The organism is Paranoxybacillus vitaminiphilus (assembly GCF_003259935.1).
In the GTDB taxonomy this organism is placed as follows: domain Bacteria; phylum Bacillota; class Bacilli; order Bacillales; family Anoxybacillaceae; genus Paranoxybacillus; species Paranoxybacillus vitaminiphilus.
Genome location: NZ_QLMH01000003.1, coordinates 114267 through 229609 on the forward strand (window position 1 = coordinate 114267; position 115343 = coordinate 229609).

A 115343-nucleotide genomic window follows, 5' to 3' on the forward strand; every position below is an offset into this window, starting at 1 on the left:
ATTTATGAAATGCATATTCGTGATTTTACGATTCATCCGGAAAGCGGGATCATGCATAAGGGAAAATATTTAGGATTAAGTGAGCAGCATACAAAAGGACCAAACGGAACGAGCACGGGACTTTCGTATTTAAAAGAGCTCGGAATTACCCATGTTGAATTGCTTCCGTTTAACGATTTTGCCGGCGTTGATGAACGAAATCCAGACAAAGATTACAACTGGGGCTATAATCCGTTGCACTATAACGCTCCTGAGGGGAGTTATGCAACTGACCCTGTCGATCCGTATGTCCGCATTTATGAGTTAAAGCATGCGATTAAGACATTGCAGGAAAATGGAATCCGCGTCATTATGGACGTTGTCTACAATCATGTCTACATTCGGGAACAATCTTCGTTCGAAAAGATTGTTCCCGGCTATTATTTTCGTCATGATGCCTATGGAATGCCTGCAAATGGTACAGGTGTCGGCAACGATTTTGCTTCTGAGCGGAAGATGGCCCGCAAATTTATTATCGATTCGGTTCGATTTTGGCTGCAGGAATATCATGTCGACGGCTTTCGTTTTGATTTAATGGGGATTTTGGACGTAAACACAATGAATGAAATCCGTAAGGCGGCAGATGCAATAGCCCCTTCGATTCTTATTATAGGAGAGGGCTGGGATTTAAATACTCCATTGTCACCTAAAGACAAGGCGAATATGCAAAACGCTGAAAAGATGCCGCGCATTGCTCATTTTAACGACCGTTTTCGCGATTGTGTCAAAGGCAGTACGTTTAATTTATACGATAGAGGTTTCACGCTTGGCAATGGTCATTATCGGGAAGAGGTAAAACGGGCGATTGCCGGAAGCATTTCTTTAGGAACAGGAAAGAAAGGACTGTTTAAAGAGCCTGTTCAAACCATCAATTATGTGGAATCCCATGACAATCGGACATTTTGGGATAAAGCTGCTGTTTGCAATGCGTTTGAAAGCGAAGAGATAAGGAAAAAGCGGCAAAAATTAGCGACCTCAATTGTCTTATTGTCCCAAGGAATTCCGTTTTTGCATAGCGGTCAAGAATTTTACCGTACGAAGCAGGGAGTAGAAAACAGCTATAACTCTCCAGATTCAATTAATCAACTTGACTGGAGAAGAAAAAGCGAGCATGAGAAAGATGTTCGTTATATTCAAGGATTAATTGCGCTTAGAAAATATCACGGTGCGTTTCGTTTATCAACTGCTGACGAAATACGAACACATATGACGTTTTTCGAAAACGTCCCTCAATCAATGATTGTGTATCAGCTATGCCATGTCAATAAATATGGTCCGTGGAAACATATTTTAATCATTCATCATAATGAAGAAAAGAATGAGACGGTTTCGTTGCCGGATGAGGATATATGGCATGTTGTATGCGACGGAGAGAGAAGCGGTATCCACTCTTTATATACAGTAAACCAAAGTGTGCAAATTTTTGGTATTGCAACGTTTGTCTTATATAAGGAATAGACTTATACTTGACGAAAAAAGCGTTTGAAAGATAAAATCTAGTAAGACAGCGATTGTCTGAAAATAAGCAGTCAGGTAATGCTGTCTTTTTATTTTTATGAGTTGAAGGTGAACTTGCTTGGAACAGTTATTAGGTAAGGAGTGGGAAATAACTCCTGCTGGCGGTGCTACTGGAGATGCATATTTTGCTGAATACGAAGGAAAAAAGCTGTTTTTAAAACGAAATTCTTCACCGTTTCTTGCTGTACTGTCAGCGGAAGGAATTGTTCCTAAGCTAGTATGGACGAAACGGATGGAGAATGGAGATGTCATTACAGCTCAGCAATGGCTGAATGCGCGGGAATTAAAGCCGCATGATATGGGGAGCGAACAAGTAGCAAATTTGTTGCGGAAAATCCATTGCTCTAAAGAATTATTGGCGATGCTGAAGCGGCTTGGGAAAACCCCGTTACTACCGGCAATGATGATAAACGAACTGAAAGTGTCCCTCACTTCTGATTTGTTGGAGACTTATCCAATCATTCAGCATGCATTAAGCTGGCTGGAGCACGAACTTGCTTCTGTTGAGCATGAAGAATTGGTCGTTTGTCATTGCGATATTAATCATAATAACTGGCTGCTTACAGAAGATAATCAACTTTATTTAATTGATTGGGACGGGGCGATGATTGCTGACCCGGCAATTGATATCGGCATGCTTTTATATTCCTATATTCCTGAGGAGCAATGGGAAGAGTGGCTGCGTATTTACGGAGTTCAGTTAACGGAGCATTTACGGATACGAATGAAATGGTATGTTGTATCGCAAACGTTATTTTCGTTTCTTTGGTATAAAACGAAAAACGAAGAAAAAGAAATGCAACGGCTGCTGCATTTCCTTGAAAGAGTTTTGGGTAAATAGGTTTATGACAATTGGTTCATCCACTCTGTTAATTGCTGTTGGTGCGAAAGAATATGGTCATCTAAATTAGCGCTGTATTTTCCGGCTTGTCCGTATGCATATATATCAGGCAGCACGTTTTTTATTTGCGGCTGTACGTTCTCATTTGTTATTAATGATTTGACAAGCCGTTCGATTTGTTCGCATTCGGAAACGGTTCCGCAGCAATCTGTTTGCTGATTTGATAAAATATCTTTCAGTATCGTCATTTGATGTTCATGGTTTAGCGGCATAAACACACTTCCTTTTTAAAATAAAGGTCAGGCTGCTATTTTAATTTGTGCCATCAGCAGAAATTTATACGACATATGACAACAGTCGTTTGTACGGCTGTTTTTTTGTTGATAGCATTCTTGCACTTTCACGATGTACATGATATCTTTGACAACGATCAAAAAGAAATTGAGGTGTCTATATGCGCTTACGAAATAAACCTTGGGCAAAAGAAAAAATTGCCTCGTATCCACAATACGTTGCACCTAATCCAGAGCAGTATAAAGGAAAATGGCATGAACTGTTTGGAAACGATCACCCTCTTCATATAGAAATCGGAACTGGTAAAGGCCAATTTATTGTCGGGATGGCGAAAGCCAATCCACATATTAACTATATTGGCATTGAGCGTTATCCAAGCGTCATCGTTTCAGCGCTCGATAAATTGATTGAGAATGATTTACCGAATTTGCGGCTGTTAAATGTAAACGCCAAAGACTTGGAACGTTATTTTGCCAAAGGAGATGTTGAGCGGATTTATTTAAATTTTTCTGATCCATGGCCAAAAAAACGCCACGAAAAACGCCGTTTAACATATAAAAGCTTTTTGCAGCTTTATGAGAATATTTTAGTTGACGGCGGGGAAATTCATTTTAAAACAGATAACCAAGGCTTGTTTGAATATTCATTAGTCAGCTTTTCCCAATACGGCTTATTGCTTCAATATGTCAGCTTGGATCTTCATAATAGCGATTTTGAGGGAAATATTATGACAGAGTACGAAGAAAAGTTTTCTGCAAAAGGAAGCCGGATTTACCGTTGTGAAGTAAAATACCCAAATGATAAAAAATAGGGCTGTCTCATAAGGGTCTGACCTCAACGTATGTTTCACAATATATCGCTTATTTATCCAGCAGGATGTCCGATATATTGTGTTGTGGGGCTGACCCTTGGCTTTTGAGACAGCCCCCAATTTATAGCTTGCGTGTTTCGAGAATTTTTCCTGTATAAGCGTCAATGATAAACTCATACTGTTCTGTTTCGCGGGAAATTCCGCCTTTATATACGTCATAAACGAAATGGTCTTTTTCGTATTTTTCCGGATTGGTTTGAATCCAAGACCCGACAATGGGTCCTGATTGTTTAAAAGCGTTTTTCGCAAGTGCCAGCGCTTTTTCCGAAGAAATCATTTTTTTATCTAACGATGCGTTTAATATGTAAGCCGCGGCAAATCCAACGCCGACACCGATAAAAAATTTCCGCCAACTCATTATTTAACCTCCAAAGTGTTATTTGTTTTCTTTAGTATAACTAATTTTGCTAAATAATTGTAAGCAAAGTGGAAAGGGTTTCAAGTTTTCGCTACAATGATAAAAGGAAAGGGAACGAATTTGGCAAAAGGGGATTTGGTCATGAACGTAGAGACATTACAATTGTTTAAAACGTTGACAGAACTTCCGGGAGCGCCGGGAAATGAACATGCAGTGCGTCAATTTATGCGTCAGGAATTGGCTAAATATGCTGACGAGGTTGTGCAAGATCGTCTCGGCGGCATTTTTGGCGTGAAACGCGGCGATGAGAACGGTCCAGTTGTCATGGTTGCCGGACATATGGATGAAGTAGGCTTTATGGTGACATCGATTACGGAAAACGGCATGATTCGTTTCCAACCGCTTGGCGGCTGGTGGAGTCAAGTGCTATTGGCGCAGCGTGTACAAATTATTACCGAACACGGACCGGTGATCGGTGTTATCGGCTCGATTCCGCCGCATTTACTTCAAGAAGAACAGCGAAATAAGCCGATGGATATAAAAAATATGTTCATTGATGTCGGTGCCGACGATAAAGAAGATGCGAAAAAAATGGGCATTAAGCCGGGACAGCAAATTGTGCCAATCTGCCCGTTTACACCGATGGCGAACCCGAAAAAAATTCTTGCAAAAGCATGGGACAATCGCTACGGCTGCGGTTTGGCGATTGAACTGCTAAAAGAATTGAAAGATGAAACATTGCCAAACGTTTTATATTCAGGGGCAACGGTTCAAGAAGAGGTTGGTTTAAGAGGAGCGCAAACAGCGGCAAACATGATTAAGCCTGACATCTTTTTCGCGTTAGATGCAAGCCCTGCCAACGATATGACAGGGAATAAAAACGAATTCGGCCATATTGGCAAAGGGGCTCTCGTTCGTATTTACGATCGCTCGATGGTAACCCATCGCGGCATGCGCGAATTTGTGCTAGATACAGCAGAAACGCATCATATTCCTTATCAATATTTCGTGTCACCGGGCGGTACAGATGCCGGCCGTGTTCACATATCTAATAACGGTGTTCCATCTGCTGTGATCGGCATTTGCTCGCGGTATATACATACGCATGCATCGATGATTCATGTCGATGATTACGCGGCAGCCAAACAGCTGTTGATTGAGCTTGTGAGAAAATGCGATAAGGCAACAGTTGAAACGATTCGTCAAAACAGTTAATAACAGGGAGGCTGTCTCAAAACAAAGTGGCCTGCTCTTGAACGGCATCAATGTTCAAGGGGTCAACCATGATGAGGCGGCCTCTTTTTCAATAAGAAGGTGGAGTGAAGCAAATGAAAAAAATTGCGATTGGTACAACGAATCCAGCGAAAGTTTCTGCCGTACAGGCTGTTTTTGCAGCTGAAAATTATCTATTAGTGCCGACGACTGTGTCTTCGAATGTTGCGGCGCAGCCGTTTTCCGATGAAGAAACATTAACAGGGGCAATCAATCGGGCAAAAAACGCGTTAAAAAAAGAAAATGCCGATATCGGAATTGGGCTTGAAGGCGGCGTGGTCGAAATGAACAAGAGGTTATGGGTATGCAATTGGGGGGCGCTTGTTGATAAAGATGGTGTTGTTGTTTCGGCTGGAGGGGCGCGAATTCCGCTTCCCCCTGAAGTTGCACAAGGAGTGCGCGACGGTAAAGAGCTTGGTGATGTGATGGATGAATACACGGGAATGCGAAATATCCGGAAAAAGGAAGGAGCTGTCGGCATTTTTACAAACGGCTATGTCAACCGTGCGGAAATGTTTATTCATATTGTCAAGCTATTAGCCGGTCAATACGAATTTCAAACGAATTGTTTTGTCAAAATCGATGATTAACGTTATTATAAAAAGATGATGAAAGGAGATTGAGATATGAAATCTATTGAAAACGTTGAACAATATAAAGAAGTTATTCAAGAAGGAAAAGTCATCATGTTGTTTACAGCGGACTGGTGTCCTGACTGTCAAGTGTTAAAACCGGTTCTTCCGGAAATTGAGCAGCAATTTTCTGATTATGCGTTTTATTCTGTCGACCGCGATCAATTGTTAGATTTATGTATTGAACACGATGTTTTTGGCATACCAAGCTTTATTGCTTATGAAAATGGAAAAGAAATCGGCCGTTTCGTCAGCAAAGAACGAAAAACAAAGGAAGAAGTTGAGCAGTTTATCAACGGATTAAACCGCTGATTTTTCGGAAAATGGGACGGAAAGGAGGGAAAATGCATGAAAATGGACAGCAAACAAATGCGGAAGGAAATTGAAAAAAGACTTGCGCATTACGATTGGGTGTTCCTTTTTGATGCGAAAAAGGATACCCTCCGTGTAGAAAATAAAGAAATAAAAAAGGGAGTAACCATTTCATTGCCGGGCATCATTGCGAAATGGGAAGAGAAAAAAGAAGCGGCGATTGATGAAGTGGTTTATTATATCGAGCAGACATTAACGAGCATGAACGAAACCCATTCCTTATCCGGTAAAGAAAAAGACATTTACCCTGTTATTCGTTCTACTTCATTTCCTTTAGAAACAAGCGAAGGTATACCGCTTATTTACGATGAGCATACGGCGGAAACGCGGATTTACTATGCTCTTGATTTAGGCAGTACATATCGTTTAATTGACAAAAAGCTCATCGAAAAAGAAAACTGGGAGGAAAATCGCGTTAAAGAAATCGCCCGTTTTAACGTTCGTTCGTTAGAAATGAAAGTAAAAGAAGATCGAGTGGCGGATAATATTTTTTATTTTATTAATACAAACGATGGTTATGATGCAAGCCGCATTTTAAATGAGCCGTTTTTAGCTAAGTTTTCCGAAAAAATAACCGGGACAATGGTACTTGCCGTTCCGCATCAAGATGTCCTTATTATTGCTGACATTCGCAATGAAGTTGGCTATGATGTACTTGCGCAGATGACGATGAGCTTTTTTGCCAGCGGACGTGTTCCGATTACCGCCTTATCGTTCTTATATGAAAATGGAGAACTAGAACCAATTTTCATTTTAGGGAAAAATCGTACAAAAAAATAAGAAAGGATGTTTGAGCGATGAATATATTTTACAATCGTGAAGGTATCGGAGATGTATTGCTTGTTTCATTAAAAACGATCGATCCTGAACAACGGGCGTTTGAAAAAAAGGGAGATGTTGCCCGCATTTTTCATGAAGAAACAGGTGAAACAGTCGGCTACAATATTTTCAATGCATCCAATTATGATGAGTTTACAGGAAACGGTTCGATTGATCTCAATGAAGAAATCGTCTCTGTTATTAATGAGATTTTAGCGAAAAATGGTTTTTCTGAACAGCTAAAGGCCGATTTTTCACCGAAGTTTGTAGTTGGTTATGTAAAAGAAAAAGAGAAGCATCCAAAAGCTGATAAGTTAAGCGTATGTAAAGTCGATGTCGGCAATGAAGTATTGCAAATTGTCTGCGGCGCACCGAATGTGGAAGCCGGTCAAAAGGTGGTTGTTGCGAAAATCGGTGCGGTCATGCCAAGCGGCTTAGTGATTCGCGAGGCGGAATTGCGCGGCGTTCCGTCATATGGCATGATTTGCTCGGCGCGTGAACTTGATTTGCCAAATGCTCCACAAGAAAAGGGAATTCTTGTTTTATCCGATGAATATGAAGTAGGTCAGCCGTTTTTTAAGTAAAATGTTTAGTTAAAAAGTCACTAGATGTATATCTAGTGACTTTTTTGTAGAAAATTCCCGAATTATTGTTAAAATAAATTATGTTGTAAGGTACATTAATGAAAGAGTGATTATTAATGAAATGGCTGAAAAAACTATTCAATTTGATGAGGGAAGAAGAGGAAGAACGAATTTCTGCAGAAAAGCAAGAACGAACGAAGCCGTCGTCTTCTTTTCGCATAGAAACAAAAGTGACATACCAATATCCAAAAGGGAAGTTTCGTTTCCCGCTTATTCCCGATGAACATATGTCATCTCCAAAGCGGGTATCTGCCGTTCGTGAGGTGGCAGCGACATTGATAAATGAATCAAGTGAGCAGGTGAGAAAAAAACCGTTTCGTCCTTCAGAAGTGCCATCTCCCATTTATGGATATAAACAACGTCCTAAAAAAGAACCGGTGGAATTTGAGATAACTTCCGAAGCAGCGATATTCCCTCAAAAAGACGAGGAGATTGTGGAGATCGTGTTGGAGGACGATAAAACACCGCTAGTTAGTAATGAGATAAATAGATTTGAAGAAGAAGTTGAGGAAATACGAGCGGCAGCGCTTTTGCCAACGGAAGATACCGATCCATTAGCAAACTTTGACTTAACGAAAAATGAAGAAGAAACATTAGCGAATAATCGTGAACAAGCGGATGAAAAGGCGGCTGCCGAAGAAGTGCAACAGGCCGAAGAAGCGCAACAGATAGAACAAAATCAGTTTAGAGAGCAGGAACAAAAAGAAAAGCGGCGCTCTCCAATTCCTTACAACGTTATTATGCTGAAGCAAGATCGGCAAAAATGGGAGGAACGGAAGAAACAGGAACAGTCTCAATCATACCGCTTTCCTTCGTTGACGCTGTTGAATCCCCCCGTCGAAAGACAGGAAAATGATGAACAATGGCTCAATGAGCAGCGGGAATTGTTAAATCAGACGTTTGAAAGCTTTAATGTAGGCGCGGCTGTTGTCTGTGTCACACAAGGACCGACGGTGACCCGGTTTGAAGTGCAGCCTGAACGGGGAGTAAAAGTGAATAAAATCACCAGCTTGGCTGATGACATTAAATTGAGCTTGGCAGCGAGGGATATTCGCATCGAAGCGCCGATTCCGGGAAAAAGCACCATCGGTATTGAAATTCCGAACTTGCAAAGCCGTCCTGTGTTTATTCGTGAGATTTTGCAGAGTCCGGCTTTTGTAAGAAATCCGTCACCGCTCACTGTCGCTCTCGGTTTAGATATATCGGGAACACCGATTGTAACAGATTTAAAGAAGATGCCGCATGGACTGATTGCCGGGGCAACAGGATCGGGAAAGAGCGTCTGTATTAATGCGATGCTTGTAAGCTTGCTCTACAAGGCCGCTCCTCATGAAGTAAAGCTATTATTAATCGACCCGAAAATGGTTGAGCTTGCACCGTATAATCATATTCCGCATTTGGTGAGTCCGGTCATTACTGACGTAAAAGCAGCGACCGGCGCCTTAAAATGGGCGGTTGAAGAGATGGAACGCCGCTATGAATTGTTTGCTCATGCTGGGGTCAGGGATATTAACCGCTATAATGAATTAGTGAAGCGAGAACAAAAGCTTGAGCATCATATGCCGTATATTGTTATTATTATTGATGAGCTCGCTGATTTAATGATGGTATCACCTGCTGATGTAGAGGAGGCGATTTGCCGCATTGCTCAAAAAGCGAGAGCTTGCGGGATTCACTTAATTGTTGCGACACAGCGCCCTTCTGTCGATGTCATTACCGGCCTTATTAAAGCAAACATTCCGACAAGAATTGCTTTTTCCGTTTCTTCGCAAATTGATTCGCGAACGATTATCGATACGAACGGAGCCGAGAAGCTGCTTGGCCGGGGTGATATGCTCTTTCTTGAAAACGGCACATCGAAGACGGTTCGCGTTCAAGGAAACTATGTTTCTGATGAAGAAATTGAGCGTGTCGTTGCCCATGTAAAAAGTCAAATGGCACCGTCATATTTGTTTCAGCAGGAGGATCTTATTAAACAAAGCTCACTTTCCCATGAAGATGATGAATTATTTTTGGAAGCATGTGAATTTGTTGTTCAACAAGGAGGCGCGTCGACTTCAAGCTTGCAAAGACGATTCCGCATCGGTTATAACCGCGCTGCAAGATTAATTGAGATGATGGAAGAGCACGGGATTATTTCGGAAGCGCGCGGCAGTAAACCGCGTGATGTGTTAATTACAGAAGAAGAGCTGGCAAAATTACAAGAAACGATGTTATAAAATAAACAAACGTGATATTCTTTCGTTTAACGAAAGATAATAATAATTATATATATTTAGCGAGGGAGCTTAAGGATGAAGGAGATCGAATTAAAGCTGCAGGGAAAAATTAAGAGATTAACAAATAAAACGTTTAAATTTGATGAGCGGGTGCGTGACGGCTGGTTTTCAGCTGTATATTTTTTAAAAACGAGAGAAATTGTGCGCGAATTTCGCCCCGATAATATTGTGACAATGCAATTTTTCCAAAAAGAACATGCCGTTCTTTGCGGCACAGACGAAGTCATTGCCCTTGTCAAAACGTTCGCGGATGATCCGGACAGTTTGGAAATTTACTCATTGAAAGACGGAGATAAGATAAGTCCTTTTGAAACCGTTTTAACGATTACCGGCCCTTATCAAAACTTCGGTTATTTAGAAGGAATTATTGACGGAATTTTAGCGCGGAGAACATCCGTTGCGACAAACGTGTATAATGTAGTAAAAGCAGCAGCGTTGTCCGGGGTACAAAAGCCAATTATCTTTATGGGAGATCGCGACGATCATTTCATGATGCAGGCAGGTGACGGCTACGCTGCGTTCATCGGCGGCTCAACGGCACAGGCGACTCATGCGATGAATGAATGGTGGGGAAAAGAAGGCATGGGAACAATGCCGCATGCACTCATCCAACTATTTGACGGAGATGTTGTTGCGGCAGCAAAAGCGTATCATGCCAAATATCCGGATGATGATTTAATTGTACTTGTCGACTATAATAATGACTGTATTACGGATGCGCTGCGCGTTGCCCGTGAGTTTGGCGACAAATTAAAAGGTGTTCGTGTTGATACGTCACGAACGATGATTGACCAATATTTTATCCGTCACCCAGAAGTGCTTGGTACGTTTGATCCGCGCGGTGTTAACCCGCCTCTCATTTTCGCGCTTCGTGAGGCGCTTGACCGCGAAGGATTCAATCATGTTAAAATTGTTGTCAGCGGAGGATTTAACGAACAGCGAATTATTGAGTTTGAAAAGCAGGGAGTCCCCGTCGATATGTACGGAGTTGGCAGCAGCTTATTAAAGGTTCATATCGGTTTTACAGGTGACAACGTATTGTTGAACGGAAAGCATCAAGCAAAAGCCGGAAGAAGATATCGCCCAAATCCACGGTTAGAAAAAGTCGATTTATCGGAGATATAATAGTGGTTTGCTGGGGGAAAACTGATAGAGGAAGTTCTATCAGTTTTCTTTTTCCTCATAGTCTTTAACACAAAACAGTGATATAATGTTGAAATGTGAGAATACATACGAAAAAGGAAGATTTTTTAGGCAAATAACAAATCTAGATGAACGTCATATACTGTCTTACAGATAGACGATTGTTGGAGGTCTTTGATATGACTGTTTACCATTTCGTCGGCATTAAAGGGACGGGAATGAGCGCTTTAGCTCAAGTCCTTCACGATATGAAATATGAAGTACAAGGTTCAGATGTCAAGAAGCGCTTTTTTACACAACAGGCGTTAGAAGAACGGGGAATTCCAATTTTTCCATTCAGCAGGGAAAATATTAAACCAGGCTATACAGTGATTGCCGGGAACGCTTTTCCAGATACGCATGAGGAGATTCAGGCAGCATACGAATTAGGCGTTCCGGTTATTCGATATCATCGTTTTTTAGGAGAATTTTTGCAAAACTTCACGAGCATTGCGGTGACAGGAGCTCATGGAAAAACATCGACAACTGGATTGCTAGCCCATGTCATGCAAGGAGCTCAGCCAACGTCTTACTTAATCGGTGATGGGACAGGAAAAGGTGTTGAAAACAGCAAATACTTTGTGTTTGAAGCTTGTGAATATCGCCGCCATTTTTTAGCCTATTTTCCTGATTATGCAATTATGACGAACATTGACTTTGATCACCCTGATTATTTTGCCAATATCGATGATGTATTCTCTGCTTTTCAAGAGATGGCTTTGCAAGTGAAAAAAGGGATTATTGCATGCGGCGATGATGAGCATCTGCAAAAAATCCAAGCGAAAGTTCCGGTTCTTTTTTACGGATTTGGAGACGATAATGATTTCCAAGCGCGCAATGTTGTGAAGACAACGGAAGGAACGTCGTTTGATGTATTTGTGCGCAATACTTTTTTTGCGTCTTTTGAAATCCCGCGGCATGGCGACCATAATGTATTAAATGCGTTGGCAGTGATTGCATTATGCCATTACGAAGAGATCGATGTTGCGGTGATCCAAGAACGTCTTAAAACGTTTCAAGGGGTTAAACGACGTTTTAGTGAAAAACAACTTGGCGATCAAATTTTAATCGACGATTATGCGCACCATCCGAGAGAAATTTTGGCAACGATTCATGCAGCGAGACAAAAATACCCGGATCGTCCAATCGTGGCCATTTTCCAGCCGCATACGTATACGAGAACGCAAGCGTTTTTAAATGAATTTGCCGCAAGCCTGCAGCAAGCGGATCAAGTGTATTTATGCGACATTTTTGGCTCGGCGCGCGAACATCACGGCAAACTTTCCATTCAAGATTTACAGGCCAAAATTCCTAATGCGCGCTTAATTCAAGAAGACGATACATCCGTATTAAAGCAGCATCAAGATGCGGTGCTTGTCTTTATGGGAGCAGGCGACATTCAAAAGTTTCAAGAAGCGTACGAACAGACGGTTCATTTATAACCAAATGAGGCAGGAAGGTTCCTGCCTCATTTTTATTTACGATAATTAGAAGCGGTTACAAATTAGCGCGTTATGAATGAATAATTAAGAAATAATGACACTCTTCGTCTGAAAGGTTTATAAACCGATGTGTTAAATCTGCTTGAAAATATATAGAATCTCCTTCTTCTAATATATAACAATCTGGCAGGTTCCCCAATTCGACTTGTAATTTCCCTTTTGCTACATAGATGTATTCTTCTACCCCTTGTTTATGGGGAGGAAAAGAGCCTGTTTCTTTGTAGGGAGGGATGATGTTTAAAATGAATTCTACTCCTTTGGCCGGGAAAGAAGGAGATAAGAGATGTCTCTCAAATCCTGACGTTTCATCTTTATATATTAATCGTTGATTAGAGCGAGTAACGATGATCTCGCTTTTCTTTTGTTCCCCCAATAGGTGAGAGATCGTTGTATCTAGTGCTTCAGCAATTTGAGAAGCAATAGTAATCGTTGGCGTTTTTTCCCCGCGTTCAATCATGGACAACATAGATTTACTGACTTTGGAACGTTCTGCTAATTCCTCTAAAGTTAAGTTTTTTTGCTTTCGTTCTTTTCTAACGTTTTTTCCGAAATCCATAAAAATTTCCCTTTCTTATATTTACTATAGTGAATTTTTTTCTTGAAATTATTTTATTATCGGATCCTTAATTACTACTGGAATGGGTTTAATCATCATAAAGTTTGCTCCTTATAAAAAGAAACGGACAAATCACGGTTTTTCAGCGGTATCTGTTTCACAGGAGAAAAAATCTGCTATAACTGCATTGAAAATTATAAGTCCTTATCTTATTTTAACGATTTTTATCTTTGTTTCCCATCTTATATTGCCGATAAAAAACTTTTTAGAATCGCATATGGTCATTGAGATACATTCTTTTTCTTTTACTTTTTCTACTTTGAATTCACCAGGTTTTTGGTTATTTGTAACTTGTCTGTATACAATGGTGATTTTTAAAATTGAAAAACGAATCATATGGGATTCGTTTAAAAACACTTTAAAACAATGGATTCCATTTGTTGCTTCGACAGTCGCTTTCGTCTCTACTTCTGAAGTGATGGAGAAAGCAGGGATGACAGCTGTGCTTGCTAATGTAGCGGCTATGTCTTTTGGCAGCTTTTTTGTAGTTATATCACCGTTCATAGGAGGAATAGGAGGATTTCTTACAGGAAGTAATACAGGTTCCAACGCTATGTTTATAAAGCTGCAAGTCAAAGCTGCTCAGCAAGTAGGATTACCTACGGATTTGATAGCTTATGCACAAAATACAAGTTCATCTCACGCAACTATGGCTTGTCCCTCTAGAGTAATGCTGGGTGCATCGATATGTCAACTTGAATCAGAAGAAAGCAATTTGTTGAAAAGAATATCTTTAGTTGTTTTAGGTGCACTTGTATTATTAATCTTCGTGCTTATTGGTTGGATGTGGGGATAAGTTCAGCTAATTTTTTATTCATTTTCTTTCCTAAAGGTAACATATGACTATTCTAAGGTGACAACTACAAACACATTGTATGTTTGCCATTGTATGCAACGAAAACAGCGAATACAGTGTTTTGTTTACGCACATTTATATGGGCTTAGAAAAAGTGAAGAAATAAAAATAACAGAACTTAAGTCGATAGAATATAGATGTTTATTTCCGCTTATCGATTTTGTTGACAAGCAACAAGACATAAGGCAGGAAAATTCCTGCCTCGATTGTTGTTTATTTTAAGTTTTCCGGATTTAATGGCTCTAGCTCTGGAATGACGAAGCGGCCGTCTTTACGGATGAGCACGTCGTCAAAGTAAATTTCACCGCCGCCGTATTCAGGGCGTTGAATCATGACCATGTCCCAATGAATGTTCGAATGGTTGCCATTGTAGGCTTCATCGTAACATTGGCCAGGCGTGAAATGGAAGCTGCCGTCAATTTTTTCGTCGAATAAAATATCTTGCATAGGATGCTGAATGTAAGGATTAACACCGATCGCGAATTCTCCGATGTAGCGCGCTCCCTCATCTGTATCGAAAATTTTGTTAATGCGCTCTGTATCGTTCGCTGTCGCTTCGACAATTTTTCCATCTTTGAATGTAAGCTTGATATTTTCGAATGTAAAGCCTTGATATGGTGAAGGAGTATTAAATGTAATCGTACCGTTTACGGAATCGCGGACAGGCGCTGTATACACTTCACCGTCCGGAATGTTCATTTGTCCGGAGCATTTAATCGCCGGAATGCCTTTAATGGAGAAGGTTAAATCTGTGCCCGGACCGGTAATCCGCACTTTATCGGTCTTATTCATAAGCTCGACAAGGGCATCCATTGCTTTATCCATTTTGCCATAGTCGAGATTACATACCTTAAAATAGAAATCTTCAAACGCTTCGGTGCTCATTTTTGCAAGCTGTGCCATTGATGGATTTGGATAACGGAGCACGACCCATTTTGTTTTTGGTACGCGAATTTCACGGTGAACTTTTTGACCGATTGTTTTGCCGTGAATTTTCATTTTATCATCTGGTACATCGGCAAATTCGTTAATATTGTCGCCTGCACGCAAACCGATATAAGCGTCCATATTTTGCATCACGTTTGCTTCAAATTCAGCCATCATTGCAAACTGCTCTTCTTGAGCGCCAAGAAGCAGCGCGCGGTCCACTTGATAGTCTTTTAACAATACGAACGGATAGCCGCCGGCTGCATAAGCTTCTCTCACAAGAGCGATGACAAGCTCACGCTGCAAGCCGAAGTTCTCAATTAACACTTTTTCCCCTTTTTGCAGGCGAATCGAATAATGAATCAAATTTTTCGCAAGTTGCTCAATGCGCGGATCTTTCATTTGTTATGCCTCCAAATGATCATAATTTTATGCACAAATTATATTGTAACCGATTTCTAATCATTTGTTGAATATCATCTCTTGCAGGAATTTGTCGTTTTGAGCTCGAATTATGTTATAGTGAAACTGAGTTGCAGCTGAGGAGGAGAATGGATGCAAATTATTTTATATTTAAGCGTTGCGGTAATCGCTATTTCATTTTTTATTTTAGTCATATACATCGCGAAAACATTAAAAGCATTTCAAGAGACGATTCAAAGCTTAACCAAAACCATCAACAGCCTGGAAAAACAAGTACAGGATATTACGACGGAAACGGCGCAGCTGTTGCGGACGACAAATGCAGTAGCTGATGATATTCAAAAAAAGCTGGAAAGTTTAAATTCCATTGTCCAGGCAGTAGAACATGTAAGTTCGACTGTTGAGTCGTTTAATCAATCGCTTCACCATCTTTCCGGTAAAGTGACGGAAAAAATGGAACATCATCAAGAAAAAGTTGTTCAAGTGATGCAATGGGGAAATGCTTTTCTGGAAATATGGGAAAAATGGAAAGAAAGAAAACAACGTAAACAGAAAAGTTAAGGAGGTTTTTTTATGTCAGAAAATAAAAGCGGAAACGGAGCATTTTTATTAGGAGCGATTGTTGGCGGGGTTGTCGGAGCAGCAACGGCAATATTTCTTTCAAGTGAAAAAGGAAAAAAATTATGGCAAGACATGAATAACGAAAACATGGAAAAGTTAAAGATGACAGCGATCGAACTGTTTGAAATGGCAAAAGATAAAACAAAACAGTTAACGAAATCATCCGCAGTGACGAAAGACGAGGATCATGTTAAAATCGTAGCTGAACAACATGATTCAGGAGTCTCATCCATTCCAATTCCGCTTCATACGGAGTCAGCCGGAGGAAATAATGTTGATGTAGAGAAAATGCTGAAAGAAGCAGAAGCGGCATTTGCCGATGCGGAAAATAAGCTCAACAATCATAACGGGAAGGAGTGAAAACGATGGCGAAGAAGAAACTTGACAGCATTGAACAATTTCAAGAGGTACTCAAGCAGGGACAGCCGTTTTTATTGATTAAACATAGCTTAACGTGCCCAATTAGCCAAGGTGCCTTTGAAGAGTATGAAAAATTTGTTCAAGACTATCCAAATGTCGATACATATTATCTGTATGTGCAGGAAGCGCGGCCTCTCTCCAATTATATTGCCGAAACGTTTGGCGTCAAGCACGAGTCCCCGCAGGCGCTGTTATTTGAAAACGGTTCTGTCGTTTGGCATACATCGCATTGGAGCATTACGTATGATACATTAAGAAAAGAAGTAGTGAAACAATAAAAATAGAATCATCCGCATCGGAATAATGGTGTCTCTTTTGTTAATCTTTTTATGTTTAGTGCTAGTGTATCTCTATTTCCGATGCCATAAGAAAAAGAGGCTGTCTCACAAGGGTCTGACCCTTATGAGACAGTCTCATTTTGTTTCTGCATTTGTTGCGTGCCAAACGATTTGCAATTCATCCCCTGGAGCAAGCGGCTCATAAAACGCAGCAGGCTCTCCGTTTTTTAATAGCGTGAAATTTGCCGAAGCGGCTGGAGGAATGTTAATTTGCACATAGCTGAATATGTCTTGGAAAATGAATGGTTCAATTTTTTTCTCTATAAGTTCCAATGTTGCTCCGTTTTCAACGAAATCGTCTTCTTTTAACAATTGCCCTTCCTTGTAAAACTCTGCAACGTTTTTTGATAAAGTGATGTGCTCTCCGTTAAAAATAATCGGGATAGAATAGGTTAAACGAACATTTGTTGCTTCTGCGAGTTGTTGAATCGTTGGTTTTGTTCCATTGATAATTTCAAAGCGATCGCCATCTGCAAAAGGGGAGTCCGGCTTCGCTTCGATGCCGTTGCGATAAAGTTTTCCTGAGAAAGATTTTAATTCAATGACAAAACGATTGATTTGCACAATAAATGGCTTTGTTTCATCTAATAAGTGAGAAAGATTTAGTTTTTTCAGCGCTTGTTCAATCGTTTCCGGCATTTTTATAACAATGATATCGCGGTCATGGACAAGAGCTTCAGGAGAAACAGGATGGCCGTTTTGATAAATCGCTGCCTTTATTTCGTATTGCTTGTCGTTAATCGTAATTTTTTTGCTAGGGATTTCATCAAGTAAATCTTTTAATTGAACGCTCGCTGGTTCACCGTCTTCACCTTTTTTAACAGCAATTTGATCACCATCGTTAACTTCCTCATCCAAAGAAGAAGAGACTCCATTTTTTAGGATAATGGGCGGTTTCCCGTATGTTCCCGGCAGAGTAACAGTTTGTCCATTTAATGTGACAACTGATGCCAATCCCGGTTTTCCGTATAATTTGTTGAAAGGAATTCCAGCGGCGAGGAGACAGTCACCTACTGTTAGCCGCTTCATATCGAACAATCGAATGATTTGTCCGTTTACAAAAACACTAATATATTGTACAGGATTTTGTTTTGCAGCGATGGCAATGCCGATTGGCGTTACAAGCTCAGGACCATGCCGGGCTATTTCCGGAGTCAGTTCAAGTTTTTGGATCGCATCAATACCGCGAATGGCAACGCGGTTTTCCGGAAGTTTCAGCTTTTCGGCAAGCCGCTTTGGCAATTCAGGTGTTAAGCTGCCGCCACCGACAAGCATCACCGCTTTTGGCGGTTTCCCATTGTTTAATAATAATATTTCTTGGCTGATCGCGTGAGCCAGCTTGTCAATCGCACCGGAAATGGCAGCGATCATTTCTTCGCGAGTCACCTCTGTTTCAAAGCCTAAAATATCAGTAATTGTGACGGTTTTCTTAAGTGACAGCTCCCGTTTTGCTTTTTCTGCCAGTGGAAAATCAAGCAAATAATGATCAGAGATGGCTTCGGTAATCTCATCGCCGGCTATCGGCACCATTCCATAAGCTGTCACGGTGCCAAGGTCGGTGATAGCGATGTCAGAAGTTCCTGCACCGATATCGACAAGCGCAACGTTTAAGCGGCGCATCGTTGGCGGGATGAGAACATTAATCGCGGCAATCGGCTCCAGCGTCAACGCTTCCATTTCCAATTGAGCGCGCTGCAGGGCGGCAAGAAGCGATTCAACAACCAGTTTTGGTAAAAATGTTGCGATCACTTCAACGGCTGCCTCTGTTCCTTGCTGGTCAATAAGGCTGCCGATTGTTTCACCATCAATTTTATAGTCAATGACAGAATAGCCTACACAATAATAATGGTGGCTTTCTCCTTCCGCTTGACGTGCCGCTAATTTTGCTTGTGCATATTGTACGGCCGTTAATTCTAAATGGATGACATCTTCTTTTGTCATCATTGGCTTCCCGGCGATATGTAACGTTGCACTGGCCCGTTCGGTTTTTAAAGCGCGTCCTGCTGCAGCGACGGAAACTCGTTTTAAGGGACCATGTTTTTTTTCTAATTCCTCTTTAATTTCGCCAATGACTTTAGCGACTGCCAGCACATCATGAATTTGCCCGTCAAGCATCGCCCGTTCGTCGTGCTCTTTCATGATCATGTCTAAAATTTGATATGAGCCGTCTTTTTCTTGTAAAATAACTCCAACAACAGAACGTGTTCCTATATCTAATGCAAAAATGGCTGCTTCATTGTTCACGGACCATTCACCTTCTTTAAAAAATATCATAGGATACTTTATCGCTTAAAAGCGTTTAATTATTAAAGTTTTTTTAGTGACAACATTATCTATTTGCATTATAATAATGTCTAATTACTAGAAATGTACCATATTTTTCAGTTTCTATAAACTAAGAAAGGATGAGAAGGATGAGCAATGAAAGATTAGATGAGTTAAGGGCAAGAGTCGATGAGCTGAACTTGCAACTTTTAAAATTAATTAACGAGCGAGGCCGGCTTGTCCAAGAAATCGGAGAGATTAAAAAAACACAAGGAACATACCGCTATGATCCGGTCCGCGAACGAAAAATGCTTGATATGATTTTAGAACATAACGATGGCCCATTTGATACAGCAACATTAAAGCATATTTTTAAAGAAATTTTTAAAGCAGGTCTGGAGTTGCAAGAGGATGACCATCGTAAAGCATTGCTTGTTTCACGCAAGAAAAAACCAGAAAACACAATCGTTGATGTGAAAGGTGAAAAAATCGGTGACGGCAATCAATACTTTATTATGGGGCCATGCGCAGTAGAAAGTTATGAACAAGTTGCCGCTGTCGCTGAAGCCGTCAAAAAACAAGGATTAAAGCTATTGCGCGGCGGTGCGTACAAACCAAGAACGTCCCCATACGATTTCCAAGGACTTGGGGTCGAGGGACTAAAAATTTTAAAACGAATCGCTGACGAATACGATTTAGCGGTCATTAGCGAAATTGTCACTCCAGCCGATCTTGAAACAGCATTAGATTACATTGATGTTATCCAGATTGGTGCCCGCAATATGCAAAACTTCGAATTGTTAAAAGCGGCAGGTCAAGTGAATAAGCCGATTTTATTAAAGCGCGGCTTAGCGGCAACGATTGAAGAGTTTATTAATGCGGCAGAATATATTATGTCGCAAGGAAATGGTCAAATCATTCTTTGTGAGCGCGGTATTCGCACGTATGAACGAGCAACACGAAATACACTTGATATTTCGGCTGTGCCAATCTTAAAGAAAGAGACGCACTTGCCGGTGTTAGTTGACGTTACTCATTCAACTGGGCGCCGCGATTTATTGCTTCCTTGTGCAAAAGCAGCATTGGCAATCGGTGCTGACGGCGTCATGGCAGAAGTGCATCCAGACCCTGCTGTTGCTTTATCTGACTCCGCTCAGCAAATGGATATCGCTCAATTTAATGAATTCATGGAAGAATTAAAATCGTTCCAACGACAAATGGTGAAGGCATAAATCATGCCTTCTTCCCCTTCCAATCAGCGTTGTTTAACGCTGTGGAAGGGGATTTTCTTTTTGCATGAAAAGTTCAATTGCGGGAAAATAAAATGATGAAAACATTTGCAAAATATTTGTAAAGACGTTGCGATTGTCCCATAATGTATCGTATGATATTTCTACATAAATAGGCAGCATTTGCTGAATTCTGATACAAGAGCCTTATTGGGGAAGAGGAATAGATGTAAACAAAAGCAAAAGGAGTGGAACAAATGAACGTTACAATTTATGACGTAGCTCGTGAAGCAAACGTGTCGATGGCGACTGTATCGCGCGTTGTAAATGGAAATCCGAATGTTAAACCATCTACGCGAAAAAAAGTGCTTGAGGCTATTGAGCGGTTAGGATATCGTCCGAACGCAGTTGCAAGAGGATTAGCGAGCAAAAAGACGACGACAGTAGGTGTAATTATTCCGGACATTTCAAATATCTTTTTTGCTGAATTAGCGCGCGGGATTGAAGATATTGCGACAATGTATAAATATAATATTATTTTAAGCAACTCTGATCAAAATAAAGATAAAGAATTGCATTTATTAAATACAATGTTAGGCAAACAAGTGGATGGCATTTTATTTATGGGGGGATATATCAGTGAGGAGCATGTCACAGAATTTAAAAAGTCTCCGGTCCCAATCGTATTGGCAGCAACGATTGAGGAAAACAACATTATTCCATCGGTGAATATTGATTATGAGCAGGCGGCATACGATGCAGTTGCGTTTCTCATTGAGAAAGGACATAAACGCATCGCTTATGTAACCGGTCCGGCAGATGACCCAATTAACAATAAAAAATTAGCAGGCTATCGCCGAGCGTTGGAGCAGCATGGGTTAACATATGATGAACATTTAATCATTGAAGGTGATTACTCGTACGATTCCGGTATCGAAGCATATGAAAAAATTGCCGAATTAGACGAGCAGCCTACTGCTGTATTTGTCGGAACAGACGAAATGGCTTTAGGCGTCATCCACAGCGCCCAAGATCATGGTGTAAACATTCCGGAACAGTTTGAAGTAGTTGGCTTTGATAATACGAGATTAGCGACAATGGTGCGGCCGCGTTTAACAACCGTTGTTCAGCCGATGTACGATATTGGTGCCGTAGCGATGAGGCTATTAACGAAGTATATGAATAAAGAACATGTTGAAAATCATATCGTTGTACTGCCGCATCGGATTGAATACCGCGAGTCTGCGAAATAAGCGGTGGAGGGGCTGTCTCATAAGGGTCTGACCTCACGCGTGTTTCACAATATATAGTTCATTTACCGGACATTATGTCCTAATCTATGCGTTGTGGGGTCTGACCCTGAAACTTTTGAGACAGCCTCTTCTTAAGCATGGTCTGTTATTTTTTCTCTCCTTGTTGTGTCAAAACATTTGTAGCGAATGTTGCAAGATTACGTTATTTAAAGGGAATATAACTATTTATATACTTTTTCATTCGATTTACTATCTCAATTGTTCTGTTAGTATTTTTTTTTTTTTTTCGTTTTGCTATTACTGGTAGATGAAAAGGGTCCTCTTGTTTTCATCTCCGCTTAAGGATTTGAAAAAAGAAAAATCTTAGTGCTCTAGTGCAATTTTCAGTCTTCGTATTCCTTCCGCAATCTTTTCCTCTGACAAATTTCCATAACCTAAAATGATTTTATCGTTATGAAAGCCTTTACGATTTGCATGGATTTCTGCCGGGTACACCTTAACATGATGCTGAAGTATTTGCTGTCATATTTCCTCTGTGAATTTTATATCTCGGAACGATGCAACTAAATGCAGACCTGTGGAATCACCAAGAACCGTTACTTTATCAGCAAAATAAGTAGACAAGGCATTGATAATTGCGTCTTTTCGTTTCCGATATATTGATACGTCGTTAGTTGATTTTGCTATTCGACTGCACGAAGAACACAAAAATATGTCGATGAAAGTCCCTTGCAGGGAAATCTCCTTTCAAAATGTTATTGTACTTTCATTTTGACAGAATTTCCCTGCAAGGGCTATTTTTATACATAAGGAAGGATGCTTATTTGGAACTGTGAGTTTATCTTATCAATATGTTTTCACTATATAATCCGAAACATATGAACCTCTCCCACCTGTACGTTGTTTAGAGGTGGGAGATGAATCGGTGAACATGTTAAAGATTAATCTTTTGCCGTCGGCTGCGAATCGGATAAAGCGCTTTTTCTACCGTTTGCGCATTTTTCTCTGTAATCTCTGCCTTGCGTGGAATCGGTGGATAAAGGTCTTCCGGATCGTCCCACTCGGTTGGCAATGGCACAGGAGAGTATTTTTGCCATTTGTCAATCCATTCCTGCGGGAGATTACCTGAAATGTTTGATTGTTCTGTCATTTCGAGCCAGATGAACGCCCAAGCGCGCGGTACGACCCGCCAAATATCGTAGCCGCCGCCACCGACAGCAATCCAGCGCCCTTCGCAATATTGATGTGCAATTTCATGGGCCAGCTTCGGAATTTCACGGTAAATTTTCATTGTTGCAGACAAATGCGTCAGCGGGTCATAATAATGGGAATCTGCTCCATTTTGCGTTAAAATAACATCCGGTCTAAAAAAATCGGCAATTTCCCGAAATGCCTGCGTGTAAGCATCCAGCCATGATTCATCTTCCGTAAAGGCATCGACAGGAATATTAAATGAAAAACCGTATCCTTTTCCCTGGCCTCGTTCATTGACGTTTCCTGTCCCCGGGAACAAATACCTTCCCGTTTCATGAATGGAAAATGTACATACATTTGGATCATCGTAAAACGTCCATTGCACTCCGTCACCATGATGGGCATCTGTATCAACATACAGGACGCGAAGATTATATTTTTCTTGTATATATTTGATCGCAACGGAGCTGTCGTTATAAATGCAAAAACCTGAAGCTTTGCCGCGGAAGCCGTGATGCAGTCCGCCTCCCAGGCTTAATGCGTGCTTTGCTTTTCCGGATAATACATAATCTACGGCTGTAAGCGTGCTGCCGACTAAAAGAGCGCTTGCTTCATGCATGTTCGGAAAAATCGGTGTATCTTCCGTGCCTAATCCGTAATTTAAAGCAATTTCTTTCGGCAACCGCCCCTCTCCGGCTGCTTTTACGGCTTCAATATAATCGCGGTCATGAACTAAAGTTAATTCATCATCAGTTGCTGTTCTTGGAGAAACAATTTGCGAATCATCGAGAGCGTTCATTGTTCGAAGCAAATCATAGGTGAGTTTTACGCGAAGCTGGTTAAAAGGGTGGTGGTCATGGAATTTATATTTTTGGAAATCGTCTGAATAGATGAATACGCAATCATTTTTCATGATGAGACCCCCGGTAAATTCGGCCATAATACTGTATACCCTTCGCTTCGCAAATCTTGAATAACTGCCATCGGGTTCATCGTTTGAATGCGGAAGACAAGAATTTTATATTGTTCGTCTTTATCAGGGTAAACAAGAACGCTGGAGATATTTACATTTCGATTACGGAAAAACGATGCGACTTCACATAACATGCCAGTGCGGTTAGGGACTTTTACTTCTAATTGTGAGCCTGGCTGATGCGCGCCTGTCAGCTGTACAAGTGTATATAATAAATCGGTCTCTGTAACAATACCTACTAGTTTTTCATCTTTAACAATTGGCAAACAACTGATGCGATGCTCGTAGAAAAGAGCGGCGACTTCTTCAACAAAGTCGAGGGGATGTCCTGTAATGACATTCGTTTTCATAATCGTACTTACAGGCTTTTGTAAGTCTTCTAAATGCTCATCGGCATGAAAAATAGAAGGGCTTGCATCGCGGATGTCTCGGTCGGTGACGATCCCAATAACATGATCATTTTCATTGATAATAGGAATATGTCTAATTTTATGCTGTTTTATCATTTCTATTGCATCGGCAATTGTATTGGTTGGCGAAAGAGTGGCTACATCCGTTTTCATAATTTGCTCAATAATCATTCTTTTTCCCCCTTTGCTGTCTAGAACACGGATAAAAAGCTGTTAGTACATAAAGCGGTTCATAAAGCGAAGGCGATCAAATTTTTGAATGGACTCCTGATCCACTCTGCTTCCGATTCTAGCCATCAAACAATTGGCAGGATGTGAGCATATTTCCGGGTCATCGGTAGCATACCAAACGAGTCCGCCCGCATTCATCATTTTTTCCATGATTTTGCGGTATTCCCATACGTTTAATCCTGTTCTCTTTAAGTCCCAATGCCAATAGTATTCTGTTGTAATAATAATATAATCTTCCATGGCATCGTCCATCATCGAAACAATAAGAAGATTTTTGCCAACTCCACATCCGCGAAAATCAGGAATAACTTCAATGGCTCCAAGTTCAATTAAATTTTCCATCTTTCCTTCAGACCAGCGTTCAAGAGGATCAGGATAGAGGAAAGTCACATAGCCGACAATTGTTTGGTTATGCCTAGCGATAATAATTCTTCCTTCAGGAAGCCGAGCGATTTCGATCAAAGCTTTATGCTGCTGTTCTGGTTGACGGAAAGCTGTCAAATCATGATGAAACTCATAGCTTGCTAGTTTTTCTGGGGATATCGGACCTTCAATAATTAGTGTGCCTTTTGGGGTTTTTAATTCTTTGGCATTGTACGTTTTTTTATGTTCCATTCGTTCACCACCCGATTTAAACCTTTCTTCAATACCATTATACAAAAAAAAATGGAGCACAAAATGCTTTCACAAAAAATTCTCATTTATTTCATAGCCAATCATATACTTTAGCGAAATTTGTTGAAAAATTTTTTTGATTAAAATTTTTAAAAAATTGAGAAATTATAAAAGGTATAATATAATGAAATCGTCATTACTTTACATAAAGGGGGAGTTTGGGAATGAAAGTGGAAGCGCTACCAGTCATACAAGGGGATTTCAACTTAAAAAACTATGAAGAAACATATAAAAATTTTGATTGGTCGGAAGTAGAAAAACATTTTTCATGGTCGGAAACGGGCAAAGTGAACATGGCTTATGAGGCGATTGACCGCCATGTTGAAACGTTTCGAAAAAACAAGGTAGCTCTTTACTACCGCGATGCTACGAGAGAAGAAAAATATACATTCAAAGAAATGAAAGAATTGTCGAATAAAGTAGCTAATGTGCTAAAACAGGCGGCGGATGTCGAAAAAGGGGATCGCGTCTTCGTTTTTATGCCGCGTTCTCCGGAGCTGTATTTTACCGTATTAGGTGCCATTAAACTTGGTGCGATCGTAGGGCCGCTCTTTGAAGCATTTATGGAAGGGGCTGTACGCGATCGATTGGAAGACAGCGGGGCAAAAGTTATTGTTACAACGCCGGAGTTGCTTCCTCGCGTTCCGGTAAATGAGCTTCCAGCTTTAAAATATGTATTGTTAGTAGGAGACAATATTGTTGAAGAAGGCCCTTATATCGATTTAAAGAAACGAATGAAGGAAGCAAGCAAACATTTTGACATTGAATGGGTTGACCGCAGAGATGGCTTAATTTTACATTATACATCAGGATCTACCGGGAAACCAAAAGGGGTATTGCATGTTCATAATGCAATGATTCAGCATTATCAAACGGCGAAATGGGTGCTTGACTTAAAGGAAGATGATGTATATTGGTGTACAGCTGACCCAGGCTGGGTAACGGGAACATCATACGGTATCTTTGGCCCTTGGCTTTGCGGAGCATCAAACGTTGTTATCGGCGGCCGCTTTAGTCCGGAAACATGGTATAAAACCATTGAAGATTATGGAGTGACAGTATGGTACAGTGCTCCGACAGCATTCCGGATGTTAATGGGAGCCGGAGATGAACTTGTGAAAAAGTTTGACTTAAGCTCTTTACGTCATATTTTAAGCGTCGGCGAACCGCTAAATCCGGAAGTTGTCCGCTGGGGAATGAAAGTATTTAACCGCCGTATTCACGATACTTGGTGGATGACAGAAACTGGTGCACAGCTTATATGTAACTATCCGTGCATGGAAATTAAGCCGGGTTCAATGGGAAAACCAATTCCAGGCGTTAAAGCGGCAATTATCGATGATCAAGGCAATGAGCTTCCGCCTTACCGCATGGGCAATCTTGCGATTAAAAAAGGCTGGCCGTCCATGATGCATACGATTTGGAATAACCAAGAAAAATATGAGTCTTATTTCATCAACGATTGGTATGTTTCTGGAGATTCTGCTTACATGGATGAGGACGGTTATTTTTGGTTCCAAGGCCGCATTGACGATGTCATTATGACATCTGGGGAACGCGTTGGTCCATTTGAAGTCGAAAGCAAGCTTGTTGAGCATCCAGCTGTTGCAGAAGCCGGTGTCATCGGTAAGCCGGATCCAGTTCGCGGTGAAATCATTAAGGCGTTTATTTCGCTTCGTGACGGTTATGAGCCTTCTGAAGAGTTAAAAGAAGAAATTCGTGAGTTTGTAAAGAAAGGATTAGCAGCTCATGCCGCACCGCGTGAAATTGAATTCCGTGATAAATTGCCAAAAACGAGAAGCGGCAAGATTATGCGCCGCGTCTTAAAGGCTTGGGAGCTCAACCTGCCAACTGGGGATTTATCAACAATGGAAGATTAATCATAAAAAAGGGCTGACCCATAGTAGTCTGACTCCACGTGCATTCACAATATATCGTTCATTTATCTCAATGTTATGTCCTATATATTGTGTTGCGGGGTCTGACACTTTGCATTTGGGTCAGCCTCAGTTATTTATTGGTGAGAAGGTGAATCTTGTATATCCTGTGTATCGGTTGGCGGAGGTTCTGTTAGTTTTATATTGTCCTCTTGTTCTGTATCTTCTCCCGTTTTTGTACCTTCGTTTGTGTCAGTTGGTGCTTTTGGTTCAAGTTTTGGCGCTTCTATCTTTCGGATAATATTGGATGGAGCGGATTCTTTTCCAGCAATATCAACCGCCGTTACATAATACATTCCATTTAGAACTGTAAACGAAAGCGGCTTCCCTGATTTAATGGTTTGAATAACTCGGAACGGTGCTCCTTCTTTTTCGGAGTAATAAACTCGATAGCCAATAATGTCCGACTCATGGTGCGCTTTCCATGTCACAGTTTGTTTAGATAACTGTATGGTGAGCGGAGCCGGGCTTTTTCCGTTTTCCTCTAAGCGATTTGTGAACAGAACGCTTGCTCCTTCCCATTTAGGCAGGAGATCGTTTAAATCAATAGACTCTCTTTTCATTCCAAGTTCTTTAAGCAATTCCTTGTCGATCATCACTCCTGCAGTGATGAATTCTTGCGGGGTTGATTCCAGTGCAGCGTATTTTTTACCATTTATCTCTACAAAAGCACCGCTTATTAAATAATGATCTACTTTCCTTGGCACGAATTTGGCATTAAATAAATCGCTTTGAACGAGTCCTGCTTTTGTACATAAATTAGACGGCAATAAGCCTGAAATAGCACAATACGAACGTCTTACAATTCCGCCAGGCATGTTGAACCTTGTTTTCGGTGCGATTAACTTAGGATTTACATCATAAGCGGCATTCATAAGACGAGCCCATAGCAATAAATTGCGTCTGCTGTATGTTAGACCTTTATATTCTTTTTGTAACGGTTTTGGAGTATCATATCCCATCCACACGCCGAATGTAACATTCGGATTTGTCGCTACAAACCAAGCATCTTTATTATCTTGTCCTGTTCCCGTTTTTCCGGCCCAATCCGCAGAAAATTTTAAGTAACCTGATAAAGCAGCCGCTGTACCTTGGCGAATGACGTCCCGCATCATATCAATCGTTAAATAAGCTGTTTGTGGAGAGAATACATTGACAGGCTGGCTTTTATGTTCATAAATGATTTTCCCATCTTTGGAAACGATTTTTTCAATGAGATAGGCATCGACAAATTTCCCATAGTTTCCAAACGTGGCGTACGCGTTTACGTTTTCTTCCACTGTGACGCCTTTTGTTAAAGCACCAAGAGCCATTGATAAGTTGCTTGCGTCATCCTTTGTTAAGCTTGTGAAGCCCATTTTTTCTAAATAAGTAATGGGACGTTGGTTCACGATTTTCATATATGTGCGAACAGCCGGAATGTTGTATGAATATTGTAATGCACGCCGGGCGGATACTAAACCGTGTGTTTTCCCATCGGCGTTTTTTGGGCTGTAGGCACCTCCTGCTGTTTTGACATAGAGTTTAATATCAGGAATAACGGAACCTGGCTGAACGATTCCCATTTCCATTGCAGGTGCATAGACTAGCAGCGGTTTCATTGTTGAACCGTTGGAACGATATGCTTGAGTGGCGTGATTGAGCTGCTCGCGATGATAATCCCTTCCGCCGACAAAACTAATAATCTTTCCTGTTTTATTCTCAATCAACATCGCCCCGACTTCAACGGGTTCCACTTTGTTAATGATGTTTCCGGTTTTTTCATCTTTTTCTTTTGTGATAATATCGCTGCCGAAGTATTGATAATCACGAACGACTTGCTGCATGCGGTCGTAAATGTCCTTATCAATCGTCGTGTGAATTTTATATCCGTTTTGCCGTAAGTTTTTTTCCGCTTTAGCAAGGTACTCATTATAAAGAGTATTGTTAAGCGTTAAATCTTCTTTTTCATATCCATCTTTTTTGGCAAGAATGCCGGCTAAGATTTCTTTTGCCCGATTTTCAATTTCGATTGTTAGCCAAGGGTATTTTTCAATTGGTGATGGTTTAGGAGAAGCGAAATCTTGGGCAATATGATATTGCAGCGCTTCTTTATATTCTTTTTCTGTAATATATCCAGCTTGCTTCATTCGGTTAAGCACAGTTTTCATCCGGTTTAGAGCCGGGGTAATATCCTTTTTGATTTCGCCGCTGCTTGTAAATGGAGTATAGCGAAACGGACTTTGTGGCAATCCTGCTAGAAAGGCAGCTTGTGCAAGGTTTAAATCTTTTGCATCTACATTGAAAACCCCTTTTGCTGCTGATTGAATGCCGGCAATTTGTCGGCCGGATGAATTTCTGCCAAACGGAACTACGTTTAGATACGCTTCTAAAATTTCGTCTTTCGTGAAAAACTTTTCTAAACGAAGGGCAAGAAGCATTTCTTTTGCTTTTCGTTCAAAAGAAACTTCATTCGTTAATATTTGATTTTTCACTAGCTGCTGTGTTAACGTGCTTCCGCCGGTGCGCACAGAAGAATTGGTTGCTTCTTGGAAAAGTGCACGGATCACAGCTTTTGGTACAACCCCTTTATGCTCGTAAAAGTACTCATCTTCTGTTGCAATAATTGCTTTAATTAAATAAGGTGATACTTGCGCAAGTTTGATTTCTTCCCGCTCTATGTCAGAACGAAACTTTCCGAGATAAACGTTATTAGCGAAGTAAATATGTGTCGTTTCTTCGTAATTGTAGATATCTTTTTTCATTTCTTCATAGGAAGGGATATGCATGTCTTTGACTAAAGAAGCAAAATAGCCGGCTCCTACTCCGAATCCGAAAAATAGCCCACAAATCAGTACAATGGTGAAGACGAGGAATAAGTTCCAAATGACATCGTATGTAATTCGTAGCTTACGCAATGTCTTTTGAAGGGATAGATTATTTGCTTTGTCTGCCATTCGCCACATCCTTCCAATATTTTAAAAATTAACAAATAATTACGAAAAAAGATAGTGCGCGAAAATTAGTTTTATTATACCATATACAATGTCTAATATTATGATTTTTTGCCACTTTTCGTTGTGCTATTTGACAATTGGATTTAATTATGATAAAAGATGTATATTGGAAAATTGAATGATTGAGGCGATGAAAGGATACAGTAGTGTTTATCTCCCTGTTTCAGAGAGCTAGTGGTCGGTGCGAACTAGCACAAAGATAAACACGAATTACCTCCTTGAGCTTCTTTTGCGAACGGAAGCATTCTAAGTAGCAAAAGACGGTGAATACCGTTATCGGAATGAAGTGAGAGGGCTCTTTATGCTCTCTAAGTAGGGTGGTACCGCGATGTTAACTCGTCCCTTCGTTTTAGGGATGGGTTTTTTTATTTTATTTAATTAAAAAAGAGGTGGAAGAAATGGACTTATTGCAAGACTTACAGTGGCGTGGTCTTATTAACCAAGTGACAGATGAAGAGGGACTGCAAAAGTTATTAACGGAGGAAAAAATCACTTTATATTCAGGATTTGACCCAACAGCAGACAGTCTGCATATTGGACATTTATTGCCAATACTAACATTAAGAAGATTTCAGCTGGCGGGGCATCGTCCAATTGCACTTGTTGGTGGAGCAACAGGGCTTATTGGTGACCCAAGCGGCAAAAAAAGTGAACGTTCATTAAACGAAAAGGAAGTAGTACAGCAATGGAGTGAAAAAATTAGAGTGCAATTATCGCGTTTTTTAGATTTTGAAACGACAGAAAATCCAGCGAAAATCGCCAATAACTATGACTGGATTGGTTCTCTTGACGTCATTTCGTTCTTGCGCGATGTCGGCAAAAATTTTGGTATTAACTACATGTTGGCGAAAGAATCGGTACAGTCGCGGATTGAGACCGGCATTTCGTTTACCGAGTTCAGCTATATGATTTTACAGGCGCTCGACTTTTTAAAGCTTTATCAAAATGAAAATTGTAAATTGCAAATTGGCGGAAGTGATCAATGGGGCAATATTACTGCGGGATTGGAATTAATTCGGAAAACGGAGGAAGAGGCGAAAGCGTTTGGTTTAACGATCCCGCTTGTCACAAAGGCAGATGGAACAAAATTTGGTAAAACCGAGGGTGGCGCGGTTTGGTTAGATAAAGAAAAAACATCGCCATACGAATTTTACCAGTTCTGGATTAATACCGACGACCGTGATGTAATTAAATACTTGAAGTACTTTACATTCTTATCAAAAGAAGAAATTGAACAGCTTGAAAAACAGCTGCACGAAGCGCCGGAAAAACGTGCTGCACAAAAAGCATTAGCCGAAGAAGTGACAAAGCTTGTGCATGGGGAGGAAGCGTTACGTCAGGCAATCAAAATTTCTGAAGCGCTGTTTAGCGGAAGTATCGCTGATTTAACGGCTGATGAGATTAAGCAAGGATTTAAAGACGTTCCTTCTTTTGAATATGAAGGAGAAGAGGTTGCGTTAGTGGAGTTATTAGTCATGAGCAAAATTTCGCCATCAAAGCGTCAAGCTCGTGAAGACATTACGAACGGTGCCATTTATGTGAATGGTGAAAGAATACAAGACGTAAATAAAGTATTAACAAAAGAAGATCGCATTGAAGGACAATTTACAGTGATTCGCCGCGGCAAGAAAAAGTACTATTTAATTAAATACAAGTAATCTTTCCAAAAAGGGGATGATGCTAGATAGTATCATTCCCTTATAGAAAAAGAAAAATAAAACCCTCCGGAATATCCAGAGGGTTTTCACTATTAACGAGAGTAGAACTCAACGATTAATGCCTCGTTAATTTCGGCTGGCAACTCAGAACGTTCAGGTAAACGAGTGTAAGTGCCTTCTAATTTGTCAGCGTCAAGAGTTAAATAGTCAGGTACGAAGTTGTTTACTTCAAGCGCTTCTTTAATCACTTGAAGGTTGCGAGATTTTTCACGAACAGAAATTGTTTGTCCAGGTTTTACGCGATAAGATGGGATATCAACGCGGCTGCCGTCAACTAAAATATGGCCATGGTTTACTAATTGGCGAGCTTGACGGCGAGTGCGTGCAAAACCTAAACGGTAAACAAGGTTATCTAGGCGAGACTCAAGAAGAATCATGAAGTTTTCGCCGTGTTTACCAGGCATTTTGCCGGCTTCATCGAACGTTTTGCGGAATTGGCGTTCGTTTACGCCGTACATATGACGAAGTTTTTGCTTTTCTTGTAATTGTAAACCGTATTCAGAAAGTTTTTTGCGCTGACCTGGACCATGCTGACCTGGCGGGTAAGGACGTTTTTGTAACTCTTTACCTGTGCCGCTTAATGAGATGCCGAGACGGCGGGAAATTTTCCACATTGGACCTGTGTAACGAGCCATAAATGCTCCTCCTTTTTTGCTTTTATTTTGGGTAAAATAAAAGCAGACGTGCATCAACAATTATGGTCATTTTGTTTTCATGTATCCTCGCTCTAGCAGCTAAGAGTTACACGATACACCTCTTTAACTAAGAGGAACAAAATGAACCCATAAAGGTGATCACATAGGCTGCTATATTTTACACAAAGGCTATTATATGTTTTTTCCTAATTTAAAGTCAACATTTCATCTTTAAAACTTTTTTATGTTTTTATTCTCTATTATTTGTATGATATAATAAAAAAGATGGTTTGAAAAAAATTTGTTTTCTAAATACTTAGTTATTTTGGACAAATTGATAATCTGCTACGATTGATATTAGGGATAAAGAAGTAAAAGATGAGCGTGGGTGAATCAGAACATGGAAGTTCAAAAAGGAAAATTATATCGATCCTTTAAGGAAAAATTTTTTGATTGGTTTCTTACATATGACGATTATGAGGAATTCTCAAAAGTAGTGCTGAATTTGCTGCTTCTTGTAAAACAGGAACTTATGGTAAAAGAAGTTTCTTTTTTTATGTTTGATCCTTTGAAAAATGTTTTTTTCCTCGAAGTAACCACTGCGGAGAAGGAACATTTAATCAATTCCGCCATTTCTTATGATGTTTTTAAGTCAGAAAATGGAGCAGAACTTCCTCTCAAAATAAGGGAAAGTTCGTCAGGTCTAACAATTGAGCTATTGCTTCGTACAAAGGGTGAATTGTTAGGGGTGTTGCAACTGCTCAACAATGAAAATGAGCGTTTCAGCGAGAGGTTCCTTCTAAAAATCAGGGAAGACTTTATCTTGCTTTTTGACAAGATGAAAAATCTTTCTCGAGGCTTAAGTGAAGAAAAAAGATATGAACGCTTGCATCGACTCACCGCCAAAATTCACTCTTCAATGAAAATAAACAATGTATTGGAAGAAGTTATACGCACTTTACAAGAAATATATCCATCATTTACTTTCCACTTACTTTTGTCCCATGACAATCAAAATCACGATAACTTGCCGATTAAAATGTTAGCCTTTGAAGGTGATGAGGAAAACATGGCAGCTATGCAAGCGTATGTGACTGGACAAATTCAAATTGAAGACGCCGTTAAACCGCAATGCTCGATTATATATGCTCCCATTAAAGGAGTACAAGGAGTTTACGGAGTGCTTGAAATCATTGCACCGCATATTAAAATGTTTCCGAAAAATGAAATTAATTTTATTTCCTTACTGGCTAATACGGCTGGAAGTGCTCTTGAAAATGCAAAATTATATGAACAGTCAAAACGTTTAATTGCTGATTTACAGCTGATTAACGAAACGATGCATCGGTTAAATACAAACTTACGCTTTCAAGATGCACTAGAATTTATGGTTGAGCAAATTAAACGTTCTTTCGGAGCTGAGGAAGTTGGGTTTTTACTGTTTGATGAACAGCGAAAAAGAGTATTGCCGGGAAGCACTCCTTTTTTCCACTCATCTGAATCGAAGAGCTATATTGATTTTGTCGTAAAGCGAATTCAAAACGAGAGAGAAATTGTATTTTTGGGCAATGTAGAGATTGACTCCTCGTCATTTGTTCCGGCGTTTCGCTCATTAATGGCTGTTCCAATGGTACAAAGCAGTGTGCTGAAAGGAATCGCCATCGTGCTGCACCGGGAACCATATTATTTTACTTTTGAAATGTATAAACTCCTTCAATCGTTAATTCATCATTCAACGTTAGTGTTTACGAATGCGATGCTGCGTGAAGAGTTGGAACGTCTCGTTGTAACGGACCGTCTCACCAACTTATATGCTCGTCACTATCTTGATGAACAAATTACCCGCTCAATGCAACAGGATAGTTATGGCTCATTTATTTTAGTTGATATTGATAACTTTAAAGCGATTAATGACACATATGGACATCAAGTCGGGGATGAAGTTCTTATTCAAGTGGCAGACGTTATTAAAGAAAATATTCGTGAGAGCGATATAGGGGCTCGCTGGGGCGGTGAAGAATTAGCTGTCTATCTTCCGCGTGCATCGCTTACTGTCGGAATTTCAGTGGCTAATCGTCTTGTTGAAAAAGTTCGCAAACAAACGAATCCGCAAGTTACCATTTCCTGCGGCGTTTCTTATTGGGAGAAAAATCGGACAGATTCTATGAGGGAGTTATTTAAACGTGCGGATGAAGCGTTATATACTGCAAAGAAAACAGGGAAAAACTGCGTGGTTGTTCATGATTATCAGCAGCAATATAAAGTATAAGAAAAGGAATCCTTTTTTAAGAAGGGTTCCTTTTCTTACTAGGCGATTAGTCGATTAAAGCTACAAGCGTTTCTACAAATTTTTCTAAATACTTTTGGTCAATTTCGTCAAAACGGTTTTTGATCGGACTATCGATATCTAATACACCAATCACATTTCCGTTTTTCATCATTGGCACAACAATTTCTGATTGGGAAGCTGCGTCACAAGCGATATGGCCTGGGAAAAGATGAACGTCCGGAACGAGCACGGTTTTTTTATTTTTTGCCGCTGTTCCGCATACTCCTTTGCCGAACGGAATTCTGACGCATGCCGGCAGACCTTGAAACGGGCCTAATACAAGTTCATTGCCATCAGCTATATAGAATCCGACCCAATTAATATTGTCGAGAAATTGATTTAATAATGCTGCAGCGTTCGCCAGATTAGCGATGAAATTCGTTTCCCCTTCAATGAGCGCTTTCAGCTGTTTAATCACTAATTCATAATTTTCTTCTCTTGTACCGTTATATTGCACAGCGTGAAACAAAGATGTCTCCTCCCGTTCATTTTTATTCACCAGAAAACTGAGTGGAATTATCGATTATTTTATGAGGATGAACGAATGATGTCAAATAGAAAGCGCTTCTTTCATCATCCTATCTATTCCTTGATGCAAATCTTTAGCAGAGTGAGCATCAGAACCGTAAACAATGCGAATGTCGCGCTTCATCGCTTCTTTAATCACCCAGTCAGGTGGATAAGGCTCCCGACAAAGCGGCTTATTGACTCCTGCTCCGTTATAGTCGATTTCTAAATCGTGCTTTTTCATTTCATCAAGAATATGAATAATGTGGTCATTCGTCGGCTTAAGACAAGGAAATTTTTTTTGAAATTTATGAATGAGTGTAATATGGCCGATTCGCTTCGGTTTGTACCGGCCGAGATTAGCAGTCACAGCGCGCCGCAAAGTATTGTAGTATGTTTCATATACAGAAGTGACAGAGCCGAATGTATGAATGATTTTTGCAAACATTTCCGGACTGTAATCTAAACAAAAATATTCATTATTGAAGTTTAAAAAATGGACCGATAAAATGCTGTCATCTAAATAAGGGCCTATTTCTTCGAGAAGGCGGGCCGTTTCGTCTTCATAGCCAATAATAAAATCAATTTCTAATCCAACATTAACGGCAATATCGTTCGCATATCGTTTTTTTAGTTCATTTACAGTAAATAAATAGTTGTCTAAATCGCTCATTTTCATCGCACTGTCTTGGTCAGGAGTAGGATCGGTAAATGTCGGCGGCAGCGGCGCATGTTCGGTAAAAGAAATTTCCGTATAACCTAGCTCAATGGCTCTCTCAATGTATTGTTCAAATGAATCCTTACTTCCATGAGGGCAAAAAGGGGTATGAATATGTCCGTCTTTCAAATAAATTCCTCCTTAACGCTTTGTTTTATTGTTGATTTTAAATCAAAATTTGCAGATTTCTGTAAAAAAAAATTAAAAATTTTGCTCAAAAAATGTCGTTAACATGGTATCATAAAAACATTGAAAAAACATTAATATATTTGCTTTTTGCCTTCTAAAGAAACCATCTTCATTTATTCACTAACCGGGGTACGAGGGGGCTCATTATGGAATTTGCGATGTTCATTTTGCTCCTCATTACAGGAGTAATGATATATATTCATATGTACCGTAAAAAGCTGTATCAAGAAATCGATCGTTTGGAGTCATGGAAAATAACGATTATGAACCGTCCGGTTACTGACGAACTTTCAAAAGTGAAGCAGTTAAATATGACTGGACAAACGGAAGAATTGTTTGAACGGTGGCGGAATAGCTGGGATGAAGTTGTTGCTTCTCAACTGCCAGACATTGAAGAAAAATTGTTTGATATTGAAGAAGCTTTAGATAAACATCGTTACAAAAAAGCAAAAGAAATGCTGCACCAAGCAGAGCAAATGCTGCGCAAAGCAGAAGAAGAGATTCAAATGATTCTCCAAGAGTTGCAGGAGCTGGTTGGCAGCGAAGAAAAAAATCGCATCGAAATCGAAGAGTTAAAAGGGATATATCGAAATGTAAAAAAGACGCTTTTAGCCCATCGCCACACATTCGGGCAAGCGGTACCAAAATTGGAACGAAAAGTGGAAGAGCTGCAAGGAAAGTTTCAGTCGTTTGAAGAGCTGACGAAGTCTGGTAACTACTTGGACGCAAGAGAAGTGATTCTCACTTTAAGAAATGAATTAAGCGAACTGTCGCAAATGCTCGAAGATATTCCTGAATTATTAACGGAGTGTCAAACGGTCATTCCAGCTCAATTTGCGGAAATTTTAGAAGGATATCAAGAAATGCTTGAACAAGGTTATATTCTTGAACATATTCATGTAGAGAAAGAAATTGAAGCAAAGCGACAAAAAATCGCGCAATATATGGAGATGATCGCCGAGTTAGAAGTAGAAAAGGCTAAAAGCGGAATTCTTGAAGTAAAAGAAGATATTGAAACGTTGTACGATTTGTTAGAAAAAGAAGTGCTGGCGTATCAATATGTAAAGACAGAAATGGACAATATTGAAGAAAAGCTTTACAGCTTGAGTGATGAAACAAAAGAAACAAAAGAAGAAACGTTGTTTGTGCAGCAAAGTTATCATCTTTCCAACCAAGAGATAGAAAGGTATCGTCAGCTTGAAAAACAAATTAATCAATTGCTGAAGCGTTTTGCGCTTGTTCGTGTAAAAGCGGAGGAAGAGCAGATCGCTTATTCGCTTATTAAAGAGGAACTCGAGGAATTAGATGCACAAGTAGAAGCGGTCAAGGAACAGCATTTACAATTTCGCGAGATGCTGCAAACGCTGCGCAAAGATGAATTAGCTGCAAGAGAAAAACTAAGTGAAATGAAGAAAAAGATGTCAGAAGCGATAAGATTAGTGAAAAAAAGCCGCTTACCTGGACTTCCGGAGGCATATAAACTGCAATTAGACGAAGCGAAAGACTGTTTAATGAGAGTGGCGATGCGTCTTGAGGAAAAACCGCTGAACATGGAAGCGGTCAATCAAACATTGGATGAGGCAACCGTTTTAGTGCAACGGGTTTATGAACTTACAGTAGAAATGCTGGAACAGGCTGAACTTGTGGAAAGAGTTATTCAGTACGGAAACCGCTACCGGAGCCGTTATCGTTCTGTCAGTGAGGGACTGGAGGAAGCGGAATCATTGTTTAGAAGCTTTGAATATGAACTCGCTCTTCAACAAGCGGTTGCTACCATTGAAAAGGTTGAACCTGGTGCTTTTCACCGGATACAGCAGCTTTTGCAGCAGGGAAAGAAGAAAGAATAATAAGGGAGGCTGACTCATAAGTGTCTGACCTCACGCAAAATCCATAAATCATGTCTATATTTTTATGGTTGCGGGGTTCTGACATTTGCTTTTAAGTCAGCCTCCTCTTTTGTTGCTACGACACCTTATTTATCGCTGTTTCGCTTTTAGCACCTCTTATTTTAGAAACAATCCATCCGGCAATTGCCCCGATAATTGCTGGAACGAGCCAGCCGATTCCGTGTGAAAAGAAAGGTAAAAATTTTCCGAAAATAATTAAGACATTGTTTACATCGATTCCGGCATTATTTAATCCATCGAAGATGCTAACAATACCCGTTGCTAAAAGCGCTCCGCTGTACACTTCGCTCCGTCCGTTAAATTTTTCGTGCAAAAATGATAAAGCAACCAGCACAATTGCTAACGGATAAATAACAATTAATACGGGAACGGAAATTTTAATTAAATTTGTTAAACCTACGTTAGCAATAGCTGTGCTAAATACGCTCATGATAATGGCATATGTTTTGTAGCTGATGCTTGGAGTTAATTTTGAAAAATAGCTGGCGCAAGAAGACAAGAGTCCTACCGATGTTGTTAAGCATGCTAATGTGATAATCGCACCTAAAATGACGTTTCCGGCAGTGCCGAATAAATGATAGGCAGCGGCAGTTACAATTGCTCCGCCATTATCTTTGTAGCCAATCGCTTCCGGGCTCGATGCCCCCATATAGGCGAGCGACACATAAATGAACGCAAGCCCTGCTACAGCGATAATCCCTGCTCTAATACAAATGCGGGAAATGGCTTTATTATTAGAAACTCCTTTATCTTTAATGGAATTGATAACAATTATTCCAAACACTAATGCAGCGATTGTATCCATTGTTAAGTATCCATCAATAAATCCTTTAAAAAATGGTGATTGTGCATATGCATCGGTCGGCGCTTGAAATTCCCCCATTGGAGTGACAATGCTTTTTGTAATTAATACAAACAATCCGGCAAGCAATAACGGCGTCAGTAATTTTCCGATTCTATCTACCAGTTTTGATGGGTTAATGGACAACCAAAGATTTAATGCAAAGTATACAATGGTATAAACGGCTAATGGCATGTTTGATGATTTTAACTCTTCAGAAAGAAAAGGCGTTATTCCTATTTCATAAGAAACCGTTCCTGTACGCGGGATGGCAAAAAGCGGTCCGATCGCTAAATACATCACAATCGTAAAAATTATTCCAAATAATGGATGGGCACGGCTTGCGAGCGTTTGCAAATCGCTGCCAGTGCGAGCGATAGCGCTTACAGCAAGAAGCGGCAAACCAACGCCTGTGATTAAAAAGCCGGCAACTGCAATCCAAACGTTTTCTCCTGCTGCTTGTCCTAGTGCAGGCGGGAAAATCATATTTCCTGCTCCAAAGAAAAGGGCGAAAAGCATTAAACCAATAGCAAATTGTTCTTTGGTTGAAAGCTTTGTTTCCATGACGTTCAAAAAATCCTCCTTACATATTTTTTACAACGTTATAAATACTACCATAATCAATAAGAATGTTGTTGTATTTTACAAAAGTTCTAATTTTAAAATATATTACAAAAATAAAAATATTTTTTATTTTAACATTAAAAATAATCATAGCGTTATTTTTATTATTTTTATTGAAAATTAATCGCGTAATCAGCAAAATGATGACAGAAAATAAATTAAGAAATTTTCATTTTTATGATAGTTATGGTAAGATTAAAAATTGCATGTTACTGTCTCTAATGGAGGCTGAAGCGATGATTTATTTAGATAATAGTGCGACAACAAAACCATTTCCCGAAGTAATTGATTCATTTGTTACTGTAGCGACAAAATATTTTGGAAATCCTTCGTCTCTTCATGAACTGGGGCGGCAGGCAGAGCGGCTTTTGCAACAATCGCGGGAGCAAATTGCCAGATTGCTTCATGTGAAGACAAGCGAAATTATCTTTACTTCAGGCGGAACAGAAGCAAACAATATGGCGATCAAGGGAATTGCTCTTGAGTATAAAAACCGGGGAAAACATATTATTACAACGGCCATTGAACATCCTTCTGTAAGTGAAGCATGTAAACAACTGGAAGAGTTGGGATTTGAGGTTAGCTACTTGCCTGTGAATGAAAAAGGCTTTATAACGATTGATGATTTGGTGAAAACTATCCGGGATGATACCATTCTTGTCTCAGTAATGCACGTGAACAATGAAGTTGGCTCGATTCAACCGATTAAAGAAATTGGACAACTGTTGAAAAATTATCCGAAAATTGTTTTTCATGTTGACCATGTTCAAGGTGTCAGCAAAGTGCCGCTTCATTTGCGTGAAGCGCATGTCGATTTATGCACGATGTCTGCCCATAAATTTCATGGATTGCGGGGAGCAGGAATTTTATATGTTCGTGAAGGAATCAAATTATCCCCGCTTTTAGCAGGCGGTGAACAGGAAATGAAAATGCGCTCCGGCACAGAAAATGTCGCGGCCATCGTCGCAATGACGAAAGCGCTGCGCATGTCGCTTGAAATGTACGAAGAAAAAATAGATCATTTAATGAAGGTAAAAGAAGCGTGGATTGAACAGCTGTCAGCAATTCCGGATATTCAATTGAATACACCAAGTGATCATTCAGCTCCGCATATTATTAACTTTTCATTAAATGGATTAAAATCGGAAGTATTCGTTCACGAATTAGCGAAACATAACATTTTTGTTTCGACCACTTCTGCATGCTCGTCGAAAAAGAAAGCCCCAAGCAAAACGTTAATAGCGATGGGGGCAGAAAAAAAGCGGGCTGAAAGTGCTGTTCGCATCAGCTTGTCATTTGAAAACACATTTGAGGAAATTCCAATTGCGATAGATGTAATGAAAAAAGCGATGAAAAAATTACGAGAAGTGACGAGGTAGAAACGATGAAGTACGATCATATTTTAATTCGTTTTGGAGAAATGTCGACAAAAGGAAAAAACCGCAAACGCTTTGTATATCGTTTAAAGCGCAATATTGAAAAAAAGCTGCGCGATTTTAAAAAGATTGAAATCGAGCAAACGCGAGATCGTCTCTATATCCGCTTAAATGGCGAATCACATGAAAACATTATTGAACAGCTAAAGCACGTATTTGGCATTCAATCATTTAGTTTAGCGATGAGAACAGAGAACGATCTTGAAAAAATTAAAGAGACCGCTTTGGCTGCGATTAAAGAATTGCCGTATGAAGGAAAAACATTTAAGGTGACGGCGAAACGGGCCTATAAGCAATTTCCTGTCGGAAGCAACGAGTTAAACTATGAAATCGGCAGTTATATTTTGCGGAATACAGAAAATCTCACTGTTAATGTTCATGAGCCGGATATCGATTTGCGTGTCGAAGTCCGTCAAGGAGGAACGGATATAACTTGCAAAGACATTCCGGGAGCAGGCGGACTGCCGGTTGGAACGAGCGGAAAAGCGATGTTAATGCTGTCCGGAGGAATTGACAGCCCGGTTGCCGGCTATTTGGCGATGAAACGCGGATTGGAAATTGAAGCAGTTCACTTTTTTAGTCCGCCGTTTACGAGCGAACGCGCCAAGCAAAAAGTGATTGATTTAGTAAAAAAACTAACAGAATATAGCGGGAAAATAAAGCTGCATATTGTACCGTTTACTGAGATTCAGCAAACGATTCAAAAGCAGGTTCCCGATGGATATTCGCTTATTTCAACGCGAAGAATGATGTTGAGAATTACCGACGCTCTTCGCCAAAAGCATAATGCGCTTGCCATTGTAACAGGAGAAAGTCTTGGACAAGTAGCAAGCCAGACGCTTGAAAGCATGGCTACGATTAATGATGTAACAACAACCCCAATCCTTCGGCCGCTTGTGGCGATGGATAAAACAGAAATCATTGAAATCGCTAAAAAAATTGATACATTTGATATTTCTGTTCGCCCGTATGAGGACTGTTGCACGATTTTTACCCCAAGCGCTCCAAAAACAAGACCGAAAAAAGAAAAAGCGGCCCATTATGAAAGCTTTGTTGATTTTGAGAGTTTCATTCATGAAGCGGTTAACAAGACAGAAACATTAATCATCGATCAAAATTATAAAAACATTGAAGAATTCGAAGAGTTGTTTTGAAATCTCAAAAATTACCAACCATATCAATGAATGATGCCATGTGTTTTAACACACTCTATAGTCACAAGGAGGTGAAAACACATGGCACGTAACAACAGCTCAAATCAATTGTTAGTACCTGGCGTACAACAAGCTCTTGATCAAATGAAATATGAAATCGCTCAAGAATTCGGCGTTCAACTTGGCCCAGACTCTACAGCTCGCGCTAACGGTTCTGTTGGTGGAGAGATTACAAAACGTCTTGTTGCTATGGCACAACAACAATTAGGCGGCGGTACATTCTAAATTGAATAAATGGCTACGAAGGCGGGGGTTAAAACCCGCCTTTTTATTTCAGAAAATTATACAAAATATTAAGATTATTTTGTATAATTAATTTAAATAGACAAAAAAGGGAGGGGAATTATGCGTAGAGAAGATTTAATTGCGCCGGAGAAGTATAATTTAACTTCTGAGGTTGAGAGACACGCGCATAAAACACCAAACAAAATCGCTTTAAAATGGGAGAATGAAGCCGGAGAAACAAGAGAAATGACATATGCTGAGTTAATAAAATGCGCCAATAAAATTGGAAGCGCTTTAATTTCTCGTGGGTTAACAAAAGGGGATAAAGTATTGATTATGGTGCCGCGGCTTATCGAGGCATATCAAGTATATCTGGGAGCGTTAAAAGCTGGATTAGTTGTTATTCCAAGCTCTGAAATGCTGCGTGCAAAAGATTTACAGTATCGTCTTTTTCACGGTGAAGTCAAAGCGGTTATCGTTTATCACCCTTATATTGCTGAATTTGCACAAATTGAAAATACGAGCGGCTTAATTAAGTTTGCAGTTGGAAATGATGTGGAAGGATGGCTCAATTTACAAAAAGAAATGGACAAACAAAGCGACGAATTTACTGCTGCTGATACATCACGTGATGACATGGCCTTTCTATCTTATACGTCCGGCACAACCGGAAATCCGAAAGGTGTTGTCCATACACATGGATGGGCTTATGCCCATTTGCGTACAGCAGCGAAAAACTGGCTGTGCATTGAAGAAGGAGATGTTGTTTGGGCAACGGCGGGTCCGGGCTGGCAAAAATGGATTTGGAGCCCGTTTTTATCGACGTTAGGCTCTGGAGCAACCGGATTTGTTTATCATGGGAGATTTGAGCCGGAAAAGTATTTGCAGCTGTTAAGCAAATATGAAATTAATGTTCTTTGCTGCACACCTACCGAATATCGTTTGATGGCGAAGGTACCAAATATCGGGGAGTACAAACTTCCTCATTTACACAGTGCTGTTTCTGCCGGTGAACCGTTAAACCGTGAAGTCATTGATACGTTTGAGAAATGTTTTGGTGTTCAAGTTCGTGACGGTTACGGGCAAACAGAAAATACGCTGCTAGTCGGTGTCATGAAAGGGATGAAAATCAAGCCGGGTTCAATGGGTAAGCCGACGCCTGGGAACCGTGTTGAGATCATTAATGAGAATGGAGAGCCGTGCAAAGTAGGCGAGGTCGGAGACATTGCTGTCCATGTCAGCACGCCGGCATTGTTCAAATGTTACTATAAAGATCCTGAACGCACTGCGATGCAATTCCGCGGTGAGTACTATATTACAGGTGATAAAGCAAAAATGGACGAAGATGGATATTTCTGGTTTGAAGGGCGCGGTGATGACATTATTATTAGCTCTGGCTATACAATCGGGCCGTTTGAAGTAGAAGATGCACTTGTTAAGCATCCGGCTGTAAAGGAATGCGCCGTTGTTGCAAGTCCGGATGAAATTCGTGGTCATGTCGTCAAGGCATTTGTTGTTCTTCGCGAAGGGGTCGATAAAAACGATCCGACATTAATTCCAGCTTTACAAGAGCATGTTAAGCAGCTAACAGCTCCATACAAATATCCGCGCAAAATTGAGTTTGTTGATGACTTGCCAAAAACAGCATCAGGTAAAATTCGCCGCGTTGAACTTCGTCAGCGGGAAATGAGACTAGCGCAACAAAAATAGCTATATAGATAAAGAGGTGATTCCTTTTTTGGAAACACCTCTTTTACCGTTTATAAAAACGTTCGTTTTACTTTTTCCCAGAATGAATTGTCTTTTAGTTTTACCGTTTTAATGACTTTCTCACTTAAAGAAATATCCAGTTTTTCGATATGACGAATGCTGAGTGCTTCGTTGTCCATACCGATAATTGGATAATGATTGCCTTCCGGGGAAATTTTTAATGTTAGCTTTCGTTTTCCGCTTAAAATAAACGAAGACCCTAATGTACGATAACGATTGTTATTCATGGAGGCAAGCTCGCTTACTTGAATGCACGGAAGCAGCGGGTCGACAACAGCACCGTTGACTGACTTGTTATAGGCAGTACTTCCTGTTGGAGTTGCCACAATGATTCCATCGCCGCGGAAGGTTTCAAAATGAAGCTCATCAATAAATACATCCATAACAAACGTTTTAATGATTCCAGAACGAATAGAGCATTCATTTAAGCAATAAAATGAAGCAGAGTTATCAATGGTTACTTGAATCGTCGGATATTTTCGCACTTCAATTTGCTCGTTTGTCATTGCTTCAATCATCTTATCTGTATCGTCAATATGGAAGTCGCAATAAAAGCTCGGTGTGTTAAAAGTTGAAATGCCCGCATAAAGGCAGTCATTACGGAAGCCGGTTTGTCGTACTGCTTGGAGGAATGAGCCGTCACCCCCGATGCTGACAATAATATTTGCCTTTCGATGCTCACTCACGACATTGAAATCGTATTCTTTAGCAAGGTGGATGAGCGATTTTACTTGCTCGCTCGTTTTTTCATCTCTTTTGTAAAAAAAGTAAATATGATTGCGGCGTTCTGCCATTCAGCCGTCCCCTCCGTTACACGGTTTTAGTATATTAACAATTATGGTAAGATTAACTAATGTAATATATAGTTTATCATTATTGCTTTTTAAAAGTAAATTTCATTGATATGAGGAGGAAAGATATGAATCGAAAACGTTGGATTGCTTTGGCAATCGCTGCGGCTTTATTTATCTTTTCCGCGCTAATGAGCTTTGTCACATCCGTATTTACTTCAGATTTTGAAAAATGGTCGGAAGATTTTTTTGCCCAAATCAATGAGGAGTTTTCTGAGGAGATCATCGAAGAAGGAAATGAGTTGAAAAAAATTGTTGTTCTGGAAGTAAACGGTGTTATTCAAGACACGGAAGAAGTAGGCTCATTATTTGGAACAGCCGGATATAATCATCAAGCTTTTTTAAAAATGATTGAACAGGCGAAAAACGATGATGCGGTGAAAGCGATTGTATTGCGCGTCAACTCTCCGGGCGGCGGCGTTGTTGAAAGTGCAGAAATTCATGAAAAACTATCCGATTTGAAAAAAGAAACAAAAAAACCGATTTATGTGTCAATGGGAACAATGGCTGCTTCCGGCGGATATTATATATCGACAATGGCAGATAAAATTTTCGCGAGCCCCGAAACGATTACCGGTTCTTTAGGTGTGATTATGCAAAGCATTAACTACGAAGGATTAGCGAAAAAATACGGTGTGGAACTTGTTACGATTAAAAGCGGACCTTACAAAGATATTATGAATCCGGCAAGAAAAATGACGGATGAAGAAAGAAAGATTTTACAAACTCTTATTAACAATTCTTATGAAGGGTTTGTGAAAGTCATTTCGGAAGGAAGAAAAATCCCGGAAAGTGAAGTTCGTAAATTAGCGGATGGCCGTATTTATGATGGAAGACAAGCAAAACAGTTAAAACTGATTGATGAATTCGGATATTTGGAAGATACGATTGCTGCCGTGAAAAAAGACTATCGCTTAAAAGATGCTCAAGTTGTGAAATATACGGATGAACTTGGTTTTGGTTCGTTATTTAGCATGAATATAAAACCATTCAAACAAGAGAACAACGAGGCAATTGAGCTTGTTCAATTATTTTCGCGTCCAAACTCACCGCGTTTAATGTATTTATATGCGGAGTAAAGGAGAGTGAAAAAGAATGATGAATGAAGAACAACAAGAAACAATACAAAGTGAAACAGTTGACTCGCCTCATTATTCCGTTATTCATTATGCGGGATTTTGGATGCGGTTTTGGGCTTATTTGCTCGATTTGGTCGTCATTGCAAGCATTAACGGAATCATTGTCTATCCGGTTTTTCGCTTTATGGACTTACCTTTGGAAGAAAATCATATGTTTACACCGCTATCGATTGCAACCGCGGCTACTTTCTATTTATATTTTATTTTCATGACAAAAATTTTTAAACAAACGATAGGAAAAATGGTATTTGGTCTAAAAGTAATCGATCTGAACGACAGGCCGTTAACATGGTCGACCGTGTTGTTTCGGGAATTGGTTGGAAAGTTTATTTCTAAGACCATTTTGTTCATCGGATTTTTAGTAGCAGCATTTTCACCGAAAAAACAAGGAATTCACGATATGATTGCCGATACAACGGTTGTGCATGAGCGTACCTGCTAGTTATACTAGCAGGTTTATTTTTTTATAGAAATGGCGAAAATGGCATGTTGAAGGAGAGTGCGTAAATTGAATGCTGTCTTGTTCATAGCGGTGGGGTTGATTAGTTTAATCATGTTCATTTCTATGATGAGAATGTCCATTTTCATTGATATTAAACATGCGCAAGGTGATGACCGCGCAAAAATTACGCTAAAAACGTTGTTTGGCCTCATTCGCTACACGATTAATATTCCGTTAGTAAAAGTGGATAAGGAATCGCTTGGAATTATTGTGTTTCGTCAAGATGAAGTCGGAGGTAACCAAAACAATGTTGACGTTCATCCAAAAAAGAGTAAGTATACACCTTCTGAAATCGCACATAGCTTTCGGCAAACAAAACAGTTTATTCATCATGTTGTTCATTTGCATTCGATTATTAAAAAATTTATGTCCCGCATTTCTATTACAAAATTTGAATGGCATACAACATTCGGTGCAGGTGATGCGGCTTATACAGGAATGGCTGTTGGCATCGGATGGTCGGTGAAATATGGAATGGTTGCAATGGTTAGTAAATATATGAAGCTAAAAACCGTTCCTGTTATTACGATTACTCCATCTTTTCAACAGGCAATGTCGCAAACACATTTCATATGTATGATTCATTTTCGTATCGGGCATGCTATGTTAGCAGGGATACGAATCGTGAAATATTGGCGCGGCAACTCTTTGTCACAATTAAAATCATTTGTTGCCGGTAAAGCAAACGAAAGTTATTAGGAGGTTTAGCAATGAGCAATCATCCAATCCAAGCGTTAATGTCAACGGCAATGGAAAATTTAAAACAAATGATTGATGTGAATACAATTATCGGCGATCCGGTAGAAACTCCGGATGGAAGTGTCATTTTAACGGTTTCCAAAGTAGGATTTGGCTTTGCCGCAGGCGGAAGTGAGTTTATTCTTGATGGAAACAATCATCATAGCGGCCAACCATCTCCGGAAAATGCTCATCCATTCGGCGGAGGCAGCGGCGGAGGAGTGTCGATTACCCCGATTGCATTTTTAATTGTTAATTCTTCGGGTGTAAAGCTGCTTCATCTTGATGAAAGTACGCATTTATACGAAAAAATATTGGATTTAGCCCCGCAGGCGGTGGAGAAAATTCAACAAATGTTAAAGAAAAATAAACAGAATCATGGCGAATCGTATCAACACGACGAATCTGTATCTTTGAAAAAAGATGATTTAGGAATTTAAAGTCTAAATAATTGAAATTTTTTTATATTGCCGTTATGATTAGCCTGTACATATTTTTTTAGGAGGGTAATCCGATGGCAAACGTCACTTTTAAAGGGAATCCAGTTACTTTAGTCGGAAATGAAGTGAAGGTTGGCGATACAGCTCCGGACTTTAAGGTGTTAGCAAACGATTTATCAGAGGTTACGCTTGCTGATACGAAGGGACATGTTCGTTTAATCAGTGTCGTTCCTTCTCTCGACACGGGTGTTTGCGATGCGCAAACTCGCCGTTTTAATGAAGAAGCAGCAAAATTAGAAAACGTCAAAGTATTAACGATCAGCGTCGATTTACCATTTGCGCAAAAGCGTTGGTGCGGTGCTAACGGCATTGAAAATGTGCAAACATTGTCTGACCATCGCGATGTGTCCTTTGGTCAAGCGTACGGGGTGCTAATTAAAGAGTTGCGTTTATTAGCGCGTGCTGTATTTGTTATTGACAGCAACGACAAAGTAACATACGTTGAGTACGTTCCGGAAGTAACCAATCATCCGAATTATGAAGCGGCGATTGAAGCAGCAAAAGCAGCGAAATAATTGTGAAAAGGCCTCGAGCTATTCGAGGTCTTTTTCATTGCTTAATATAAAACACTTGCGTTTATGAGCGCATACTCCATACAATAAAAAATTGGACACCAAATTGAAAGGTGGAAAAATAATGAGCACACCAGTTGAACGATTATTTACGCTATTTGACCGTACGGCAGCGATCTTACAAGAAGAATTAAAATGTTCCTACTTAGAAGCTGTGGCCGAAACAGGAGAAAATTTATTCCATGGAGATGTTTTGCAAGAAGAAGTAAGCGAATTATCGCAAAAAAGGCTTAAAAAAGAATATAAAGAAATCCAGCTTGAGAGATTTACGAATGAAGAAATTCGCAAATCGTTTCAGCTTGCGGTGTTAAAAGGGATGAAAGAAAATACGCAGCCGCATCATCAAATGACCCCGGATGCTGTTAGTTTATTTATCAGCTATTTAGTTGGAAAATTCACTGCGAAACATCTTGCTCTAACGATTCTCGATCCGGCTGTTGGTACAGCTAATTTATTAACGACTGTCCTTAATCATTTGCCGGGCAAACAAGTAAAAAGTTACGGGGTTGATGTCGATGATTTGTTAATTAAATTAGCGTATGTAAATGCTAATTTACAAAAGCATCCTATCCAATTTTTCAATCAAGACAGCCTGCAGCCGATGTTTGTAGAACATGCGGATGTGGTCGTTTGCGATTTGCCGGTTGGCTATTATCCGCATGATGAAAATGTCTCCCGCTTTATTTTAAAAGCAGAGAAGGGGCATTCATACGCGCACCATTTGTTTATTGAACAAAGTTTATATTATACGAAAGAAGGCGGCTATTTATTTTTCCTGATCCCGAATTCATTATTTTCAAGCGATCAAGCTGCCGCACTGCACACCTTTTTGAAAGAACAGGCTGTCATTCAAGGATTATTACAGTTACCGCTGTCGATGTTTAAAAATGAACAGGCGGCGAAAAGCATTTTTATTTTGCAAAAGAAAGGCTCAAACGTAAAGGCACCAAAAAAAGCGCTGCTTGCGGAGCTGCCGCGGTTTTCGAATAAACAAATCATGCAGGCGATGATGCGAAAAATCGATGAGTGGTTTGCAAGCGAAAAAAGCCAATAACCGACCGAAAGAAACGAGGCTGACACCTTGCTTTTAGTCCAGTCTCGTTTTTTTATATTTCAAAATATAAAAACATCTGTATTGCAAACGATTACATAATAAGAACGTGCTTGAAAATGTGCAGAAAACATGCATAAAATGAAAAAGGTATATTGAAATTCATTGAATTGTACAAAATAAGAGTAGTGTCACATTAAAGGAGATGCTTAGGAACATGTCAAAAATTATGGCTATTAACGCCGGCAGTTCTTCCCTTAAGTTTCAGTTGTTTGAAATGCCTAGCGAAAAGGTGTTGACAAAAGGGGTAGTCGAGCGAATCGGCTTTGAAGATGCGATCTTTAATATTACGGTAAACGGTGAAAAAATCAAAGAAGTAACGTCTATTCCAGATCATGCTGTTGCCGTTAAATTGTTGCTTGATAAATTAATAAGTTTAGGAATCATTCAATCATTTGATGAAATTGATGGAATTGGACACCGCGTTGTACATGGCGGTGAGAAATTTAGCGATTCTGTTCTTATTACGGATGAAACATTAAAAGAGATTGAAGAGCTATCGGAATTAGCTCCGTTGCATAACCCGGCAAACATTGTCGGCATTAAGGCATTCCAGGAAATCTTGCCAAATGTTCCGGCTGTTGCGGTATTTGATACGGCGTTCCATCAAACAATGCCTGAACAATCATTCTTATATAGCTTGCCGTATGAATATTATACAAAATTTGGTATTCGTAAATACGGGTTCCATGGAACATCGCATAAATATGTCACACAGCGCGCTGCTGAATTGCTGGGCCGTCCAATTGAGCAATTGCGCTTAATTTCATGCCACTTAGGAAACGGAGCAAGTATCGCTGCTGTTGAAGGCGGAAAATCCATTGATACGTCCATGGGATTCACGCCGCTTGCAGGTGTAGCGATGGGAACCCGCTCTGGTAACATTGACCCTGCGTTAATTCCATATATCATGGAAAAAACGGGTAAAACGGCAGAAGAAGTCGTCGAGATTTTAAATAAAAAGAGCGGCATGCTCGGTATTTCTGGTTTCTCAAGCGATTTGCGCGACATTGAAAAAGCAGCGGAAGAAGGAAATGAGCGCGCTGAGTTGGCGTTAGAAGTGTTTGCAAGCCGCATCCATAAATATATCGGCTCTTATGCAGCGCGCATGTGCGGTGTCGATGCGATTATTTTCACGGCAGGCATTGGTGAAAACAGTGACGTCGTCCGTGCAAAAGTATTGCGCGGCCTTGAGTTTATGGGCGTTTACTGGGACCCGGCGCTGAACAAAGTACGTGGACAAGAAGCATTTATCAGCTATCCGCATTCACCTGTTAAAGTATTAGTCATTCCAACAAACGAAGAAGTAATGATTGCCCGCGATGTGGTGAGATTGGCAAATTTATAATAAAGAAATCAAAGATCAAAGGTTAGACGATTTTAAACGTCTGGCCTTTTTTGTATACTAAAATTAATATACTTGTTTTATTAAAGGGTGGATGCATATGAGTGTTACAGAACATAAAAAAGAAGCCCCGCGCCGTGTAAAATGCAAAGTGATTACGATTAGCGATACGAGAACGGCGGATACAGACAAGAGCGGAAAGCTAATGATGCAGCTCTTGAAAGAAGCAGGGCATGAAGTGATTGACTATGAAATTGTGAAAGACGAAAAAACGGCGATCCGTGAAGCGATTTTGGCCGGCTGCGCAAATCGAAACATCGATGCGGTGTTAACAAACGGCGGAACGGGAATCGCGAGAAGAGATGTAACCATTGAAACGGTAAAAGAAATCATCGAAAAGGAAATCGTCGGTTTTGGCGAGTTGTTCCGGATGTTGAGCTACACAGAAGATATCGGTTCAGCGGCGATATTGTCGCGGGCAATTGCTGGCGTTGCCAATGATACGGCGATTTTTTCTACTCCGGGATCGACAGGGGCTGTGAAACTGGCGATGACGAAATTGATTTTGCCGGAAATTGGTCATGTCATCCGCGAAATCAGAAAAGATTTGTAGATTTATAAAGGCAAAAGGCGGTCTTTCTTTCTGGAGCCGCCTTTTGCCGTTCTCATAGTCTTATTGATGCATTCGCGAAGACACCGTTTGGTTCATGCGGTACCAAATCCACAAATCATTAATAATCGAAGCCAATTCGGCTATTTCCGAATTTAATGCGCATGAACGCACAAAATCATTTTCTTCTCCCAGCTCTGCCTGTTTTTGATTAATCAGCCTTTCAAGTTCAACAATTCGATCGGGAATTTTGCCGCGGATTTTCTCCCAATGAAGTAATATTGCGTGCTGTTCAGATTCGCTATATTCTTCCCACTCCTTTTTTAGTTTAGGAAGCGGAATGCCTAAACGTTCATCGTAAATAAACAAATTTTTCATTGTTAAACCCCCATCTCCATCACCTATTTCTATTTTACAAAAAAGTAAGAAAAAGAACCATTTTTGTATGCTAGTATTTTTATACTTTTTAATGAATAAGTATTGAAATTTTATTAAAAAGTTGATAAAGTAAAGCTATATTATATGAATAAATATTAAAACAAAAGTATATTTATGTGAATTGTATGGAAGGGGAAGAATACGATGGCAAATCCGAAGATTGTGTTAGCTTATTCTGGCGGTTTAGATACATCTGTTGCAATTAAGTGGCTTCAGGAGCGGGGGTATGACGTGATTGCCTGCTGCCTTGATGTCGGTGAAGGAAAAGACCTTGATTTTATTAAGGAAAAAGCGCTGAAAGTCGGAGCGGTTAAGTCTTATGTGATTGACGCCAAAGAAGAATTTGCCAATGAATATGCATTAGTAGCATTGCAGGCGCATGCGCTTTATGAAGGAAAATATCCGCTTGTTTCCGCGTTATCCCGCCCGTTAATCGCCAAAAAATTAGTGGAGATCGCCGAGCTTGAGGGGGCGGTAGCGGTCGCACACGGCTGCACAGGAAAAGGAAACGATCAAGTGCGCTTTGAAGTATCAATTAAAGCATTAAACCCGAATTTAGATGTTGTTGCGCCGGTACGTGAATGGAGCTGGTCGCGTGAAGAAGAAATTGAATATGCGAAAAAGCATAATATTCCGATTCCGATCGATTTGGACAGTCCGTTTTCAATTGACCAAAACTTATGGGGAAGAAGCAACGAGTGCGGTATTTTAGAAGACCCATGGGCGGCTCCGCCGGAAGAGGCATACGAATTAACAGCGTCTCTTGAAAATACGCCGGATGTGCCGGAAATGATTGAAATCGGTTTTGAACAAGGTGTGCCAAAAACGTTAAACGGCAAAGAATATTCATTAGCAAAGCTCATTCTTGAGTTGAATGCGATTGCCGGAAAGCATGGCGTTGGCCGCATTGATCATGTGGAAAACCGCCTTGTCGGTATTAAATCCCGTGAAGTATATGAATGTCCTGGAGCAATCACATTAATTAAAGCGCATAAAGAGTTGGAGGACTTGACGCTTGTAAAAGAAGTGGCTCACTTTAAGCCGCTTATCGAACAAAAACTGGCGGAAGTGATTTACAATGGTTTATGGTTCTCGCCGCTCAAAGACGCGCTGTTAGCCTTCTTGAAGGAAACGCAAAAGAACGTGACAGGGGTTGTGCGTGTGAAATTGTTTAAAGGTCATGCGATTATTGAAGGACGTAAATCTGAATTCTCATTATATGATGAAAAACTGGCGACATATACAGCAGAGGATGAGTTTGACCATCAAGCGGCTGTCGGCTTTATTTCTCTATTCGGCTTGCCGACAAAAGTGTACAGCATGGTCAACAATAAGAAGAAGGTGAACGTGTGAAAAAACTTTGGGGCGGACGTTTTACGAAAACAGCAGAAGAGTGGGTCGACGAGTTTGGCGCGTCGATCCCTTTTGATAAAGAATTAGTGGAGGAAGATATTGAAGGAAGCATCGCCCATGTGACGATGCTTGGAGAATGCGGCATTTTGCCAAAAGAAGACGTGGAGAAAATTAAATCGGGACTGCTTACTTTGTTGGAAAAAGCGAAAAAGCACGAGCTTGAGTTTTCGATAGCGTATGAAGATATTCACTTAAATATCGAAAAAATGTTGATTGACGAAATCGGCCCTGTCGGCGGAAAACTGCATACGGGACGAAGCCGCAACGATCAAGTCGCCACAGATATGCATTTATATTTGCGCAAGCGGGTGAATGAAATTATTGAACTGATTAAAGAGCTGCAAACCGTGCTTGTGGAGAAAGCGGAGGAGCATGTTGAAACAATCATTCCCGGCTATACGCATTTACAGCGGGCGCAGCCCGTTTCATTTGCGCATCATTTAATGGCATATTTTTGGATGCTTGAACGTGATCGCGAGCGTTTTACAGAATCATTAAAGCGCATTAATCAATCACCGCTTGGCGCAGGTGCTTTAGCTGGGACGACATTTCCGATTGACCGCCGCTTAACGGCTGAACTTCTCGGGTTTGACGGAATTTATGAAAACAGCATTGATGCGGTAAGCGACCGTGATTTTATTATCGAGTTTTTAAGCAATAGCTCACTCCTTATGATGCATTTGTCGCGCTTTTGTGAGGAGCTAATTCTTTGGTCAAGCCAAGAGTTTCAATTTATTGAAATGGATGATACGTTTGCAACAGGAAGCAGCATTATGCCGCAAAAGAAAAATCCCGATATGGCTGAATTGATTCGCGGCAAGACAGGACGGGTATACGGAAGCTTATTTGCCTTGTTGACGGTCATGAAAGGAACGCCTCTTGCTTACAACAAAGATATGCAAGAGGATAAAGAGGGAATGTTTGATACGGTCAAAACGGTGACAGGTTCTTTGAAAATTTTTACTGGTATGATTGCGACAATGAAAGTCAATGCTGCTGTCATGGAGAAAGCAACAAAACAAGATTTCTCCAATGCAACCGAGCTTGCTGATTACTTGGCGGCAAAAGGGGTGCCTTTCCGCGAGGCGCACGAAATTGTCGGTAAATTAGTCTTAACATGCATTGAAAAAGGCATTTTCTTAGCTGACTTACCGCTTGCTGAATATAAGAAAGCATCGGAATTATTTGAAGCGGACATTTACGAAGCATTAAATCCATATACAGCAGTTAATCGCCGCAATAGTGCAGGCGGAACAGGATTTGCTGAAGTTCGTAAGGCAATTGAAAAAGCAAAAAAGCTTTTGCGTTAACAAGCGCACAGATAACAATGGGGGATGAGGAAAGATAATAAAAAGAGGACAATCCGTTGAGCGAATGTTCGCCTTTTGGATTGTCCTCTTGTTTTATTCCTCTAATTCTTTTTCTGTTCTTACAACAAGCACATCGCATTTTGCATAACGGGTAATGTGCTCGGATACGCTTCCGATTAGGAAACGTTCTACTGCGTTAAGGCCAGTTGCACCGCAAACGATTAAATCAGCCTCATATTTTGGGGCTACTTCTTTTGCGATTTTCACTTTTGGTGAACCGTATTCGATGTCAGTTATCACTTCTTTTACCCCGGCTTCAAGAGCTTGCTTCTTATAGTTTTCTAAAAGCTCTTTAGCATATTTTTCCGAGCGTTCCATGATTGAGCGATCGTATGCTTCAATTGTCGCTAAATTGCGAACATCAATAATATGAGAAAGAATCATGCTTGCATCATTTCGTTTCGCAATTTCAATCGCTTTTTTAAATGCCCATTCAGCCTCTTTTGAACCATCTACCGCTACTAAAATTTTCTTATAAGCCATATTCATATCCCCATCTCCCCCTATATTGGATATAAATGTTACTCATAATTATAGTATAACATTTTTGGAAATAAAAAAAAACTAAGTACGTAACAATATTTTTGCGAAAAAAAGGAGTGAAGGTGATTGAAAAGAGAACGTGAAATTTTCTATTATGACGAAGAAGCAGCATTGGAGATTAGCCAGCAAATTGCTAGTGCTTACCACAGCGGCATGGTCGATCGTGAGTATATTGAAAATCCGCATTATCGCAAAAAGGAACGACAAACCCTTGAGCTTGATTAAAATGAACCTCTCCCACCTATACTTCACTTAGAGGAGGGAGACTTCTCGGAAAAAATGTTAAAATGGAGACTGTTTTGCTCTCACTGCAGTATATAATGCACCACACACATTTTGTGTTGCTTGCGGGGCTGACCATGAATTTTTGAGACAGCCCCGATTTTTTTGAGCACAAAACATGTTCTTATCGCATTTTTATAGTAAAGTAAGGATATAAAGAGAATTATGAGGAGGAGTTGTTGTGCGGCATGCCCTCATCACTGCTGGAACAAAAGGATTGGGAAGAAAAGTAACGGAGAAGTTGCTTGAAAAAGGATACTCTGTGACTGTCAATTATAGAAGTGATGAGAACGCAGTCCAGTCATTAAAAGAAAAATACGGCCATATTTCGGAACGGTTGCAGTTTGTTCAAGGAGATGTAACAAAAAAAGAAGATTTGCATCGTTTAGTAGATGAGGCTTTCAATCGTTTTGGCAGAATTGATTTTTTAATTAACAATGCCGGTCCTTACATTTTTGAACGGAAAAAATTGGCTGACTATGAAGATGATGAATGGTATGAGATGATTGAAGGAAATTTGAGCGCAGTATTTCATCTGTTTAAAAAGACAATTCCGATTATGAGAAAGCAACGGTTTGGGCGCATTATTACATATGGTTTTCAAGGAGCGGAAAGCGCGCCTGGATGGCTTCATCGCTCGGCGTTTAGCGCGGCAAAGGTCGGTCTTGTTTCATTGACAAAAACGATTGCTGTAGAAGAAGCAGAATATGGCATTACGGCAAATATGATTTGCCCTGGAAATATTTTAGGAGAAATGAAAGAGGCGACAATTGCTTACTCGCGGCTGTTTAAAGACACAACGACACCGATCGGCCGTTCCGGCACAGGGGAAGATATTGCACGTGTTGTCGCGTTTTTATGCGAGGAAGATTCTGATATGATCACAGGTACGGTCATTGAAATAACAGGCGGATTAGATGTCATTCATCGATATCGATAATATGAATATTTTTCCAAAAACCACCTCATTCTAATGAATGAGGTGATTTTTTATGAAAAATTATGTCTTATTGTTGATTATATGTTCACTTTGGTTAGTCCCGTTTGCTGGGGCAGCTGATTTTCACAAAGGCAGTTTGTTTAAAATCAAACTTGTTGCTGATTATCAGAAAGTGGAATGTGAATATGCATTGCCGGCAAATTATATGTGTAAAATAAATGGAAATGAACTTGAAGACAGGCAAGCAAGAAAACAACTGATGTTATTTTATCAACAGCTTCATCTTCACCATGGAATAAAGGCAGAAGAAATGGTTGCTCGTTTGCAAAATAAAGGATATAAAAATATTCAGTTTTTAGATGTGCGTTGGCTGGATGATCATGGACGTTTATTTACATGGAGATGGGAGAAAGATAATCATTGAACCAATCACCTTCTCCCTTCGTTTAGAATTAACGGTTTAAGATAAATTTCACGTTGATTAGTTTCCATATCAAACGGTTATGGATATGCTATAAAAAAGCGTTAATTTAGGAGGAAACACGATGAAAATTGGTGTTCCAAAGGAAATAAAAAATAATGAAAACCGTGTCGCGATTACGCCGGCTGGAGTGATGACTTTAGTTCAAGCAGGACATGAAGTATATATCGAAAAAGATGCCGGAAAGAGTTCAGGATTTTCTGAAGAAGAGTACGCAGCGGCAGGAGCAAAAATGGTTGAGACAGCAGAAGAAGCATGGTCAATGGAGATGGTCATGAAAGTAAAAGAACCGCTTCCTGAGGAATATCGTTATTTTCGTGATGGTTTGATTTTATTCACGTATTTGCACTTAGCGCCAGAACCGGAGTTAACGACAGCTTTAATTGATCATAAAGTAGTCGGCATTGCTTATGAAACCGTGCAGCTTTCGAATGGTTCGCTTCCGTTGTTAACGCCGATGAGCGAGGTAGCGGGGCGGATGTCGGTACAGATTGGCGCGCAATTTTTGGAAAAAACAAAAGGCGGAAAAGGAATTTTGCTTGGAAGCGTGCCGGGAGTAAGACGCGGTAAAGTGACGATTATCGGCGGCGGCGTAGCAGGAACAAACGCGGCCAAAATGGCAGTTGGTCTCGGGGCGGAAGTGACGATTATCGATTTAAATGCGGAGCGGCTTCGTCAGTTGGATGATCTTTTCGGAAATGACGTGACAACGCTCATGTCCAATTCTTATAATATTGCCGAATCGGTGAAGGATTCTGATTTAGTGATTGGCGCTGTGCTTATTCCTGGAGCAAAAGCACCTAAGCTTGTAACAGAAGAAATGATTAAATCGATGACTCCGGGCTCAGTTGTCGTTGACATTGCGATTGACCAAGGAGGCATTTTTGAAACAACCGATCGAGTGACAACTCATGACAATCCAACGTATGTAAAACATGGTGTTGTTCATTATGCCGTTGCGAATATGCCTGGCGCTGTTCCCCGCACATCGACGTTTGCATTGACAAATGTAACGGTTCCGTATGCGCTGCAAATTGCCAATAAAGGATATCAAAAAGCATGTTTAGATAATCCGGCATTGTTAAAAGGAATGAATACGCTAAATGGATATGTCACCTATGCGGCGGTGGCAGAGGCTCATGGTTTGACATATGAGGATGCAAAAACATTGCTAGAACAGATGTAAATATAGAAGAAGGCTGCTTTGAAAGGTTTAGCCTCACGCACCATCACAATCGTCGTATACGATATATGGCGGTTACGAGGTCTAAACCTTTGCTTGAGACAGCCTCTTTTCACATTTATATAATTTGAAGTTCTTTTGGATATTTCGTTAAAATTTCTACCCCGTCTTTTGTAATAAACACATCATCTTCAATTCGCACACCACCGATAGCAGGAACATAAATGCCCGGTTCGATAGTGAAGACCATTCCTTGCTGTAATGGCGTTGTGTTTGTGCTGTTCATTGATGGGTATTCATGAACGTCAATACCTAATCCATGGCCGACGCGGTGTGTAAAATATTCGCCGTATCCCGCTTGTTCAATCACTGTTCTTGCAGCTTTGTCAATTTGGCCAATTTCTACGCCCGGCTTGCAGGTGCGAATCGCTGCAATCTGTGCCTTTAATACTGTTTCATACATTTCCTTTTGTTGTCCGGTTACTTCACCGAAAGCGACCGTTCTTGTAATATCGGAACAATAGCCGTCAAGTACAACTCCTAAATCAAATAACACGAAATCTCCTTTTTTAATGCGGGCTAATCCCGGTACCCCATGTGGAGCAGCTGTTTTTTCACCTGTCAGTACCATCGTTGCGAATGACATTTCTCTTACGCCTTTTTTCTTTAATTCAAACTCGATGGCTGCAATAACCTCCAATTCCGTTTTTCCTTCGGCGAGCGCTTTCACTCCTGTTTCTACGCCGAAATCGGCAAGTTCTGCTGCCTGGCGTAAAATTGCAATTTCTGTTTCATCTTTAATCATTCGCAGCTCTCTTAACTTTTCCTCGACATTCAAAAATGAAGCACCCGGGAAATAAGTATGTATTTGTTCATAGCGTTCCATTGTTAAATGGCTTTTTTCAACGGCAATTTTGCTAACGTGAATGTTCTGATGGTTTATATACTTCGAGATAAGCTCCCACGGATTGTCTATATCGCTATAGCCGATCACGTCGTAGATCCAGCCGGTTTGCTTTGCTTGCAATACTTCCATTTGCGGACAAATTAAAAGCGGTTCTTTATCCGGAAAAGCGACTAAAGCAAGCAAACGTTCATGCGGATCGCTATGGAAATTGCTTAAATAAAAAACGTTTGGTGTTGATGTGATAAAGGCAAAGGAAATGTCGTGTTCCTTTAACCAAATAGAAAGATTTTGCAATCGTTGATTCATTTTTTCACATCCTTTTATTGAGCATTTACTTTCAGAGTATCAATAATCGGCTTGCATGTAAACTAATTGACGGACATAATTGAAAAGAAGGAAATAGTTAATCCATGTCGAAACGTATAAGCGGGAATTTTAGCAAAGAAAGGGGAGGTTTGCATTGAAACTTACGTACCATGGTCATTCTGTTGTCAAAATCGAAACAGGAGGCAAAACGATTTTTATTGATCCGTTTATTACAGGAAACGGGGCAACGGATTTAAAAGCTGAAGATGTAAAAGTGGATGTTATTTTATTGACGCATGGGCATAACGACCATGTCGGCGATACGGTCGACCTTGCTCTTCGCAATAATGCGCTTGTCGTTGCTCCTTATGAATTAGCTACGTATTTGAGCTGGCAAGGAGTTCATGCTCATCCGATGCATATTGGCGGAGCGCATCAGTTTGAGTTTGGAAAGGTAAAATTAACGCAGGCATTCCATGGCTCCAGCTATGTTGATGAAAATAAACAAATTATTTATACAGGTATGCCATGTGGAATTTTGTTTTCTGCTGAAGGCAAAACGATTTATCATGCGGGAGATACAGCATTGTTCTCAGATATGAAGTTAATTGGTGAACGCAATCAAATTGATGTCGCATTTTTGCCGATTGGCGATAACTTTACGATGGGACCGGAAGACGCGGCTCTTGCGGCGGAATGGCTTCAGGCGAAAATGGTTGTGCCGATTCATTACAATACGTTTCCAGTCATTGAACAAGATCCAGAAAAATTTGTCGCTATGTTAAATGAAGGGATTGGAAAAATATTAAAAGCTGGAGAAAGTATTGAACTATAACGATAGGAAGAGGCTGATCCACAAATGTTTGACCTCAAGTGCATTCTACTGTAAATTCCTTTATTCGATGTTATGGTCCTATCATTTTGCTGCGGGGTCTGACACATTGTTTGGTCGGCCTCTTCTTTTTTGCCAAAAATGAAAAGTACTTATTTATAGTTAAAATCAATGTTCATTTTCATACAAAACTCATTCATGCAGGTGTGAACGCCGTGTATCAGATGATCAAAAAGTATCTCCAAACGCGTTTACGAATAGGGTAGACACACCCGATTCGCGTCAACGTTGCCTAACATTAGCGAATAAACATTTTTAACATGGTTTAAGATTTTTATTAAGAATGATAACCTGGTTTCATTGAATCCGCTCACATTCATCTTTATAATGAAAAATAGACATCATGTTTAAAGGGTGAAGAAACTTTGGCGACAAAACATGAGCAAATTTTACAATATATTGATAGCCTTCCGGTTGGAGAAAAAATTTCTGTCCGGCAAATTGCCAAGGAAATGGGTGTGAGTGAGGGAACGGCATATCGGGCGATTAAAGATGCTGAAAATAAAGGATATGTAAGCACGATTGAGCGTGTCGGAACGATTCGCATTGAACGGAAAAAGAAGGAAAATATTGAAAAGCTGACTTATGCCGAGGTTGTTAACATCGTTGACGGCCAAGTTCTTGGAGGGCGTGAAGGGCTTCATAAGACGTTAAACCGCTTTGTGATCGGGGCAATGCAATTAGAAGCAATGATGCGCTATACAGGAGCGGGTGATTTGTTAATTGTTGGGAACCGGACAAAAGCGCATCAACTGGCTTTGGAAGCAGGAGCGGCTGTTTTAATTACGGGCGGCTTTGATACGGAAGAACATGTCAAAAAATTAGCTGACGAATTGCAGCTGCCCATTATTTCAACAAGTTATGACACGTTTACAGTGGCAACGATGATTAACCGTGCCATTTACGATCAGCTGATTAAAAAAGAAATCGTTCTTGTCGAAGATATTTTAACGCCGCTAGAAAAAACGGTATATTTACAAGTTTCTGATAAAGTGGATAAATGGTATGAGCTAAACCAGACAACGAAGCATGGGCGTTTCCCGGTAGTGGACCAACAGCTGAAAGTGCAGGGAGTTGTAACGGCGAAAGATATAATGGGGCAAGATCGGCAGCTGCCGATTGAAAAGGTAATGACGAAAAATCCGATTACTGTGAGCGGAAAAACGTCAGTTGCCTCTGCTTCTCATATGATGGTATGGGAAGGAATCGAAATATTGCCGGTTGTTGATGATAACAATCGTTTGCAAGGCATTATAAGCCGTCAGGATGTTTTAAAAGCGCTGCAAATGATTCAGCGTCAGCCGCAAGTCGGTGAGACCATTGATGATATTATTACGAGTCAGTTTCTTGAAATAGAAAGCGACCAAAAGGAAGACATATTCCGTTGCAGGATTACGCCGCAAATGACAAACCATTTAGGTACTCTTTCATATGGTGTGTTTACAACGATAGTTACAGAGGCGGCAACTCGTGCGCTCCGTCTTTACAAAAAAGGAGATTTAGTGGTAGAGAATATTACGATTTATTTTATTAAGCCGGTACAAATCGATAGCACAGTTGAAATTAAACCGAAATTGTTGGAAATCGGGCGGAAATTTGGAAAGGTAGATGTCGAAGTTTATAACGAGGGAATGGTCGTTGGCAAAGCGATGATGATGTGCCAATTAATTGACCGCTGAAAAAGCGGAGCCACATGAACATGAAGAAAAAACGGGGAAGCTCACCCCCCGTTTTTTCCTAATTGTTGCGCTTCTTCGATGACAAGTGGCAAATAATATTTATAGGCACGAATTCCAGCCCATGCACTGCCGCCGCCAACGAGCAAGAAAACGATACCAACAATGAGCGAAATCGTTGTTTGGTGAATAAAAAATTGATTAATGGCAAAGAAAAAGACGAACGCTCCAAGGGCAATGCTCGACTTGGCGGAAATCCAGCGGCGTTCCATCGGGCGGTTGCTGCGAAAGTATTTTAATTTGTAATAAATGTAAAAAGCGAGCGAAAAAATAATCAAAATAACAAATACAGGCATATGTGCAACCTCCATGTTCAGTCTCTTTACTCATTGTACAAAGAAATGATGCAGAATTCTAGCCATGTACGGTTTTAGACAGCAGAAAAATGATTTTCCTATTAACTATGTGATATGATTTTAATAAAAAATTCATTCTGTAAAGAGGAGAAAAACATGAAAGAAAAAGTATGGCAAATTTTAGAGGAAATTAAGCAATTTGACACCATTATTATTCACCGTCATGTTCGACCTGACCCTGATGCTTATGGCTCACAAGGGGGGTTAGCAGAAATTTTAAAAGCGTCTTTTCCTGAAAAAAATATTTATACAGTAGGAAAAGAAGAAGAATCGCTGAACTTTTTAAGAAGAATGAATCACATTCCAGATGAAGCGTATGAGAATGCTTTAGTCATCGTCTGTGATACGGCTAACCAAGAACGGATATGTGATCAGCGCTATAATCTTGGGAAAAAATTGATTAAAATTGATCATCATCCAAATGAAGATGCATACGGTGACATTTTATGGGTCGATACAACAGCAAGCTCTTGTAGTGAAATGATTTATGAGTTTTATTTAATGGGAAAAGAGCATGGATTAGTCATGACAAAGGAAGCGGCACGTTTAATTTATGCAGGGATTGTTGGTGATACAGGACGCTTTCTTTTCCCGAGCACGAATCCAAAAACGTTTAAATATGCAAGCGAGCTTATTGAATATGGGATTTCGTTTACAGAGATATATGATGGGTTATATCGTACAAAACTAAATGTTGCTCATTTAAGCGGGTATGTGCTGCAAAACTTTAAAATATCCGAAGCAGGCGTCGCTTCTATGATTATTTCCAAAGACCTTTTAAAAGAGTATAACGTATCTCCTTCAGAAGCGTCTCAACTGGTCGGTATTCTCGGCAATATTGAAGGAATTGTGGCGTGGGTATTTTTTGTCGAAGAAGACAATCAAATTCGCGTTCGTCTTCGTTCAAAAGGTCCTGTTATTAACGAAGTGGCAAAGAAATATAAAGGCGGAGGCCATCCGCTGGCGGCAGGCGCTTCCATTTATTCATGGGATGAAGTCGATAACGTACTTGCCGATTTAGAAGCTGTTTGCAGGGTCTGACCCCCGCTGCGTTAACGCGGTGGGGGTCAGACCCCTTGTTTTATTTTTAAGTCAATCGATAATGTAGTAAATAAAAATAATTCGGATATTTCTACTTTGTAGTGTCGGTCATCGATTTGAAATGTTTTATTTTCAATCGTTTTTTTTAGCAGTTCTTTGCTTTTATATGCAGTTTCAATGTCTTTGGCAATGAGATGGGAAATATCATTTTTTATGCTTTCTTCAATGCGGAATTTTGTATAAGAATCGAGTTTATATTGTTCGGCATTAATAATGTTGATTTTAATATCTTGAATGGTTAACTTCTTTTTATTCTCTTTGTTTAATTGAATATAATCTTGCTGCCAAATTTGAATATCGTTTTGCAAATCGATAATCTCGTCTTTCAACTTCGCTATTTGCCGCACTTGTTTTTCTTGCAAAATCCCAAACAACTGCAAAAATACAAGCCAGCTTATAACGGCGCCCACAGCCATTCCGGCGAAAAAGCGCTGCCATGTTTTATCGCGGTGATAAGGAGGAATTCTCATGAAGAACCATGCTCCTGTGTGAGCCATGTAATGATAATGACACCGGTTTGTGCCCCGCCGATGGCTGAGAGAATAAGAAGCATTTGTTTAATGATATTGCGCGTTTCACCTTGGAAAAGTCCGCGTTCTACGCTGTAAAACGTATCAAATGTTCCACCGATGGCTGAAATAAGCGCCCAAATTTTTAAGCTGTTGGCAAACCGATAGATCGTTGCTAGCGGCGGCTCACCTGTCAAAAAGGCGCCAAACCCTCCGATTAATGACCCGCCTAACAGCACTCCTAAAGCGATAAAATAGCTTTGAATAAAAGCTGGTAAAAACGCCACTTTAATCTCCATTTGTCACTCATTCCTTTCACTAATAATATGTATATGGACAACCGCGATGAAGTATGTTTTGCTTTTAAAAACGGTCATTCACTATAATGAAGGAAAAGAGTGTAAAAAGGTGGGGAGAACATTGTCATTTGTTCACCTTCATGTACGCAGTGCTTACAGTTTGTTAAACAGCGCGGCAAAAATTGAAGAGATCGTCAAAAGGGCGAGCGAACTTGGATTTAATGCTCTTGCGTTAACAGATGAAAACGTACTATATGGTGTCATTCCTTTTTATAAAGAATGTAAAAAATACGGACTTAAACCGATTATTGGCATGATTGCGGACATTGTGCTTGAACGCAAGCAACCATCATTCCCGTTAGTTTTATTAGCAAAAAGTGAAACAGGGTATCGTAACTTATTGAAAATCAGCAGTGTGATTCAGACGAAAACTCCGGACGGGATTCCCGAAAAATGGCTGCGATACTACACTGAGGGACTCATAGCCATTACTCCCGGAATGAATGGATGCATTGAATCATTGCTTTTGCAAAAGCAATTTACAGAGGCAATGGATGTATTAACAACTTATAAACAGTTATTTGGAAGCGAACAATTTTACATAGGACTACAAAACCACGGACTAAATGATGAAACAGATTTACAAATGGAGTTAATTCGCTTGAGCGAGGAAACGAAGACCCCGCTTGTTGCTACAAACGATGTTCACTATGTAAATAAAGAAGATGCGTTCGTCCATGATTGTTTGCTGGCGATTAAACACGGTGTGAAACTTGATGACGAAAACCGGCCGCGCCTTCAAAGCAATGAATATTATTTAAAACCGGCCAAGGAAATGATCGATTTGTTCCGCCATTGTCCGTCAGCGGTCGCAAATACAGTGCGGATTGCTGAACAATGCAACGTAGAAATTGAGATGGGGAAAATAAAGCTGCCGAAATATCCAGTGCCGGCGAATCAATCAGCTCATGATTATTTGCGCGAGCTTTGCCTGAAAGGACTGCATGAACGTTTTTGGCAGCCTGAGGATGTTTATTTAAAACGTCTTGAGTACGAATTAGATGTCATTAAGAAAATGAACTTTAGCGACTACTTTTTAATTGTTTGGGATTTTATGAAATTTGCTCATGAACAAGGGATTTTAACAGGACCGGGGCGCGGTTCGGCTGCCGGTTCTCTCGTTGCTTACGTGCTTCATATTACTAATGTAGATCCGATTAAATATGGATTGCTTTTTGAAAGATTTTTAAACCCGGAACGTATTTCCATGCCTGACATTGATATTGACTTTCCTGATGAGCGCCGCGACGAAGTGATTCAATATGTAGTGAAAAAATACGGAAAGCAGCATGTCGCACAAATTATTACGTTCGGTACTCTGGCAGCAAAAGCAGCGCTGCGTGACATTGGGAGGGTGATGGGGGCTTCTAAGAATGAAATTGATTTTTTGACAAAGCAGGTTCCGAACAAGCTTGGAATTACACTTCGGGAAGCGTATGAACAATCTTCTTCATTGCAACGGGCGGTGAAAGAGTCACCTCTTGCCAGAAAAATTTTTGAAACGGCGCTGAAAATTGAAGGGCTTCCGCGCCATACATCAACGCATGCAGCCGGCATTGTGATCAGCGAGCAGCCGCTAAGTGATATCGTTCCGCTGCAAGAAGGCTACGAGCAAATTTATTTAACGCAATACCCGATGGATATTTTAGAAGAGTTAGGACTGTTAAAAATGGATTTCCTTGGGTTGCGCACGCTAACTTTAATTGAAAACGTTCGTACGCTTATTAAGCACAAAACAGGAAAGACGCTTGATTTACAGGCGATTCCGTTCGATGATGCAAAAACATACGCTCTGTTAAGCCGCGGGGATACGACAGGCGTTTTCCAATTAGAATCGGAAGGAATGAGAAAAGTATTACAAGAACTGCAGCCGTCCAAATTTGAAGATATCGTGGCAGCGAATGCTTTATATCGTCCAGGTCCGATGGATTACATTCCTGTATACATTAAACGAAAACATCGTCAAGAAACCGTTACTTATCCGCATCCTGATTTAGAGCCGATTTTAAAATCCACTTACGGGGTGCTCATTTACCAAGAGCAAATTATGCAAATCGCTGCGAAAATGGCCGGTTTCTCTTTAGGACAGGCAGATTTGCTGCGCCGTGCGGTCGGAAAGAAGAAAAAAGACATTCTTGATCAGGAAAGAGAGCATTTCGTAAAAGGATGCATGGAAAAAGGCTATAGCAAGGAGACAGCCGAGGAAATATATGACTTAATTGTCCGCTTTGCCAATTACGGATTTAACCGGAGCCATGCCGTCGCTTACAGCATGATCGCTTACCAGCTCGCTTATTTAAAAGCAAATTACCCTTTATACTTTTATGCCGCATTACTAACGAGCGTTATTGGTCATGAGGAAAAAGTGGCCCAATATATTCTTGAAGCAAAACAAAAAAATATCGCGATTTTACCACCTTCTATCAATAAAAGCTTTTATCCGTTTTCCATTGAAGACGGAAAAATCCGTTACAGCCTCACGGCGATAAAAAACGTTGGCGCCGCTGCTGTGAAAGCGATTATTCAAGAAAGAAAAAGACGTCCGTTTGCTGATTTGTTTGACGTTTGCATTCGTTTATCGCCAAAAACAATCAATCGAAAGATGCTGGAATCTTTTGTGCTTTCCGGTTGCTTCGATGAGTTCGGAGTCGAACGTGCTTCATTGCTGGCCAGCTTAGATGTTGCCCTCGAGCATGCGGAGCTTGTGCGGCCTGAAGATGGACAAGGGGATTTATTTGCTGAAGAGTTTGCGCTAAAACCGAAATATGTAAATGCCGAACCTTTAACGGAAGATGAAAAATTAAAACACGAAAAAGAACTGCTTGGCGTTTATTTATCAAGTCATCCTGTTTCTCCATATATCAAGCGTTTTCAGGCGTTCGGCGCGCTGCCGATTTCGCATATGGCAAAGGCTTTAGGAAAGCCAAAAATAAGTGTTGGTGCTTATATCGCCAAAGAAAGAAAAACGAGAACAAAATTGGGAGAAGAAATGGCATTTTTTACAATTGGCGATGAAAGCGGGGAAACGGAGGCGGTCGCTTTTCCTGATGTATACAATCGCTACCGGCAGCAATTGCGTAAAGGAGCCGTTTTACTGTTTCAAGGGAAAGCAGAAATTCGTCAAGGGCATTTGCAATTTGTTGTTAAACAAATATGGACGATGGAGGAATTGAACGAAGCTGAACGTTCTCTTTACTTAAAAATTAGTCCGCACCATATGGCGGCTGGAAAACTAGCAACGTTAAAAACGCTTTTACAACAATATCCTGGTCCATATTCTGTATTTCTTTACTATGAGCACGAAAAAAGAACGGTAAAACTTTCAGAAGACTATGCTGTTAACCTCACGAATGAATGTTTAGAACGATTAAGAGAACTGCTCGGAGCGGAATATGTTGCCGTAAAATAATAATGCTTTACTATATTTATGGATTTTGTTATATTGTTATAAATGTTAAGTGGTCAGACCAGTCGGGAGTGTAAAAAGATTAAGGAGTGAACCGTTTTGTCATTGCGTGAAGAAGCGTTAAAGATTCATAAAAACCATCAAGGAAAATTAGAAGTGAAAGCGAAATTTCCAATCACCGATGCAAGGGAGCTGAGCTTAGCCTATTCTCCCGGTGTTGCTGAGCCGTGCAGGGAGATTTACGGCGATCGAGAGAAAGTATATGACTACACGATGAAAGGAAATACTGTCGCTGTAGTATCTAACGGCACAGCCGTGTTAGGTTTGGGGAATATTGGAGCTGATGCAGCATTGCCGGTTATGGAAGGAAAAGCTGTTTTATTTAAGAGTTTTGCCGGTGTTGACGCTTTTCCTGTTTGCTTAAATACAACGGATGCTGAGCAAATCGTGCAAACGGTAAAACTTTTGGAGCCGACTTTTGGCGGTATTAACTTAGAGGACATCGGAGCACCCGATTGTTTTATTATTGAGGAACGATTGAAAAGGGAGCTGGAAATTCCAGTTTTTCATGATGACCAACACGGGACAGCTATTGTAACTGTAGCCGGCTTGTTGAATGCTTTAAAGATTGTTGGAAAATCGATAACGGAAATTAAGATCGTTGTTAACGGAGCTGGTGCTGCCGGCACTGCGATTGTAAAGCTGCTTTATCATTACGGAGTTCGCAACTTGATTATGTGTGATTCAAAGGGAGCCATTTTTGCCGGAAGACCGTATGGAATGAATGAAATGAAAGAGGAAGTAGCAAATATAACCAACCCGGAAAAAATGGAAGGACCTTTAGAGGAAATGATGAAAGGTGCAGATGTTTTTATCGGAGTATCTGTTGCAGGAGCGCTAACAAAAGAAATGATCCGCACCATGAATAAAAATCCAATCATTTTTGCGATGGCGAATCCGACGCCGGAAATTATGCCGGAAGATGCAATCGATGCCGGGGCAAAAGTAGTAGGAACCGGACGTTCCGACTATCAAAATCAAGTAAACAACGTGCTGGCATTCCCGGGAATTTTCCGGGGGGCTTTAGATGTTCGTGCAACACAGATTAATGAGGAAATGAAGATTGCTGCTGTCGAGGCGATTGCTTCGTTAATTAAGGAAGAAGAGTTGAGTCCTAATTATGTTATTCCTGCTCCGTTCGATCCCCGGGTCGCACCTGCCGTAGCAGCTGCGGTAGCCAAAGCGGCGATGGAAACAGGAGTTGCAAGGATTCACCTCAACCCCGAAGATGTGGCAAAGAAAACCCGTCAATTAGCAGCGATTATATAATGGGGATGAAAAAAAGAGGGTCAAAGGTGCCTGCTATTCTTGAGAGGAAAGGCTATTGAACAGAATAAATCCGTGCGCTGAATCTAGACAAATTCTCCAGATGATATTTAGTGGAATAATCGGTGCTTATTATCCGCAGACTGCCGCCTTATAGGCAGCAGTCTTACGAACGATTAGGATTAGAACAGAATAAAGCGAGTGATGATACAACATGGCTTCTAAAGTCTACATTGAAATTTTGGAACAACTTCGCCGCTTGATTGAAGAGGATGGGCTTGTTGCCGGTGATAAAATTCCTTCTGAACGGGAGCTGTCGGAACGTTTAAATGTCGGACGGTCTTCTGTCAGGGAAGCGTTGCGGGCGCTTGAACTTCTTGGCATTATTGAAACGCGCCGAGGGGAAGGTACATATATAAAGGAGTTCGGTGAGCACCAGCTTGTCAGTTTGCTTGGAACGTTTATTTTACAAGGAGAGAAGGCAAAAGCGGATTTAATCGAAACGAAATTGCTTATTGAAAAAATATGTTTGCAACTGGCTTGTCAGCGCTGCAATGAAAGCGAATTGGCAGCTTTAAAGCAGATGATTGAACAAAAAAAGATTGATTATGAAACATTTTTTAAATGGGTCACTAACGCCGGACAAAATTATTTGTTGATGCGAATTTGGTTAGCGTTGAATGACTTTTTTAAGCTTGAAAAAACAGCTGTCGATATGCCGCATTTGTTTTATGAAAATATGTTCGCAGCTTTAGAATCACGAAACGAAACGGCATTGTTCATGCTGTTTGAGGAACATGTTGTAAAACAATTGTCGAAACGGTAGCGACAAGCTTTTACAAAAAATCTCGTCCATTTCGTATAAAGTAGTAAAATAAGCTATCTTGTAAAATTGACAGAGAAGGAGAGAACTGACTTGCTCAAAGAATTATTTACGAAGAAAAAGAAATATGCCACCATTCCTTCTGAGCAAGCAAAGCAAGACGTTCCTGAAGGAATTATGACGAAGTGCCCGAAATGCAAAAAAATTATGTATACGAAAGAGTTGACGAAAAACTTGCGTGTTTGCATGAACTGTAATTATCATCATCCGATGCCGGCGCATGAAAGAATTGCAAGTTTGCTTGATGAAGGCAGCTTTAAAGAATACGATGCGAACATGATTTCGGAAAATCCATTAAACTTTCCGGATTACTTGGAGAAACTTGAAGCCGATCGCCGAAAATCAAAGCTCAATGAAGCGGTTGTCACAGGTGAAGGGACAATCAACGGCTACCCTCTTGTCATTGCTGTCATGGATTCTCGTTTTCGCATGGGGAGCATGGGGTCTGTTGTCGGTGAGAAAATTGCGAGGGCGATTGAGAAAGCGATGGAGCTCCGGGTTCCGTTTCTTATTTTTACTGCTTCCGGGGGAGCACGTATGCAAGAAGGTGTGCTAAGTTTAATGCAAATGGCGAAAACGAGCTCGGCTTTAAAGCTGTTTAGCGAACAGGGCGGGCTCATTATTTCTGTGATGACCCATCCAACGACAGGCGGGGTATCAGCAAGTTTCGCTTCACTTGGCGATTATAATTTTGCTGAGCCGGGAGCGTTAATCGGATTTGCCGGACGAAGAGTCATCGAGCAGACGGTGCGCGAAGAACTGCCGGAAGACTTCCAAACGGCGGAGTTTTTACTGAAACACGGACAGCTTGATGCTGTTATTCATCGTCACAGCTTGAAAGAAACGCTAACGAATTTATTAGATATTCACAAAGCGGGAGGTGAAGGGGAATGGTGGGAGAATTAGAATTTGAAAAGCCGCTTATTGAATTGCGGAAAAAAATTAGCGAACTGAAGGAGTTTGCGAAAACGACAGATGTTGATCTTTCAGCGGAAATTGAAAAGCTGGAAACAAGACTGGAAAAATTGGAAAATGAGACGTACGCCAATTTAAGTCCTTGGGACCGAGTGCAGATCGCCCGCCATCCGAACAGACCGACAACGCTTGACTACATTGAACGATTATTTACCAACTTTCTTGAATGCCACGGTGACCGCTGCTTTGGCGATGACGCAGCCATTGTCGGAGGAGTAGCGAAATACCATGGGCTGCCTGTAACGGTTATTGGACATCAGCGCGGAAAAGATACAAAAGAAAACATTCGCCGCAACTTTGGCATGCCTCATCCTGAAGGATACCGCAAAGCGCTGCGTTTAATGAAACAAGCGGAGAAATTTAACCGTCCCATTATTTGTTTTATTGATACAAAAGGAGCTTATCCTGGAAAAGCGGCGGAAGAGCGGGGACAAAGTGAAGCGATTGCGAAAAACTTATTTGAAATGGCTGGCTTAAAAGTTCCAGTTGTTTGCATTGTGATTGGTGAAGGAGGAAGCGGGGGCGCGCTGGCACTTGGGGTTGGGAACCATATTCATATGCTCGAAAACTCTACCTATTCTGTTATTTCGCCTGAAGGAGCAGCTGCGATTCTCTGGAAAGATGCCTCACAGGCGCGCCGGGCAGCAGAAACGATGAAAATTACCGCGCCTGATTTAAAACAGCTCGGCGTCATCGATGAAATTATTCCAGAAGTAAGGGGCGGGGCGCACCGCAATGTCGATCAACAAGCGAAAGAAATAGATGTTGTTTTGAAAAAATCGTTAAAAGAGCTGCTGCAGCTCGATGGTGAGGCATTGGTGCAGCATCGCTACCGGAAATTTAAACAAATCGGTCAATATACTTTTTTAAATGAATATGTTCATGTGAAATAAGCGGAAGAAGCTGGCTCAACAGTAAAGGCTTGTCTTTCTAAATGGCATAATGATTTATTTTTATGATGCAGCCGTTTGAAGACGTCTACTGTCATGAGCCAGTTTTTTATCATTTTAAACATTTTGTAAAACACCTGTTTCTCTATTGTTTTCAACTTGTTCTTCATGTTATTTTATAAAGTATCAACAGCTTTTTTGATGTATGAGGTCAGACTTCTTTTAGACGAATAGAATAAAACAGATGAGGTGAGCAAAAATGAAAAGAATAGGTGTATTAACAAGCGGCGGCGATTCTCCTGGTATGAATGCTGCGATTCGTGCTGTTGTGCGAAAGGCAATTTATCACGGTGTTGAAGTTTTTGGAATTTATCATGGATATGCAGGTCTTATCTCCGGGAATATTAAAAAACTAGAGGTCGGTGATGTCGGCGATATTATCCACCGCGGCGGCACGATGCTGTATACAGCACGCTGTCCAGAATTTAAGACATTGGAAGGACAATTAAAAGGGATTGAACAACTGAAAAAACATGGTATTGAAGGATTAGTTGTAATCGGTGGAGACGGCTCTTATCAAGGAGCAAAAAAGTTGACAGAACATGGCTATCCTTGTGTCGGTGTGCCGGGAACAATTGATAATGACATTCCAGGAACAGACTTTACAATTGGCTTTGATACAGCATTAAATACAGTCATTGATGCGATTGACAAAATTCGTGATACAGCTACGTCCCATGAGCGTACATATGTCATTGAAGTAATGGGACGTCATGCGGGAGATATTGCCTTATGGGCCGGATTAGCCGGCGGTGCGGAAACAATTTTAATTCCGGAAGCAGATTATGATATGAATGACATTGTTGCTCGCTTAAAGCGCGGTCATGAGCGCGGAAAGAAGCATAGTATTATTATCGTCGCTGAAGGTGTCGGCAGCGGAGTAGAATTTGGCCAGAAAATTCAAGAAGCAACAGGATTTGAAACGCGTGTGACGGTTTTAGGCCATGTGCAGCGAGGCGGCTCACCAACGGCATTCGACCGCGTATTAGCAAGCCGGTTAGGCGCTCGTGCAGTTGAATTGCTTCTTGAAGGAAAAGGTGGACGCTGCGTTGGAATTCAAAATAATCAAATTGTTGACCATGACATTATTGAAGCATTAGCACAAAAACATACAGTCGAACAAAAAATGTATGAACTGTCAAAAGAACTTTCAATTTAAAAAGTATGGTATCGTTACCATATAGTGTTACTAGGAGGAAACGAACGGTATGCGTAAAACGAAAATTGTTTGTACGATTGGTCCAGCAAGCGAGAGCGTTGAAAAATTAGTACAGTTAATCGAAGCAGGAATGAACGTGGCGCGTCTCAATTTTTCACATGGCAATTATGAAGAGCATGGCATGCGCATTAAAAATATTCGCGAAGCGGCAAAACTTACCGGCAAGACAGTCGCGATTCTTCTTGATACGAAAGGACCGGAAATTCGCACGCATAATATGGAAAACGGTGCGATTGAATTAAAAGAAGGATCTGAAGTCGTCATTTCGATGGAAGAGGTGCTTGGCACCCCTGAAAAGTTTTCCGTTACGTATGCAGGCTTGATTGATGACGTCACCGCAGGCTCCAAAATTCTCCTCGACGATGGTTTAATCGGTTTAGAAGTGCTTTCTATCGACAAAGAAAAAGGAGAAATTAAGACAAAAGTTTTGAACAGCGGCGTGTTAAAAAATAAAAAAGGTGTCAATGTTCCGGGGGTTTGCGTGAATTTGCCTGGTATTACAGAAAAAGATGCCCAGGACATCATTTTCGGCATTGAGCAAGGAATTGACTTTATTGCCGCGTCTTTTGTCCGCCGTGCTTCCGATGTGCTTGAAATTCGCGAACTGCTCGAAATGCATAATGCGCTTCATATCCAAATTATTCCGAAAATCGAAAATCAAGAAGGCGTCGACAATATTGATGAAATTCTTGAAGTGGCAGATGGTTTAATGGTAGCGCGCGGCGATTTAGGAGTGGAAATTCCGGCTGAAGAAGTTCCGCTTGTGCAAAAAGAGTTAATCAAAAAATGTAATGCGCTCGGCAAGCCGGTCATTACAGCTACGCAAATGTTAGATTCGATGCAGCGTAACCCGCGTCCAACTCGCGCGGAAGCAAGCGATGTTGCCAACGCCATTTTTGACGGTACAGATGCAATTATGTTATCAGGTGAAACCGCTGCTGGATGTTATCCTGTGGAAGCAGTAAAAACAATGCATCGAATTGCTTTGCGCACTGAGCAAGCGCTGCAATATCGCGATTTGTTGACGCAGCGTACGAAACAAAGCGGAACAACGATTACAGATGCAATTGGCCAGTCTGTTGCCCACACAGCGTTAAATCTTGATGTGGCGGCCATTGTAACACCGACAGTAACAGGATATACGGCACGCATGATTTCAAAATACCGTCCGAAAGCGCCGATTGTCGCTGTTACATCAGATGAAGCTGTTTCCCGTAAATTAGCGCTTGTATGGGGCGTTTATTCAAAGGTAGCCCCTCAAGCAAACTCTACAGATGAAATGCTTGATGTAGCTGTCGAGTCGGCAGTTGAGACAGGCATTGTCAAACACGGTGATTTAGTCGTCATCACAGCTGGTGTGCCTGTTGGAGAAACAGGGTCTACGAATTTAATGAAGGTTCATGTCGTTGGCGATATTATTGCGAAAGGTCAAGGAATCGGGCGCAAATCTGCTTTTGGTAAAGCGGTGATTGCAAAAAACGCTGAAGAAGCGATCAAGAAAATGACAGAAGGCGGTATTCTCGTGACGCGCTGCACAGATGCCGATATGATGAAAGCACTGCAAAAGGCAGCAGCGATTATTACGGAGGAAGGCGGTTTAACAAGCCATGCTGCAGTTGTAGGGCTAAGTCTCGGCATTCCAGTCATTGTCGGTGTAGAAAATGCGACATCCATTTTGAAAGAGGGTCAGGAAATTACGGTGGATGCCGGATTTGGCGCTATTTATCAAGGACATGCCAGCGTTCTATAATGTATAATAAAGCAGGGAAGTATAACTATTCTCTGCTTTTATTAAATATGTGGAGTTTGATATAGATGAAACGGTTCATGTTTCTCCTTATTGCTATTCCAGTTCTTGAAATTACTTTATTAGTGCTTTCAGGCAGTGTGATTGGGGTATGGCCTACAGTAGGGCTGATCATCGCTACTGGAGTCATTGGGGCTTGGCTGGCGAAACGTGAAGGCACAGAAACGATTCGCCAGGCAAAACGCGAATTGATGTATGGCAGAATTCCAAGTGAAGCGGTTCTTGACGGGATTTGTATTCTCTTTGGCGGCGTTGTTTTACTTACACCAGGATTTATTACCGATTTATTAGGGTTTATTTTGTTAATTCCGTTCACGCGGAGATGGATCAAGCCTTTTTTAGGACGTTGGTTAAAATCGCTTTTTGAAACAAGAACATTTTTTTACATGAAACGATAAAGAGGCTGACTCTTTATAAAGTGCCTTGCCTCACGCACAATTCCCCTGATGATGCCCTAGACAATTGTGGCTGTGAGGTCTGGCACTTTGCTTTAGGTCAGCCTCTTTACTATATTTTTTTCCGAGAAGTCTCCCTCCTCTGCAGAGTGTTAGCGGGAGAGATTCATGACGTTGGTTTCCCGATGATGAATTGCCAGAGATCGCGGAACACGTTTGCTCCGTGTAAGGCGCGAATAATCACAAGCACGACAGGACCGACAATCAACCCGAGAAATCCGATAAGCTTGAAGCCGACAAACAAAGCGATAAGTGTTGCAAGAGGATCTAAGCCAATCGTCGATGATAATATTTTCGGCTCCATGATTTGTCTTTGTACTAAAACGATAATATATAAAACACCTAAACCGATGGCAAACGGTATATTGCCGCTTAGAGCAGAGTAAATAATCCACGGTACAAACACAGCTCCTGTTCCTAAATACGGAAGAATGTCAACAATCCCAATAATAAGCGCAATTGTAATCGCATAGTCTACACCGAGAAGAAGTAAACCGATCAACACGATGACGGTTGTAATCGAAATGAGAGTCGCTTGCGCTTTAACAAAGCCTACTAAAGCCTTTTTTAAATCGATAAATACTGTTTTCCCGCTCGTTTTTGCTTTATTTGGTAAAATTTTTTGCACCGCTCCGCTCAGACGGTACCAATCTTTACTGATGAAGAATGTGGCTAACAATGAAAAGACAATAACGGTTGCTGCATTTGGAAACCAGCTAAGCAAATTTGGAATGTTTTCAAGCAGATCTTGAATAAATTTTCCAACTGTTGTAGCGATCTTTGTTCCTACTGACTGGATGTTGTTCATAATCGTATCTTGCTGGCTTGCATCTAAATCTTTAAAAATAATCGCAAGCTGGTTAGAAAGCGGAATAATTTGACTGGCAAAAAAGTCTTCGATATAAACAACTAATTTTTGAAAATGATGTGGAACGACGTTTGCTAAATATTGTGTTCCTGAGACGATTTCGGCGATAAGCAGCGTTAATAAACCAGCGACAATCGCAAATAAAAAAAGCAAGGCGAGAATGACAGCCAGCGCTCTCGGCATTTTTCCTTTTTGTTCTAAATAGTTAACGAAAGGATTAATCATGAACGCAATAAAAAAAGCGATGATAAAAGGATATGTAATGGTTGATATGTAGTAAAGGCTCATTGCGCCGATGACAATAACAGCGATAACGAACAAAAATCGCAAAATGCTATATAAATGATGTTTTGACAAATTTTCACCTCCAAAATTTTCCCATATTATAATATTACAATGTACATACGTAGTTGCAAAGCTAAAGGTTTCGTGTTTTTCAATGTTATATTATATGTAGTTATATGTAGTATAAAAGGAGAGGAATAATTCCATCATGGAAGGGAAGGATCTGTTTTGAATCAACCGGTATTATTTTTATTGGTTTTGCTTGTCATTGGATTGATTGCGAAAAATCAGTCATTAATGATTGCTGTAATTGTTTTATTGTTTATTAAACTGATTGGGATGGAAGGAAAGTTGCTCCCTGCTATTCAAGATAAGGGGATTCATTGGGGAGTGACGGTGATTACAATTGCCGTATTAGCACCGATTGCTACAGGAGACATCGGTTTTAAGCAATTAACGGAATCTTTACGGTCATTATCTGCCTGGATTGCTCTTATATCTGGTGTCGTTGTTGCTCTGTTGGCAAAGAGCGGGGTAACTTTGTTGGCCAATGATCCGCATATTACGACAGCGCTTGTCCTTGGAACGATTTTGGCTGTTTCGCTATTTAATGGAATAGCTGTTGGACCATTAGTAGGGGCAGGAATTGCATATATCGCTATAAAAATAGTAGAATTTTTTTAAAAATAATTTTTTTGTGATAATATTTTATACATAATGAGTTCTTTTGATTCACAAAAGTCAGATAATTGTTTATAATATAGACGGAAGTTACCTCACTTTCGAAAATGAGGATAATAATTCCATTATATTCATATTGTCACTATATTTACATGTTGCATGTGACAGTATGAATATACGATAAAATGTAAGCATTTTCTTTCATAATTTTTATTTATCTATTTTGAGCGAGCGCTCGCTTTCATCATGAAAATCACGGTGGGAAAAGGGGAATTTTATCGAAAAGGAGAGATGGATATGACAGTAACACGCGGTCTGGAAGGGGTTGTCGCAACAACTTCAACGATTAGCTCTATTATTGATGATACGTTAACGTATGTAGGCTACGACATTGATGATTTAGCAGAAAATGCGACATTTGAAGAAGTTATCTATCTTCTTTGGCATCGCAAGCTTCCAAATAAACAGGAACTGGAAGAGCTGAAGAAGCAATTAGCAGAAAATGCATCGATTCCAAAAGAAATGATTGATCATTTTAAAATGTATCCAATTGACAAAGTGCACCCAATGGCAGCGCTAAGAACGGCGATTTCTCTGTTAGGAGTATATGATGAGGAAGCAGACGTCATGGATGCGGAAGCGAATTATCGTAAAGCGATTCGCCTCCAGGCAAAGGTGCCGACGATTGTCACTGCTTTTTCCCGCATTCGCAAAGGATTGGAGCCGGTTGAACCGCGCACAGATTTAAGCTTTGCTGCTAACTTTTTGTATATGCTCACGGGGGAAGAACCGAATGAAATTGCGGTAGAAGCGTTTGATAAAGCGCTTGTGCTTCACGCTGACCACGAATTGAATGCTTCTACATTTACGGCACGTGTTTGTGTGGCAACGTTATCAGATGTATACTCCGGTATTACTGCCGCAATTGGAGCGCTGAAAGGACCGCTTCATGGCGGCGCCAACGAAGCAGTTATGAAAATGCTTACGGAAATCGGCACAGTTGAAAATGTTGAACCATATATTCGAAAAAAATTAGAAAACAAAGAGAAGATCATGGGCTTTGGCCATCGCGTATATCGTAAAGGTGATCCGCGCGCGAAACATTTAAAGAGAATGTCCGAGAAATTAACAAAGCTTGTCGGCGAACCTCATTGGTATGAAATGTCGGTGAAAATTGAAGAGATTATGAACTCTACTAAGCCGTTGCCGCCAAACGTTGACTTTTATTCAGCGTCTGTCTATCATTGTTTAAGAATCGACCATGATTTATTTACACCGATTTTCGCAGTGAGCCGCATGTCCGGCTGGCTAGCACACATTTTAGAGCAATATGAAAATAACCGTCTCATTCGTCCTCGCGCTGAATATACAGGCCCACAGAAACAAAAATATGTGCCAATCGAGCAAAGAGTATAATTAACTTCTTTGTCGACCATGCTTTTACTCATCGTCACTGAAAGGTGAGAATGAGCTTTTCAATTCTCACCTTTAGAATTAAATAATATGGAGGTTGTGACCGCGATGCAAGGTGAAAAAATTACAGTTACGAATGGTGTTTTAAACGTACCTAACAATCCGATTATTCCTTTTATTGAAGGTGACGGAACAGGTCCCGATATTTGGGCGGCAGCGTCCCGCGTATTAGAAGCAGCCGTTGAAAAAGCATATAAAGGCGAAAAGAAAATTGTTTGGAAAGAAGTTCTTGCTGGTGAAAAAGCATTTAAACAAACAGGAGAATGGCTGCCGCAAGAAACATTGGATACGATTCGCGAATACATAATTGCAATTAAAGGGCCGTTAACAACTCCTGTTGGTGGCGGTATTCGTTCCCTCAACGTAGCTCTTCGCCAAGAGTTGGATTTGTTTGTTTGCTTGCGTCCAGTCCGCTACTTCAAAGGAGTACCTTCACCGGTTAAACGCCCTGAAGATACGGACATGGTTATTTTCCGTGAAAATACAGAAGATATTTATGCTGGAATCGAGTATGCCAAAGGCACTGAAGAAGTGAAAAAACTGATTAATTTCCTACAAAATGAAATGGGTGTTCGCAAAATCCGTTTCCCAGAAACATCTGGCATCGGCATCAAGCCAATTTCAGAAGAAGGAACAAAACGTTTAGTCCGCGCTGCGATTAAATATGCAATCGAGCATGGCCGCAAGTCAGTAACGCTCGTACATAAAGGAAATATTATGAAATTTACAGAAGGAGCGTTCAAAAACTGGGGTTATGAATTAGCGGAACAAGAATTTGGCGACAAGGTGTTTACATGGGCAGAGTATGACCGCATTGTTGAAAAAGAAGGAAAGGAAGCAGCAAACAAAGCACAAGCAGAGGCAGAAGCGGCAGGAAAAATTATCATTAAAGATGCCATTGCCGATATTTTCTTGCAACAAATTTTAACTCGTCCGCGCGAGTTTGATGTAGTAGCGACAATGAACTTAAACGGCGACTACATTTCTGATGCGCTTGCTGCTCAAGTCGGCGGTATCGGTATCGCTCCAGGAGCTAATATTAACTATGAAACTGGACATGCTATTTTTGAAGCGACTCACGGTACGGCTCCAAAGTATGCTGGATTAGATAAAGTGAACCCATCATCTGTTATTTTGTCTGGAGTTATGATGTTTGAGCATCTTGGCTGGAATGAAGCAGCAAAATTAATCATTGATGCAATGGAAAAAACGATTGCTTCTAAAGTCGTTACTTACGATTTTGCTCGTCTCATGGAAGATGCTACAGAAGTAAAATGCTCTGAATTCGCTGATGCGGTCATTAAAAACATGGGAGAATAATCTTTAAATTAGCATTCGAAATCATCTCTCATTAGTCACAATAGATATTCAAAAAGGGGATGGAAAAATGGCGATGAAACGTAAAAAAATCTCAGTAATCGGTGCTGGTTTCACAGGGGCAACAACAGCGTTTATTTTAGCGCAAAAAGAATTAGGGGATATTGTGCTTGTTGATATTCCGCAGCTGGAAAATCCAACAAAAGGAAAAGCGCTGGACATGCTTGAGTCCAGTCCGGTTTTAGGTTTTGATGCAAACATTATCGGCACTTCTGATTATAGAGACACAGCTGATTCCGATATCGTTGTCATTACTGCTGGAATTGCCCGCAAGCCTGGTATGAGCCGTGATGACTTAGTGACAACAAACCAAAAAATTATGAAAGCTGTAACGAAAGAAATTGTTAAGTATTCTCCAAACTGCTATATTATCGTGTTAACAAATCCAGTTGATGCGATGACATATACGGTTTACAAAGAGTCTGGATTCCCGAAAAACCGCGTTATTGGTCAATCAGGGGTTCTTGATACAGCGCGCTTCCGCACATTCGTTGCTCAAGAATTAAATCTGTCTGTGAAAGATATTACCGGTTTTGTATTAGGTGGACACGGAGACGATATGGTGCCGCTTGTTCGTTATTCCTATGCAGGAGGTATTCCGCTTGAAACATTAATTCCGAAAGAGCGTCTTGATGCGATTGTAGAGCGCACGCGCAAAGGCGGCGGCGAAATCGTTAATCTTTTAGGTAACGGCAGCGCTTATTATGCACCTGCGGCTTCTCTTGTTGAGATGGTCGAGGCGATTATTAAAGACCAGCGACGTGTTCTTCCGGCGATTGCTTACCTTGAAGGAGAGTACGGTTACGAAGGTATTTATTTAGGCGTGCCAACCATTTTAGGCGGTAACGGTATTGAAAAAGTCATTGAGCTTGAATTAACAGAGGAAGAAAAAGAAGCTCTTGCGAAATCTGTAGAATCTGTCAAAAATGTGATGAAGGTATTAGAATAAGTCATCAGACAACAAAAAGAGGCTGACCCAAAGCAAAGTGACAGGACCCATACTCATAATATATTAGGATATATATTGTGGGTGGAAAGGTCAGACACTTACGGGTCAGCCCCTTTGTTCAATTGTGTTGAAAGCGCTTTCGACAAAGGGGTGTTTATTATGTTAAAAAAACGTAAATTAGGTAGAAATATTTCGGAAATTACTGTAGGGGAGAAATTAATTCTTCATCAAAAAATGGAAGATAAAGATTTGCTGCTTTATCTCGGGCTTACTGATGATGCAAATCCGCTATATATTCAGCACGATTATGCCTCGCAAACGCCGTTGAAACGACCGATTGTTCCTGCCATCATGTTAACAGGCATCGTTATATCTGCCATTTCGAAATATTTACCTGGTCCAGGAAGCCATATTACAAAACAAGAAATTCGCTTTTTAGAGCCGGTATATCATTATGAAAATTTGCAATTTACATTTGAAGTAACAAATGTCGATAATGAGAATCACTTAATTGACATTAAGGTTGAGGCATTGCGAAATGAAGCAGAACAAGTTTTAGAAGGCATGCTTTCTGTATGTCCTCCATATGCCCCATCTAAACTGAATGTCAACGTGTTGGAAAACTTTTAAAATACGGCAAGTTAAAAAGGGATGATTCGTCCCTTTTTTTATTTTATGTTATCATGTAGTTATAGAGTGATACTGATAAGTGTGGGGGAAAACAATGAGTAAGAAAGTATTAGTTGTTGACGACGAGCAGTCCATTGTTACATTGTTACAATATAACCTGCAGCAAGCTGGATTTGAAGTGATTACAGCCAACGATGGTGAAGAAGGTATGAATAAAGCAGTAATCGAGCAGCCGGATTTAATGATTCTTGATTTGATGCTGCCAAAATTGGATGGAATTGAAGTGTGCAAGCAGTTAAGACAGCAAAAAGTGATGACACCGATTTTAATGCTGACAGCCAAAGATGATGAGTTTGATAAAGTGCTTGGTTTAGAGTTAGGTGCGGACGACTATATGACAAAGCCGTTCAGCCCGCGCGAAGTAGTTGCTCGTGTGAAAGCGATATTGCGGCGCACTCAGTTTCAGAATGAACGGGAAAAGAAGGAAGAAGATGTTGAAAAAATGATTATCGGTGATTTAGAAATACTTCCTGAACATTATGAAGCGTATTTTAATCGTGAACGCTTAGAATTAACTCCGAAAGAATTTGAACTGCTTTTATATTTGGCAAAGCATAAAGGAAGAGTGTTAACGCGCGACCAGCTTCTCAGCGCAGTATGGAACTATGATTTTGTCGGTGATACGAGAATTGTCGATGTTCATATCAGCCATTTGCGCGAAAAAATTGAAAAGAATACGAAAAAACCGCTTTATATTAAAACGATTCGCGGCTTAGGGTATAAACTTGAGGAGCCAAAAATAGATGAATAAGTTCCGCTCGCGTTTGCTTTTTGGACTTATTTCTTTAATTGTAGCTGTTTTAGTTGGACTTGGGTTATTATTAGGACAGCTATTTAAAGACTTTTATCTTGACACTTTTAATAAACGGATTGAAAAGGAAGCACGTCTCGTTTCTTTGTTTATTGAAAGTCAAGGAATTCATAGCTCTTCCGTAAAACAGCAGCTAAATACCATTAGTGAGACGTTATCTTCGCGCATTACTGTGTTAGACGAGAAAGAGAAAATTTTATTTGACACAGAAGGAATCGCGCGTATTAGCGATGATTATCATGAAAAGATGATTAAAGACATTTTGCGCAGTAAAGCAGACAAGGAGAAAGGTTTTTCGACGATCGAGGAACAGAAGGATGTTTACTACTACATTGTTCCATTTTATCGGGGGGAAAATGTAGCAGGACATGTTATTTTAAGTTCACCTGTTCACTCTCTGAAGAAAATTAATCAACAAATTTGGGGATTGCTCATTAGCAGCTTAGGCACAGCTCTTATTGTCATTCTTCTGTTAGGAATCAAAATTACAAATGAGTATACAAAACCGATTGAAGCAGCGACAAAAGTAGCGATGGAGCTGGCAAGAGGCAATTATAAGGCGAGAGTATATGAAGATCGTCATGATGAGACAGGAATGTTAAGCCAGTCCATTAATATTTTGGCGCGCAATTTGCAGGATATGACGCGAACGCAAGAAATGCAAAAGGATCGTTTACGCACGCTCATTGAAAATATGGGAAGCGGGCTTATCCTTATTGACAGCCGAGGCTATATTAACCTTGTAAATCGGGCTTATAAAGAAATTTTCCATATTGATCCCGTTGATTATTTATATCGGTTATATTATGAGGCTTTCGAGCATAAGGAGATTATTCAGCTTGTCGAAGAAATTTTTATGACAGAAGTGAAAGTGCGCAAACAAATGCTTTTGCCAATCGATATTGACCGAAAGCATTTTGAAGTATATGGTGCTCCTATTATTGGAACGAATCATGAATGGAAAGGGATTGTTCTCGTTTTCCATGATATTACCGAATTGAAAAAACTGGAACAAATGCGCAAAGATTTTGTCGCTAACGTGTCCCATGAATTGAAAACTCCGATTACATCGATTAAAGGATTTACGGAAACGCTCTTGGATGGCGCAATGAAAGACGAGGCAACGCTTGAATATTTTTTGTCGATTATTTTAAAAGAAAGTGAGCGTCTGCAAACGTTAATACAAGATTTGCTCGATTTATCGAAAATTGAACAGCAAGGCTTTAAATTGAATATTGAAACCGTTAATTTAACACAAATACTCGAAGAAATTATTATCATGCTTCAAGGAAAAGCGGAGGATAAAGAAATCAAGCTCGAATTGCTGGCTGATCAGGATATTTATATACAAGGTGATGTCAACCGCTTAAAGCAAGTGTTTATTAATTTAATTAATAACGCGATTGCTTATACGCCAAAAGGAGGACTTGTTCAAGCCGTTATTGAAAATAAAAAAGATAAAGCTCTTGTCCACATAAAAGATACAGGAATTGGCATTGAAGAAGCAGAGATTCCACGCATTTTTGAACGGTTTTATCGGGTTGATAAAGCAAGAAGCCGCAATTCAGGCGGAACGGGACTTGGCTTGGCGATTGTTAAGCATTTAGTAGAGGCACATCATGGATATATCACCGTAAAGAGCAAAGTAGGGAAAGGTACAACGTTTACGGTGCATTTTCAGAAGGAATGGTAAATTCACAATACATTTACAGTTGCTTTACGGTTTATTCATAAAATATTAACAAAATTTTGTTAACATAGCTTCTGAAAACCCCTTCATCCAAGGAGCCAATCTTAAAAAAGGGCGGGAACCTTTGTGTTCTCGTCTTTTTTTATTTCTTCTTATAATCGTGTTAAAATGATGAAAAAGAGAGTTTCAGGAGGTTATTTCATTTGAAAAAGAAGTTAGTGTTAATTGATGGTAACAGTATTGCCTATCGTGCATTTTTTGCTTTACCTCTTTTACATAATGACAAAGGGATACATACCAATGCCGTCTACGGTTTTACAATGATGTTAATGAAAATTTTAGAAGAAGAAAAGCCGACCCATATGCTTGTGGCGTTTGATGCAGGGAAAACAACATTTCGCCATAAAACATACAGTGAATATAAAGGGGGACGGCAAAAAACACCGCCGGAACTATCCGAACAATTTCCGTTTTTGCGCGAGCTGCTCGCTGCCTATCAAATTTGTACTTATGAGTTAGAAAACTATGAAGCGGACGATATTATTGGAACTTTATCTTTACAAGCTGTTAAAGAAGGATTTGACGTAAAAATCATTTCTGGAGACCGCGATTTAACACAGTTAGTATCAGATCGCGTAACCGTTGATATTACGAGAAAAGGAATCACCGATGTTGATTCGTATACACCGGAATTTGTGATGGAAAAATATGGGATTAATCCAGAGCAAATCATTGATTTAAAAGGGTTAATGGGAGATGCGTCTGATAATATTCCGGGTGTTCCGGGGATTGGGGAAAAAACAGCATTGAAATTATTAAAAGAGTTTGGCACCATTGAAAACTTGCTCAATTCCCTCGATAAAGTGAGCGGGAAAAAGCTGAAGGAAAAATTGACAGAGCATCGTGAGCAGGCGCTGATGAGCAAAGAATTAGCAACGATTTTACGCGAAGCCCCTTTAGACATTTCACTCGAAGATACAGAGTATAAAGGATATGACATGGAAAAAGTCGTTGCGTTATTTAAAGAGCTCGGTTTCAATTCTTTGTTAAGCAAAATGGGACAAAGAGAGGAAGTTCAAGAACAAGCAGATTTACATGAAATTAAGTATGAGATTGTTACTGAAATAACCGATAAGCTATTATCTAATCACTCCGCTCTCATTGTGGAAGTGTTGGAAAGCAACTACCATAAAGCACCGATTCTTGGGTTTGCCGTTGTCAACGAGAAGGGAAAGTTTTTCATTGCAACGGAGACGGCCTTTGCTTCAGAGACGTTTAAACATTGGCTTGAAGATGAACATCAGAAAAAAAGTGTATTTGATGCGAAAAGGGCGATTGTTGCATTAAAGTGGCACGGTATTACTCTAAAAGGGATTGAATTTGATTTGCTTATTGCTTCTTATATTCTCAATCCTTCCGAATCAACGGAAGACATCGCTTCAATTGCTAAAACGAGAGGTTATACGAATGTGCAAACAGATGAAGCTGTGTACGGAAAAGGGGCGAAACAGAGCGTTCCAAATGAGAAAGTTCTTGCCGAGCATCTTGTCCGAAAAGCGTTAGCGATTTACGAACTAGAGCATCAGTTTGTCGAGGAGTTAAAAGAAAACGAACAATATGAGTTATTTATGGAACTGGAGCTGCCATTAACGTTTATTCTCACCGACATGGAGTTTACAGGGGTAAAAATTGACGTCGACCGCTTAAAGAAAATGGGCGAGGAGCTCGCGGAACAGCTAAAAGAAATCGAACAAGAAATATACGAGCTTGCCGGACAAGAGTTTAATATTAACTCGCCGAAGCAATTGGGCGTCATTTTATTTGAAAAACTGAATTTACCTGTTATTAAGAAAACGAAGACAGGGTACTCCACGTCCGCGGATGTTCTTGAAAAGCTTGCGCCGTATCATGAAATTGTCGAAAAGATTTTACACTACCGCCAATTAGGAAAAATACAATCGACCTATATTGAAGGTCTGTTGAAAGTCGTTCATAAAGATACAAATAAAGTGCATACGATCTTCAATCAGGCGCTTACACAAACGGGGCGTTTAAGTTCAACAGAACCTAACCTACAAAATATTCCAATCCGTTTGGAAGAGGGAAGAAAAATCCGGCAGGCGTTTGTGCCGTCACAGCCTGGCTGGGTCATTTTTGCCGCTGACTATTCGCAAATTGAATTGCGCGTGCTTGCCCACATCGCCAATGATGAAAATTTAATTGAAGCATTCGTCAAAGATTTAGATATTCATACGAAGACAGCGATGGATGTATTCCATGTGAAAGAGGAAGAAGTAACCGCGAACATGCGCCGTCAAGCGAAAGCGGTCAACTTTGGAATTGTATATGGCATCAGCGATTACGGACTATCGCAAAATTTAAACATTACACGAAAAGAAGCAGCGCAATTTATTGAGCGTTATTTTGCAAGCTTCCCTGGTGTAAAGCAATATATGGAAGATATTGTACAGCAGGCAAAGCAGAAAGGATATGTCACGACGCTGTTACATCGCCGCCGCTATTTGCCGGACATTACAAGCCGCAATTTTAACTTGCGCAGCTTTGCTGAGAGAACAGCCATGAACACACCAATTCAAGGAAGCGCGGCTGACATTATCAAAAAAGCGATGATTGATTTGGCACAACGCCTAAAAGAAGAGAAGCTTCAAGCAAGAATCTTATTGCAGGTGCACGATGAATTGATTTTAGAAGCGCCGGAAGAAGAAGTGGAAAAATTGCAAAAGATTGTGCCAGAAGTAATGGAAAACGCAATCGAACTTAAAGTGCCATTAAAAGTAGATTATCACTACGGTCCGACATGGTATGATGCAAAGTAAAAGGAAGGGATGACGATGCCTGAATTACCGGAAGTAGAAACCGTCAAGCGAACACTCATTCAATTAACAGCAGGAAAGACAATTCAAGATGTCACTGTACATTGTCCGAAAATAATAAAGAAACCTGATGAAGTAGAGCAGTTTATGGATGCCCTTAAAGGACAAACGATTCATGACATCGGCCGGCGCGGGAAGTTTTTAAAGTTTTTCTTAGATGATTACGTTCTCGTTTCCCATTTGCGCATGGAAGGGCGCTATTCTGTTGCGAAAAGCGGGGAACCAATCGATAAACATACGCACGTTATTTTTCGTTTTACCGATGGAACGGAACTTCGTTATCGCGACGTTCGCAAATTTGGCACGATGCATTTATTTAAAAAAGGCGAAGAAGAGAAGGAGTTGCCGCTTTCTCAGCTTGGACCCGAGCCGTTCTCTGAACAATTTACAGCAGAGTTACTAGCGGAAAGATTACAAAAAACGAACCGTAAAATAAAAACGGTGCTTCTTGACCAAACGCTTGTTGTTGGGCTCGGAAATATTTATGTCGATGAAGCTTTGTTCCGCTCCGGCATTCATCCTGAAAGGCCGGCCAATTCTTTGCAAATTGAAGAAATTCGCCTTCTGCATAAAGAAATTGTCGCCACGTTGACAGAAGCAGTGGAAAAAGGAGGCAGCACAGTAAGGTCATATGTAAACTCGCAAGGACAAATCGGGATGTTTCAGCTTGAACTATTCGTGTACGGGCGCAAAGGGGAGCCATGTAAAAAATGCGGTCAGCCGCTTCAAAAAATGGTTGTCGGTGGACGGGGTACGCATTATTGCCGCCATTGTCAAAAATAAAATCAAATGTGTTTCTTGGAATAAAGGGGGGGAGCAAGGTGGCCCTGATTATCGGTTTAACAGGTGGAATTGCCAGCGGAAAAAGCACGGTGGCAAGGATGTTGTTTGAGCTGGGCCTTCCTGTTATAGACGCAGATCAAATTGCCCGCGAGGTTGTTGAGGTGGGCGAGGAGGCATATTTGCAAATTGTTGAAAAGTTCGGTGAAGAAATTCTTCAGGAAAACAAAACGATTGATCGGGCGAAACTAGGTGCTGTTGTTTTTAACGATGAGGAAAAAAGAAAATTGCTCAACAGCATCGTTCATCCGGCTGTTCGTAAAAAAATGCTTGAGCAAAAGGAACAATACGTAAAAAAAGGAGAAAAAACGATTGTTCTTGATATTCCCTTATTATTCGAGAGCAACTTAACCCATTTGGTTGATAAAGTTGTTGTCGTTTATGTCGATGACGATATTCAGCTTGAACGATTAATGGCACGCAACGGCTTTTCGAAGGAAGAGGCGGAAGCGCGGATAAAGGCGCAAATGCCGTTAAAGGAAAAAGCGGCAAAGGCGGATGCGGTTATCAATAATAATGGAACAATTGAACAAACGAAGGAGCAATTATTAACTATTTTAAAACAATGGGATGTCCTGTAAAAAATAGGACATCTTTTTTTATTTTTTAATACAATTTTTTCTCCACAAACAGATTAAATATGTTATACTATTTATGAAAATAACGAACGATTAGTATAACATATATTTTGAGAGGAGACATAAAATGAAAGCGAAAGTAGCGATTAATGGTTTTGGACGAATTGGAAGAATGGTGTTCCGCAGCGCGGTTGATGCGGACAACTTTGAAATCGTTGCGATTAATGCGAGCTATCCGCCTGAAACGTTAGCTCATTTAATAAAATATGACTCTAACCATGGTAAATTTTCTGGTGAGGTAGTTCCTTTAGAAGATGGTCTTTTAGTAAACGGCAAAAAAGTGAAATTGTTAAGTTCACGCGACCCAAAAGAACTTCCTTGGAAAGAGCTTGATATCGATATTGTCATCGAGGCAACAGGAAAATTTAACTCAAAAGAAAAAGCAAGCCTTCACTTAGAAGCGGGAGCAAAACGCGTCGTTTTAACAGCACCGGGGAAAAATGAAGATATTACAATCGTTATGGGTGTGAACGAAGAAATGCTGGATGTGGAGAATCACTTTATTATTTCGAACGCTTCATGTACAACAAACTGCCTTGCTCCGGTTGTGAAAGTGCTTGATGAAAAATTTGGCATTGAAAACGGCTTAATGACAACGGTTCATGCGTATACAAACGACCAAAAAAATATCGATAATCCGCATAAAGATTTGCGCCGTGCCCGTTCATGCGCCCAATCGATCATTCCGACAACAACAGGTGCAGCAAAAGCGTTATCGCTTGTATTGCCGCATCTAAAAGGAAAATTGCATGGCATGGCGCTCCGCGTTCCAACACCGAACGTATCATTAGTTGATTTAGTTGTTGACTTAAAGCAAGATGTAACAGTTGAGGAAGTAAACCAAGCATTTATTGAGGCAGCAAACGGGGAATTAAAAGGAATTCTTGATTTTACAACAGAACCGCTTGTATCGATTGACTTTAACACAAATCCACATTCTGCTATTATTGACGGACTATCTACAATGGTCATGGAAAACCGCAAAGTAAAAGTCTTGGCATGGTATGATAACGAATGGGGCTATTCATGCCGCGTCGTTGACTTAACGAACTTAATAGCAAGCAAAATGATGGAAAAATTACAGGTGAGCGCTTAAGAAGCTGCTTATAAGGGTCTGACCTCACGTACCATTACAATAGATCCTGTACATGATCAGGATTTAGTATGGTTGTGAGGTCTGACCCTTTGTTTTTGAGGCAGCTTCTCATCTGAATCGCTTCAGCGGAAAAAATGTGCTCATTAGCAAAAAAATTAAAAAAGTGTGTTGCAAAAAAAATACAAACAAAGTATACTATGTCTCGTGAACTTCTTAAACGCACGGTAATGTGACTACTTAAAGGGTTAGGACCTCTTTGGACTAACTTTCCCCCGTGGTAGTTATACATGCCATTCTGCACAAGAAATTCATGATTATTTTTAAAAAATGTTAAAGGGGGATTATTGGAATGGATACAATGGGTCGTCACGTTATCTCTGAATTATGGGGATGCGAATTTGATAAGCTGAATGATATTGATTTTATTGAAAAAACGTTTGTTGATGCAGCATTAAAATCTGGAGCGGAAATTCGCGAAGTTGCTTTCCACAAATTCGCTCCTCAGGGGGTTAGTGGAGTCGTGATTATTTCTGAATCTCACTTAACGATTCACAGCTTCCCTGAGCATGGTTATGCCAGCATCGATGTTTATACTTGCGGTGATTTAGATCCAAATATTGCTGCTGATTATATTGCTGAAGCGTTAGGAGCACAAACTCGCGAAACAACTTTCATTACGCGAGGCATGAAACCAATTGAATTAAATCAAAAACAAGTAAAAGCGTTATAATAACTTTGACTGAAAAGAGGTGTAGATTCTGCACCTCTTTTTTATCATTTTTGTGTATCATTATGTTATAGTATGGAACGATTTATTAAGGAGCTGGCATGGTAAGGTGAGTATGTTCGAAAAGATGAAAAATTTGCTTGCCAATCATTGTGAAACGCAAGAAGATCATCAAGATGAGCAGCTGAGAAGCCGCTATTATAAAACAACAGCAGCCAATGCCTTAAAGACAGTCAAAGAGATTATCGAGAAATCGCCTCATTTTGAACTTCTTTCTATTTCTGAGGAGCGCGGTGAACTTAGTGTAGCCGTTTCTAAAGGAAAAAAGGCATTTATGGTCATTACTGTGATTTCTGTTCGTCCGTTTGAAACAGCAATTGATTTTTCGGTAACAACAGAAACGAAGCTTTTACCGTTTGATTTTGGATTTAGCCGAAATGTGGTTTTAGATATGTATCAAAAACTTGATCAACATCTTACTTATATCGGTTCTGGAATCAATGCTGACATGTGAACAGCTGCTTGATCCATCTGTCAATCACTTGTATACTGCCGATTGTTTCGATTATGATAAAGTTAGGTATAAGATGAATTAGTAAAAAACAAAACGGAGATGGTTATATGAAATGTCCGTCATGTCAATATAACGGCACAAGGGTGTTGGATTCGCGGCCTGTTGAAGAGGGACGTTCCATTCGCCGCAGACGGGAGTGCGAGCGGTGTCATTTTCGCTTTACGACGTTCGAAAAAGTAGAAGAGATGCCGCTTATCGTTGTCAAGAAAGAGGGAACGCGAGAAGAGTTTCGACGCGATAAAATTTTGCGCGGTCTTATTAAAGCATGTGAAAAGCGCCCGGTCGCTTTAGAACAGCTTGAACAAATTACGCAAGAAATAGAAAAAGAATTGCGGAATCAAGGTATAGCAGAAGTAAAAAGTGAAACAATCGGTGAGATGGTGATGGAACGCTTGTCAAAAGTTGATGAAGTGGCATATGTCCGCTTTGCTTCGGTGTACCGTCAGTTTAAAGACTTAAACGTCTTTATTGAAGAATTAAAAGAACTAATCAAAAAAGGGCAACATTGAGGCTGTCTCAAAAGCCAAGGGTTCAGACCCCGCAACACAATATATAGGACTATTATGCTGGATAAATGAGCTATATATTGTTAAACGAATGTGAGGTCAGACCCTTATGAGACAGCCTCTTTTATAAGTATATACTGAAAGGTCGATATTATGGAACACCATTGGAAAGAACTGATTCCTGTTGATCGCTATGTTGTGCGGAGTAACAGTATATTGCATGATTTTGATCGAAAAGTTCTGACATTATTGTATCAGCCTTTAATCGGCTGCCGGGCGTATAGTTTATATATGACGTTATGGAGTGAATTAGAACAACATCGGCTTTGGGGAGAGGAAACAACGCATCATAGTTTAATGGCCATCATGCAATGCAGCTTGAAAGAAATTTATCAGGAACGCCTAAAGCTCGAAGGAATCGGCTTGTTAAAAACATATGTCAATCATGAACAAGACGAGCGGATGTTTATTTATGAATTACAGGCTCCGTTAACTCCAGAGCAGTTTTTTACCGACGGAGTATTAAATATCTTTCTTTATAATCGGGTCGGAAAAAGCAAATTTAACAAGCTCAAGCAATTTTTCTCAACCTCAACCGTTGATATGTCTAAGTTTTCTCCGATTACCCGCTCCTTTAATGAAATTTTTTATTCGGTTCATCCTGAGCAAATGGTCGCCGCTGTCAATGATGAAACAAAAGAGGACTTAACTTTAGCGGACGGTTATGAATATGTCGGACGCAAAGAAAAAAATGAATATGACATTACCGATGATGTATTCGATTTTGACTTGTTTTTCGCTGGTCTTTCGGCCAATATGGTTCCGAAGCGGGCGATTAATGCAAAAGTCAAAGATGCGATTAAAAAGCTCGCTTTTTTATACGGAATTGGGCCGCTTGAGATGCAAAAGATTGTCATCAGCGTCATTGACCCTTATGAACATATTGATATAGATGCTTTAAGAAAGGCAGCGCGTGAATGGTATCAGTTTGAACATGGAGAATCATTGCCTCACTTAAGCACGCGCGTTCAGCCGCTGCCATATCGAACAATGACGGATGTTGAACCGAAAACAAAAGAAGAACAGTTAATCAAACAGCTGGAAACGATTTCGCCGCGCCAGCTGCTTATGGATATTTCAGGCGGTGCAGAGCCATCGTTAAGTGATTTGCAAATTATTGAAGATGTGATGTTTCGTCAAAAGCTGCTGCCTGGAGTTGTGAACGTGCTGATTTACTATGTCATGCTGCGTACCGATATGAAGCTTTCTAAGGCCTATGTGGAGAAAATTGCAAGTCACTGGGCGCGAAAAAAGATTCGCACCGTAAAAGAAGCGATGGAATTAGCAAAACGGGAAGCAAGAGAATATCAAAAATGGGCAAGCGAAAAAGAAAAAGCACAAAAAGGGAGCAAAAAAATCATTCGAAAAGAACTGCTGCCAGACTGGCTAAATATGGACTACAGTCAAAAAGAAAGCGAAAGCAAGGAAGAAGAAGTGCATGACTTAGAGGCAAAACGACGGGAATTGGAAGAAAAGCTAAAAAAATACCGTGATGATCATAACGAGTAAGCCAACGTCAGTTAGGATGTGAGAACGATGCAACGAATCAATGAAACATTGAGCAAGCTAATCAATCGCGAAGACTTTAAAAAACGATACGAACAACTAAAAAAAGAAGTGCTGTCTGATCCGGAAGTTCGCTCATTTTTACAGCAACATCAACACTCTATTACCGAAGAAATGGTAGACCGCAGTTTAATGAGGCTGTACGAGTTTATCGGGCAAAGCAAAAACTGCAAGCAATGTCCGAGCCTTGACCAATGCAAAAACATTTTAAAAGGGTATCATCCTCATCTTGTTGTTCAAGGAAATATGATCGGTATTCAATACGATCGCTGTCCGGCGAAAGTAAAGCATGATGAGCGAAAAAGACAAGAGTCTTTGATTCAAAGTATTTTTGTGCCGCGGGAAATTTTAAATGCGTCACTTTCTGATATTGAGCTGGTCGACGATGGAAAAACAAATGAATCAAGAGTGAAAGCGGTTGAATTGGCGGAAAAATTTGTTTCGGAATATGAGCCAAAGAAAAAAATGAAGGGGCTGTATTTGTATGGCTCATTCGGCGTAGGGAAGACGTATATTCTTGGAGCGATTGCGAATGCGCTTGCGAAGAAAAATGTGCCATCGCTTCTTGTGTATGTCCCCGAGTTCTTCAGGGAGCTAAAAAGCTCTCTCCAAGATCAAACGATTAACGAAAAGCTTGATTATGTAAAAAAAGTGCCGGTTTTAATGTTGGATGATATCGGTGCTGAATCGATGTCGAGCTGGCTGCGTGACGATATTCTCGGACCGATTCTTCAATACCGGATGCTGGAAAACTTACCGACTTTTTTTACTTCTAATTTCGACTTTCAGCGGCTTGCGCATCATTTTACTTACTCCCAGCGTGGAGAGGAGGAAAAAGTGAAAGCAGCAAGAATCATGGAACGAATTCAGTATTTAGCGCAGCCTGTTGAAATTAAAGGAAAAAATCGCCGGTCGGAAACCTAAAGCCGCTTCATGCTTGGCTTTTTTATTCTAAAATACCGTGTCCTCCCATATATATAAGAGCAAGTATTTACAAATAAAGGGGGGGGACAACCTTGATTGAAATTTATTTCGAACAAACAACCGATGCAGAAAAACTATTTGCTGTTTTCACAGCATATAAAAACGAGCCATCCCTTTGCTTTACATATGATGGGGACAAACGAATTACGATTCATATAGATAAAAAAGCAATGGAAATGATTCAAACCACTGTCATTCCGGCAATGACGCAGTTTATGTTTCGCTTTATTGAAGATCGTTTGCTTTTGTCAATCATTTCTAATGATTTCTACTATAAGAATGTTGAGGAACAGCAGCAAATTTTACAGCTGGCCCATTCATTTATCGATGGAGAGCGGTATGATTATCGGAATGGAAAACAGCAGGCCGAATCGAGAGAAACTTTCATTAAACAGGCGCTGACAGAATTTTTAAGCGATGATATTTCTTTTTCGTTTGAATCATTTTTATATTTTCGCTTAAAGAACTATAAAGAACGGCTGCTCCATTACGTTGAGCTAGCTATTGATGAATATAAGCTAGAGCAGGAATACCAAAATTTTATTCAAACATTGCGGGACTGTTTAGTATCCAGACCGGCGAAATTGAGCATCATTCATTTATTGCATCAAGAGTCAACATTTACTTTTTATGACGAATATTTCTGTGAAATTTCTGCAAAAGAGTTAAGAAAATTGATTGATCGCACGCTCATTGTTAATCAGCCGATGTATATCGACTCATCCGTGCTGGCTCCGCTTGTGTCGATTGCCCCAAAAACGATTTATTTATATACCGGGAATTCAGACGATGGAATGGTGCAAACGATTCAAAATCTTTTTCAAGAGCGATTAAAGCTTTATGATCTCGATTTTTTTCTCCAAAGCAAACAAGCTTATTGCAAAAAGATTCGATAGCAGGACTTGATTTTCGGCGTTAATCACTCTATAATTACGTACATAAGTTTCCGAAAAATGAAATAATGAAAAAAGTTATGATGAGGACATGGGTGTATTTTTACGGTTTCCAGAGAGGGAAGGCATAGGCTGGAACCTTCCTAACACGAAAAATACGCTTACCACCTCTAAACTTCAGCAGTGAACAATGGGACGTTTCCATTAAGTAATTGCTGACGGTAAGCACCGTTATATCAGTTGAGCCATCGTTTCAAGGGGAGAAGTGTCTTTTCCTGTAAGCGATGGGAAAAAGGGTGGAACCACGAAACCAACTCGTCCCTTGTTTAGGGACGGGTTTTTTATTTTAATTTTAAATCAAAAAGGAGTGAACAAGTGTGTCAGAGGCAGTAAAAATTACATTCCCTGATGGTGCAGTAAAGGAGTTTCCTAAGGGAACAACAACAGAAGACATTGCTGCGTCGATCAGCCCGGGTTTAAAGAAAAAGGCCATTGCCGGAAAATTAAACGATAAATTGATTGATTTGCGCACACCGATTTATGAGGACGGAGCCGTTACGATCATTACGCAAGACATGCCGGAAGCATTGGAAATTTTGCGGCACAGTACAGCGCATTTGATGGCACAAGCGATTAAACGTCTTTACAAAAATGTAAAACTTGGCGTTGGTCCTGTCATTGAAAACGGCTTCTATTATGATATTGACATGGAAGAATCGTTAACACCGGAAGACCTTCCGAAGATTGAAAAAGAAATGCAGAAAATCGTCAAAGAAAACTTAGAAATTGTCCGAAAAGAAGTAAGCCGCGAGGAAGCGATTCGCCGCTATGAGGAAATCGGTGATAACTTAAAATTAGAGTTAATTAACGATATTCCAGAGGGAGAAGTAGTCTCTATTTATGAACAAGGCGAATTTTTCGATCTTTGTCGCGGCGTGCATGTACCGTCAACAGGAAAAATTAAAGAATTTAAATTGTTAAGCATCGCGGGGGCTTATTGGCGCGGCGACAGCAAAAACAAAATGTTGCAGCGCATTTACGGTACAGCGTTTTTCAAAAAAGAAGACCTTGAAGAGCATCTCCGCCTGTTGCAGGAAGCAAAAGAGCGCGATCATCGCAAATTAGGAAAAGAGTTGGAGTTATTCACAACTTCTCAAAAAGTAGGACAAGGGTTGCCGCTTTGGCTGCCAAAAGGGGCGACAATCCGCCGTATTATTGAAAGATACATTGTTGATAAAGAGCTTGCTCTAGGATATCAACATGTGTATACTCCAGTGCTCGGAAGCGTGGAGCTGTATAAAACTTCCGGCCACTGGGATCATTATAAAGAAGGAATGTTCCCGCCGATGGAGATGGATAATGAGCAGCTTGTGCTCCGTCCGATGAACTGTCCGCATCATATGATGATTTATAAACATAAAATTCATAGCTACCGTGAATTGCCAATTCGCATTGCTGAACTCGGAACCATGCACCGCTATGAAATGTCAGGAGCGCTCACTGGGCTTCAGCGCGTGCGCGGCATGACACTCAATGATGCCCATATTTTCGTTCGTCCGGATCAAATTAAAGACGAGTTTAAACGCGTCGTGAACTTAATCATGGAAGTTTACAAAGACTTTGGGTTAAACGATTACTCATTCCGCCTTTCTTATCGCGATCCGCACGATAAAGAAAAATATTACGATGATGATGCGATGTGGGAAAAAGCGCAAAGCATGCTGAAAGAAGCGATGGACGAATTAGGGCTTGAATATTATGAAGCAGAAGGCGAAGCGGCATTCTACGGTCCGAAATTAGACGTGCAAGTGCGCACGGCGCTTGGAAAAGATGAAACATTATCAACTGTTCAGCTCGACTTCTTATTGCCGGAACGCTTTGATTTAACATATATCGGCGAGGACGGAAAACCGCATCGCCCGGTTGTGATTCACCGCGGCGTCGTTTCAACAATGGAACGCTTCGTTGCTTTCCTGATTGAAGAGTATAAAGGCGCGTTCCCAACTTGGCTTGCTCCTGTTCAAGTGCAAGTCATTCCAGTTTCACCGGCGGTTCATGCCGACTACGCTTACGCGGTAAAACAGCAGCTGCAAGCCGAAGGATTCCGTGTGGAAGTGGACGAGCGCGACGAGAAAATCGGTTACAAAATCCGTGAAGCGCAAATGCAAAAAATCCCTTACATGCTTGTTGTCGGCGATAACGAAGTGAGGGACAACTCTGTCAATGTGCGGAAATACGGCGAGCAGAAGAGCGAAACTGTCGCACTGACCGACTTTATCGCTGCACTGAAAGCAGAAGTGCGCCGTTAAGTGATGAAAAAACAAGTGTCTGACCTCACGTTATGAACTAACCAAAAACATGATGTGCTCTTGCTTGTTGTCGTGGGGTCGACGCTTTGTTTTCGGATCAGCCTCTAAATGAAAAATTTTTGTTGCTATAGTTAAAAATATTTATTATAATAATAAACGTTGTGTTTTGAATATCCAAAATTAGCCTTGACATGTTATTTTGACAATGATATATTATCTAAGGTAAATGGAATACTTGTTTGTTGTATAAGCAGAAGCACCCCGCTTCTCACCTGATTGACGCATTGCTTGCAGTTGACAGGTTTTTACGATTGAATCGTGTATCACCATGAATCGTAATAAGTGTGGGTGTCGTATGCACTCACGCTTTTTTTATTCCAAAACCTGTAATGCAAGGGTGCAATCCGACAAACAAGCGATTCGTGAATAAACCTTGGAGGTGGCTAGTTATTAGCAAAGATTTTATTATTAATGAAAATATTCGTGCCCGCGAAGTTCGTTTGATTGACCCAAATGGAGAACAGCTTGGCATTAAGACGAAGCAAGAAGCGTTAGAAATTGCGGCGAGAATGAATCTTGATTTAGTAATGGTTGCTCCGAATGCAAAACCGCCTGTATGCCGCATTATGGATTACGGTAAATTCCGTTTCGAGCAGCAAAAGAAAGAAAAAGAAGCCCGTAAAAAACAAAAAGTGATTAACGTTAAAGAAGTGCGCTTAAGTCCGACGATTGAGGAGCATGATTTTAATACGAAGCTCCGCAATGCACGCAAGTTCTTGGAAAAAGGCGATAAAGTGAAAGCGACAATCCGCTTTAAAGGACGCGCGATTACCCATAAAGAAATCGGCCAGCGTGTATTAGATCGCTTCTCTGAAGCATGTGCGGATATAAGTACGGTTGAATCTGCGCCAAAAATGGATGGACGCAGCATGTTCTTAATTCTAGCACCGAAAAATGAGAAATAACGTAACAAGGAGGAACACCCTATGCCAAAAATGAAAACTCACAAAGGCTCTGCAAAGCGTTTCAAAAAGACTGGTACTGGTAAATTAAAACGTTCACACGCTTTTACTAGCCACTTATTCGCAAACAAAACACAAAAACAAAAACGCAAACTTCGTAAAGCGACACTTGTATCTTCTGGTGACTTCAAACGCATTCGTCAATTATTGGACAACTTGAAATAATTCGGAAAACTAGATTTTAGGAGGGAACTCACATGCCACGTGTAAAAGGTGGAACAGTGACACGCAGACGTCGTAAAAAAATTCTTAAATTAGCAAAAGGTTATTTTGGTTCTAAGCATCGTTTATATAAAGTTGCCAACCAACAAGTAATGAAATCTTTAATGTATGCTTACCGTGACCGCCGCCAGAAAAAACGCGACTTCCGTAAGCTTTGGATTACTCGTATCAACGCGGCAGCACGCATGAACGGACTTTCTTACAGCCGCTTAATGCACGGCTTAAAATTAGCAGGCGTTGAAGTAAACCGTAAAATGCTTGCTGACTTAGCGGTAAACGATGCAGCAGCATTCGCGCAACTCGCAAACATTGCAAAAGAACAATTAAGCAAGTAATTGTTAAAATGATGGCCATTCTCTTTTCGGGGAATGGTCATTTATTATATGGAGGCAATGATGTTTGAACTATACGTTTTCATCGTCAATATGTTAGGATTTTTTGTGATGGCAATCGATAAACAGAAAGCGAAAAAAGGAAAATGGCGCATTGCCGAAAGTACGATTTGGCTCGTTTCGCTGCTCGGCGGTGCTGTCGGTACGATGATGGGAATGCACATTTTCCACCACAAAACAAAACATCGCTTATTTCGCTATGGATTGCCATTTCTTGCATTGTTTGACATTGTCATTTACATAATATTGTATAAGTAATGGGGGAGGCACAGATGGATTTACAAAAACTTTATTCCATGCAGCGAATGCTTGATGAACGCATTGAAACACAACACGGTTTGCAAGATGAAAACTTAGTCGAGAAAAAGATGCTAGCGCTTCTTGTTGAAATCGGGGAACTCGCGAACGAAACGCGCTGTTTTAAGTTTTGGAGTTTAAAACCGCCGGCATCGCTCGAAAAAGTATTGGAAGAGTATGTAGATGGCTTGCATTTTATTTTATCTTTAGGTCTTGAATTCAATTTTGTTTATACTGTGGGTAAAATAAAGAAAAAAACGGAAGACGATTCACTTGTCGGACAGTTTTTACGTGTCTTTCAGGCGGTAACCGAGTTTCAACAAACAAAGTCGCTTGAAGCGTATGAGCGTTTATTCACCAATTATTTGCAGCTTGGGGAACATTTAGGATTCACAAATGAACAAATTGAACAAGCGTATATGAAAAAAAATGAAGTGAACCATGAACGGCAAAATCAGAATTATTAACAAATTTTGTACATGTGAGAACGTTTTCTGTATAATGAGTGGGGAGTACATAAGAAAGGGGTTCAACGATGAAAAAATTAGATGAAACGTTAATGATGCTGAAAGAGTTAACCGATGCAAAAGGCGTACCGGGCAATGAGCGTGAAGCACGTGAAGTAATGAAAAAATACATAGCTCCATATGCCGATGAAGTGACGACAGATGGTCTTGGCAGTTTAATTGCGAAAAAGGCTGGCAAAGCAGATGGACCAAAAATTATGGTCGCCGGTCATTTAGATGAAGTCGGTTTTATGGTGACGCAAATTGATGAAAAAGGATTTATCCGCTTCCAACCGCTTGGCGGCTGGTGGGGACAAGTGATGCTCGCACAGCGCGTAACCATCATGACAAAGAAAGGCGATATTACAGGTGTCATCGGCTCGAAGCCGCCGCATATTTTACCACCGGAAGCGCGCAAAAAGCCGGTTGACATTAAAGATATGTTTATTGATATTGGCGCTTCAAGCCGTGACGAAGCAATGGAGTGGGGCGTTCGCCCGGGAGATTCGATCGTTCCATACTTTGAATTCACCGTCATGAACAATGAAAAAATGCTGCTTGCGAAAGCATGGGATAACCGCATCGGCTGTGCGATTGCGATTGACGTGTTAAAGCAATTAAAAGATGTCGAACACCCAAACGTTGTATACGGTGTCGGTACGGTACAAGAAGAAGTCGGTTTGCGCGGCGCGAAAACATCGGCAAACTTCATCGAGCCGGATATTGCGTTTGCAGTGGATGTCGGTGTTGCCGGAGATATGCCTGGTGTTTCCGAAAAAGAAGCCATGGGCAAACTTGGTGCTGGTCCGCATATCGTTTTATACGATGCAACGCTTGTATCTCATAAAGGGTTGCGCGAGTTTGTCATTAACGTAGCGGAAGAATTAAACATCCCTTACCATTTCGATGCGATGCCGGGCGGGGGGACAGATGCCGGTGCGATTCATATGACCGCAAGCGGTGTGCCTGCGTTAACGATCGCGATTCCAACCCGCTACATCCATTCTCATGCGGCCATGCTTCACCGTGACGACTACGAAAACACAGTGAGACTTCTTGTTGAAGTCATTAAACGCTTGGATGCAGAAAAAGTGAAAGAGATTACGTTTGATTAATAAAGAAAAAGCCGGCGTGCCTTCGCTGGCTTTTTCTAATTTATATAAAAAAAGTTTATTTATGTAAAGTAATTATTTACAATAAAAAAGTGAGAAAGAACACTTATTTGATAGAAGGGATGAACGATACAATGTCTAAGCTGCAGGAAGAGATTTTATCATGGGGAAAAGCGATCGTTATTGCAATCTTTATAGCATTAGTTATAAGAAATTTATTTTTTGCTCCTTATGTGGTGAAAGGGGAATCGATGCTTCCTAATCTGCAAAATGACAATCGGCTAATCGTCAGCAAGCTCAATAAATTCGCTGGCTATCATCGATTTGACATCGTTGTATTCGAGGCTCCCGACTCTTCAGAAAAATATATTAAAAGAATCATTGGCTTGCCGGGAGATACAGTTGAGATGAAAAACGATACATTATACATTAACGGCAAGGCTTACGACGAACCGTACCTTAAAGAGCTGAAAGATAAAAAAATGGCTGGCAGCCTTCTTACATGGGATTTTACTTTGAACGAGGTTGCAGGTAAGAAAGTAATTCCGGAAGGTTATGTCTTTGTGTTAGGCGACAACCGCCCAAAAAGTAAAGATAGCCGGCACTTTGGACTGCTGCCGATGAAAGATATTGTCGGGAAGGCTGTATTTCGTATATGGCCGCTTGAGCAAGCGGGATTAGTTCAATGAGGGAAGTTAGCAGAGAGATGATAAAAAGAGATAACTTATTATAATCTTACATATTTTTCGTTTTCAACGTGAATGTTTACACAGTTCTTCTAAAAGCAAACAAAGAAATAAGTGAGCTCTGTTTATAAGCAATACGTTGAACATTAAGTTTAACATGTTCCCCGAGAAGTCTCCCGCCTCTAAGCGGAGTATAGGGGGGAGAGGTTCATTCATAGCTGTATGGATTTCTTTGGGAGTCGTGTAACAAATACAAAAAGGAGGCTGACCCGAAAGCGAATGCCATCCTCCATAACTGCTAAATATATTGTGAGTTATGCGTGAGGTCAGACACTTATGAGTCAGCCCTCATCATTATAGAAAATTTTAGCCCTATTGTTTCACCGCTTGTTCGAGTATTGAAAGCATCATCTCTTTTTGCTGTTCATTCGAATGGTTCCAAATCGCTTCAAAAAGCACGCCCAAGCCCGGAAGCATTTTTTCCTCATCGCGCTGAATTGCATCGACAATCGTATCCTCTAACTGTTCCTTTGTATTATTTGCCACATTTTCCATAATCGCATGACGTAAATTTAAATCCATCTTTTTCACCTCGTTGTTATGTATTACACGTTTATTTTTTGTTATAATTTCGTTTATTATGTATAAGGAAATGTTCAAAGCAAAGGAGAATTCAATTTGAAACGAATTGAATCAACAAAAAATCCACAAGTCAAACAGTGGAAAAAATTATTAACGAAAAAAGAACGGGAAAAAACCGGTTTGTTTATCATTGAAGGGTTTCATTTAGTTGAGGAAGCGTTAAAAAGCGGTGTTCACATTGTAGAAATCGTTCTTGATGAGAAAAAAGAAATTCTATCAAACTGGAATGTCGATAACATTCCAATAACTTTAGTGACGGAAGAAATTATGAAAGCAATCAGCGATACGGAAACACCGCAAGGAATCGCTGCTGTATGCAAACAGTTCACATATGAACAAATCGACTGGGGAAAAGCCAATGTGCTGCTTATTGATGCCGTGCAAGATCCCGGAAATGTCGGGACAATGATTCGTACTGCCGATGCAGCAGGAATAGATGCCGTCATACTCGGAGAAGGCTGTGTTGACTTGTACAATCCGAAAGTCATTCGCGCCACGCAAGGCTCGCTGTTCCACCTTCCGATTATTCGCGGAAACCTTCGTGAATGGATACAAACATTAAAAGAACAGCAAGTCCATATTTACGGCACAGCTTTAGAAAACGGAGAAGATTACAAACAAGTGGAGCCGAAAGAGCCGTTTGCCCTTCTTGTCGGAAACGAAGGCAGCGGCGTCAACAAAGACTTGCTTCAGCTCACCACGAGAAATTTGTACATTCCGATTTACGGCAAATCCGAATCATTAAACGTCGCTGTTGCCACAGGAATTTTGCTTTATTATTTGCGCGGATAGCCGTAAAATATAAATAAACGTATAAAAGGAGACGATCAAAATGGAGGAAATTAAAGCATTGTTCAATGCGGTGATTGAGCGTCTCGATGTACAAAACGCCCATATCGAACAAATGAAGATCGACATTGCCCAATTGCAAGGAGACATGAAGCAAGTAAAAGAAGACGTCGCTGTATTAAAACGAGACGTTGCTGTGTTAAAAGAAGACGTCGCCGTATTAAAAAAGGATGTGGCTGAATTAAAAGAAGATGTCGCCGTGTTAAAAGAAGACGTTGCTGTGTTAAAAGAAGACGTCGCCGTATTAAAAAAGGATGTGGCTGAATTAAAAGAAGATGTCGCCGTGTTAAAAGAAGACGTTGCTGTGTTAAAAGAAGACGTCGCCGTATTAAAAAAGGATGTGGCTGAATTAAAAGAAGATGTCGCCGTGTTAAAAGAAGACGTTGCTGTGTTAAAAGAAGATGTCGCTGTGTTAAAACGAGACATTTCCAGTCTCAAAGAAGGACAAGCTCGTCAAGATAAAATACTTGAACGGCTTTCTGTCCGTTCGATCGAACAGGAAGCCGAGATTGTGGAATTGCGGCGAATGAGATAGCATCGCAGCTTTAGGCAGGTAAAGGTTGCAACGCTCCTTTTGTTTGCCTATAATATAATGGAGCGATTATCTGAACGTAATGGATGTAAAAAATAAGGAAAACAACGATGATAGAGAAGAGTAGCTTGCCGCTCGCCATCCAGGGAGAAAACGCCGTAGACTGGGAGCGTTTTTATGGTAGAAGCAAGTGAATTCACCTCTGGAGTTGACACTTGGACGAGGCTGACCTGAATCAAGCGTCAGACCCCGCAACCACAATATATAGGTATGTAACACTATATATTATGGATTGCGTGTGAGGTTAGGCACTTATTGACCAGTCTCTAAAGGTGTTCCGGTTTACGCCGTTATCGCAATGAAGTGAACAGCGCTTTTTCATAAGTTTTGTTTTCGTCTACCTGTGAATGCACAAAACTTATGTGGCGCTGTTAACAAGGGTGGTACCGCGATTTCACTCGTCCCTTGCCTAAGGGGCGAGTTTTTTATTTGAAAAAAAAGGAGGAATGTGGTGTATGAAAGAACAATTACAACAACTTCAGCAAGAAGCGCTTGAGAAAATCGCTCAAGCAAGCGATTTAAAAACGCTTAATGATGTTCGTGTCGCTTATCTTGGCAAAAAAGGTCCGATTACGGAAGTGCTTCGCGGCATGGGGAAATTATCGCCAGAAGAGCGTCCGATGATAGGAGCATTAGCGAATGAAGTACGCGAAGCGATTCAATCCGCATTAGAAGAAAAACAAGCGAAATTAGAACAAGAAGAAATCGAGAAAAAATTAGCTTCCGAGGCGATTGATGTAACGCTTCCGGGACGTCCGGTGCGGCTTGGAAATCACCATCCTTTAACAAGAGTCATTGAAGAAATCGAAGACTTGTTTATCGGCATGGGCTATACGATTGCCGAAGGACCGGAAGTAGAGAAAGACTACTACAACTTCGAGGCGTTAAACTTGCCGAAAGGCCATCCTGCACGTGATATGCAAGATTCTTTTTATATTACGGAAGAAATTTTGCTTCGTACGCATACATCACCGGTGCAGGCGCGCACGATGGAAAAGCATAAAGGCCGCGGCCCGGTGAAAATCATCTGTCCGGGTAAAGTGTATCGCCGTGATAATGACGATGCAACACACTCTCATCAATTTACGCAAATTGAAGGGCTTGTCGTTGACGAAAACATTCGTATGAGCGATCTGAAAGGCACGCTTCAAGCGTTTGCGAAAAAAATATTCGGTGAAGACCGGGAAATCCGTTTCCGTCCAAGCTTCTTCCCGTTCACGGAGCCATCTGTTGAAGTGGACGTCTCCTGCTTTAACTGCGGCGGTCATGGCTGTAACGTATGTAAAGGAACAGGCTGGATTGAAATTTTAGGTGCCGGTATGGTTCATCCGAATGTTCTTGAAATGGCGGGCTTTGATTCAAAAAAATATACAGGCTTTGCCTTTGGTATGGGGCCTGAGCGAATTGCGATGTTGAAATACGGCATTGATGATATCCGTCATTTCTATCAAAACGACCTTCGTTTCTTACAACAATTCAATCGCGCGTAAAGGGAGGGATTTACATGCTAGTATCATATAAATGGCTGCAAGAATACGTTGATTTAACGGGAATAACAGCAAAAGAATTAGCCGAGAAAATTACAAAAAGCGGCATCGAAGTCGAAAATGTCGAAATACTAAATAAAGGTGTAAAAGGTGTTGTTATCGGTCATGTGCTTGAACGTGAGCAGCATCCAAATGCCGATAAATTAAGCAAATGTTTAGTTGATATTGGTGAAGGAGAGCCGGTGCAAATCATTTGCGGCGCTCCGAATGTAGCGAAAGGACAAAAGGTAGCCGTTGCGAAAGTTGGCGCGGTATTGCCCGGGAACTTCAAAATTAAGAAAGCGAAACTTCGCGGCGAAGAATCAAATGGTATGATTTGTTCACTGCAAGAGCTTGGCATTGAATCCAAATTTGTTGCGAAAGAATATGCAGACGGCATTTTCGTCTTCCCAAGCGATGTGCCTGTTGGTGCTGATGCGTTAGCGCTATTAAACTTAGACGATGAAGTGTTAGAACTTGGTTTAACACCAAACCGTGCCGATTGCTTAAGCATGATTGGGGTTGCTTATGAAGTAGCGGCAATTTTAGGTCGGGAAGTGAAATTGCCATCCGTGGAACTTGAAGAAACAAACGAAAGCGTTCATGATTATATTTCTGTCAAAGTAGAAGCAACGGAAGACAATCCGCTTTACGCAGCACGCATTGTGAAAAACGTGAAAATCGGTCCATCGCCGCTATGGATGCAAACAAGACTTATGGCAGCCGGGATTCGTCCGCATAACAATGTTGTCGATATTACGAACTACATTTTATTAGAGTACGGTCAGCCGCTTCATGCTTTTGATTATGACCGGCTCGGTTCAAAAGAAATTTTAGTGCGCCGCGCGAAAGCAGGCGAAAAAATCGTTACACTTGATGATGTGGAAAGAACGTTAACAGAAAACCATCTTGTCATTACAAACGGAACAGAACCGGTTGCCCTTGCCGGTGTGATGGGCGGCGCTAATTCGGAAGTACAAAACGATACAACAACGGTATTAATTGAATCAGCTTATTTTACAAGCGCAACGATTCGCAAAGCGTCCAAAGACCACGGCTTGCGCAGTGAAGCAAGCACGCGCTTTGAAAAAGGCATCGATCCGGCGCGCACAAAAGAAGCATTAGATCGTGCCGCCGCATTAATGGCCGAGTATGCCGGAGGCGAAATTGTCAGCGGTGTTGCCGAAGTAAATACGCTAAAACAAGAAGAAATTGTCGTTACGATTACGATTGACCGTATCAACAGTGTGTTAGGAACAGCAATCACAAAAGAAGAAGTAGCGAACATTTTAACGAACTTGCAATTTGCATTCACAGAAGATAACGGCACGTTCACAATTACAGTACCATCACGCCGTCGTGATATCTCGATTCCAGAAGACATTATCGAAGAAGTGGCAAGATTATACGGTTATGACAACTTGCCGACGACATTGCCGGTAGCCGAATCACAGCCTGGCAAATTAACACCTTATCAAGCAAAGCGCCGGAAAGTGCGCCGTTATTTAGAAGATGCCGGGCTGTTTCAAGCGATTACGTATTCCTTAACAAGCGAGGAAAAGGCAACACAGTTCGCTTTGGAAACAGCTGAACCGATTCGCTTGGCGATGCCGATGAGCGAAGAGCGCAGTGTCCTTCGTCAAAGCTTAATTCCGCACTTATTAGAAGTTGTAAGCTATAACCGCGCGCGGCAAATCGAAAATGTTGCCGTGTATGAAACAGGAGCGGTATACTTAGCGAAAGGCAATGATGAACTGCCAGAGGAAAAAGAACGTTTAGCAGGCGCCATCACGGGTGTATGGCATGCACACTTATGGCAAGGTGAGAAAAAAGCGGTTGATTTCTATGTCGTCAAAGGAATTCTTGATGGATTATTCCATATGCTTGGCTTAGAAAACCGCATTGAATATAAGCAAGCGAAACGCGAGCATATGCATCCGGGACGTACAGCTGAAGTTTTACTTGATGGCCGCGTCATCGGATTTGTTGGTCAGCTGCATCCGAGCTTCCAAAAAGAAAATGATTTGAAAGAAACATATGTCTTCGAATTAGCCTTAACAGATCTGCTCAATGCGGAAGTGGAGGAAATTCGCTATTCGACGATTCCGCGTTTCCCGTCAATGACGCGCGATATTGCGTTAGTCGTTGATAAAGACGTCATTGCCGGCGATATTCAAAAGACAATTATTGAAGCGGGCGGAGAGTTATTAAAAGAAGTGTCTATCTTTGACGTATACGAAGGAGACCGCTTGCCAGAAGGCAAAAAATCAATCGCGTTCTCGCTTCGCTACTTCGATCCAGAGCGCACATTAACAGACGAAGAAGTAACCGCCGTTCACGAAAAAGTGATTCAAGCAGTGGAACAACAATTTGGCGCGACATTGCGCGGGTAAAAGTAACCCCCCATTTTATGCGAACGCATAAGATGGGGGTTTTTTGTAAAGAGAGGAGTTTCATATAGCAGCGAAGGTAGCGTTTCTGTTTTATACTTGAACAAACGGGTATGGTATTACGAATGAAGAGGCGAAAATGTGTCTTGTTGCCGTAAAAAATTGGTTGACGTTTTATTTTGAACTAGTGTACTATCTAACTAGAACACTAATTCACTGTTACTGGAGGGATAAGAATGAATCCGTGGATTGGCTTATTAAAAAAAGAATGGCGCATCTCGAAACTGTGGATATGGACTACGGTTGGAATCGTGATCGCCGTTAATATAGTGGCATATTTATTCGCTCTAAAATACGATGAGCCGATAGCGATGTTCGTTCCATCATTGATTGTCACAAGCCTGCACGCTTTTTATATGTTGATGTTTATGGCTCTCAGTTTGCAAACAGAAGCGAAGCGTCTTCATTTATGGCTTCACACCTCGCAGCCGGTATTTCGATTGGTAAGCGCCAAACTGCTCATCGCGTTTGGCAGCCTGCTTGTTTCCCTGTTTGTTTCAGCGCTATTTACCTATATTGCGTCGCTTGAAATAAAAGAGAGGTATTTTAATGAGGAAATGTGGAATCATGAGCTTTTTATCCAAAGCGGTATGCTGGCGGTTCTGTCTATTGTGCTGCTATCTGTCCATATGGCGGTCTTGTGTTTGTTTTATTGGGTGATTTACCGCATCTGTAAACAAATGATTCCAAAACTCTCGGGGCTGATCGTTGCGCTTATTTATTTTCTGTTAGGCTGGCTATTTTCGCAGTTTATGAAAACAAACATATTCGAATGGTTGACGGGATGGGGAAAAGTAGCAGTGCCGGGGATTACGTTCGAGTACAATGCGACTGAGGGCTGGATAATGATCCAAAAGATTGAAACTATATCAATAGGAGCAGGCGTTTTTTACGGTATTATGGCTATTCTCGTATTTTGCTCTTCTATTTGGTTAATTGACAGAAAAGTTGAGGTGTAAGCATCGTGGTAGAAGAGTTTGATACAACGAAACCTATTTATATACAAATAATGGAAAAAATAAATAAAAAAATTGTACGAAACGAATGGAAAGCGGGAGATAAATTGCCGTCTGTGCGGGAGATGGCTGTACAAACAGGAGTAAACCCGAATACGATCCAGCGCACATATAGTGAGCTCGAAAGGATGGGGATTGTGGAAACGCGGCGCGGTCAAGGAACATTTGTGACGGAAAATGTGGAAGTCATCGAACGGTTGCGTGAACAGCTAAAGCGGGATATTGTGGCTGATTTTATACGGAACATGACAGAGCTTGGATTTACGATGAATGACATTATAGCTTCGCTAAAAGATTTCAGCAGGGGAGAGGATGGAGAGAAACAATGATTGAATTCGAGCATGTCACAAAAAAATACGGTAATGTCATCGCATTAGATGATGTATCGATAAGTTTAGAAAAAGGAAAAATCATTGGTGTCCTTGGCGCAAACGGCAGCGGCAAATCGACTTTTTTGAAATTGATTGCCGGGCTCGTTTTTCCTACGAAAGGAAAAGTGCTGGTGGATGGAATGGAAGTAACGAGAAACATCAGCAGCAAAGTCGCGTATTTATCGGAATTGGACGTCTATTATGACAGCTTTATGGTTCAGGATATGCTGGAGTTTTACGCTTCGCAATTTAGTGATTTCCGCACAGAAAAAGCGTATGACATTTTAGAGTTTATGGAAATCCAGCCTGACAAAAAGCTAAGACAGCTGTCCAAAGGTGGACGCGGCCGCGCGAAAATCGCTTTTACGTTAGCGCGGGAAGCGCCGATTTTATTGATGGATGAACCGCTGTCCGGCCTTGATCCGATGGTGCGCGAATCCATTGTCAAAGGACTGATTTCATTTGTCGATCTAGAACGGCAGACGATTGTGATGACGACGCATGAAATCGATGAAGTCGAACCATTGCTGGATGAGGCGATTTTCCTCCGCGATGGAAAAGTGGCGGAGCGCGTCCGCGTCGATGAATTAAGAGAAACAAGCCGCGACAGTGTAGTAAACCGGCTGAAAAAAATTTATAAGGGAGAGGAACGACGATGAATCCGCTTTTGCAATTGAAAAATGTCAGAAAAGATATTGGCAAGAAAACGATTATCCATGATTTGTCGCTCGAGGTATTTCCAGGGGAAGTGTTTGGATTTCTTGGGCCGAACGGAGCCGGAAAAACAACAACGATTCGCATGATTGTCGGACTGATGGGAATTACTAGCGGCGAAGTGCTGATTAATGGAATCAGTATTCAAAAAGACTTTGAAAAAGCGATTCAGCATGTCGGCGCTATTGTCGAAAATCCGGAGATGTATAAATTTTTAACCGGATACCAAAATCTGCTACATTATGCGCGCATGACAAAAGGGGTCACCAAAGAGCGCATCAATGAAGTTGTCAAGCTAGTCGGCTTGGAAAAACGAATTCATGACAAAGTGAAAACATATTCGCTCGGCATGAGGCAGCGGCTAGGACTGGCGCAGGCATTGCTTCACCGGCCATCTTTGCTTATTTTGGATGAACCGACAAACGGGCTCGATCCCGCCGGCATCCGCGAAATCCGCGACTACTTGCGCAAGCTGGCGAAAGAAGAAGGGCTGGGGATCATCGTTTCAAGCCATCTTCTGTCGGAAATGGAAATGATGTGCGACCGCTTTGCGATTATTCAACATGGAAGATTAGTAGGAATTGAATCGGTTCAAGAACTGTCCAAACAAGCTCAAAAAGTGCTGCTTACCGTAGAGCCGGTGGAACAGGCACTAACTGTGATCAAAAACATCTATCCTCATATGAACATCACACCGGCAAAGCAAGGAATTGAAGTTTCCATCGATTATAAGGAAATACCAAGCTTGAATGCCGCCTTAGTGTCAGAAAATATCAAAGTATATGGCATTCAAGTTCTTACGAAATCGTTGGAAGAAAGATTTTTAGAAATGACGGGAGGGAATGAAATTGCCTAGCATTCTTTCATTAATTCAAAACGAAAATATGAAAATTTACCGCCGTATTGGCACATGGTTCATGATCGGGCTTCTTGCCTTGTCGACATTGGCGGGAGCGTTGATTATAAAAGCGACATATAAAGAACCAAAAAATTGGAAGGCGGAGGTTGCCTCGGAGATAAAGGAAATGGAAGCCCAGCTTTCTGAGGAAAAGGTGCCAAAAATGTATAAAAATCATCTCGAACAGCAGTTGAAAATCAATGAGTATCGTCTAGAGCATAATATAAAACCTGTGGCGTCCAATACGTTTTGGGGGTATTTAGTGGATTCAGCCGATATTATTGCGCTGATCACACTGTTTACGATTATTGTGGCGGCAGGAAGCGTAGCCAGTGAATTTTCGTGGGGAACGATCAAGCTTCTTCTCATTCGTCCCGCCAGCCGCACGAAAATTTTGCTTTCGAAATACATTGCCGCCCTGTTGTTTGCGCTCTGTATGCTGCTATTATTATTTGTTTTCTCAGCGGTCATCGCCGCGGTCGTTTTTGGAATCGAAAACATCCGCGAACCATATTTAGCGTACCAAAATGGAACGGTTGTTGAGAAAAACATGCTTCTTTATGTGATGCAAGTATACGCACTTAATTGCGTTGATCTTGTCATGATGACGACCTTTGCGTTTATGATATCCGCGGTGTTTCGCAATCACTCGCTTGCGATTGGGCTGGCGACTTTTGCACTCTTTGTAGGGCCGCAGATTACGGCGCTTCTTGCCATGAAATTTGACTGGGCAAAATATTTATTATTTGCCAATACAAACTTAGCGCAATATATTGATGGAACGCCGCTTGTCGAAGGAATGACGATGCCATTTTCCATGATGATGCTGCTTGTTTATTTTGTTATATTTAACGCACTTACATGGTTTATTTTTCGAAAACGGGATATTGCGGCGTAATGCTTCTTATTCGTAAAAAAATATAATTACGGAATAAATTATGAAATCAAAAAAGGATGTCACTCTTGCCAAAGGAATGACATCCCTCATTATATTTTTTGGATAGTGATTGTCGTGGGCAGAACATGGGATATATAAGTGATTCGGAGTGATGACATGATGAAAGAAATGGATTTTTCTGAATTGACTGAGTGGATTTTGGAGAAAAAAAGCGATGTGGAGCGGGACATATTGCAGACAAAAGGAAAAGAGCGCAATATCCGTACACGGGCTCGTGATGAAAACGAAGCCAAGATATTAGACGACCTATGTAGAAAACGATGGAAAAAGGCAGAAGCAGAAGGAAAAGTAAAATATTTGAGCAAGCGGGTATGGTACTATGAATTCGATTGAAGAAGCAAAGCAAAAACTTCGTACGCTTCGTTCCAAAACCTCGTTTAAAAAAATGGCGCAAGTAACGGCGATGAGGCGATAATTTTATTTTGTAAAATGAAAAGGAGCGTGCGGAGGTACTTTCGAATGGGAAATCTTCTTGTAGAATGCCCAGGATGCAAATGGAAACTTCCCAGTAAAAATGTAGAGCCTTGCGACCGTTATCACGCATCTGCGAGTGCTGGGAGCTTTACGGAGAATTAACCGTATATAACATGTCAAAAAATGATCCTGACTTCATCCATCAACTAGCCGTCGACGCCTATGGCGCGCAACATTTAGGAGGAGTGACGCGTAGCATTACAACAGCATTTGCGCTTATCGGCTTATATTTATCTGTTGAATGCGGATACACAGGAAAACAAGTCCAGAAAGCACACATGGAATTAGCCAAGCGGCGGCACGATTGGCCTCGCTTCGAACCACCTCATCAAACATATTCGCTGACGGTATTCGATGTGTTGCGTGCGGAACCAGGCAAGAAAAGAGACGAGATGCTTAAAGCTTGGGCAGAAGAGGTCTGGAAGAGCTGGGAACACTACCATGATTGGGTCAGAACGTTCTGCCATCAATGGCTCCATAGAAGCTTATTTGTATTTTCGACATTTGGCTGCGGTTTGTTTAGCGTTTTCTTACATAAAAAAGCATCGAAGTTTTCCATCTTTATTCCGTCGGGAAAAATATAGAACTAACTTCAACGGTTAAGCCGGGAAAAACGAACGACGTTAACTGTTGCCCTTTGCCAAATACCTCTCTTTTTTTAAAAAACCCGTCTTCAAACCCAAATACTTCGATCGTTTGATAAACGGGATCAACAATCCAGTATTCTTGGACGCCAAATTTTTCATATAGCTTGAATTTTTCGTTTCTATCTTTTAATGCCGTTGATGGGGAAAGCACTTCGATAACTAGCGTTGGAGCGCCTAAACAGCCATTGTTCGTTAATTGATGTTTATGGCAAATAACAGAGATGTCGGACTGAACGACATGGGGTGCCCGCTCGTAATCGTCATCGTTTGAAAATCGAACATCAAACGGAGCAATCGCTACATAGCAATTTTTATTTTGAAAATACGAACGCAATATAAATGACAGCTCTACTATGGCGAATTGATGCTCCCACGTCGGAGATGGGCTCATATTATACGCTACGCCGTCAATGAGTTCCCAACGCCCTTCCCACTGAAGGTAGTCTTGATACGAATACGGTTCGGACGGTTCTCGTTTCATTTTCGATTCCTCCCGTACTTTTCTTCATTATACCATTGTTCTTTGGAAAACAGAAAATCTTCTCAGTTGACTTTTTTCTAGGAGATTGTTACATTGTTTAATAGTTAAATAATTAAACTATTTTTCAAAAGAGGGGCGATAGCTTGCAGAGGAGAAACATTGATGATCTCATTGAACGGTATTTGTCTGTTTCTTTTATCGTGATGAGAAAAGCGGCGGCGCTTGTGAAATGCGAGCTCGATGAGGATATGACAAACGACCAATATTACCTGCTTCGCTACATAAAAAAGAAAGCGAAATGCACATCGACAGAACTTGCGTCCATGTTTGGCGTAAACAAAAGCGCGATTACGGCGATGACGAACCGCCTTGTCAAAAAAGGCCTGCTTCAGCGCACGCGCGATCAAAACGACCGCAGGGTTGTTTATTTGACGCTGACGGAACGAGGGAACGAATGGATTACGGAAACGGAAGAAAAAATTCATAAATTAGTCGAGTCGTTCATAACAAAATTTTCGGAGAGGGAAATTGAAATGTTTATTCAAACGTATGAAAAGCTTGCATGCATTTTGCAAGAGATGGAGGGAACATCGTGAGAGGAATCGTCAAAGGAAAGTGGTTCGTACTGTTGGCGTGGATTGCCGCTCTTGTCGTGCTGATGGTGACGGCGCCGAACATGGCCGATCTTGTCCGCGAGAAAGGGCAGCTTAACGTGCCAAAAGGCTACTCGTCTTCGCTTGCGATGGATATTTTAAACGAAGTGCAAAAGAAGGAGAACAAAGGAAGCGAACTGTCAACAGCACTTGTGTTTTACCGCAAAGGAGGGCTGACGGCCAGCGATTGGAAGGAAGCGGAGCGCGCCGTTAAACAGTTGGAAGCGCAAAAAGAGAAACTCGGAATTACCGAGATTATCTCCCCGTTTAAAGAAAAGGAATTGAAAGATCAACTTGTTTCTAAAGATGGCACGACGATTTTAACGTCCGTGAAGCTGGAGCGGAACGGAAGAAGCGCGAAAGAAATAAGCAAGGCGCTTTACAAAGCGATTGATGACCTTTCTGTCGAACATTATTACACGGGTGGCTGGATGATTGACGAAGACGTTGTCGTCAGCTCGCAGAAAGGGTTGAAAAAGACGGAAGGCATTACGGTTGTGTTTATTTTAGTGGTGTTGCTTGTCGTGTTCCGTTCGTTTGTCGCGCCCCTCATTCCGCTTGTCACCGTCGGGATGACGTATTTAGTGTCGCAGTCGATTGTCGCTTTTCTCGTGGATCATGTAAATTTTCCGCTCTCTACGTTTACGCAAATCTTTTTAGTTGCCGTGCTGTTTGGAATCGGAACGGACTATTGTATTTTGCTGTTAAGCCGGTTTAAGGAAGAACTTTCGCAGCACGAAAACCGCACGGATGCGATTGTCGCCACGTACCGCACCGCTGGAAAAACGGTATTGTTCAGCGGAATTGCAGTGATGATCGGGTTTGCCGCAATTGGATTATCCACGTTTAAGTTATATCAATCAGCTGCTGCGGTGGCGGTTGGGGTAGCGGTGCTCCTTGTTGCGCTGATGACGTTGGTGCCGTTTTTTATGGCGGTGCTTGGTCCAAATCTGTTTTGGCCGGCGAAAGGAAATTTAGAGCATAAACAAAGCCGCTTATGGGATGCCGCGGGACGGTTTGCGTTTGCTAGACCGCTCATTGCGTTAGGCATCGTTGCGGTCATTACCGTTCCGGTGTTGGCGACGTATGATGGGGATTTGTCATTTGATTCCCTTGAGGAAATTGGTGATGACTATGCGTCCGTCAAAGCGTTCAACATTATCGCTAAAAATTTTAATCCTGGCGAAGCGATGCCAACACAAATCGTCATGAAAAACGATGAAGCGATGAACTCGCAAGAATATTTTGCCCTTATTGAAAAAATCAGCCGTGAAGTCGAAAAAATCGATGGTATCGACAAAGTGCGTTCTGTTACACGCCCGACTGGGGAGCCAATTGAACAATTGTTTGTCACCGAGCAAGCGAAAAGCTTAAAAGATGGTCTTGGACAAGGAAAAGAAGGGATTGAGAAAATCAACTCTGGACTAAGTCAAGCGAGCAAACAGCTTTCCGCATCCGCGCCAAAATTAAAACAAGCGACAAACGGTATGGAAGAGCTTGCATCAGGAACGAAGCGGCTCAAAATGGGTGTTAGCGACCTTCAAAAAGGACTTGCGCAAATTGAACAAGGCATTCGCAGCGGTTCGATGGGAGCTGGCGAAATCAAAAAAGGATTGGCA

112 protein-coding genes and 4 other annotated features (2 of these 116 cut by a window edge) are annotated in these 115343 nt (G+C 40.8%); of the genes, 88 read left to right on the forward strand and 24 right to left on the reverse strand.

The window, feature by feature from the left end; translation table 11 throughout:
• Positions 1-1497, forward strand: partial view of a type I pullulanase gene (gene pulA, locus B0I26_RS05455; RefSeq protein WP_111644452.1) — the 3' portion only. It extends 657 nt beyond the left edge of the window; 1497 of the gene's 2154 nt are visible here — the last part of the coding sequence; its start codon lies beyond the left edge, outside the window; it ends in the stop codon at positions 1495-1497.
• A gap of 118 nt (positions 1498-1615) precedes the next feature.
• Positions 1616-2398 carry a phosphotransferase family protein gene (locus B0I26_RS05460; protein ID WP_111644453.1) on the forward strand — a complete coding sequence of 261 codons (783 nt, stop codon included), beginning with the start codon at positions 1616-1618 and terminating at the stop codon, positions 2396-2398.
• A 2-nt stretch (positions 2399-2400) separates the two neighbouring features.
• Here B0I26_RS05460 and B0I26_RS05465 read toward each other — a convergent pair whose 3' ends face one another.
• Positions 2401-2670 (reverse strand): YtzH-like family protein, encoded by a 270-nt coding sequence (locus B0I26_RS05465; protein WP_111644454.1) that lies wholly within the window; start codon positions 2668-2670, stop codon positions 2401-2403.
• Positions 2671-2852: 182 nt separating this feature from the next.
• Here B0I26_RS05465 and trmB point away from each other — a divergent pair, with 182 nt between their 5' ends.
• Positions 2853-3503 carry a tRNA (guanosine(46)-N7)-methyltransferase TrmB gene (trmB, locus tag B0I26_RS05470; protein ID WP_111644455.1) on the forward strand — a complete coding sequence of 217 codons (651 nt, stop codon included), beginning with the start codon at positions 2853-2855 and terminating at the stop codon, positions 3501-3503.
• A 121-nt stretch (positions 3504-3624) separates the two neighbouring features.
• On the opposite strand, the gene B0I26_RS05475 is transcribed toward trmB, so the two are convergent.
• Positions 3625-3921 carry a PepSY domain-containing protein gene (locus tag B0I26_RS05475; protein WP_111644456.1) on the reverse strand — a complete coding sequence of 99 codons (297 nt, stop codon included), beginning with the start codon at positions 3919-3921 and terminating at the stop codon, positions 3625-3627.
• 141 nt (positions 3922-4062) lie between these two features.
• Here B0I26_RS05475 and B0I26_RS05480 point away from each other — a divergent pair, with 141 nt between their 5' ends.
• The 8 genes from B0I26_RS05480 to murC all read left to right on the forward strand — a co-directional run bounded on the left by B0I26_RS05480 (position 4063) and on the right by murC (position 12563).
• Positions 4063-5136 (forward strand): M42 family metallopeptidase, encoded by a 1074-nt coding sequence (locus B0I26_RS05480; protein ID WP_111644457.1) that lies wholly within the window; start codon positions 4063-4065, stop codon positions 5134-5136.
• A 113-nt stretch (positions 5137-5249) separates the two neighbouring features.
• Positions 5250-5783, forward strand: a complete 534-nt coding sequence (locus B0I26_RS05485) for a DUF84 family protein (protein WP_111644458.1) — start codon at positions 5250-5252, stop codon at positions 5781-5783.
• A 36-nt stretch (positions 5784-5819) separates the two neighbouring features.
• Positions 5820-6137, forward strand: a complete 318-nt coding sequence (locus B0I26_RS05490) for a thioredoxin family protein (RefSeq protein WP_111644459.1) — start codon at positions 5820-5822, stop codon at positions 6135-6137.
• 42 nt (positions 6138-6179) lie between these two features.
• Complete coding sequence (locus B0I26_RS05495; RefSeq protein ID WP_111644650.1) at positions 6180-6977, forward strand: DUF1444 domain-containing protein; 798 nt, start codon at positions 6180-6182, stop codon at positions 6975-6977.
• 17 nt (positions 6978-6994) lie between these two features.
• On the forward strand, positions 6995-7600 hold the full coding sequence (ytpR, locus tag B0I26_RS05500; RefSeq protein WP_111644460.1) for a YtpR family tRNA-binding protein: 606 nt from the start codon (positions 6995-6997) through the stop codon (positions 7598-7600).
• Positions 7601-7716: 116 nt separating this feature from the next.
• Positions 7717-9879, forward strand: a complete 2163-nt coding sequence (locus B0I26_RS05505; protein ID WP_111644461.1) for a DNA translocase FtsK — start codon at positions 7717-7719, stop codon at positions 9877-9879.
• 75 nt (positions 9880-9954) lie between these two features.
• A complete protein-coding gene (locus B0I26_RS05510; protein WP_111644462.1) occupies positions 9955-11064 on the forward strand; it encodes a nicotinate phosphoribosyltransferase in 1110 nt (369 codons plus the stop codon).
• A 197-nt stretch (positions 11065-11261) separates the two neighbouring features.
• Complete coding sequence (murC, locus tag B0I26_RS05515) at positions 11262-12563, forward strand: UDP-N-acetylmuramate--L-alanine ligase (RefSeq protein ID WP_111644463.1); 1302 nt, start codon at positions 11262-11264, stop codon at positions 12561-12563.
• 70 nt (positions 12564-12633) lie between these two features.
• Here the strand turns inward: murC and B0I26_RS05520 are convergent, their stop codons facing one another.
• Positions 12634-13179, reverse strand: coding sequence for a helix-turn-helix domain-containing protein (locus B0I26_RS05520; protein ID WP_111644464.1), 546 nt, complete (start codon positions 13177-13179; stop codon positions 12634-12636).
• Positions 13180-13261: 82 nt separating this feature from the next.
• Here B0I26_RS05520 and B0I26_RS05525 point away from each other — a divergent pair, with 82 nt between their 5' ends.
• The gene (locus B0I26_RS05525; protein ID WP_111644465.1) at positions 13262-14035 is read left to right on the forward strand and encodes an L-lactate permease; all 774 of its coding nucleotides are present in this window, start codon (positions 13262-13264) and stop codon (positions 14033-14035) included.
• 273 nt (positions 14036-14308) lie between these two features.
• Here B0I26_RS05525 and B0I26_RS05530 read toward each other — a convergent pair whose 3' ends face one another.
• Complete coding sequence (locus tag B0I26_RS05530) at positions 14309-15424, reverse strand: aminopeptidase (RefSeq protein WP_111644466.1); 1116 nt, start codon at positions 15422-15424, stop codon at positions 14309-14311.
• A gap of 153 nt (positions 15425-15577) precedes the next feature.
• Between B0I26_RS05530 and B0I26_RS05535 the strand changes: the two genes are divergently transcribed.
• From B0I26_RS05535 to ytxJ, 3 genes are read left to right on the forward strand one after another with little or no spacing between them, the layout of a single operon-like run.
• Positions 15578-16006 (forward strand): DUF948 domain-containing protein, encoded by a 429-nt coding sequence (locus tag B0I26_RS05535; RefSeq protein ID WP_111644467.1) that lies wholly within the window; start codon positions 15578-15580, stop codon positions 16004-16006.
• Positions 16007-16018: 12 nt separating this feature from the next.
• Positions 16019-16426: a YtxH domain-containing protein gene (locus tag B0I26_RS05540; RefSeq protein ID WP_111644468.1), complete on the forward strand. Its 408-nt coding sequence runs from the start codon at positions 16019-16021 to the stop codon at positions 16424-16426.
• A 5-nt stretch (positions 16427-16431) separates the two neighbouring features.
• On the forward strand, positions 16432-16764 hold the full coding sequence (gene ytxJ, locus B0I26_RS05545) for a bacillithiol system redox-active protein YtxJ (protein ID WP_111644469.1): 333 nt from the start codon (positions 16432-16434) through the stop codon (positions 16762-16764).
• A 135-nt stretch (positions 16765-16899) separates the two neighbouring features.
• On the opposite strand, the gene B0I26_RS05550 is transcribed toward ytxJ, so the two are convergent.
• Positions 16900-19068, reverse strand: coding sequence for a cell division protein FtsA (locus tag B0I26_RS05550; protein ID WP_245934716.1), 2169 nt, complete (start codon positions 19066-19068; stop codon positions 16900-16902).
• A 170-nt stretch (positions 19069-19238) separates the two neighbouring features.
• Between B0I26_RS05550 and B0I26_RS05555 the strand changes: the two genes are divergently transcribed.
• Together B0I26_RS05555 and ccpA are read left to right on the forward strand one after the other, a co-directional pair.
• Positions 19239-20321 carry a bifunctional 3-deoxy-7-phosphoheptulonate synthase/chorismate mutase gene (locus B0I26_RS05555; RefSeq protein ID WP_111644471.1) on the forward strand — a complete coding sequence of 361 codons (1083 nt, stop codon included), beginning with the start codon at positions 19239-19241 and terminating at the stop codon, positions 20319-20321.
• 254 nt (positions 20322-20575) lie between these two features.
• Positions 20576-21571 (forward strand): catabolite control protein A, encoded by a 996-nt coding sequence (gene ccpA, locus B0I26_RS05560; protein WP_111644472.1) that lies wholly within the window; start codon positions 20576-20578, stop codon positions 21569-21571.
• Positions 21572-22505: 934 nt separating this feature from the next.
• Here ccpA and B0I26_RS05565 read toward each other — a convergent pair.
• From B0I26_RS05565 to B0I26_RS05575, 3 genes are read right to left on the reverse strand one after another with little or no spacing between them, the layout of a single operon-like run.
• Entirely contained in the window at positions 22506-23678 is a 1173-nt protein-coding gene (locus B0I26_RS05565; protein WP_111644473.1) for an acetoin utilization protein AcuC, read from the reverse strand.
• Complete coding sequence (locus tag B0I26_RS05570) at positions 23675-24319, reverse strand: acetoin utilization AcuB family protein (protein WP_111644474.1); 645 nt, start codon at positions 24317-24319, stop codon at positions 23675-23677. Before B0I26_RS05570 ends, B0I26_RS05565 begins: the two co-directional genes overlap by 4 nt.
• A gap of 42 nt (positions 24320-24361) precedes the next feature.
• Positions 24362-24994 carry a GNAT family N-acetyltransferase gene (locus tag B0I26_RS05575; RefSeq protein WP_111644475.1) on the reverse strand — a complete coding sequence of 211 codons (633 nt, stop codon included), beginning with the start codon at positions 24992-24994 and terminating at the stop codon, positions 24362-24364.
• A gap of 224 nt (positions 24995-25218) precedes the next feature.
• Between B0I26_RS05575 and acsA the strand changes: the two genes are divergently transcribed.
• Complete coding sequence (gene acsA, locus B0I26_RS05580) at positions 25219-26934, forward strand: acetate--CoA ligase (protein WP_111644476.1); 1716 nt, start codon at positions 25219-25221, stop codon at positions 26932-26934.
• Between the two features lie 134 nt (positions 26935-27068).
• On the opposite strand, the gene B0I26_RS05585 is transcribed toward acsA, so the two are convergent.
• Positions 27069-29927, reverse strand: coding sequence for a transglycosylase domain-containing protein (locus tag B0I26_RS05585; protein WP_111644477.1), 2859 nt, complete (start codon positions 29925-29927; stop codon positions 27069-27071).
• 181 nt (positions 29928-30108) lie between these two features.
• Positions 30109-30334, forward strand: a binding site (T-box leader).
• A gap of 51 nt (positions 30335-30385) precedes the next feature.
• Here B0I26_RS05585 and tyrS point away from each other — a divergent pair.
• Positions 30386-31645, forward strand: a complete 1260-nt coding sequence (gene tyrS, locus B0I26_RS05590; protein ID WP_111644478.1) for a tyrosine--tRNA ligase — start codon at positions 30386-30388, stop codon at positions 31643-31645.
• Between the two features lie 92 nt (positions 31646-31737).
• On the opposite strand, the gene rpsD is transcribed toward tyrS, so the two are convergent.
• Positions 31738-32340: a 30S ribosomal protein S4 gene (gene rpsD / locus B0I26_RS05595; protein ID WP_111644479.1), complete on the reverse strand. Its 603-nt coding sequence runs from the start codon at positions 32338-32340 to the stop codon at positions 31738-31740.
• A 400-nt stretch (positions 32341-32740) separates the two neighbouring features.
• On the opposite strand from rpsD, the gene B0I26_RS05600 reads away from it, so the two are divergent.
• Positions 32741-34609 (forward strand): sensor domain-containing diguanylate cyclase, encoded by a 1869-nt coding sequence (locus B0I26_RS05600; protein ID WP_111644480.1) that lies wholly within the window; start codon positions 32741-32743, stop codon positions 34607-34609.
• Between the two features lie 46 nt (positions 34610-34655).
• Here B0I26_RS05600 and B0I26_RS05605 read toward each other — a convergent pair whose 3' ends face one another.
• Together B0I26_RS05605 and hisJ are read right to left on the reverse strand one after the other, a co-directional pair.
• Positions 34656-35138 carry a GAF domain-containing protein gene (locus tag B0I26_RS05605; RefSeq protein WP_111644481.1) on the reverse strand — a complete coding sequence of 161 codons (483 nt, stop codon included), beginning with the start codon at positions 35136-35138 and terminating at the stop codon, positions 34656-34658.
• Between the two features lie 81 nt (positions 35139-35219).
• Complete coding sequence (hisJ, locus tag B0I26_RS05610) at positions 35220-36023, reverse strand: histidinol-phosphatase HisJ (RefSeq protein WP_111644482.1); 804 nt, start codon at positions 36021-36023, stop codon at positions 35220-35222.
• 206 nt (positions 36024-36229) lie between these two features.
• Here hisJ and ezrA point away from each other — a divergent pair, with 206 nt between their 5' ends.
• Positions 36230-37930, forward strand: coding sequence for a septation ring formation regulator EzrA (gene ezrA, locus B0I26_RS05615; protein WP_111644483.1), 1701 nt, complete (start codon positions 36230-36232; stop codon positions 37928-37930).
• 115 nt (positions 37931-38045) lie between these two features.
• Here ezrA and brnQ read toward each other — a convergent pair whose 3' ends face one another.
• Positions 38046-39395, reverse strand: coding sequence for a branched-chain amino acid transport system II carrier protein (gene brnQ / locus B0I26_RS05620; RefSeq protein WP_111644651.1), 1350 nt, complete (start codon positions 39393-39395; stop codon positions 38046-38048).
• A 296-nt stretch (positions 39396-39691) separates the two neighbouring features.
• Between brnQ and B0I26_RS05625 the strand changes: the two genes are divergently transcribed.
• From B0I26_RS05625 to mbcS, 4 genes are all read left to right on the forward strand, one after another.
• Complete coding sequence (locus tag B0I26_RS05625; RefSeq protein ID WP_111644652.1) at positions 39692-40834, forward strand: cysteine desulfurase family protein; 1143 nt, start codon at positions 39692-39694, stop codon at positions 40832-40834.
• Between the two features lie 5 nt (positions 40835-40839).
• Positions 40840-42045, forward strand: a complete 1206-nt coding sequence (gene thiI / locus B0I26_RS05630) for a tRNA uracil 4-sulfurtransferase ThiI (RefSeq protein ID WP_111644484.1) — start codon at positions 40840-40842, stop codon at positions 42043-42045.
• Between the two features lie 81 nt (positions 42046-42126).
• Positions 42127-42330 carry an alpha/beta-type small acid-soluble spore protein gene (locus B0I26_RS05635; protein WP_111644485.1) on the forward strand — a complete coding sequence of 68 codons (204 nt, stop codon included), beginning with the start codon at positions 42127-42129 and terminating at the stop codon, positions 42328-42330.
• A 120-nt stretch (positions 42331-42450) separates the two neighbouring features.
• Positions 42451-44040, forward strand: a complete 1590-nt coding sequence (mbcS, locus tag B0I26_RS05640) for an acyl-CoA synthetase MbcS (protein WP_111644486.1) — start codon at positions 42451-42453, stop codon at positions 44038-44040.
• Between the two features lie 50 nt (positions 44041-44090).
• Here mbcS and B0I26_RS05645 read toward each other — a convergent pair whose 3' ends face one another.
• Positions 44091-44894 (reverse strand): NAD kinase, encoded by an 804-nt coding sequence (locus tag B0I26_RS05645; protein WP_111644487.1) that lies wholly within the window; start codon positions 44892-44894, stop codon positions 44091-44093.
• Positions 44895-45019: 125 nt separating this feature from the next.
• Between B0I26_RS05645 and sppA the strand changes: the two genes are divergently transcribed.
• The 8 genes from sppA to B0I26_RS05685 all read left to right on the forward strand — a co-directional run bounded on the left by sppA (position 45020) and on the right by B0I26_RS05685 (position 51471).
• Positions 45020-46030, forward strand: a complete 1011-nt coding sequence (gene sppA, locus B0I26_RS05650; RefSeq protein WP_111644488.1) for a signal peptide peptidase SppA — start codon at positions 45020-45022, stop codon at positions 46028-46030.
• Between the two features lie 16 nt (positions 46031-46046).
• Complete coding sequence (locus B0I26_RS05655) at positions 46047-46532, forward strand: RDD family protein (protein WP_111644489.1); 486 nt, start codon at positions 46047-46049, stop codon at positions 46530-46532.
• 57 nt (positions 46533-46589) lie between these two features.
• Positions 46590-47291 (forward strand): DUF2953 domain-containing protein, encoded by a 702-nt coding sequence (locus B0I26_RS05660; RefSeq protein WP_409991411.1) that lies wholly within the window; start codon positions 46590-46592, stop codon positions 47289-47291.
• Between the two features lie 11 nt (positions 47292-47302).
• On the forward strand, positions 47303-47770 hold the full coding sequence (gene ytfJ, locus B0I26_RS05665) for a GerW family sporulation protein (protein ID WP_111644490.1): 468 nt from the start codon (positions 47303-47305) through the stop codon (positions 47768-47770).
• Positions 47771-47844: 74 nt separating this feature from the next.
• Positions 47845-48345 (forward strand): thiol peroxidase, encoded by a 501-nt coding sequence (gene tpx, locus B0I26_RS05670; RefSeq protein WP_111644491.1) that lies wholly within the window; start codon positions 47845-47847, stop codon positions 48343-48345.
• Between the two features lie 121 nt (positions 48346-48466).
• The gene (locus B0I26_RS05675) at positions 48467-49456 is read left to right on the forward strand and encodes a class I SAM-dependent methyltransferase (RefSeq protein ID WP_111644492.1); all 990 of its coding nucleotides are present in this window, start codon (positions 48467-48469) and stop codon (positions 49454-49456) included.
• A 214-nt stretch (positions 49457-49670) separates the two neighbouring features.
• Positions 49671-50861, forward strand: a complete 1191-nt coding sequence (locus tag B0I26_RS05680) for an acetate kinase (RefSeq protein WP_111644493.1) — start codon at positions 49671-49673, stop codon at positions 50859-50861.
• Positions 50862-50958: 97 nt separating this feature from the next.
• Positions 50959-51471: a MogA/MoaB family molybdenum cofactor biosynthesis protein gene (locus B0I26_RS05685; RefSeq protein ID WP_111644494.1), complete on the forward strand. Its 513-nt coding sequence runs from the start codon at positions 50959-50961 to the stop codon at positions 51469-51471.
• Between the two features lie 60 nt (positions 51472-51531).
• On the opposite strand, the gene B0I26_RS05690 is transcribed toward B0I26_RS05685, so the two are convergent.
• Entirely contained in the window at positions 51532-51846 is a 315-nt protein-coding gene (locus B0I26_RS05690) for a hypothetical protein (RefSeq protein WP_111644495.1), read from the reverse strand.
• Between the two features lie 204 nt (positions 51847-52050).
• Here B0I26_RS05690 and B0I26_RS05695 point away from each other — a divergent pair, with 204 nt between their 5' ends.
• Both B0I26_RS05695 and argH read left to right on the forward strand, forming a co-directional pair.
• Positions 52051-53259, forward strand: a complete 1209-nt coding sequence (locus tag B0I26_RS05695; protein ID WP_111644496.1) for an argininosuccinate synthase — start codon at positions 52051-52053, stop codon at positions 53257-53259.
• Complete coding sequence (gene argH, locus B0I26_RS05700; protein ID WP_111644497.1) at positions 53256-54629, forward strand: argininosuccinate lyase; 1374 nt, start codon at positions 53256-53258, stop codon at positions 54627-54629. Before B0I26_RS05695 ends, argH begins: the two co-directional genes overlap by 4 nt.
• A 93-nt stretch (positions 54630-54722) precedes the next feature.
• On the opposite strand, the gene B0I26_RS05705 is transcribed toward argH, so the two are convergent.
• Positions 54723-55178: a universal stress protein gene (locus B0I26_RS05705; protein ID WP_111644498.1), complete on the reverse strand. Its 456-nt coding sequence runs from the start codon at positions 55176-55178 to the stop codon at positions 54723-54725.
• A gap of 120 nt (positions 55179-55298) precedes the next feature.
• On the opposite strand from B0I26_RS05705, the gene B0I26_RS18225 reads away from it, so the two are divergent.
• From B0I26_RS18225 to ald, 4 genes are all read left to right on the forward strand, one after another.
• A complete protein-coding gene (locus B0I26_RS18225; RefSeq protein WP_181502738.1) occupies positions 55299-55457 on the forward strand; it encodes a hypothetical protein in 159 nt (52 codons plus the stop codon).
• Between the two features lie 238 nt (positions 55458-55695).
• Positions 55696-56454 carry an SDR family oxidoreductase gene (locus tag B0I26_RS05710; protein ID WP_111644499.1) on the forward strand — a complete coding sequence of 253 codons (759 nt, stop codon included), beginning with the start codon at positions 55696-55698 and terminating at the stop codon, positions 56452-56454.
• Positions 56455-56506: 52 nt separating this feature from the next.
• Positions 56507-56878 (forward strand): hypothetical protein, encoded by a 372-nt coding sequence (locus B0I26_RS05715; protein ID WP_111644500.1) that lies wholly within the window; start codon positions 56507-56509, stop codon positions 56876-56878.
• Between the two features lie 121 nt (positions 56879-56999).
• Positions 57000-58121 carry an alanine dehydrogenase gene (ald, locus tag B0I26_RS05720; RefSeq protein WP_111644501.1) on the forward strand — a complete coding sequence of 374 codons (1122 nt, stop codon included), beginning with the start codon at positions 57000-57002 and terminating at the stop codon, positions 58119-58121.
• 115 nt (positions 58122-58236) lie between these two features.
• Here ald and B0I26_RS05725 read toward each other — a convergent pair whose 3' ends face one another.
• On the reverse strand, positions 58237-59331 hold the full coding sequence (locus tag B0I26_RS05725) for a M24 family metallopeptidase (RefSeq protein ID WP_111644502.1): 1095 nt from the start codon (positions 59329-59331) through the stop codon (positions 58237-58239).
• Positions 59332-59485: 154 nt separating this feature from the next.
• Between B0I26_RS05725 and B0I26_RS05730 the strand changes: the two genes are divergently transcribed.
• Both B0I26_RS05730 and B0I26_RS05735 read left to right on the forward strand, forming a co-directional pair.
• The gene (locus B0I26_RS05730) at positions 59486-60166 is read left to right on the forward strand and encodes a metal-dependent hydrolase (protein ID WP_111644503.1); all 681 of its coding nucleotides are present in this window, start codon (positions 59486-59488) and stop codon (positions 60164-60166) included.
• Positions 60167-60588: 422 nt separating this feature from the next.
• Positions 60589-61902, forward strand: coding sequence for a CBS domain-containing protein (locus B0I26_RS05735; RefSeq protein WP_111644504.1), 1314 nt, complete (start codon positions 60589-60591; stop codon positions 61900-61902).
• A 41-nt stretch (positions 61903-61943) separates the two neighbouring features.
• Here the strand turns inward: B0I26_RS05735 and B0I26_RS05740 are convergent, their stop codons facing one another.
• Positions 61944-62255 (reverse strand): YtpI family protein, encoded by a 312-nt coding sequence (locus B0I26_RS05740; RefSeq protein WP_111644505.1) that lies wholly within the window; start codon positions 62253-62255, stop codon positions 61944-61946.
• Between the two features lie 156 nt (positions 62256-62411).
• Between B0I26_RS05740 and B0I26_RS05745 the strand changes: the two genes are divergently transcribed.
• Positions 62412-63356 carry a DHH family phosphoesterase gene (locus tag B0I26_RS05745; protein WP_111644506.1) on the forward strand — a complete coding sequence of 315 codons (945 nt, stop codon included), beginning with the start codon at positions 62412-62414 and terminating at the stop codon, positions 63354-63356.
• Between the two features lie 26 nt (positions 63357-63382).
• On the opposite strand, the gene ytrI is transcribed toward B0I26_RS05745, so the two are convergent.
• Together ytrI and B0I26_RS05755 are read right to left on the reverse strand one after the other, a co-directional pair.
• Positions 63383-63886, reverse strand: a complete 504-nt coding sequence (gene ytrI / locus B0I26_RS05750; RefSeq protein WP_111644507.1) for a sporulation membrane protein YtrI — start codon at positions 63884-63886, stop codon at positions 63383-63385.
• Complete coding sequence (locus B0I26_RS05755; RefSeq protein WP_111644508.1) at positions 63883-64224, reverse strand: YtrH family sporulation protein; 342 nt, start codon at positions 64222-64224, stop codon at positions 63883-63885. The genes ytrI and B0I26_RS05755 overlap by 4 nt, the downstream gene beginning before the upstream one ends.
• Before the next feature lie 121 nt (positions 64225-64345).
• Here B0I26_RS05755 and B0I26_RS05760 point away from each other — a divergent pair, with 121 nt between their 5' ends.
• The 5 genes from B0I26_RS05760 to accA all read left to right on the forward strand — a co-directional run bounded on the left by B0I26_RS05760 (position 64346) and on the right by accA (position 71767).
• Positions 64346-67693, forward strand: a complete 3348-nt coding sequence (locus B0I26_RS05760) for a DNA polymerase III subunit alpha (RefSeq protein ID WP_111644654.1) — start codon at positions 64346-64348, stop codon at positions 67691-67693.
• Positions 67694-67789: 96 nt separating this feature from the next.
• Positions 67790-69019, forward strand: a complete 1230-nt coding sequence (locus tag B0I26_RS05765) for an NAD(P)-dependent malic enzyme (RefSeq protein WP_111644509.1) — start codon at positions 67790-67792, stop codon at positions 69017-69019.
• Positions 69020-69230: 211 nt separating this feature from the next.
• Positions 69231-69842: a FadR/GntR family transcriptional regulator gene (locus tag B0I26_RS05770; protein ID WP_111644510.1), complete on the forward strand. Its 612-nt coding sequence runs from the start codon at positions 69231-69233 to the stop codon at positions 69840-69842.
• 90 nt (positions 69843-69932) lie between these two features.
• Positions 69933-70805 carry an acetyl-CoA carboxylase, carboxyltransferase subunit beta gene (accD, locus tag B0I26_RS05775; RefSeq protein WP_111644511.1) on the forward strand — a complete coding sequence of 291 codons (873 nt, stop codon included), beginning with the start codon at positions 69933-69935 and terminating at the stop codon, positions 70803-70805.
• Positions 70790-71767: an acetyl-CoA carboxylase carboxyl transferase subunit alpha gene (accA, locus tag B0I26_RS05780; protein WP_111644512.1), complete on the forward strand. Its 978-nt coding sequence runs from the start codon at positions 70790-70792 to the stop codon at positions 71765-71767. The genes accD and accA overlap by 16 nt, the downstream gene beginning before the upstream one ends.
• On the opposite strand, the gene B0I26_RS18810 is transcribed toward accA, so the two are convergent.
• Entirely contained in the window at positions 71755-71889 is a 135-nt protein-coding gene (locus tag B0I26_RS18810; protein WP_281268683.1) for a hypothetical protein, read from the reverse strand. The two genes, accA and B0I26_RS18810, sit on opposite strands and share 13 nt — an antisense overlap.
• Positions 71890-72023: 134 nt before the next feature.
• Between B0I26_RS18810 and pfkA the strand changes: the two genes are divergently transcribed.
• The 3 genes from pfkA (at position 72024) to B0I26_RS05795 (ending at position 75248) form a co-directional block, all read left to right on the forward strand.
• Complete coding sequence (gene pfkA / locus B0I26_RS05785) at positions 72024-72983, forward strand: 6-phosphofructokinase (protein WP_111644513.1); 960 nt, start codon at positions 72024-72026, stop codon at positions 72981-72983.
• Between the two features lie 49 nt (positions 72984-73032).
• Entirely contained in the window at positions 73033-74793 is a 1761-nt protein-coding gene (gene pyk / locus B0I26_RS05790; RefSeq protein ID WP_111644514.1) for a pyruvate kinase, read from the forward strand.
• A 65-nt stretch (positions 74794-74858) separates the two neighbouring features.
• A complete protein-coding gene (locus tag B0I26_RS05795; protein ID WP_111644515.1) occupies positions 74859-75248 on the forward strand; it encodes an FxsA family protein in 390 nt (129 codons plus the stop codon).
• A 163-nt stretch (positions 75249-75411) separates the two neighbouring features.
• Here B0I26_RS05795 and ytvI read toward each other — a convergent pair whose 3' ends face one another.
• On the reverse strand, positions 75412-76530 hold the full coding sequence (ytvI, locus tag B0I26_RS05800; RefSeq protein ID WP_111644516.1) for a sporulation integral membrane protein YtvI: 1119 nt from the start codon (positions 76528-76530) through the stop codon (positions 75412-75414).
• Positions 76531-76686: 156 nt separating this feature from the next.
• Between ytvI and B0I26_RS05805 the strand changes: the two genes are divergently transcribed.
• The 25 genes from B0I26_RS05805 (at position 76687) to lepB (ending at position 101456) form a co-directional block, all read left to right on the forward strand.
• Entirely contained in the window at positions 76687-77142 is a 456-nt protein-coding gene (locus B0I26_RS05805; protein WP_111644517.1) for a DUF441 domain-containing protein, read from the forward strand.
• A 294-nt stretch (positions 77143-77436) separates the two neighbouring features.
• The gene (gene citZ, locus B0I26_RS05810) at positions 77437-78555 is read left to right on the forward strand and encodes a citrate synthase (RefSeq protein ID WP_111644518.1); all 1119 of its coding nucleotides are present in this window, start codon (positions 77437-77439) and stop codon (positions 78553-78555) included.
• 87 nt (positions 78556-78642) lie between these two features.
• Entirely contained in the window at positions 78643-79932 is a 1290-nt protein-coding gene (icd, locus tag B0I26_RS05815; RefSeq protein WP_111644519.1) for an NADP-dependent isocitrate dehydrogenase, read from the forward strand.
• A 67-nt stretch (positions 79933-79999) separates the two neighbouring features.
• Positions 80000-80938, forward strand: coding sequence for a malate dehydrogenase (gene mdh / locus B0I26_RS05820; protein WP_111644520.1), 939 nt, complete (start codon positions 80000-80002; stop codon positions 80936-80938).
• A gap of 159 nt (positions 80939-81097) precedes the next feature.
• Positions 81098-81568: a MaoC/PaaZ C-terminal domain-containing protein gene (locus B0I26_RS05825; RefSeq protein WP_111644521.1), complete on the forward strand. Its 471-nt coding sequence runs from the start codon at positions 81098-81100 to the stop codon at positions 81566-81568.
• Between the two features lie 94 nt (positions 81569-81662).
• Positions 81663-82379, forward strand: a complete 717-nt coding sequence (locus B0I26_RS05830) for a response regulator transcription factor (protein WP_111644522.1) — start codon at positions 81663-81665, stop codon at positions 82377-82379.
• Positions 82372-84132 carry a two-component system histidine kinase PnpS gene (pnpS, locus tag B0I26_RS05835; RefSeq protein WP_111644523.1) on the forward strand — a complete coding sequence of 587 codons (1761 nt, stop codon included), beginning with the start codon at positions 82372-82374 and terminating at the stop codon, positions 84130-84132. The genes B0I26_RS05830 and pnpS overlap by 8 nt, the downstream gene beginning before the upstream one ends.
• 200 nt (positions 84133-84332) lie before the next feature.
• Complete coding sequence (gene polA, locus B0I26_RS05840; RefSeq protein WP_111644524.1) at positions 84333-86966, forward strand: DNA polymerase I; 2634 nt, start codon at positions 84333-84335, stop codon at positions 86964-86966.
• Positions 86967-86981: 15 nt separating this feature from the next.
• Entirely contained in the window at positions 86982-87806 is an 825-nt protein-coding gene (mutM, locus tag B0I26_RS05845) for a DNA-formamidopyrimidine glycosylase (protein ID WP_111644525.1), read from the forward strand.
• Between the two features lie 38 nt (positions 87807-87844).
• Positions 87845-88444 (forward strand): dephospho-CoA kinase, encoded by a 600-nt coding sequence (gene coaE / locus B0I26_RS05850; RefSeq protein ID WP_111644526.1) that lies wholly within the window; start codon positions 87845-87847, stop codon positions 88442-88444.
• 124 nt (positions 88445-88568) lie between these two features.
• Positions 88569-89597, forward strand: coding sequence for a glyceraldehyde-3-phosphate dehydrogenase (locus tag B0I26_RS05855; RefSeq protein WP_111644527.1), 1029 nt, complete (start codon positions 88569-88571; stop codon positions 89595-89597).
• 349 nt (positions 89598-89946) lie between these two features.
• Positions 89947-90327, forward strand: coding sequence for an adenosylmethionine decarboxylase (gene speD, locus B0I26_RS05860; protein WP_111644528.1), 381 nt, complete (start codon positions 89947-89949; stop codon positions 90325-90327).
• A 106-nt stretch (positions 90328-90433) separates the two neighbouring features.
• Positions 90434-90838 (forward strand): cytosolic protein, encoded by a 405-nt coding sequence (locus B0I26_RS05865; protein ID WP_111644529.1) that lies wholly within the window; start codon positions 90434-90436, stop codon positions 90836-90838.
• A gap of 107 nt (positions 90839-90945) precedes the next feature.
• Positions 90946-91407, forward strand: coding sequence for a transcriptional regulator NrdR (gene nrdR, locus B0I26_RS05870; protein WP_111644530.1), 462 nt, complete (start codon positions 90946-90948; stop codon positions 91405-91407).
• A 150-nt stretch (positions 91408-91557) separates the two neighbouring features.
• A complete protein-coding gene (locus tag B0I26_RS05875; protein WP_111644531.1) occupies positions 91558-92973 on the forward strand; it encodes a replication initiation and membrane attachment family protein in 1416 nt (471 codons plus the stop codon).
• 27 nt (positions 92974-93000) lie between these two features.
• Complete coding sequence (gene dnaI / locus B0I26_RS05880; RefSeq protein WP_111644532.1) at positions 93001-93954, forward strand: primosomal protein DnaI; 954 nt, start codon at positions 93001-93003, stop codon at positions 93952-93954.
• 92 nt (positions 93955-94046) lie between these two features.
• The gene (gene ytxC, locus B0I26_RS05885; protein WP_111644533.1) at positions 94047-94910 is read left to right on the forward strand and encodes a putative sporulation protein YtxC; all 864 of its coding nucleotides are present in this window, start codon (positions 94047-94049) and stop codon (positions 94908-94910) included.
• A 68-nt stretch (positions 94911-94978) separates the two neighbouring features.
• Positions 94979-95233: a binding site (T-box leader), on the forward strand.
• A gap of 51 nt (positions 95234-95284) precedes the next feature.
• Positions 95285-97216 carry a threonine--tRNA ligase gene (thrS, locus tag B0I26_RS05890; protein ID WP_111644534.1) on the forward strand — a complete coding sequence of 644 codons (1932 nt, stop codon included), beginning with the start codon at positions 95285-95287 and terminating at the stop codon, positions 97214-97216.
• A gap of 242 nt (positions 97217-97458) precedes the next feature.
• Positions 97459-97595, forward strand: a sequence feature (ribosomal protein L20 leader region).
• Between the two features lie 10 nt (positions 97596-97605).
• A complete protein-coding gene (gene infC / locus B0I26_RS05895; RefSeq protein WP_111644655.1) occupies positions 97606-98181 on the forward strand; it encodes a translation initiation factor IF-3 in 576 nt (191 codons plus the stop codon).
• Between the two features lie 21 nt (positions 98182-98202).
• Positions 98203-98403 (forward strand): 50S ribosomal protein L35, encoded by a 201-nt coding sequence (gene rpmI / locus B0I26_RS05900; RefSeq protein WP_111644535.1) that lies wholly within the window; start codon positions 98203-98205, stop codon positions 98401-98403.
• Between the two features lie 32 nt (positions 98404-98435).
• Positions 98436-98795, forward strand: coding sequence for a 50S ribosomal protein L20 (rplT, locus tag B0I26_RS05905; protein WP_111644536.1), 360 nt, complete (start codon positions 98436-98438; stop codon positions 98793-98795).
• Positions 98796-98855: 60 nt separating this feature from the next.
• Positions 98856-99110, forward strand: coding sequence for a DUF1294 domain-containing protein (locus B0I26_RS05910; protein WP_111644537.1), 255 nt, complete (start codon positions 98856-98858; stop codon positions 99108-99110).
• Between the two features lie 14 nt (positions 99111-99124).
• Positions 99125-99616 (forward strand): dUTP diphosphatase, encoded by a 492-nt coding sequence (locus tag B0I26_RS05915; protein WP_111644538.1) that lies wholly within the window; start codon positions 99125-99127, stop codon positions 99614-99616.
• A gap of 68 nt (positions 99617-99684) precedes the next feature.
• Positions 99685-100770, forward strand: a complete 1086-nt coding sequence (locus B0I26_RS05920; protein WP_111644539.1) for a M42 family metallopeptidase — start codon at positions 99685-99687, stop codon at positions 100768-100770.
• 131 nt (positions 100771-100901) lie between these two features.
• On the forward strand, positions 100902-101456 hold the full coding sequence (gene lepB, locus B0I26_RS05925; protein ID WP_111644540.1) for a signal peptidase I: 555 nt from the start codon (positions 100902-100904) through the stop codon (positions 101454-101456).
• Positions 101457-101825: 369 nt separating this feature from the next.
• Here the strand turns inward: lepB and sspI are convergent, their stop codons facing one another.
• Positions 101826-102035 (reverse strand): small acid-soluble spore protein SspI, encoded by a 210-nt coding sequence (gene sspI, locus B0I26_RS05930; protein ID WP_111644541.1) that lies wholly within the window; start codon positions 102033-102035, stop codon positions 101826-101828.
• 96 nt (positions 102036-102131) lie between these two features.
• Here sspI and B0I26_RS05935 point away from each other — a divergent pair, with 96 nt between their 5' ends.
• The 11 genes from B0I26_RS05935 (at position 102132) to B0I26_RS05985 (ending at position 112527) form a co-directional block, all read left to right on the forward strand.
• Positions 102132-102887 carry a TrmH family RNA methyltransferase gene (locus B0I26_RS05935; protein ID WP_111644542.1) on the forward strand — a complete coding sequence of 252 codons (756 nt, stop codon included), beginning with the start codon at positions 102132-102134 and terminating at the stop codon, positions 102885-102887.
• 40 nt (positions 102888-102927) lie between these two features.
• Positions 102928-103479 (forward strand): hypothetical protein, encoded by a 552-nt coding sequence (locus B0I26_RS05940; RefSeq protein ID WP_111644543.1) that lies wholly within the window; start codon positions 102928-102930, stop codon positions 103477-103479.
• Positions 103480-103577: 98 nt separating this feature from the next.
• Positions 103578-103945: a binding site (T-box leader), on the forward strand.
• Positions 103946-103991: 46 nt separating this feature from the next.
• Positions 103992-105026: a phenylalanine--tRNA ligase subunit alpha gene (pheS, locus tag B0I26_RS05945; protein WP_111644544.1), complete on the forward strand. Its 1035-nt coding sequence runs from the start codon at positions 103992-103994 to the stop codon at positions 105024-105026.
• 14 nt (positions 105027-105040) lie between these two features.
• Positions 105041-107455, forward strand: coding sequence for a phenylalanine--tRNA ligase subunit beta (gene pheT, locus B0I26_RS05950; RefSeq protein ID WP_111644545.1), 2415 nt, complete (start codon positions 105041-105043; stop codon positions 107453-107455).
• A 233-nt stretch (positions 107456-107688) separates the two neighbouring features.
• Positions 107689-108471 (forward strand): hypothetical protein, encoded by a 783-nt coding sequence (locus tag B0I26_RS05955; protein ID WP_111644546.1) that lies wholly within the window; start codon positions 107689-107691, stop codon positions 108469-108471.
• 5 nt (positions 108472-108476) lie between these two features.
• Entirely contained in the window at positions 108477-108857 is a 381-nt protein-coding gene (locus tag B0I26_RS05960) for a GntR family transcriptional regulator (RefSeq protein ID WP_111644547.1), read from the forward strand.
• Positions 108854-109558 (forward strand): ABC transporter ATP-binding protein, encoded by a 705-nt coding sequence (locus B0I26_RS05965; RefSeq protein ID WP_111644548.1) that lies wholly within the window; start codon positions 108854-108856, stop codon positions 109556-109558. Before B0I26_RS05960 ends, B0I26_RS05965 begins: the two co-directional genes overlap by 4 nt.
• Positions 109555-110469, forward strand: coding sequence for an ABC transporter ATP-binding protein (locus B0I26_RS05970; RefSeq protein WP_111644549.1), 915 nt, complete (start codon positions 109555-109557; stop codon positions 110467-110469). Before B0I26_RS05965 ends, B0I26_RS05970 begins: the two co-directional genes overlap by 4 nt.
• Entirely contained in the window at positions 110462-111409 is a 948-nt protein-coding gene (locus B0I26_RS05975; RefSeq protein WP_111644550.1) for an ABC transporter permease, read from the forward strand. Before B0I26_RS05970 ends, B0I26_RS05975 begins: the two co-directional genes overlap by 8 nt.
• Positions 111410-111565: 156 nt before the next feature.
• Positions 111566-111802, forward strand: a complete 237-nt coding sequence (locus B0I26_RS05980) for a hypothetical protein (protein WP_245934719.1) — start codon at positions 111566-111568, stop codon at positions 111800-111802.
• 254 nt (positions 111803-112056) lie between these two features.
• Positions 112057-112527 carry a DUF5946 family protein gene (locus B0I26_RS05985; RefSeq protein ID WP_245934720.1) on the forward strand — a complete coding sequence of 157 codons (471 nt, stop codon included), beginning with the start codon at positions 112057-112059 and terminating at the stop codon, positions 112525-112527.
• Here B0I26_RS05985 and B0I26_RS05990 read toward each other — a convergent pair.
• A complete protein-coding gene (locus B0I26_RS05990; RefSeq protein WP_111644552.1) occupies positions 112505-113071 on the reverse strand; it encodes a Uma2 family endonuclease in 567 nt (188 codons plus the stop codon). The genes B0I26_RS05985 and B0I26_RS05990 overlap by 23 nt on opposite strands.
• Before the next feature lie 143 nt (positions 113072-113214).
• Between B0I26_RS05990 and B0I26_RS05995 the strand changes: the two genes are divergently transcribed.
• Both B0I26_RS05995 and B0I26_RS06000 read left to right on the forward strand, forming a co-directional pair.
• Positions 113215-113667, forward strand: a complete 453-nt coding sequence (locus B0I26_RS05995) for a MarR family winged helix-turn-helix transcriptional regulator (RefSeq protein ID WP_111644553.1) — start codon at positions 113215-113217, stop codon at positions 113665-113667.
• Positions 113664-115343 carry the 5' portion of an MMPL family transporter gene (locus tag B0I26_RS06000; protein ID WP_111644554.1) on the forward strand. The gene runs 1443 nt beyond the window's last position, so only the first 1680 of its 3123 coding nucleotides appear in the window; it begins with the start codon at positions 113664-113666; its stop codon lies off the right edge, out of view. Before B0I26_RS05995 ends, B0I26_RS06000 begins: the two co-directional genes overlap by 4 nt.

Excerpts from the sequence above, each read along its gene's own strand:
- B0I26_RS05465 (WP_111644454.1), bottom strand. The coding sequence starts at position 2,670 with ATGCCGCTAAACCATGAACATCAAATGACGATACTGAAAGATATTTTA.
- trmB (WP_111644455.1), top strand. The coding sequence starts at position 2,853 with ATGCGCTTACGAAATAAACCTTGGGCAAAAGAAAAAATTGCCTCGTAT.
- B0I26_RS05475 (WP_111644456.1), bottom strand. The coding sequence starts at position 3,921 with ATGAGTTGGCGGAAATTTTTTATCGGTGTCGGCGTTGGATTTGCCGCG.
- B0I26_RS05480 (WP_111644457.1), top strand. The coding sequence starts at position 4,063 with ATGAACGTAGAGACATTACAATTGTTTAAAACGTTGACAGAACTTCCG.
- B0I26_RS05485 (WP_111644458.1), top strand. The coding sequence starts at position 5,250 with ATGAAAAAAATTGCGATTGGTACAACGAATCCAGCGAAAGTTTCTGCC.
- B0I26_RS05490 (WP_111644459.1), top strand. The coding sequence starts at position 5,820 with ATGAAATCTATTGAAAACGTTGAACAATATAAAGAAGTTATTCAAGAA.
- B0I26_RS05495 (WP_111644650.1), top strand. The coding sequence starts at position 6,180 with ATGGACAGCAAACAAATGCGGAAGGAAATTGAAAAAAGACTTGCGCAT.
- ytpR (WP_111644460.1), top strand. The coding sequence starts at position 6,995 with ATGAATATATTTTACAATCGTGAAGGTATCGGAGATGTATTGCTTGTT.
- B0I26_RS05505 (WP_111644461.1), top strand. The coding sequence starts at position 7,717 with ATGAAATGGCTGAAAAAACTATTCAATTTGATGAGGGAAGAAGAGGAA.
- B0I26_RS05510 (WP_111644462.1), top strand. The coding sequence starts at position 9,955 with ATGAAGGAGATCGAATTAAAGCTGCAGGGAAAAATTAAGAGATTAACA.
- murC (WP_111644463.1), top strand. The coding sequence starts at position 11,262 with ATGACTGTTTACCATTTCGTCGGCATTAAAGGGACGGGAATGAGCGCT.
- B0I26_RS05520 (WP_111644464.1), bottom strand. The coding sequence starts at position 13,179 with ATGGATTTCGGAAAAAACGTTAGAAAAGAACGAAAGCAAAAAAACTTA.
- B0I26_RS05525 (WP_111644465.1), top strand. The coding sequence starts at position 13,262 with ATGGGTTTAATCATCATAAAGTTTGCTCCTTATAAAAAGAAACGGACA.
- B0I26_RS05530 (WP_111644466.1), bottom strand. The coding sequence starts at position 15,424 with ATGAAAGATCCGCGCATTGAGCAACTTGCGAAAAATTTGATTCATTAT.
- B0I26_RS05535 (WP_111644467.1), top strand. The coding sequence starts at position 15,578 with ATGCAAATTATTTTATATTTAAGCGTTGCGGTAATCGCTATTTCATTT.
- B0I26_RS05540 (WP_111644468.1), top strand. The coding sequence starts at position 16,019 with ATGTCAGAAAATAAAAGCGGAAACGGAGCATTTTTATTAGGAGCGATT.
- ytxJ (WP_111644469.1), top strand. The coding sequence starts at position 16,432 with ATGGCGAAGAAGAAACTTGACAGCATTGAACAATTTCAAGAGGTACTC.
- B0I26_RS05555 (WP_111644471.1), top strand. The coding sequence starts at position 19,239 with ATGAGCAATGAAAGATTAGATGAGTTAAGGGCAAGAGTCGATGAGCTG.
- ccpA (WP_111644472.1), top strand. The coding sequence starts at position 20,576 with ATGAACGTTACAATTTATGACGTAGCTCGTGAAGCAAACGTGTCGATG.
- B0I26_RS05565 (WP_111644473.1), bottom strand. The coding sequence starts at position 23,678 with ATGAAAAATGATTGCGTATTCATCTATTCAGACGATTTCCAAAAATAT.
- B0I26_RS05570 (WP_111644474.1), bottom strand. The coding sequence starts at position 24,319 with ATGATTATTGAGCAAATTATGAAAACGGATGTAGCCACTCTTTCGCCA.
- B0I26_RS05575 (WP_111644475.1), bottom strand. The coding sequence starts at position 24,994 with ATGGAACATAAAAAAACGTACAATGCCAAAGAATTAAAAACCCCAAAA.
- acsA (WP_111644476.1), top strand. The coding sequence starts at position 25,219 with ATGAAAGTGGAAGCGCTACCAGTCATACAAGGGGATTTCAACTTAAAA.
- B0I26_RS05585 (WP_111644477.1), bottom strand. The coding sequence starts at position 29,927 with ATGGCAGACAAAGCAAATAATCTATCCCTTCAAAAGACATTGCGTAAG.
- tyrS (WP_111644478.1), top strand. The coding sequence starts at position 30,386 with ATGGACTTATTGCAAGACTTACAGTGGCGTGGTCTTATTAACCAAGTG.
- rpsD (WP_111644479.1), bottom strand. The coding sequence starts at position 32,340 with ATGGCTCGTTACACAGGTCCAATGTGGAAAATTTCCCGCCGTCTCGGC.
- B0I26_RS05600 (WP_111644480.1), top strand. The coding sequence starts at position 32,741 with ATGGAAGTTCAAAAAGGAAAATTATATCGATCCTTTAAGGAAAAATTT.
- ezrA (WP_111644483.1), top strand. The coding sequence starts at position 36,230 with ATGGAATTTGCGATGTTCATTTTGCTCCTCATTACAGGAGTAATGATA.
- brnQ (WP_111644651.1), bottom strand. The coding sequence starts at position 39,395 with ATGGAAACAAAGCTTTCAACCAAAGAACAATTTGCTATTGGTTTAATG.
- B0I26_RS05625 (WP_111644652.1), top strand. The coding sequence starts at position 39,692 with ATGATTTATTTAGATAATAGTGCGACAACAAAACCATTTCCCGAAGTA.
- thiI (WP_111644484.1), top strand. The coding sequence starts at position 40,840 with ATGAAGTACGATCATATTTTAATTCGTTTTGGAGAAATGTCGACAAAA.
- B0I26_RS05635 (WP_111644485.1), top strand. The coding sequence starts at position 42,127 with ATGGCACGTAACAACAGCTCAAATCAATTGTTAGTACCTGGCGTACAA.
- mbcS (WP_111644486.1), top strand. The coding sequence starts at position 42,451 with ATGCGTAGAGAAGATTTAATTGCGCCGGAGAAGTATAATTTAACTTCT.
- B0I26_RS05645 (WP_111644487.1), bottom strand. The coding sequence starts at position 44,894 with ATGGCAGAACGCCGCAATCATATTTACTTTTTTTACAAAAGAGATGAA.
- sppA (WP_111644488.1), top strand. The coding sequence starts at position 45,020 with ATGAATCGAAAACGTTGGATTGCTTTGGCAATCGCTGCGGCTTTATTT.
- B0I26_RS05655 (WP_111644489.1), top strand. The coding sequence starts at position 46,047 with ATGATGAATGAAGAACAACAAGAAACAATACAAAGTGAAACAGTTGAC.
- ytfJ (WP_111644490.1), top strand. The coding sequence starts at position 47,303 with ATGAGCAATCATCCAATCCAAGCGTTAATGTCAACGGCAATGGAAAAT.
- tpx (WP_111644491.1), top strand. The coding sequence starts at position 47,845 with ATGGCAAACGTCACTTTTAAAGGGAATCCAGTTACTTTAGTCGGAAAT.
- B0I26_RS05675 (WP_111644492.1), top strand. The coding sequence starts at position 48,467 with ATGAGCACACCAGTTGAACGATTATTTACGCTATTTGACCGTACGGCA.
- B0I26_RS05680 (WP_111644493.1), top strand. The coding sequence starts at position 49,671 with ATGTCAAAAATTATGGCTATTAACGCCGGCAGTTCTTCCCTTAAGTTT.
- B0I26_RS05685 (WP_111644494.1), top strand. The coding sequence starts at position 50,959 with ATGAGTGTTACAGAACATAAAAAAGAAGCCCCGCGCCGTGTAAAATGC.
- B0I26_RS05690 (WP_111644495.1), bottom strand. The coding sequence starts at position 51,846 with ATGAAAAATTTGTTTATTTACGATGAACGTTTAGGCATTCCGCTTCCT.
- B0I26_RS05695 (WP_111644496.1), top strand. The coding sequence starts at position 52,051 with ATGGCAAATCCGAAGATTGTGTTAGCTTATTCTGGCGGTTTAGATACA.
- B0I26_RS05705 (WP_111644498.1), bottom strand. The coding sequence starts at position 55,178 with ATGAATATGGCTTATAAGAAAATTTTAGTAGCGGTAGATGGTTCAAAA.
- B0I26_RS05715 (WP_111644500.1), top strand. The coding sequence starts at position 56,507 with ATGAAAAATTATGTCTTATTGTTGATTATATGTTCACTTTGGTTAGTC.
- ald (WP_111644501.1), top strand. The coding sequence starts at position 57,000 with ATGAAAATTGGTGTTCCAAAGGAAATAAAAAATAATGAAAACCGTGTC.
- B0I26_RS05725 (WP_111644502.1), bottom strand. The coding sequence starts at position 59,331 with ATGAATCAACGATTGCAAAATCTTTCTATTTGGTTAAAGGAACACGAC.
- B0I26_RS05740 (WP_111644505.1), bottom strand. The coding sequence starts at position 62,255 with ATGCCTGTATTTGTTATTTTGATTATTTTTTCGCTCGCTTTTTACATT.
- B0I26_RS05745 (WP_111644506.1), top strand. The coding sequence starts at position 62,412 with ATGAAAGAAAAAGTATGGCAAATTTTAGAGGAAATTAAGCAATTTGAC.
- ytrI (WP_111644507.1), bottom strand. The coding sequence starts at position 63,886 with ATGAGAATTCCTCCTTATCACCGCGATAAAACATGGCAGCGCTTTTTC.
- B0I26_RS05755 (WP_111644508.1), bottom strand. The coding sequence starts at position 64,224 with ATGGAGATTAAAGTGGCGTTTTTACCAGCTTTTATTCAAAGCTATTTT.
- B0I26_RS05770 (WP_111644510.1), top strand. The coding sequence starts at position 69,231 with ATGGCTTCTAAAGTCTACATTGAAATTTTGGAACAACTTCGCCGCTTG.
- accA (WP_111644512.1), top strand. The coding sequence starts at position 70,790 with ATGGTGGGAGAATTAGAATTTGAAAAGCCGCTTATTGAATTGCGGAAA.
- B0I26_RS18810 (WP_281268683.1), bottom strand. The coding sequence starts at position 71,889 with ATGTTTAAAATGATAAAAAACTGGCTCATGACAGTAGACGTCTTCAAA.
- pfkA (WP_111644513.1), top strand. The coding sequence starts at position 72,024 with ATGAAAAGAATAGGTGTATTAACAAGCGGCGGCGATTCTCCTGGTATG.
- pyk (WP_111644514.1), top strand. The coding sequence starts at position 73,033 with ATGCGTAAAACGAAAATTGTTTGTACGATTGGTCCAGCAAGCGAGAGC.
- B0I26_RS05795 (WP_111644515.1), top strand. The coding sequence starts at position 74,859 with ATGAAACGGTTCATGTTTCTCCTTATTGCTATTCCAGTTCTTGAAATT.
- citZ (WP_111644518.1), top strand. The coding sequence starts at position 77,437 with ATGACAGTAACACGCGGTCTGGAAGGGGTTGTCGCAACAACTTCAACG.
- icd (WP_111644519.1), top strand. The coding sequence starts at position 78,643 with ATGGAGGTTGTGACCGCGATGCAAGGTGAAAAAATTACAGTTACGAAT.
- mdh (WP_111644520.1), top strand. The coding sequence starts at position 80,000 with ATGGCGATGAAACGTAAAAAAATCTCAGTAATCGGTGCTGGTTTCACA.
- B0I26_RS05825 (WP_111644521.1), top strand. The coding sequence starts at position 81,098 with ATGTTAAAAAAACGTAAATTAGGTAGAAATATTTCGGAAATTACTGTA.
- B0I26_RS05830 (WP_111644522.1), top strand. The coding sequence starts at position 81,663 with ATGAGTAAGAAAGTATTAGTTGTTGACGACGAGCAGTCCATTGTTACA.
- pnpS (WP_111644523.1), top strand. The coding sequence starts at position 82,372 with ATGAATAAGTTCCGCTCGCGTTTGCTTTTTGGACTTATTTCTTTAATT.
- mutM (WP_111644525.1), top strand. The coding sequence starts at position 86,982 with ATGCCTGAATTACCGGAAGTAGAAACCGTCAAGCGAACACTCATTCAA.
- B0I26_RS05855 (WP_111644527.1), top strand. The coding sequence starts at position 88,569 with ATGAAAGCGAAAGTAGCGATTAATGGTTTTGGACGAATTGGAAGAATG.
- speD (WP_111644528.1), top strand. The coding sequence starts at position 89,947 with ATGGATACAATGGGTCGTCACGTTATCTCTGAATTATGGGGATGCGAA.
- nrdR (WP_111644530.1), top strand. The coding sequence starts at position 90,946 with ATGAAATGTCCGTCATGTCAATATAACGGCACAAGGGTGTTGGATTCG.
- B0I26_RS05875 (WP_111644531.1), top strand. The coding sequence starts at position 91,558 with ATGGAACACCATTGGAAAGAACTGATTCCTGTTGATCGCTATGTTGTG.
- dnaI (WP_111644532.1), top strand. The coding sequence starts at position 93,001 with ATGCAACGAATCAATGAAACATTGAGCAAGCTAATCAATCGCGAAGAC.
- infC (WP_111644655.1), top strand. The coding sequence starts at position 97,606 with ATGCAAGGGTGCAATCCGACAAACAAGCGATTCGTGAATAAACCTTGG.
- rpmI (WP_111644535.1), top strand. The coding sequence starts at position 98,203 with ATGCCAAAAATGAAAACTCACAAAGGCTCTGCAAAGCGTTTCAAAAAG.
- rplT (WP_111644536.1), top strand. The coding sequence starts at position 98,436 with ATGCCACGTGTAAAAGGTGGAACAGTGACACGCAGACGTCGTAAAAAA.
- B0I26_RS05910 (WP_111644537.1), top strand. The coding sequence starts at position 98,856 with ATGTTTGAACTATACGTTTTCATCGTCAATATGTTAGGATTTTTTGTG.
- B0I26_RS05915 (WP_111644538.1), top strand. The coding sequence starts at position 99,125 with ATGGATTTACAAAAACTTTATTCCATGCAGCGAATGCTTGATGAACGC.
- B0I26_RS05920 (WP_111644539.1), top strand. The coding sequence starts at position 99,685 with ATGAAAAAATTAGATGAAACGTTAATGATGCTGAAAGAGTTAACCGAT.
- lepB (WP_111644540.1), top strand. The coding sequence starts at position 100,902 with ATGTCTAAGCTGCAGGAAGAGATTTTATCATGGGGAAAAGCGATCGTT.
- sspI (WP_111644541.1), bottom strand. The coding sequence starts at position 102,035 with ATGGATTTAAATTTACGTCATGCGATTATGGAAAATGTGGCAAATAAT.
- B0I26_RS05940 (WP_111644543.1), top strand. The coding sequence starts at position 102,928 with ATGGAGGAAATTAAAGCATTGTTCAATGCGGTGATTGAGCGTCTCGAT.
- pheS (WP_111644544.1), top strand. The coding sequence starts at position 103,992 with ATGAAAGAACAATTACAACAACTTCAGCAAGAAGCGCTTGAGAAAATC.
- pheT (WP_111644545.1), top strand. The coding sequence starts at position 105,041 with ATGCTAGTATCATATAAATGGCTGCAAGAATACGTTGATTTAACGGGA.
- B0I26_RS05955 (WP_111644546.1), top strand. The coding sequence starts at position 107,689 with ATGAATCCGTGGATTGGCTTATTAAAAAAAGAATGGCGCATCTCGAAA.
- B0I26_RS05965 (WP_111644548.1), top strand. The coding sequence starts at position 108,854 with ATGATTGAATTCGAGCATGTCACAAAAAAATACGGTAATGTCATCGCA.
- B0I26_RS05970 (WP_111644549.1), top strand. The coding sequence starts at position 109,555 with ATGAATCCGCTTTTGCAATTGAAAAATGTCAGAAAAGATATTGGCAAG.
- B0I26_RS05980 (WP_245934719.1), top strand. The coding sequence starts at position 111,566 with ATGATGAAAGAAATGGATTTTTCTGAATTGACTGAGTGGATTTTGGAG.
- B0I26_RS05985 (WP_245934720.1), top strand. The coding sequence starts at position 112,057 with ATGTCAAAAAATGATCCTGACTTCATCCATCAACTAGCCGTCGACGCC.
- B0I26_RS05990 (WP_111644552.1), bottom strand. The coding sequence starts at position 113,071 with ATGAAACGAGAACCGTCCGAACCGTATTCGTATCAAGACTACCTTCAG.